This window comes from Rhizobium sp. KNZ14-9A, assembly GCF_056755015.1.
In genome coordinates this window covers 1,224,783-1,334,494 of the sequence record NZ_JBPGXB010000002.1, presented here as the reverse complement: position 1 = coordinate 1,334,494, position 109,712 = coordinate 1,224,783, and the positions used below count along the sequence as shown (strand labels likewise).

The 109,712-nt window shown below is 60.7% G+C and carries 115 protein-coding genes and 6 pseudogenes (2 of these 121 cut by a window edge); 60 read left to right on the top strand and 61 right to left on the bottom strand.

All coding sequences use genetic code 11. The annotated features are described in order from the left end of the window. On the top strand, positions 1-112 hold the final stretch of the coding sequence (locus ACR9ZQ_RS12950) for a VOC family protein (protein ID WP_113325099.1). 266 nt of this gene lie to the left of the window's left edge; the window shows 112 of its 378 coding nt (coding positions 267-378); the start codon falls outside the window, past its left edge; its stop codon occupies positions 110-112. Positions 113-373: 261 nt separating this feature from the next. Here ACR9ZQ_RS12950 and ACR9ZQ_RS12945 read toward each other — a convergent pair whose 3' ends face one another. Then, entirely contained in the window at positions 374-778 is a 405-nt protein-coding gene (locus ACR9ZQ_RS12945) for a PAS domain-containing protein (protein WP_481427982.1), read from the bottom strand. A gap of 368 nt (positions 779-1,146) precedes the next feature. Between ACR9ZQ_RS12945 and ACR9ZQ_RS12940 the strand changes: the two genes are divergently transcribed. Next, complete coding sequence (locus ACR9ZQ_RS12940) at positions 1,147-1,743, top strand: nucleotidyltransferase domain-containing protein (RefSeq protein WP_310388609.1); 597 nt, start codon at positions 1,147-1,149, stop codon at positions 1,741-1,743. Positions 1,744-1,849: 106 nt separating this feature from the next. Further along, a protein-coding gene (locus ACR9ZQ_RS12935) for an IS5 family transposase (protein ID WP_481429308.1) occupies positions 1,850-2,610 on the top strand; the annotation gives its coding sequence in 2 pieces (ribosomal slippage) (positions 1,850-1,895 and positions 1,895-2,610; 762 coding nt in all). Positions 2,611-2,619: 9 nt separating this feature from the next. Here ACR9ZQ_RS12935 and ACR9ZQ_RS12930 read toward each other — a convergent pair. Beyond that, the gene (locus ACR9ZQ_RS12930) at positions 2,620-3,339 is read right to left on the bottom strand and encodes a helix-turn-helix transcriptional regulator (protein WP_481427981.1); all 720 of its coding nucleotides are present in this window, start codon (positions 3,337-3,339) and stop codon (positions 2,620-2,622) included. Between the two features lie 84 nt (positions 3,340-3,423). On the opposite strand from ACR9ZQ_RS12930, the gene ACR9ZQ_RS12925 reads away from it, so the two are divergent. Continuing rightward, a complete protein-coding gene (locus tag ACR9ZQ_RS12925; RefSeq protein WP_310388613.1) occupies positions 3,424-3,855 on the top strand; it encodes a RidA family protein in 432 nt (143 codons plus the stop codon). A gap of 202 nt (positions 3,856-4,057) precedes the next feature. Here ACR9ZQ_RS12925 and ACR9ZQ_RS12920 read toward each other — a convergent pair. From ACR9ZQ_RS12920 to ACR9ZQ_RS12910, 3 genes and pseudogenes are all read right to left on the bottom strand, one after another. Further along, positions 4,058-4,343 (bottom strand): annotated as a pseudogene (locus ACR9ZQ_RS12920) (helix-turn-helix domain-containing protein); the annotation flags it as partial. Positions 4,344-4,424: 81 nt separating this feature from the next. Beyond that, complete coding sequence (locus ACR9ZQ_RS12915) at positions 4,425-5,297, bottom strand: class I SAM-dependent methyltransferase (protein WP_481427980.1); 873 nt, start codon at positions 5,295-5,297, stop codon at positions 4,425-4,427. Between the two features lie 35 nt (positions 5,298-5,332). After that, positions 5,333-5,980: a TetR/AcrR family transcriptional regulator gene (locus ACR9ZQ_RS12910; protein ID WP_113325720.1), complete on the bottom strand. Its 648-nt coding sequence runs from the start codon at positions 5,978-5,980 to the stop codon at positions 5,333-5,335. A gap of 73 nt (positions 5,981-6,053) precedes the next feature. Between ACR9ZQ_RS12910 and ACR9ZQ_RS12905 the strand changes: the two genes are divergently transcribed. From ACR9ZQ_RS12905 to ACR9ZQ_RS12895, 3 genes are read left to right on the top strand one after another with little or no spacing between them, the layout of a single operon-like run. Continuing rightward, the gene (locus tag ACR9ZQ_RS12905; RefSeq protein WP_162748203.1) at positions 6,054-6,269 is read left to right on the top strand and encodes a hypothetical protein; all 216 of its coding nucleotides are present in this window, start codon (positions 6,054-6,056) and stop codon (positions 6,267-6,269) included. Next, the gene (locus tag ACR9ZQ_RS12900; protein ID WP_113325721.1) at positions 6,262-7,155 is read left to right on the top strand and encodes an NAD(P)/FAD-dependent oxidoreductase; all 894 of its coding nucleotides are present in this window, start codon (positions 6,262-6,264) and stop codon (positions 7,153-7,155) included. Before ACR9ZQ_RS12905 ends, ACR9ZQ_RS12900 begins: the two co-directional genes overlap by 8 nt. A 10-nt stretch (positions 7,156-7,165) precedes the next feature. Continuing rightward, positions 7,166-7,606: a RidA family protein gene (locus tag ACR9ZQ_RS12895; RefSeq protein WP_481427979.1), complete on the top strand. Its 441-nt coding sequence runs from the start codon at positions 7,166-7,168 to the stop codon at positions 7,604-7,606. An 87-nt stretch (positions 7,607-7,693) separates the two neighbouring features. Here ACR9ZQ_RS12895 and ACR9ZQ_RS12890 read toward each other — a convergent pair whose 3' ends face one another. Continuing rightward, positions 7,694-8,278, bottom strand: a complete 585-nt coding sequence (locus ACR9ZQ_RS12890) for a glutathione binding-like protein (RefSeq protein ID WP_310388620.1) — start codon at positions 8,276-8,278, stop codon at positions 7,694-7,696. A gap of 124 nt (positions 8,279-8,402) precedes the next feature. Between ACR9ZQ_RS12890 and ACR9ZQ_RS12885 the strand changes: the two genes are divergently transcribed. After that, on the top strand, positions 8,403-8,780 hold the full coding sequence (locus ACR9ZQ_RS12885) for a winged helix-turn-helix transcriptional regulator (RefSeq protein ID WP_310388622.1): 378 nt from the start codon (positions 8,403-8,405) through the stop codon (positions 8,778-8,780). Here the strand turns inward: ACR9ZQ_RS12885 and ACR9ZQ_RS12880 are convergent. Then, positions 8,777-9,982 carry an MFS transporter gene (locus tag ACR9ZQ_RS12880; protein ID WP_481427978.1) on the bottom strand — a complete coding sequence of 402 codons (1,206 nt, stop codon included), beginning with the start codon at positions 9,980-9,982 and terminating at the stop codon, positions 8,777-8,779. The two genes, ACR9ZQ_RS12885 and ACR9ZQ_RS12880, sit on opposite strands and share 4 nt — an antisense overlap. 240 nt (positions 9,983-10,222) lie before the next feature. On the opposite strand from ACR9ZQ_RS12880, the gene ACR9ZQ_RS12875 reads away from it, so the two are divergent. Then, the gene (locus ACR9ZQ_RS12875) at positions 10,223-10,414 is read left to right on the top strand and encodes a DUF6494 family protein (protein ID WP_007819030.1); all 192 of its coding nucleotides are present in this window, start codon (positions 10,223-10,225) and stop codon (positions 10,412-10,414) included. Positions 10,415-10,476: 62 nt separating this feature from the next. Here ACR9ZQ_RS12875 and ACR9ZQ_RS12870 read toward each other — a convergent pair whose 3' ends face one another. Together ACR9ZQ_RS12870 and ACR9ZQ_RS12865 are read right to left on the bottom strand one after the other, a co-directional pair. After that, the gene (locus tag ACR9ZQ_RS12870; protein ID WP_481427977.1) at positions 10,477-10,971 is read right to left on the bottom strand and encodes a BA14K family protein; all 495 of its coding nucleotides are present in this window, start codon (positions 10,969-10,971) and stop codon (positions 10,477-10,479) included. 119 nt (positions 10,972-11,090) lie between these two features. Then, on the bottom strand, positions 11,091-11,468 hold the full coding sequence (locus tag ACR9ZQ_RS12865) for a winged helix-turn-helix transcriptional regulator (RefSeq protein ID WP_310388630.1): 378 nt from the start codon (positions 11,466-11,468) through the stop codon (positions 11,091-11,093). Positions 11,469-11,562: 94 nt separating this feature from the next. Between ACR9ZQ_RS12865 and ACR9ZQ_RS12860 the strand changes: the two genes are divergently transcribed. Next, positions 11,563-12,309, top strand: coding sequence for an NADPH-dependent F420 reductase (locus tag ACR9ZQ_RS12860; protein ID WP_481427976.1), 747 nt, complete (start codon positions 11,563-11,565; stop codon positions 12,307-12,309). Here ACR9ZQ_RS12860 and tnpB read toward each other — a convergent pair. After that, positions 12,301-12,753 carry an IS66 family insertion sequence element accessory protein TnpB gene (gene tnpB, locus ACR9ZQ_RS12855; RefSeq protein WP_481427975.1) on the bottom strand — a complete coding sequence of 151 codons (453 nt, stop codon included), beginning with the start codon at positions 12,751-12,753 and terminating at the stop codon, positions 12,301-12,303. The genes ACR9ZQ_RS12860 and tnpB overlap by 9 nt on opposite strands. A gap of 192 nt (positions 12,754-12,945) precedes the next feature. On the opposite strand from tnpB, the gene ACR9ZQ_RS12850 reads away from it, so the two are divergent. Both ACR9ZQ_RS12850 and ACR9ZQ_RS12845 read left to right on the top strand, forming a co-directional pair. Further along, complete coding sequence (locus ACR9ZQ_RS12850; RefSeq protein WP_310388656.1) at positions 12,946-14,016, top strand: class I SAM-dependent methyltransferase; 1,071 nt, start codon at positions 12,946-12,948, stop codon at positions 14,014-14,016. Between the two features lie 650 nt (positions 14,017-14,666). After that, positions 14,667-15,128: a transposase gene (locus tag ACR9ZQ_RS12845; protein WP_481427974.1), complete on the top strand. Its 462-nt coding sequence runs from the start codon at positions 14,667-14,669 to the stop codon at positions 15,126-15,128. Positions 15,129-15,163: 35 nt separating this feature from the next. On the opposite strand, the gene ACR9ZQ_RS12840 is transcribed toward ACR9ZQ_RS12845, so the two are convergent. The 5 genes from ACR9ZQ_RS12840 to ACR9ZQ_RS12820 all read right to left on the bottom strand — a co-directional run bounded on the left by ACR9ZQ_RS12840 (position 15,164) and on the right by ACR9ZQ_RS12820 (position 17,014). After that, entirely contained in the window at positions 15,164-15,559 is a 396-nt protein-coding gene (locus tag ACR9ZQ_RS12840) for a hypothetical protein (RefSeq protein ID WP_310386193.1), read from the bottom strand. Between the two features lie 303 nt (positions 15,560-15,862). Continuing rightward, positions 15,863-16,069, bottom strand: a complete 207-nt coding sequence (locus ACR9ZQ_RS12835) for a hypothetical protein (protein ID WP_310386195.1) — start codon at positions 16,067-16,069, stop codon at positions 15,863-15,865. A 39-nt stretch (positions 16,070-16,108) separates the two neighbouring features. Further along, entirely contained in the window at positions 16,109-16,357 is a 249-nt protein-coding gene (rpsU, locus tag ACR9ZQ_RS12830; protein WP_007819039.1) for a 30S ribosomal protein S21, read from the bottom strand. Positions 16,358-16,385: 28 nt separating this feature from the next. Continuing rightward, positions 16,386-16,676, bottom strand: coding sequence for a cold-shock protein (locus ACR9ZQ_RS12825; protein WP_310386198.1), 291 nt, complete (start codon positions 16,674-16,676; stop codon positions 16,386-16,388). Between the two features lie 128 nt (positions 16,677-16,804). Beyond that, positions 16,805-17,014 (bottom strand): cold-shock protein, encoded by a 210-nt coding sequence (locus ACR9ZQ_RS12820; protein ID WP_007819041.1) that lies wholly within the window; start codon positions 17,012-17,014, stop codon positions 16,805-16,807. Between the two features lie 420 nt (positions 17,015-17,434). On the opposite strand from ACR9ZQ_RS12820, the gene ACR9ZQ_RS12815 reads away from it, so the two are divergent. Then, entirely contained in the window at positions 17,435-17,920 is a 486-nt protein-coding gene (locus ACR9ZQ_RS12815; protein WP_310386200.1) for a GNAT family N-acetyltransferase, read from the top strand. Between the two features lie 121 nt (positions 17,921-18,041). Further along, entirely contained in the window at positions 18,042-18,554 is a 513-nt protein-coding gene (locus tag ACR9ZQ_RS12810) for an N-acetyltransferase family protein (protein WP_481427973.1), read from the top strand. Between the two features lie 13 nt (positions 18,555-18,567). Here ACR9ZQ_RS12810 and ACR9ZQ_RS12805 read toward each other — a convergent pair whose 3' ends face one another. Then, positions 18,568-18,981: a hypothetical protein gene (locus ACR9ZQ_RS12805; RefSeq protein ID WP_477923642.1), complete on the bottom strand. Its 414-nt coding sequence runs from the start codon at positions 18,979-18,981 to the stop codon at positions 18,568-18,570. 407 nt (positions 18,982-19,388) lie between these two features. Here ACR9ZQ_RS12805 and ACR9ZQ_RS12800 point away from each other — a divergent pair, with 407 nt between their 5' ends. Continuing rightward, entirely contained in the window at positions 19,389-19,706 is a 318-nt protein-coding gene (locus ACR9ZQ_RS12800; RefSeq protein WP_481427972.1) for a hypothetical protein, read from the top strand. 193 nt (positions 19,707-19,899) lie between these two features. Next, positions 19,900-20,274 (top strand): hypothetical protein, encoded by a 375-nt coding sequence (locus ACR9ZQ_RS12795; protein WP_481427971.1) that lies wholly within the window; start codon positions 19,900-19,902, stop codon positions 20,272-20,274. Between the two features lie 357 nt (positions 20,275-20,631). Here the strand turns inward: ACR9ZQ_RS12795 and ACR9ZQ_RS12790 are convergent, their stop codons facing one another. Continuing rightward, entirely contained in the window at positions 20,632-21,249 is a 618-nt protein-coding gene (locus ACR9ZQ_RS12790; protein ID WP_481427970.1) for a TetR/AcrR family transcriptional regulator, read from the bottom strand. A 62-nt stretch (positions 21,250-21,311) separates the two neighbouring features. On the opposite strand from ACR9ZQ_RS12790, the gene ACR9ZQ_RS12785 reads away from it, so the two are divergent. After that, positions 21,312-22,496, top strand: coding sequence for a serine hydrolase domain-containing protein (locus ACR9ZQ_RS12785; protein WP_481427969.1), 1,185 nt, complete (start codon positions 21,312-21,314; stop codon positions 22,494-22,496). Positions 22,497-22,603: 107 nt separating this feature from the next. Here ACR9ZQ_RS12785 and ACR9ZQ_RS12780 read toward each other — a convergent pair whose 3' ends face one another. After that, positions 22,604-23,026, bottom strand: coding sequence for a cupin domain-containing protein (locus tag ACR9ZQ_RS12780; protein WP_481427968.1), 423 nt, complete (start codon positions 23,024-23,026; stop codon positions 22,604-22,606). A gap of 127 nt (positions 23,027-23,153) precedes the next feature. Continuing rightward, complete coding sequence (locus ACR9ZQ_RS12775) at positions 23,154-23,510, bottom strand: hypothetical protein (RefSeq protein ID WP_481427967.1); 357 nt, start codon at positions 23,508-23,510, stop codon at positions 23,154-23,156. A 97-nt stretch (positions 23,511-23,607) separates the two neighbouring features. On the opposite strand from ACR9ZQ_RS12775, the gene ACR9ZQ_RS12770 reads away from it, so the two are divergent. Then, positions 23,608-24,411 (top strand): phosphodiester glycosidase family protein, encoded by an 804-nt coding sequence (locus ACR9ZQ_RS12770; RefSeq protein ID WP_481427966.1) that lies wholly within the window; start codon positions 23,608-23,610, stop codon positions 24,409-24,411. A 22-nt stretch (positions 24,412-24,433) separates the two neighbouring features. On the opposite strand, the gene ACR9ZQ_RS12765 is transcribed toward ACR9ZQ_RS12770, so the two are convergent. Beyond that, complete coding sequence (locus ACR9ZQ_RS12765) at positions 24,434-24,982, bottom strand: isochorismatase family protein (protein WP_481427965.1); 549 nt, start codon at positions 24,980-24,982, stop codon at positions 24,434-24,436. Positions 24,983-25,311: 329 nt separating this feature from the next. Here ACR9ZQ_RS12765 and ACR9ZQ_RS12760 point away from each other — a divergent pair, with 329 nt between their 5' ends. Then, positions 25,312-25,797, top strand: coding sequence for a RidA family protein (locus tag ACR9ZQ_RS12760; RefSeq protein WP_310386218.1), 486 nt, complete (start codon positions 25,312-25,314; stop codon positions 25,795-25,797). Here the strand turns inward: ACR9ZQ_RS12760 and ACR9ZQ_RS12755 are convergent. Then, positions 25,784-26,785, bottom strand: coding sequence for a cupin domain-containing protein (locus ACR9ZQ_RS12755; protein ID WP_481427964.1), 1,002 nt, complete (start codon positions 26,783-26,785; stop codon positions 25,784-25,786). The genes ACR9ZQ_RS12760 and ACR9ZQ_RS12755 overlap by 14 nt on opposite strands. Before the next feature lie 203 nt (positions 26,786-26,988). On the opposite strand from ACR9ZQ_RS12755, the gene ACR9ZQ_RS12750 reads away from it, so the two are divergent. After that, positions 26,989-27,759: an alpha/beta fold hydrolase gene (locus ACR9ZQ_RS12750; RefSeq protein ID WP_481427963.1), complete on the top strand. Its 771-nt coding sequence runs from the start codon at positions 26,989-26,991 to the stop codon at positions 27,757-27,759. Positions 27,760-27,992: 233 nt separating this feature from the next. Next, positions 27,993-29,591: a GMC oxidoreductase gene (locus tag ACR9ZQ_RS12745; RefSeq protein WP_481427962.1), complete on the top strand. Its 1,599-nt coding sequence runs from the start codon at positions 27,993-27,995 to the stop codon at positions 29,589-29,591. 39 nt (positions 29,592-29,630) lie between these two features. On the opposite strand, the gene ACR9ZQ_RS12740 is transcribed toward ACR9ZQ_RS12745, so the two are convergent. Next, the gene (locus ACR9ZQ_RS12740) at positions 29,631-30,242 is read right to left on the bottom strand and encodes a TetR/AcrR family transcriptional regulator (protein ID WP_481427961.1); all 612 of its coding nucleotides are present in this window, start codon (positions 30,240-30,242) and stop codon (positions 29,631-29,633) included. Positions 30,243-30,360: 118 nt separating this feature from the next. Between ACR9ZQ_RS12740 and ACR9ZQ_RS12735 the strand changes: the two genes are divergently transcribed. Both ACR9ZQ_RS12735 and ACR9ZQ_RS12730 read left to right on the top strand, forming a co-directional pair. Beyond that, positions 30,361-30,741: a DUF4267 domain-containing protein gene (locus ACR9ZQ_RS12735; protein ID WP_310386228.1), complete on the top strand. Its 381-nt coding sequence runs from the start codon at positions 30,361-30,363 to the stop codon at positions 30,739-30,741. Between the two features lies 1 nt (position 30,742). Beyond that, positions 30,743-31,063: a DoxX family protein gene (locus ACR9ZQ_RS12730; RefSeq protein ID WP_310386230.1), complete on the top strand. Its 321-nt coding sequence runs from the start codon at positions 30,743-30,745 to the stop codon at positions 31,061-31,063. Positions 31,064-31,114: 51 nt separating this feature from the next. Here the strand turns inward: ACR9ZQ_RS12730 and ACR9ZQ_RS12725 are convergent, their stop codons facing one another. The 5 genes and pseudogenes from ACR9ZQ_RS12725 to ACR9ZQ_RS12705 form a co-directional block, all read right to left on the bottom strand. Then, complete coding sequence (locus tag ACR9ZQ_RS12725; protein ID WP_113321279.1) at positions 31,115-32,032, bottom strand: DUF1003 domain-containing protein; 918 nt, start codon at positions 32,030-32,032, stop codon at positions 31,115-31,117. A gap of 152 nt (positions 32,033-32,184) precedes the next feature. Beyond that, positions 32,185-32,409 (bottom strand): annotated as a pseudogene (locus ACR9ZQ_RS12720) (TetR family transcriptional regulator); the annotation flags it as partial. A 281-nt stretch (positions 32,410-32,690) separates the two neighbouring features. Further along, the gene (locus ACR9ZQ_RS12715) at positions 32,691-32,780 is read right to left on the bottom strand and encodes a hypothetical protein (protein ID WP_405049750.1); all 90 of its coding nucleotides are present in this window, start codon (positions 32,778-32,780) and stop codon (positions 32,691-32,693) included. A 4-nt stretch (positions 32,781-32,784) separates the two neighbouring features. Then, positions 32,785-33,050: pseudogene (locus ACR9ZQ_RS12710) on the bottom strand (integrase); the annotation flags it as partial. Beyond that, entirely contained in the window at positions 33,047-34,060 is a 1,014-nt protein-coding gene (locus tag ACR9ZQ_RS12705) for an AraC family transcriptional regulator ligand-binding domain-containing protein (protein ID WP_310386237.1), read from the bottom strand. The pseudogene ACR9ZQ_RS12710 and the gene ACR9ZQ_RS12705, both read right to left, overlap by 4 nt. Positions 34,061-34,212: 152 nt before the next feature. Between ACR9ZQ_RS12705 and ACR9ZQ_RS12700 the strand changes: the two genes are divergently transcribed. From ACR9ZQ_RS12700 to ACR9ZQ_RS12690, 3 genes are read left to right on the top strand one after another with little or no spacing between them, the layout of a single operon-like run. Further along, the gene (locus ACR9ZQ_RS12700; RefSeq protein ID WP_481427960.1) at positions 34,213-34,737 is read left to right on the top strand and encodes a hypothetical protein; all 525 of its coding nucleotides are present in this window, start codon (positions 34,213-34,215) and stop codon (positions 34,735-34,737) included. A 55-nt stretch (positions 34,738-34,792) separates the two neighbouring features. Then, entirely contained in the window at positions 34,793-36,223 is a 1,431-nt protein-coding gene (locus ACR9ZQ_RS12695; RefSeq protein ID WP_481429307.1) for a DUF1254 domain-containing protein, read from the top strand. Between the two features lie 33 nt (positions 36,224-36,256). Continuing rightward, a complete protein-coding gene (locus tag ACR9ZQ_RS12690; RefSeq protein WP_310386241.1) occupies positions 36,257-36,439 on the top strand; it encodes a hypothetical protein in 183 nt (60 codons plus the stop codon). A gap of 333 nt (positions 36,440-36,772) precedes the next feature. On the opposite strand, the gene ACR9ZQ_RS12685 is transcribed toward ACR9ZQ_RS12690, so the two are convergent. The 9 genes from ACR9ZQ_RS12685 to ACR9ZQ_RS12645 form a co-directional block, all read right to left on the bottom strand. Then, on the bottom strand, positions 36,773-38,230 hold the full coding sequence (locus ACR9ZQ_RS12685; RefSeq protein WP_481427959.1) for an HlyD family type I secretion periplasmic adaptor subunit: 1,458 nt from the start codon (positions 38,228-38,230) through the stop codon (positions 36,773-36,775). Continuing rightward, positions 38,227-40,371: a peptidase domain-containing ABC transporter gene (locus ACR9ZQ_RS12680; protein ID WP_481427958.1), complete on the bottom strand. Its 2,145-nt coding sequence runs from the start codon at positions 40,369-40,371 to the stop codon at positions 38,227-38,229. The genes ACR9ZQ_RS12685 and ACR9ZQ_RS12680 overlap by 4 nt, the downstream gene beginning before the upstream one ends. A 42-nt stretch (positions 40,372-40,413) precedes the next feature. Further along, positions 40,414-40,722 carry a hypothetical protein gene (locus ACR9ZQ_RS12675; RefSeq protein ID WP_113325782.1) on the bottom strand — a complete coding sequence of 103 codons (309 nt, stop codon included), beginning with the start codon at positions 40,720-40,722 and terminating at the stop codon, positions 40,414-40,416. A gap of 67 nt (positions 40,723-40,789) precedes the next feature. Continuing rightward, a complete protein-coding gene (locus tag ACR9ZQ_RS12670; protein WP_481427957.1) occupies positions 40,790-42,022 on the bottom strand; it encodes a GTP-binding protein in 1,233 nt (410 codons plus the stop codon). A gap of 47 nt (positions 42,023-42,069) precedes the next feature. Continuing rightward, on the bottom strand, positions 42,070-47,403 hold the full coding sequence (locus ACR9ZQ_RS12665; protein WP_481427956.1) for a DUF4082 domain-containing protein: 5,334 nt from the start codon (positions 47,401-47,403) through the stop codon (positions 42,070-42,072). Positions 47,404-47,622: 219 nt separating this feature from the next. Then, complete coding sequence (locus tag ACR9ZQ_RS12660) at positions 47,623-48,786, bottom strand: acyltransferase family protein (RefSeq protein WP_481427955.1); 1,164 nt, start codon at positions 48,784-48,786, stop codon at positions 47,623-47,625. Between the two features lie 228 nt (positions 48,787-49,014). Then, positions 49,015-49,545 carry a dihydrofolate reductase family protein gene (locus tag ACR9ZQ_RS12655; RefSeq protein WP_481427954.1) on the bottom strand — a complete coding sequence of 177 codons (531 nt, stop codon included), beginning with the start codon at positions 49,543-49,545 and terminating at the stop codon, positions 49,015-49,017. A gap of 251 nt (positions 49,546-49,796) precedes the next feature. Beyond that, positions 49,797-50,633 carry a phosphoribosylglycinamide formyltransferase gene (purN, locus tag ACR9ZQ_RS12650; protein WP_310386255.1) on the bottom strand — a complete coding sequence of 279 codons (837 nt, stop codon included), beginning with the start codon at positions 50,631-50,633 and terminating at the stop codon, positions 49,797-49,799. Between the two features lie 79 nt (positions 50,634-50,712). Next, positions 50,713-50,943 (bottom strand): hypothetical protein, encoded by a 231-nt coding sequence (locus ACR9ZQ_RS12645; protein WP_113325709.1) that lies wholly within the window; start codon positions 50,941-50,943, stop codon positions 50,713-50,715. 339 nt (positions 50,944-51,282) lie between these two features. On the opposite strand from ACR9ZQ_RS12645, the gene ACR9ZQ_RS12640 reads away from it, so the two are divergent. Continuing rightward, positions 51,283-51,756: an NUDIX domain-containing protein gene (locus ACR9ZQ_RS12640; RefSeq protein WP_310386257.1), complete on the top strand. Its 474-nt coding sequence runs from the start codon at positions 51,283-51,285 to the stop codon at positions 51,754-51,756. A gap of 112 nt (positions 51,757-51,868) precedes the next feature. Here ACR9ZQ_RS12640 and ACR9ZQ_RS12635 read toward each other — a convergent pair whose 3' ends face one another. The 5 genes from ACR9ZQ_RS12635 to ACR9ZQ_RS12615 form a co-directional block, all read right to left on the bottom strand. Then, a complete protein-coding gene (locus ACR9ZQ_RS12635) occupies positions 51,869-52,357 on the bottom strand; it encodes a P-loop NTPase family protein (RefSeq protein ID WP_310386259.1) in 489 nt (162 codons plus the stop codon). A 152-nt stretch (positions 52,358-52,509) separates the two neighbouring features. After that, positions 52,510-54,180, bottom strand: coding sequence for an ABC transporter ATP-binding protein (locus tag ACR9ZQ_RS12630; RefSeq protein WP_481427953.1), 1,671 nt, complete (start codon positions 54,178-54,180; stop codon positions 52,510-52,512). Between the two features lie 213 nt (positions 54,181-54,393). Beyond that, positions 54,394-54,915 (bottom strand): hypothetical protein, encoded by a 522-nt coding sequence (locus ACR9ZQ_RS12625; protein ID WP_481429306.1) that lies wholly within the window; start codon positions 54,913-54,915, stop codon positions 54,394-54,396. A 111-nt stretch (positions 54,916-55,026) separates the two neighbouring features. After that, the gene (locus ACR9ZQ_RS12620) at positions 55,027-55,608 is read right to left on the bottom strand and encodes a dienelactone hydrolase family protein (RefSeq protein ID WP_481427952.1); all 582 of its coding nucleotides are present in this window, start codon (positions 55,606-55,608) and stop codon (positions 55,027-55,029) included. 124 nt (positions 55,609-55,732) lie between these two features. After that, the gene (locus ACR9ZQ_RS12615; protein WP_310386265.1) at positions 55,733-56,866 is read right to left on the bottom strand and encodes an FAD-dependent oxidoreductase; all 1,134 of its coding nucleotides are present in this window, start codon (positions 56,864-56,866) and stop codon (positions 55,733-55,735) included. Positions 56,867-56,949: 83 nt separating this feature from the next. Between ACR9ZQ_RS12615 and ACR9ZQ_RS12610 the strand changes: the two genes are divergently transcribed. Continuing rightward, a complete protein-coding gene (locus ACR9ZQ_RS12610; protein WP_481427951.1) occupies positions 56,950-57,684 on the top strand; it encodes a TetR/AcrR family transcriptional regulator in 735 nt (244 codons plus the stop codon). Between the two features lie 125 nt (positions 57,685-57,809). Beyond that, positions 57,810-58,403: a hypothetical protein gene (locus ACR9ZQ_RS12605; protein ID WP_310386269.1), complete on the top strand. Its 594-nt coding sequence runs from the start codon at positions 57,810-57,812 to the stop codon at positions 58,401-58,403. Between the two features lie 6 nt (positions 58,404-58,409). Here ACR9ZQ_RS12605 and ACR9ZQ_RS12600 read toward each other — a convergent pair whose 3' ends face one another. From ACR9ZQ_RS12600 to ACR9ZQ_RS12590, 3 genes are all read right to left on the bottom strand, one after another. After that, on the bottom strand, positions 58,410-61,961 hold the full coding sequence (locus ACR9ZQ_RS12600; protein ID WP_481427950.1) for a hypothetical protein: 3,552 nt from the start codon (positions 61,959-61,961) through the stop codon (positions 58,410-58,412). Between the two features lie 743 nt (positions 61,962-62,704). Next, positions 62,705-63,103, bottom strand: coding sequence for a KTSC domain-containing protein (locus ACR9ZQ_RS12595; RefSeq protein ID WP_310386279.1), 399 nt, complete (start codon positions 63,101-63,103; stop codon positions 62,705-62,707). Continuing rightward, on the bottom strand, positions 63,100-63,357 hold the full coding sequence (locus ACR9ZQ_RS12590; RefSeq protein WP_113324987.1) for a KTSC domain-containing protein: 258 nt from the start codon (positions 63,355-63,357) through the stop codon (positions 63,100-63,102). The genes ACR9ZQ_RS12595 and ACR9ZQ_RS12590 overlap by 4 nt, the downstream gene beginning before the upstream one ends. 314 nt (positions 63,358-63,671) lie before the next feature. On the opposite strand from ACR9ZQ_RS12590, the gene ACR9ZQ_RS12585 reads away from it, so the two are divergent. Together ACR9ZQ_RS12585 and ACR9ZQ_RS12580 are read left to right on the top strand one after the other, a co-directional pair. After that, positions 63,672-64,241 (top strand): terminase small subunit, encoded by a 570-nt coding sequence (locus tag ACR9ZQ_RS12585; protein ID WP_481427949.1) that lies wholly within the window; start codon positions 63,672-63,674, stop codon positions 64,239-64,241. A gap of 4 nt (positions 64,242-64,245) precedes the next feature. Beyond that, entirely contained in the window at positions 64,246-65,742 is a 1,497-nt protein-coding gene (locus ACR9ZQ_RS12580; RefSeq protein WP_481427948.1) for a terminase, read from the top strand. Positions 65,743-65,789: 47 nt separating this feature from the next. Here the strand turns inward: ACR9ZQ_RS12580 and ACR9ZQ_RS12575 are convergent, their stop codons facing one another. Next, positions 65,790-66,086, bottom strand: a complete 297-nt coding sequence (locus ACR9ZQ_RS12575; RefSeq protein ID WP_481427947.1) for a winged helix-turn-helix transcriptional regulator — start codon at positions 66,084-66,086, stop codon at positions 65,790-65,792. Between the two features lie 34 nt (positions 66,087-66,120). Beyond that, entirely contained in the window at positions 66,121-67,518 is a 1,398-nt protein-coding gene (locus ACR9ZQ_RS12570; RefSeq protein ID WP_481427946.1) for a transposase, read from the bottom strand. A 276-nt stretch (positions 67,519-67,794) separates the two neighbouring features. On the opposite strand from ACR9ZQ_RS12570, the gene ACR9ZQ_RS12565 reads away from it, so the two are divergent. Next, positions 67,795-68,670 carry an NmrA/HSCARG family protein gene (locus ACR9ZQ_RS12565; protein WP_481427945.1) on the top strand — a complete coding sequence of 292 codons (876 nt, stop codon included), beginning with the start codon at positions 67,795-67,797 and terminating at the stop codon, positions 68,668-68,670. A 535-nt stretch (positions 68,671-69,205) separates the two neighbouring features. Next, positions 69,206-69,493, top strand: coding sequence for a hypothetical protein (locus ACR9ZQ_RS12560; protein ID WP_113324981.1), 288 nt, complete (start codon positions 69,206-69,208; stop codon positions 69,491-69,493). A gap of 226 nt (positions 69,494-69,719) precedes the next feature. Here the strand turns inward: ACR9ZQ_RS12560 and ACR9ZQ_RS12555 are convergent, their stop codons facing one another. Beyond that, complete coding sequence (locus ACR9ZQ_RS12555; protein ID WP_442205894.1) at positions 69,720-69,989, bottom strand: 4-oxalocrotonate tautomerase; 270 nt, start codon at positions 69,987-69,989, stop codon at positions 69,720-69,722. A 60-nt stretch (positions 69,990-70,049) separates the two neighbouring features. Here ACR9ZQ_RS12555 and ACR9ZQ_RS12550 point away from each other — a divergent pair, with 60 nt between their 5' ends. After that, positions 70,050-70,916 (top strand): LysR family transcriptional regulator, encoded by an 867-nt coding sequence (locus ACR9ZQ_RS12550; protein ID WP_481427944.1) that lies wholly within the window; start codon positions 70,050-70,052, stop codon positions 70,914-70,916. A gap of 169 nt (positions 70,917-71,085) precedes the next feature. Here ACR9ZQ_RS12550 and ACR9ZQ_RS12545 read toward each other — a convergent pair whose 3' ends face one another. Then, positions 71,086-71,793, bottom strand: a complete 708-nt coding sequence (locus ACR9ZQ_RS12545; RefSeq protein WP_481429305.1) for a response regulator transcription factor — start codon at positions 71,791-71,793, stop codon at positions 71,086-71,088. Positions 71,794-72,753: 960 nt separating this feature from the next. Beyond that, a complete protein-coding gene (locus tag ACR9ZQ_RS12540; RefSeq protein WP_310386292.1) occupies positions 72,754-73,842 on the bottom strand; it encodes a hypothetical protein in 1,089 nt (362 codons plus the stop codon). A gap of 633 nt (positions 73,843-74,475) precedes the next feature. On the opposite strand from ACR9ZQ_RS12540, the pseudogene ACR9ZQ_RS12535 reads away from it, so the two are divergent. From ACR9ZQ_RS12535 to ACR9ZQ_RS12515, 5 genes and pseudogenes are all read left to right on the top strand, one after another. Next, positions 74,476-75,047: pseudogene (locus ACR9ZQ_RS12535) on the top strand (PE-PGRS family protein). Between the two features lie 104 nt (positions 75,048-75,151). Next, positions 75,152-76,867, top strand: a complete 1,716-nt coding sequence (locus ACR9ZQ_RS12530) for a type I secretion system permease/ATPase (RefSeq protein ID WP_481427943.1) — start codon at positions 75,152-75,154, stop codon at positions 76,865-76,867. Positions 76,868-76,881: 14 nt separating this feature from the next. Then, the gene (locus ACR9ZQ_RS12525) at positions 76,882-78,327 is read left to right on the top strand and encodes an HlyD family type I secretion periplasmic adaptor subunit (RefSeq protein WP_481427942.1); all 1,446 of its coding nucleotides are present in this window, start codon (positions 76,882-76,884) and stop codon (positions 78,325-78,327) included. A gap of 7 nt (positions 78,328-78,334) precedes the next feature. Continuing rightward, complete coding sequence (locus ACR9ZQ_RS12520) at positions 78,335-78,613, top strand: transposase (RefSeq protein WP_405049751.1); 279 nt, start codon at positions 78,335-78,337, stop codon at positions 78,611-78,613. Between the two features lie 71 nt (positions 78,614-78,684). After that, a pseudogene (locus tag ACR9ZQ_RS12515) lies at positions 78,685-78,864 on the top strand (carboxylesterase family protein); the annotation flags it as partial. A gap of 60 nt (positions 78,865-78,924) precedes the next feature. Here ACR9ZQ_RS12515 and ACR9ZQ_RS12510 read toward each other — a convergent pair. Beyond that, positions 78,925-79,020: pseudogene (locus tag ACR9ZQ_RS12510) on the bottom strand (IS5/IS1182 family transposase); the annotation flags it as partial. A 236-nt stretch (positions 79,021-79,256) separates the two neighbouring features. Here ACR9ZQ_RS12510 and ACR9ZQ_RS12505 point away from each other — a divergent pair. The 6 genes from ACR9ZQ_RS12505 (at position 79,257) to ACR9ZQ_RS12480 (ending at position 85,843) form a co-directional block, all read left to right on the top strand. Next, complete coding sequence (locus ACR9ZQ_RS12505; protein ID WP_481427941.1) at positions 79,257-80,768, top strand: DUF1254 domain-containing protein; 1,512 nt, start codon at positions 79,257-79,259, stop codon at positions 80,766-80,768. 26 nt (positions 80,769-80,794) lie between these two features. After that, complete coding sequence (locus tag ACR9ZQ_RS12500; protein WP_481427940.1) at positions 80,795-82,348, top strand: DUF1254 domain-containing protein; 1,554 nt, start codon at positions 80,795-80,797, stop codon at positions 82,346-82,348. Positions 82,349-82,949: 601 nt separating this feature from the next. After that, entirely contained in the window at positions 82,950-84,092 is a 1,143-nt protein-coding gene (locus ACR9ZQ_RS12495; RefSeq protein WP_481429304.1) for a pentapeptide repeat-containing protein, read from the top strand. A 127-nt stretch (positions 84,093-84,219) separates the two neighbouring features. Beyond that, positions 84,220-84,807: a transglutaminase-like cysteine peptidase gene (locus ACR9ZQ_RS12490; RefSeq protein ID WP_481427939.1), complete on the top strand. Its 588-nt coding sequence runs from the start codon at positions 84,220-84,222 to the stop codon at positions 84,805-84,807. A 208-nt stretch (positions 84,808-85,015) separates the two neighbouring features. Beyond that, positions 85,016-85,477: a DUF3597 domain-containing protein gene (locus tag ACR9ZQ_RS12485; protein ID WP_310386306.1), complete on the top strand. Its 462-nt coding sequence runs from the start codon at positions 85,016-85,018 to the stop codon at positions 85,475-85,477. 87 nt (positions 85,478-85,564) lie between these two features. Continuing rightward, complete coding sequence (locus tag ACR9ZQ_RS12480; protein WP_481427938.1) at positions 85,565-85,843, top strand: type II toxin-antitoxin system RelE/ParE family toxin; 279 nt, start codon at positions 85,565-85,567, stop codon at positions 85,841-85,843. A 68-nt stretch (positions 85,844-85,911) separates the two neighbouring features. On the opposite strand, the gene ACR9ZQ_RS12475 is transcribed toward ACR9ZQ_RS12480, so the two are convergent. Then, a complete protein-coding gene (locus tag ACR9ZQ_RS12475) occupies positions 85,912-86,208 on the bottom strand; it encodes a YkgJ family cysteine cluster protein (protein WP_310386310.1) in 297 nt (98 codons plus the stop codon). 318 nt (positions 86,209-86,526) lie between these two features. Here ACR9ZQ_RS12475 and ACR9ZQ_RS12470 point away from each other — a divergent pair, with 318 nt between their 5' ends. Next, positions 86,527-87,795 carry a hypothetical protein gene (locus ACR9ZQ_RS12470; RefSeq protein WP_481427937.1) on the top strand — a complete coding sequence of 423 codons (1,269 nt, stop codon included), beginning with the start codon at positions 86,527-86,529 and terminating at the stop codon, positions 87,793-87,795. 161 nt (positions 87,796-87,956) lie between these two features. Here the strand turns inward: ACR9ZQ_RS12470 and ACR9ZQ_RS12465 are convergent, their stop codons facing one another. Then, entirely contained in the window at positions 87,957-88,100 is a 144-nt protein-coding gene (locus ACR9ZQ_RS12465; RefSeq protein ID WP_481427936.1) for a hypothetical protein, read from the bottom strand. A gap of 112 nt (positions 88,101-88,212) precedes the next feature. On the opposite strand from ACR9ZQ_RS12465, the gene ACR9ZQ_RS12460 reads away from it, so the two are divergent. The 3 genes from ACR9ZQ_RS12460 to ACR9ZQ_RS12450 all read left to right on the top strand — a co-directional run bounded on the left by ACR9ZQ_RS12460 (position 88,213) and on the right by ACR9ZQ_RS12450 (position 90,173). Next, positions 88,213-88,476 (top strand): hypothetical protein, encoded by a 264-nt coding sequence (locus ACR9ZQ_RS12460; RefSeq protein ID WP_113325044.1) that lies wholly within the window; start codon positions 88,213-88,215, stop codon positions 88,474-88,476. A 135-nt stretch (positions 88,477-88,611) separates the two neighbouring features. Further along, positions 88,612-89,130: a hypothetical protein gene (locus ACR9ZQ_RS12455; protein WP_481427935.1), complete on the top strand. Its 519-nt coding sequence runs from the start codon at positions 88,612-88,614 to the stop codon at positions 89,128-89,130. Between the two features lie 161 nt (positions 89,131-89,291). Continuing rightward, a complete protein-coding gene (locus ACR9ZQ_RS12450; protein ID WP_481427934.1) occupies positions 89,292-90,173 on the top strand; it encodes an alanine--tRNA ligase-related protein in 882 nt (293 codons plus the stop codon). A gap of 104 nt (positions 90,174-90,277) precedes the next feature. Here the strand turns inward: ACR9ZQ_RS12450 and ACR9ZQ_RS12445 are convergent, their stop codons facing one another. From ACR9ZQ_RS12445 to ACR9ZQ_RS12435, 3 genes are all read right to left on the bottom strand, one after another. Next, complete coding sequence (locus ACR9ZQ_RS12445; protein ID WP_113325052.1) at positions 90,278-92,425, bottom strand: autotransporter outer membrane beta-barrel domain-containing protein; 2,148 nt, start codon at positions 92,423-92,425, stop codon at positions 90,278-90,280. Positions 92,426-92,720: 295 nt separating this feature from the next. Then, positions 92,721-92,939, bottom strand: a complete 219-nt coding sequence (locus ACR9ZQ_RS12440; protein WP_481427933.1) for a hypothetical protein — start codon at positions 92,937-92,939, stop codon at positions 92,721-92,723. Next, positions 92,936-93,688, bottom strand: a complete 753-nt coding sequence (locus tag ACR9ZQ_RS12435; protein WP_481427932.1) for a COG4280 domain-containing protein — start codon at positions 93,686-93,688, stop codon at positions 92,936-92,938. The genes ACR9ZQ_RS12440 and ACR9ZQ_RS12435 overlap by 4 nt, the downstream gene beginning before the upstream one ends. Positions 93,689-94,045: 357 nt before the next feature. Here ACR9ZQ_RS12435 and ACR9ZQ_RS12430 point away from each other — a divergent pair, with 357 nt between their 5' ends. Next, a complete protein-coding gene (locus ACR9ZQ_RS12430) occupies positions 94,046-94,723 on the top strand; it encodes a winged helix-turn-helix domain-containing protein (RefSeq protein ID WP_481427931.1) in 678 nt (225 codons plus the stop codon). Positions 94,724-94,765: 42 nt separating this feature from the next. Continuing rightward, the gene (locus tag ACR9ZQ_RS12425; protein ID WP_481427930.1) at positions 94,766-96,139 is read left to right on the top strand and encodes a HAMP domain-containing sensor histidine kinase; all 1,374 of its coding nucleotides are present in this window, start codon (positions 94,766-94,768) and stop codon (positions 96,137-96,139) included. A 136-nt stretch (positions 96,140-96,275) separates the two neighbouring features. On the opposite strand, the gene ACR9ZQ_RS12420 is transcribed toward ACR9ZQ_RS12425, so the two are convergent. Together ACR9ZQ_RS12420 and ACR9ZQ_RS12415 are read right to left on the bottom strand one after the other, a co-directional pair. Further along, complete coding sequence (locus tag ACR9ZQ_RS12420; protein ID WP_220336329.1) at positions 96,276-96,566, bottom strand: GIY-YIG nuclease family protein; 291 nt, start codon at positions 96,564-96,566, stop codon at positions 96,276-96,278. Between the two features lie 185 nt (positions 96,567-96,751). Beyond that, positions 96,752-97,459, bottom strand: a complete 708-nt coding sequence (locus ACR9ZQ_RS12415) for a phosphatase PAP2 family protein (RefSeq protein WP_310386332.1) — start codon at positions 97,457-97,459, stop codon at positions 96,752-96,754. Positions 97,460-98,024: 565 nt separating this feature from the next. Between ACR9ZQ_RS12415 and ACR9ZQ_RS12410 the strand changes: the two genes are divergently transcribed. From ACR9ZQ_RS12410 to ACR9ZQ_RS12395, 4 genes are all read left to right on the top strand, one after another. Then, positions 98,025-98,549, top strand: coding sequence for a hypothetical protein (locus tag ACR9ZQ_RS12410; RefSeq protein WP_310386334.1), 525 nt, complete (start codon positions 98,025-98,027; stop codon positions 98,547-98,549). Positions 98,550-98,649: 100 nt separating this feature from the next. Continuing rightward, positions 98,650-99,042 (top strand): COG4315 family predicted lipoprotein, encoded by a 393-nt coding sequence (locus tag ACR9ZQ_RS12405; RefSeq protein ID WP_481427929.1) that lies wholly within the window; start codon positions 98,650-98,652, stop codon positions 99,040-99,042. 202 nt (positions 99,043-99,244) lie between these two features. After that, complete coding sequence (locus tag ACR9ZQ_RS12400) at positions 99,245-100,651, top strand: M20 family metallopeptidase (RefSeq protein WP_481427928.1); 1,407 nt, start codon at positions 99,245-99,247, stop codon at positions 100,649-100,651. A 154-nt stretch (positions 100,652-100,805) separates the two neighbouring features. After that, positions 100,806-102,155, top strand: a complete 1,350-nt coding sequence (locus tag ACR9ZQ_RS12395; RefSeq protein WP_481427927.1) for a carbohydrate porin — start codon at positions 100,806-100,808, stop codon at positions 102,153-102,155. Positions 102,156-102,185: 30 nt separating this feature from the next. On the opposite strand, the gene ACR9ZQ_RS12390 is transcribed toward ACR9ZQ_RS12395, so the two are convergent. Further along, a complete protein-coding gene (locus tag ACR9ZQ_RS12390) occupies positions 102,186-102,638 on the bottom strand; it encodes an Lrp/AsnC family transcriptional regulator (protein ID WP_113325324.1) in 453 nt (150 codons plus the stop codon). A 120-nt stretch (positions 102,639-102,758) separates the two neighbouring features. Here ACR9ZQ_RS12390 and ACR9ZQ_RS12385 point away from each other — a divergent pair, with 120 nt between their 5' ends. Continuing rightward, positions 102,759-103,736, top strand: a complete 978-nt coding sequence (locus tag ACR9ZQ_RS12385; protein WP_481427926.1) for a nucleoside recognition domain-containing protein — start codon at positions 102,759-102,761, stop codon at positions 103,734-103,736. Between the two features lie 303 nt (positions 103,737-104,039). Here ACR9ZQ_RS12385 and ACR9ZQ_RS12380 read toward each other — a convergent pair whose 3' ends face one another. After that, positions 104,040-104,978, bottom strand: coding sequence for a hypothetical protein (locus ACR9ZQ_RS12380; protein ID WP_481427925.1), 939 nt, complete (start codon positions 104,976-104,978; stop codon positions 104,040-104,042). A gap of 246 nt (positions 104,979-105,224) precedes the next feature. On the opposite strand from ACR9ZQ_RS12380, the gene ACR9ZQ_RS12375 reads away from it, so the two are divergent. The 4 genes from ACR9ZQ_RS12375 to ACR9ZQ_RS12360 all read left to right on the top strand — a co-directional run bounded on the left by ACR9ZQ_RS12375 (position 105,225) and on the right by ACR9ZQ_RS12360 (position 108,539). Next, on the top strand, positions 105,225-105,449 hold the full coding sequence (locus ACR9ZQ_RS12375; protein WP_113325323.1) for a hypothetical protein: 225 nt from the start codon (positions 105,225-105,227) through the stop codon (positions 105,447-105,449). Positions 105,450-105,531: 82 nt separating this feature from the next. Continuing rightward, positions 105,532-106,320 carry a potassium channel family protein gene (locus ACR9ZQ_RS12370; protein WP_481427924.1) on the top strand — a complete coding sequence of 263 codons (789 nt, stop codon included), beginning with the start codon at positions 105,532-105,534 and terminating at the stop codon, positions 106,318-106,320. A gap of 214 nt (positions 106,321-106,534) precedes the next feature. Continuing rightward, on the top strand, positions 106,535-107,422 hold the full coding sequence (locus tag ACR9ZQ_RS12365) for an alpha/beta fold hydrolase (protein ID WP_481427923.1): 888 nt from the start codon (positions 106,535-106,537) through the stop codon (positions 107,420-107,422). A gap of 250 nt (positions 107,423-107,672) precedes the next feature. Next, on the top strand, positions 107,673-108,539 hold the full coding sequence (locus ACR9ZQ_RS12360; RefSeq protein WP_481427922.1) for a LysR family transcriptional regulator: 867 nt from the start codon (positions 107,673-107,675) through the stop codon (positions 108,537-108,539). A gap of 6 nt (positions 108,540-108,545) precedes the next feature. On the opposite strand, the gene ACR9ZQ_RS12355 is transcribed toward ACR9ZQ_RS12360, so the two are convergent. Together ACR9ZQ_RS12355 and ACR9ZQ_RS12350 are read right to left on the bottom strand one after the other, a co-directional pair. After that, entirely contained in the window at positions 108,546-108,749 is a 204-nt protein-coding gene (locus ACR9ZQ_RS12355; RefSeq protein WP_439015540.1) for a hypothetical protein, read from the bottom strand. Between the two features lie 319 nt (positions 108,750-109,068). After that, positions 109,069-109,712: the 3' portion of an RNA polymerase sigma factor gene (locus ACR9ZQ_RS12350; RefSeq protein ID WP_481427921.1), read on the bottom strand. 37 nt of this gene lie beyond the right edge of the window; 644 of the gene's 681 nt are visible here — the last part of the coding sequence; its start codon lies beyond the right edge, outside the window — the gene reads right to left on this strand; it ends in the stop codon at positions 109,069-109,071.

Sequence of the window (109,712 nt, the reverse complement as noted above, 5' to 3'; positions counted from 1 at the left end):
GCGACATGGGGCAAGGATCATCAAAAGCCTTCAGGACAAGGATTACGGCCTGCGATCATTTGTATTCGAGGACCCGGACGGGAATCGTATCGATGTAGGCCAAGTGATCTAAGGCCGCTTTCCGAGGCCGGGCGGAATGGCTTCTGTCCGGCGTTCGCAAAACTCCCACAGACCGTCCCGAAAACTCCGATGAGTAATCGCCAGGAGGCTTTGGGACGGTCTGCCTGAGTTTCGCGACAGATCGGCAGGCTGTCGGTTCAGGCAACTTCTAACTGTCCCGAATATCCCTGCGCAGAAGTTGGAGCTTCGCGTCGTCTGCGACCCGTGGCAAAACCGCAAGATCGGTCGAGCGCGGATTGACGGCAAAGCCCGCCTAATGCGCCAGCGATCCATACTGCTCGCGCTCGGCCACCGGCACGACGATGCCGGAGTAGAGAATGGGTGATCCGCTCTGATCGCGAAAGGCTCGGCCGAAGGCGGCGACCATCCGGTACCGCCCGTCCCTGCCCCAGACACGGTACGTATTCTGCTGTGCGATATCGGCAACGAGCACTTCTGAGATCTTCTTTGCCAGTTCCGGCCGGTCATCGGGATGGACGCGCGCAAGGTAGTCTTCCAGCGGCAGGCCGCGCACGGTGGCGGCAGCATCGAGGCCGAAAAGCTCGGCGAGCGCGCTGTCTGCGAAGACGAGGTTCCTGACGATATCCCAGGTATAGATCCCGGCATCGCAAGCTACTTCCTCGAATATCCCGACCGAGTGAACGGATTGCCCAGTCATTGCCTGCATGTTCCCGCGACTGTTTTAGTTAAAACTAAAGGTTTGCCGGACAACTTCAAGGCAGGATTGACCGCAATACGGCGCAGTTCGCCGGCGCAATCAGGTCAGCGACCTGGAGATGATGCCCGTGCCGCCGAGACTGCACGGATCGGCCTGCTGGATGACTATGTTTTTCTCTGCGCCCTTAGAACCTCGGAGAAGGTCCTTTGCGCTTCACGTATAGAATGTTTCGACCTCGCTGATGCCTAGGGTCAGGACCTATAAACCGGGCGAAAGACCCGGATGACGGTCTCGATCCTATTGCGTCAGATCGGACGTTGGCCCAACAAGACGCCTGAAGCCGTCCCAACCCGAGTCTGGTCCTCCGTATGAACCCTCTCCCAGAAGATTCTTGGAATGCCTGGTCGCCAGATGAGCTGCATGCACGTCTTGGACACTGGAGATCAGAGTGGTATGTCGTCGGTGGTTGGGCTTTGGACCTGTGGCACGGCCATCAGACCCGGGCGCATGAAGATCTGGAATTCGCCGTTCTACCTGCCGGTATAGATGGTTGCCGCAAAATCTTGTCCGAGCTGGATTTCTTTGAGGTAAGGGAGGGGAAGCTCTCCTACCTCGCCCCAAACGCTGGGTCACCGGCAGACCTGTGGCAGCTTTGGGGCGCTGACACAGCCGCCGGTTTCTGGCGTATTGATATGATGGTGGAGCGGGGAACGCCGGAAGTCTGGGCGTACAAACGTGATCGTTCGATCCAAATGCCCAGAGCGGCCGCTGTTCGAAGGAACGAACTGGGTACTCCCTATCTCGCACCGGCCAACGTTCTGCTCTTCAAGGCAAAGTACCGTAGAGAGAAAGACGAGCGCGACTTCGAGGCCGCGCTCCCCAAACTCAATTTCCAAGAAAAGCTTGATCTGCGCCTCTGGCTAGAGGCCCTGCATCCCGAGCATGAATGGATAGCGCGTTTATAAGGGAACACTACAAACGCAGGCTCCGTCCGCAGAGCGAATCTTGACTGAACAGCTGGATTCCATCCGATGTAGCGTCGTGCTTCAAGCGCGGCAGGAGGATCTGCCGATGTCCGATCAATTCAGGCTCACCGAGACACAGCTGAAGCGCATAGTCCCTACTTTCCGAAGTCTCGTGGGGTTCCGCGTGTGGACGACCTCCGCATCGGCAGTGGGATAATCCATGTTATCCGAAATGGTCTGCGATGGCGGGATGCGCCTGAGTCCTATGGACCCCACAAGACGCTTTACAACCGGTTCGTTCGCTGGTCCCGTATGGGCGTCTTCGACCGCGTCTTCGCTAACCTTGCGGCTGAGAGCGGGCCGCCCGGCCGGATGATGATTGACAGCACCCATCTCAAGGCGCACCGGACTGCCGCCAGTTTGCTCGAAAAAGGAGATTCGCCCCGTCGCATCGGTCGCACGAAAGGCGGGCTGAACTCCAAGCTTCATGCAGTATGCGATGGCGCCGGCCGACCAGTCATCTTTCTTCTCACCGAAGGCCAAATGAGCGACTACAAGGGCGCCGCTCTGATCTACCCGATGCTACCAGACGCCGAAACACTCATTGCAGACAAAGGCTATGACAGTGACTTCTTCCGAAAAGCTCTCGCGGAACGAGGTATCACGCCCTGCATTCCACCACGAGCCAAACGCAGATCGCCCGCAAAATATTGCAAGTCTCAGTACAGGGAGCGGCACAAGGTCGAGAACATGTTCGCCAAGCTCAAAGATTGGAGACGCATCTCAACCCGTTACGACCGCTCCGCACACGCCTTCTTTAGCGCCATCTGCATCGCCGCCACAGTCATCTTCTGGCTCGGCAAATGAGTCCTGAGCCTAGCGTGCCATTTCGCCGAAAGGGCAAACATCATCTTCGAAGGGTACGTGCCGTCGACGAAACTGCGTGCCCTCCACAATCTCCGGCTTCCTGATCCGGTCCATGCGAAAGTGGCGGAAATCCTCGCGGGCGGCATCCCAGGCGACGAGATACCAAAGTGGCGGCAGGATGAGCATGGCCTGCGGTTCGACCTCGCGCAGTGTTTCCATCCCCTTGGCGTCACGGTAGCGGAACCGAAGATGCAGCCGCTGGAGAAATGTCGTCTCGAAGGCCGGCAGCAGCCCGGAGTCGATCGAACCTATGTCCGAAACGTCCTGCCTGGGCGACAATTGCCCGACATACAGGCAGTCGAGAAGCCGGCGCAGGTCTCGCACCTTGTCTGCCGAAAGCGCCCTTTCGATCTTCGCGAGCCCCGCATCGGCGAGATCGGAAAAAGGAAGGGACCGGGCCGCGCGCACGGCCGCTACGCTGATCAGGAGCGCGAACACCTCGATCACGGAGAGCCGGGTAGTGGTCTGCACCAACTCCGGGTCGAGCTGCAGCCCGCCACCTCGGCCGGATTCGGAATGGATGAGGAAGCCCTGGTCACGCAGCGCTCCGATGTCGCGCAGCACCGTTCGCCTGGAAGCGCCAACTTCCTCCGCCAGATCATTGACCGTCGAGCTTCCGTTGCGCCGGAGGATGCGCACGATGGCGTCGTGTCTGAGGCGGATGTTCATTTGCGCACCCTAGCACATTCAGTGCCAAAATTTGGCACCGATTCACTCTAGGCAGGTCATGGCAACCCGACAAGGATACAGATCATGACATCCCTAGATCAAACACGCACGACCGCTGCAAAGCCGATCATCGTGAACCCTTCCCACCTGCACGACCCGACACCGAATGGCTACAGCACAGCGGTCATCACCCCTGCTGCTGGTCGGCTGGCCTTTATCTCAGGGCAAGGCGGGCAGGACCAAACCGGCGCTCTCTCGCCGGACTTCGCCAAACAGGTGGGACAGGCCTACGCGAACCTCGCCGCCGTGCTCGACGCGCTTGGCGCCCGCCTGGACCAGGTGGTGAAACTGACGGTTTACGTGGTCGGCCACGATATGTCGAAGTTGGGCGTACTGACGGAGAATGTAACGCGGATGTTCGGCGATACGCTTCCGGCACAGACGCTGGTTCCAGTGCCGAAGCTCGCCATCGATCCCATGCTCTTCGAGGTTGAGGCTGTGGTTCTCCTGGATTGAGCCCCCGCCCGTGCAAATAATGGCTGGCCGGCTGCGCCTTTCCCGGCCAGCCGGACCGCCTGTCGAGCGACGCGCGGCCGGGGAACGTCAGCCGAGCCCCTCCTCCGCAAACGCCCGGATCACCGAAGGCAGCGCCCGCATGTGATCGAAGGACCTGCTGAGCGCCTCCGGCAGTTCGACGCCGCTCCTGGGCGCGACCATCAGCACCCAGCGCCGTCCGCTGCGCATCGTTCAAGCGTGACTTGGGTCCGGGAACCTTGCCATCGATCAGCCCGTCGGGGGCATTCGCATTGAACCGCAAGACCCAGTCACGCACGATCTGAAGGGTGACATCGCCAAGACGCGCTGCATCCGCAGCGCGAGCCTCCGCCATAGATCAAGGCAAGCGCCAAAAGACAACGCGCCTGCGCCGCATGCTTGCTCTTGCGGGCCAGACGCCGAAGACCTTCCGCGTCAAAATCCGCCCGTAATGAAATCGCTGCTCCCATCGCAAACGTCCCGTTTGCAACAGAGATTCTGATTCATCGTCATTTGGGAAGCTCAAGTGTCTAACTCAGCAAGAGGGCGTATTAATCCCTGTCAGCTGCCGGATTGCGCGCCGTGACGATCCACGCCGCGCCGTCGATCATCACCGACCGCTCACCGGGGCAGCCCGCGAAGACGGCACGAACCGCAGCCGAGGCGCGGGCGCGGATATCGTCGGGCTGATCAGCGAGAGAGCGCGCCAGCGGGCCGACCTCGAGTGTCATCTTCACCGCGTCGTCGAGCGCCGCGTCCCGCGTCTCCCCCTTGCCGAACGGGATGGAGGCATCGAATGGCGCGATAGCGACATCGGTGAAGCCAGCCACAGTTAGAATACGCGCCACCCGCCCCTGGTCGCCAAACGAGAACGGGCCGGGGGCTTCGGGACCGGGCGGCGTCATCGGCGGGAGGATGCCCTTCATCGCGCCCATCGGCAAGCGCACCCAATCGTTCTCGGCCATGCCGCGCCAGCAGACGAAAGCGACCCGCGCGCGCGGCTTGAGCGCACGGCGCATATGAGTGAAGGCCGCCGTAGGATCGTCAAAGAACATCACTCCGAAGCGCGAGAACAGGATGTCGAACGCGCCCTGGGGCAATTCGGTGCTGCTGGCGTCGGCCACCTGGAACACGGCCGGCGTATCCTGCGGCGCTCGCGCGCGCGCTCTGCCGATCAGCGGTTCGGATATGTCCACGCCTAGCACATGGCCCCCCGCGCCGACGCGGGCGGCCAGATCCAGACTAGACGCCCCCGCGCCGCAGCCGACGTCCAGCACGCGTTCGCCCATGGCGGGCGCGGCGGCTTCTATCGCGGCCTGGCCGAACACCGCCATCATGGCATCGAGCCGGGCCTGGTAAGTGACCCAGCGCTCCCCGCTTTGGCCTTTCCAGTCGGCCACCTGATAAACATTTTTCTCCGTCATGCCATATCCTTTGTTCTTATCCGTTCTTAACCAGGCTATCCGCCCGCGTGGTCGTTCCCACCGTGTGCGGCGACGAACATGGCGACGGCGGACCGGCAATAGGATTCGATTTCGTTGTCGTCCTCTGCTCTCGCCTGATCGAAGCGTGCGATAATCAAGAGATCGGATCCTTTGATAAGCGCGGCAAACAAGCGGGCGGACCGGAGAGGATCGGGCACGTTCAGAACCGCCTTCGCGTGCAACTGACGCAACAGGGCCTCGATTTGGGCGATGACATAGGCGGGGCCGGCTTCGTAATGGAGCTTGCTTAACGACTTTTGATTCGTCTTGTCGGCCATGATCATGGCTTCGACACTGCGGACGTCCGGGCTCAACAGCGTGCGAAGCAGGGATGTTCCCACCGCCATCAGCTGATCTTCTGCCGAACCGTCGACGCCTTCAATAAGAGCCTGTGGTGCAAACTGATGGCAGTGGGCCGCGATGGCCGCACTGAACAGCGCCTCCTTGTTCTCGAAGTGCCGATAGATGCTAAGCTTGGATATCCTCGCTCGCTGGGCGACCTTGTCCAATGTCGTCGCTTGGAAACCCAATTCCACAAAGAGTTCGCACGCGGCGTCGACTATCGTTTGGCCAAGCGCCTCGTTGGCGGGCCGGCCGCGCCGGCCCTGGCTGTTTTCGGTCACGACAAATCCAGTCCTTGACAGTATCCTAATTCTTGACTTACGATACCATATAGTATCTAAAAGGTGCAAGCCAATGCGTAGGTGCCCTCCAAATCAAGCTTCCCTTGGGCCGCCCGGCGATATCGAATGCGGCATCGTCCGGCCGGTCAACACAGTGATGGGCGACTTTCTCGTCGATGCCGAAGCCCTGCTCGCTGCCCGTCTCGAGCGCGTATCGCTGGACGATATTTCGCGCCAGGCCCAGCCCAACCCCTTCCATCCACACCACGGAGCTCATCACCATGGATGACGTCATCATCATCGGCGGCAGCTTTGCCGGTCTCGCCGCCGCCCTGCAGCTCGGCCGCGCCCGCCGCAAGGTCACCGTTCTCGATACAGGCCTGCCGCGCAACCGCTTCGCCGGCCACTCGCATGGCCTGCTCGGCCACGATCACAAGCCACCGCTGGACATCCTGGCCGAGGCGCGGCAGCAACTGGCGCGTTATCCCACGGTCAAGCTGGTCAATGCCCGGGCCGACAGCATCTCCGGCACCATCGACAATTTCTCCGTCCTCACTGGCGATGGCGAAAGCCTCGGGGCGCGCCGCCTGATCCTGAGCTATGGCGTTGCAGACCAGATGCCTGACGTTCCGGGCTTTGCCGAAAGCTGGGGCACATCCATCGTGCCCTGCCCCTATTGCGATGGCTTTGAAGTCGCCGGCCAGCATTGGGGCCTCGTCTGGTCCGGCCCGCCGTCGCACAATTATGTCAGGCTGTACCACGATTGGACCGACACGTTGACCGTCTTCGCCGATGGTCACGACATTGCACCCGATATCCGGGCCGATCTCGCGCGCCGCAACATACCTGTCGTTGATGGCCGGATCACCGAAATCGCCCGTCACGGGGGCCATAATGCCACCGTCAAGCTCGATACCGCCCCCAATGTCGCAGTCGATATTTTGTTCGCGCATCCGCGCAACAAGCCGTCCGCAAGCCTGCATGAATCACTGGGACTCGCCACGGTCGATACGCCCCTCGGCATCGCCCTCAAGGTCGACGAGCGCCGCGAAACCAGCACGCCCGGCATCTACGCCGCCGGCGACCTCGCCAACCCAGCCATGGCCTCGGTCACCACGGCAACATCGTACGGCGCGACGGCGGGTATCTCCGCCCAGCAGTCGATGCTGGTTTGAGAAGACACACGTGGAGTTCGAACACGTCACTTTCGACCTACCACACGGCACCTTTCACGCGCTGCAGGGTGATGATCCCGATGGTCAACCGACGATCGTCTTGCACGGCTTCCCGGACCATCCGCCGACCGCGAAGCCCTTCCTTGCCGAGCTCGGCCGCCGTGGCGGTCAGGACCAGACCGGCGCTCTCTCGCCGGACTTCGCCACACAGGTGGGACAGGCCTACGCGAACCTCGCCGCCGTGCTCGACGCGCTTGGCGCCCGCCTGGACCAAGTGGTGAAACTGACGGTTTACGTGGTCGACCACGATATGTCGAAGTTGGGCGTACTGACGGAGAATGTAACGCGGATGTTCGGCGATACGCTTCCGGCACAGACGCTGGTTCCGGTGCCGAAGCTCGCCATCGACCCCATGCTCTTCGAGGTTGAGGCTGTGGTTCTCCTGGATTGAGCGCCCGCCCGTGCAAATAATGGCTGGCCGGCTGCGCCTTTCCCGGCCAGCCGGACCGCCTGTCGAGCGACGCGCGGCCGGGGAGCGTCAGCCGAGCCCCTCCTCCGAAAACGCCCGGATTACCGAAGGCAGCGCCCGCATGTGATCGAAGGACCTGCTGAGCGCCTCCGGCAGTTCGACGCCGCTCCTGGGCGCGACCATCAGCACCCAGAACAGGTAGCAATCGGCAACCGTCATCTCGTCGCTGACAAGGAACGTCTTGTCGCCCATCTGCTCGGCCAGGATCGCGAAGGCCTGCGCGAGCTTTTCGCGAGCACGCTCCTTTTCCAGCTCGGGGAAATTCCTGAAGAAGGGCTGGTACCTTGAATGGATCTCGGAGGACATGAAGGCGAGCGCCTCGAGCGCCCGCCACCGAAGGATGGGATCTCCCGGCAGGAGCTTGCCGCTCTTCTCGGCGATATAGTTCAGGATGACCTGGTTCTCGGTCAGGATCGTTCCGTCCTCGAGTTCGAGCGTGGGAATATAGCCCTTCGGATTGATCGAAAGGAAATCGCGGCCGTCCTCCGTCTTCTTGTCATGCTTGATGCTGATGAGCCTGTAGGAAAGCCCGGTCTCGATGAGCGCGATATGATCGGCCAGGCTGCAGGCGCCGGGATAGTAGAAGAGGTTCATGATGGTCTCCTGGTGGTGACCCATCTCCGCTTTTGCGCCGGGAGATAAGGTCTACAATGTTGACCACGGCCATTTATGAGACCTAAAATTATCCGTCAAAAGCATATCTTTGGGAGCTGGTCAGATGGATGTGACTGCCAGGCCGGCAGGAGCCGACTGCAGGGGTGTCAGCGAGATATTGAGCCGGGTCGGCGACAAATGGACGATCCAGGTCGTCGTCGCACTTCGGCTGGGCGCGCTGCGCTTCAACGGGCTCAAGCGCGAGGTCGGCGGCATTTCGCAGCAGATGCTGACGCGGACGCTCAAGACGCTGGAACGCGACGGCATGATCAAAAGAACCGTTCACCCCAGCACGCCGCCGCAGGTCGAATACACGCTGACACCGCTCGGGCACTCCCTGTCGGAAACCGTGCGGCAGCTCGCCGACTGGGCGGCCGAAAACAGGCAAAATATCGAGGATAACCGCCTGAGCTACGACACCAGTCGGGAGGAGAAATTCTAGGATGCGCCGGCGACTGCTTCACTGACAGGGCGGCGGCCCCTGAGCAGAAGCAGGACGAGGATAGCGCTGCAGGAGCAGACCAGACACAGGATCAACACCGCCCTGCTCCCGAGATTGGTCATCAAGGAAATCAACAGGGGTGGAGAGATTGCGGAGATCCAGTTCAATGGCAGGGCGATCCGCGAGAGCGCCTTTGCAAACTCACCCTTGTCATAGAAAACGAGCGGAATGGTCGACCTTGCGACGGCGAGCGCCCCACTGCCCATTCCATAGAGCACAAGGAAAACGGCGATGGCCACCGGCGAGCCCTGAGCGATCGAAAGGATGGCCAGCGATACGCACAGAATTGCCGATGAAGCGACCCCCGTCGTCACGCCGTCCCACCGTTTTTCGCCGATGATATTAAGCCCCCGGGCACAGATCTGCACGATGCCGAGCGCGGAGCCGTAGCCAAGCGCCTGCGCGGGGCTCAGGCCCTCGGCCTTCAAGAGCTCGATCAGAATCGAGCTGAAGCCGAACGTGATGAACGCATTGAGCGCGATGGCAGCGACGATGAGATAAAATGTCCTGTTATAAGATCCTGCCGAACCCTGAGATCTCGTCGCCTTGATAGCCGCTGCGGCCTTGCTCCGGCGCGGCAGGCCGAAAATGTAGAGCGGCAGGCAGACCGTGATCATGACCACGGCATAGGCTTCGCACGTGCCGCGCCATCCGATCTCTTTCGACAGGAACGACGTGAGAGGCCAGAACACTGTGCCGGACAAGCCGGAAACCAGCGCCATGCTCGCAATCGCCCGCGCGGCATTCCGGCCGGCGATCTCGTTGAGAAGGATATGTGCCGGCGTGGTGAGACTGGCGCTTCCCGCCGCTCCGAGAACCAGCCAGCCAAGGAAATAAGTGATGGGCGAATGCGACAATGACACGAGCGCCAGGCCAAAGGCTGACATGATCGTTCCGCCGATCATGACCGGCCGCGCTCCAACGCTCGTAAAAAGCCGCGAGAGGAAGGGAGCGCACGCACCCATCGTGACATAGAAAACGGTGGTCCCCGCAAAGACCGTCGACATATCGACGTTGAGGTCCGCCGCCATGTCCCGGCTGACGACCGCCGGGAAACTGACCGCGCCCCACGCTATCAACTGGGCGATCGACAGCACGATCAAGGGCAGCAAAATCTTCGTCTCCGATCCGGACTCAGTCATACATTATTCCTGATTTGCAATTGCAAATCACTAGCAACTGAACTGCTTCAGTTTTATGACAGCGGGTCCCTCATGCGGTGATCGGTACCGGTTTTGGGAGGTTTGTTCTGCGTCGCCGTTTGCATGCCCACGAAACCATCGATCTCCCGGCTCGGGTTGATTATTGCCACCGCACCTCCCCCGGCTTTCCTGATCGCTCGCCTTCCCTTACAATCCCTTCCGGATGCAGAGGATTCCATCATGAGCGAAGACGCCTTCAACATGTCGATCCGCAAGTTCCTGAAAGAAGTCGGCGTGACCTCACAGCGCAAGATCGAGGAGACGGTGCGTGACGGGCAGATCGGCGGCAAAAAGTTGAAGGTCCGCATGACGCTGACGGCGGAGGGCACTGCCCTCAACCATGTGGTGGACGGCGAAATCGAACTTCCGTAGGCGGGCGAACGACGCGATCAAGGCAAGGCGACGAGTGTGACGCCGGCCGCTCTACGCGCCCATCAATAGTAAGGCGAGACGCACGCCTGTCGTGGACCGTGATAGGGCTGGAACGTGTTGTCGTAAGCTCTGTAGGACCGGTAACGTGCAAAGCACCAGCGCACATGTCCATTGCCGCCATAATAGGTCTGGCGATAATAATAGCGTGGCGCGTAATATCGCGTCGAGCCGTAGTAGTACGGACCGTCATAGGTCGAGCCGTAATAGCCCTGATCGTAGTAGCTGGGGCCATAATATCTAGGCTGCGCCAGCATTCCGCCGATGATCGCGCCTGCGGCCAGGCCGCCGAGCGCCCAACCCCAATCGTTGCCACCATGGTGGCGATAGTATCCGCCGTGATAGCCGCCATAGTAGCCGCCATAGCCGCCACGGTAGCGCACCGGTTGCGCCTGTAGCGCCTCGACATCAGGGGCGACAATGGTGGGAAATGCCACGGCCGGCGGGGCGCTCGTCAGCGCCGCCGTGAGCGACAGGGCAATGATTGCGAGCCTCTTCATTGGCTTCACCTTTCCGTCTAAATCGCAGCCGATCATTATAACGCGGAAAGGACGGCGTGGCACTTAATTTCCAAGCCGGGACGGTGTTCCGTAAGCGGCGTCCTAACCCCACAATGTGGTCACGTCGCTTCTTGATTCGCCAGTCGCTCCCTGCGCATGTAGGCCCAGTCAATAAGTTCGGCCATCGAGGGTCCCAGGGCTTTGCCCATCTCGGTCAGCTCGTACTCCACCTTCGGCGGCACTTGGGGATAGACGGTTCGGGTTAGTATGCCGTCCTTCTCCAGTTCCTTCAGTTGCTGGATCAGCATCTTCTGGTTCACGCCTTCGCAGCGCCTTTCGAGTTCGGAAAAGCGAAGTGGCTCCTTGGCTCCGAACAACTGGCAGATGATGACGATCTTCCACTTGCCTTCCAGCACGCGCAGCGCGTCCGTGGTCGCTTCCGCCCATTTGCGATGCTGCTGAGGGTCTCCGCACTTCCAGTCCCGATCCTGCGCCATACTTACCTTTTAGTGGGTAACCCACTTATCTGTCGGTTCTTGTTGATATCGTAGCATCTATTATCTTGGTGGCCAGGACAACAGGAGCCTCAGCATGAAAATCGGCATCATCGGCATTGGCAATATTGGGGGCACCTTGGCCCGCAAGCTCGCATCCGCGGGGCATGAGGTCAGGATAGCAAATTCCCAGGGCGCTGACGCTGTTCGGCCCTTCGCGGAGGAGATCGGAGCCACGGCGACTGACACGAACGGAGCTGTCTATGGCGCGGATTTGGTCATCATGTCCATTCCGCTTCCCGCTATCGAGAAGCTGCCGAAAGACCTCTTCAAAGACGTGCCTGCGAGCGTCCCTGTCGTTGACACCAGCAACTACTATCCGGGTCTGCGAGACCCTCAAATCACCGAGCTTAATGCGGGCGAGGTCGAAAGCGTATGGGTCTCCAGGCAACTCGGCCGCCCCGTCATCAAGGCGTTCAACAACATCCTTGCGCATTCTCTGGCGGAACTCGGTCAACCTGAAGGGACGGACGGCCGGCTGGCCGTAGCGGTCGCCGGAGATGGTGACGCAGCGAAGCAGCTTGTCATGGGGATCGTAAACGAGGTTGGATTCGACCCCGTTGATGGTGGACCGCTTGCAGAGTCATGGCGGCAGCAGCCGTCGACGCCGGGATATTGCTGCGATTACGACGCGGTCACCATGCGCAAGGCGCTCGATGCAGCGGTTAAGGGTGAAGCGCCCAAAAAGCGAGACCAACTCATGAGCAAAATGGCAACGCTAGGCACGAGCCCCACCCATGATGATGTCGTGGCAATGAACCGCTCGCTCAACCCACTAACCTGAGGTGGACACCATGACAAAAAGTCGTGTCAGAAAACCAGTAGGAGGATCATATCCGCGCGGGTCCGCCATCAAGCCGTCTCTGACACCCGGCCAGGTGAAGGTGTGTTCCTCCAGCCGCTTGTAGGCCATCACCAATCCGCCGCCGTCCCAATAGATCAGCTTCAGTCGGTCTGCTTTGCGAGATCGGAATACGAAGACCGTTCCAGTAAATGGGTCTTTGTCCAGCTCGTTCTTGACCAGTGCCGCCAGACCATCATGGCCTTTGCGAAAGTCGACCGGCTTGGTCGCCACCATGATCGCACACAGTTCGACGGAGAGATCATACTGGAACCGCGCAAGCACGCGCGATAGCAGCAATCCGGTCGACAGACGCTCCCTCTTCCAGGCGGATAGTAACGAAACCGCCTCTGGGCTCTCCACCCCGCCCTCACCCGCTCCCGTCACCCGCTCCCGTCACCCGCCCGTGTCACCCGCCCGTGTCACCCGAATGCAGCATTGACTGCCCCGCGCCTCGGCCTAGAATCTCCACAGGGTCGATCTATCGGGCTGGGGTTAGCGCATCTTGAGGAGGATGCCATGCCTAATACTGATCTGCCGAAAGCTGGGAAATCAAAACAGGCCAAGCCAAAAACCGATATGCCGAACGGCATGCAACCTGACATGCAGAAAGTCGATGCACTCGTCGGTCGTCTCGTCGGCGATCTCGGGGCTGGTGTCTCCGGCGTTCTCGTCGTGCTCGGTGATCATCTCGGTCTGTTCAAGGCGATGATGGATGGGCGGCCGCGCTCCTCGATGGAGCTTGCGGAAACGACCAGCCTCACGGAACGCAATGTGCGCGAATGGCTGGCCGCCATGGCGGCCTCCGATTACATCACCTATCACGAAGCGTCCAACAAGTTTGCCATGACGCCCGAACAGGCGCTGGTCTTTGCCAATGAGGACAGCCCCGCCTTCTTCGGCGGCGCCTTCGAGATCGTGCAATCCATGTGGATGGACGAGCCGAAGGTGGAGGAAGCCTTCAAAACGGGGCGCGGTCTTGGCTGGCATGAGCACAGCACCTGCCTCTTCCGCGGCACCGAGCGCTTCTTCCGGCCGGGCTATAACAGCCATCTCGTGACGGAGTGGATCCCGGCGCTGAAGGGCATGAAGGAAAAGCTGGAACGCGGGGCCGAAGTCGCCGATGTCGGCTGCGGCCACGGCGCCTCGACGATCCTGATGGCCCAGGCCTTCCCGAAATCGCATTTCCACGGCTTCGATTATCACGGTCCGTCGATCGAGCGGGCAAAGCGCGCCGCAAAGGAGGCGGGTGTCGCCGACCGGGTGACCTTCAGCAAGGCATCGGCCAAGGATTTTCCGGCCGGCGACTATGATCTGGTGGCGATGTTCGACTGCCTGCACGACATGGGCGACCCTGTCGGCGCCGGCCGCCATATCCGCGAGACGATGAAAAAGGACGGCACCTGGATGATCGTCGAACCCTTCGCCCATGACGGCCTGAAGGACAACCTCAACCCCGTCGGCCGCGTCTATTACGGCGCCTCGACAATGATCTGCACGCCAGCCTCCATGGCCCAGGAAGTCGGCCTCGGGCTTGGCGCGCAGGCGGGCGAGATGAAACTGCGCAAGGTGGCGATGGATGCGGGATATCACCACTTCCGCCGCTCGAGTGAAACGCCGTTCAACATGATCTTCGAGGTGCGGAATTGAGTGGGGTTGGGTCGAGCTAGTACGGCGCAGTCACCACCACTCCCTCATTCCCTCCTCGTGCCGGCACGAGGGATGTCACAGGAATCCAGCCTGCCCAAGTCCTTGGGCAGGAGAGACTTTTCTTCTCACTGCATGAGTCATTCACCGCGCAGACGCGCGGTGGCTGGATTCCTGTGACAAGCACAGGAATTGTCTGTTGGTTTCGTGCTTTACTGGATGGGAAGCATGGATGATCCCCGAGGTGGCCGCCCCGGGGATCATGCAACAGTGCACCCGCACAGGAATAGGTCTTGACGACCGGCCTCATCATGGGACGCTGCCACACCAGCTTCGCATCGCTTGTTGACTTGAATGGGCCGGCAGGAGCCGAGCCCGCAGACAATGCCAAGCATGGAACCCCATCATGACCACTCACGCCTGCAAAATCCAGTCCGCTCTCGGCTGCGACGTCTCGGCGCGCACCGTCACCTTCTTCTCCAGCCTCACGCGCAAGACCATCACCGTTGCAAACGAGGCCTCTGCCTTGCGTGCGGCCCTCAAACCCTATGCCGGATCGACCGACATGCTCGCCGTCTGCGAGGCGACCGGCGGCTACGAAGACGTGCTGATAAAGGTCCTCGAAAGCCTCGCCATTCCCACCCATCGTGCCGATGCCGCCAAGGTCAAGGCCTTCATCCGGTCCTTCGGCACCAAGGCCGGAGATCGAGGCCATCGTCGCAAGCAGCCGGCAGCTGAAGGCGCGTCAGGCCATCCTGCGCGCCATTCCCGGTATAGGTGCCGTCCTGTCGACGATGCTGATCACCAGCATGCCCGAACTCGGACAGATCAACCGGCGCAAGGCTGCAAGCCTGGCGGCCTGCGCTCTCCATCCACGCGACAGCGGAACACGCAACGGCTACAGAACCATCACTGGAGGACGCCGCCACATCAGGCCGGCTCTCTTCACGGCAGCGCTTGCGGCCATACGCGGCAACAACCGCTTTGCCGATATCTTCAAAAACCTCGTCAAGGCCGGAAAGCCAAAACGCCTCGCCATCAATGCCGTCATGCGACACATCATCGTCGTCGCCAATGCAAGACTGAGAGCACTCAACGATCCTGTCAGCAACTGACTTGATGAGGGAAGTTGGGGTGCCGGCGGGTGCAATTACCGCCGGCCTGCGGCTTCTCCCCGCGAACAACGCAACATGGCGAGCCATTGGAAATAGCCGAGCGTAGCAATGAGCACGAGTGCCACTCCAGCGGCCGTCCATAGCAAGGAGAGGGTAGCGGAATCGTCGTGGGACGTCGATATGCCCCAAAGAGTCCACAGCGGCTGGACGATACAATAGGCGATATAGGCGGCATAGATCTTGGAAAAGTGGCTCCAATATCGCCGGTCTATGATCTCAAGGTCAAAGCCATAGCTGAGCACGGCCGCAGCGCCCAAAAGCTGCATGACGCCGGCGACAAACATCTCGACCGAGGGCTCATCGCTGTAGAGAAGATAGACGCAATTCAGGAGCAAGAGACAAAGCGCCACTGCGAATAGTCTCCACAGCATAACATTCCCCCGAAGTTTGCTGATTGTTTTGACAGTATCGCGTGGTGATATCAATTTATGCGAGCATCGAGCCGCGAAGTTTGCGCTGTGGTAAATGAACAGTTAGGACGTGCAGCCCGGTCAGCTTTGGAGTGCCTTGTCTGCCCCGCCGAAGTCCGGGTCGTGCCGAAGGTGTTCAGCCAGTCCTTCGGCTACCCATTTCGGCCTGGCAGCAAGTCAAACACAAAAAGCGGCGCCCAAAAGAGCACCGCTTCAAAATCATCAATCATACCAAAGCCGTAGCAAGGCGAGGCCCAAAAGCCCCTACCCCTTCTTCGGCGCCCTGGTCTTCTTTGCCGGCGCCTCGGGGGCTGGCTGGGCTAGCCTCAGCGCGCGCAGCTTTTCCGTTTTCTTCTGCCTTGCGGCAGCTTCGCTTTCGAGGATGTCCCTGGCGACAGACGTCGTCTGCTCGGCCTTCGCCTGCGGCGAAAGCTTTTCGGGCTTGAAGAACGTGTCCTTCGTGTCGGTCATGTTTCCTCCTTCTCGATGGATCGGGAGACCGCGAAAAGATCAGCGACCGCCGCGAGCGGGCATCACCTTCTTCTTCGGTGCCGGCAGCAGGCCTTCGCGCTGCGCCTGCTTGCGGGCGAGCTTGCGGGCGCGGCGGATCGCTTCGCCCTTTTCGCGGGCGCGCTTTTCCGACGGCTTTTCATAGGCGCTGCGTTCCTTCATTTCGCGGAACACACCTTCGCGCTGCAGCTTCTTCTTGAGCACACGAAGGGCCTGATCGACATTGTTGTCTCGGACGAGTACCTGCAAGATTTCTCCTTAATCAGCTTTGCTGCTGTTATTTCCTGATGCGGATCGAATTCGAATTGATCCAGCTCGATTTTGAACTTTCGGAAGCCGCCCGCACTTCGGTAGGCAGGGGCGCCGAGGGCGATGCCGCGACGTCTATATCATCCTGGCGGATGCTGCGCTCGAAATTCTCACTCTGGAACCGGACGCGATAATGGACGAAGCCCTGCGCGGCCGGCAGGACGGATAGAATGTTGCCCGAGCCCGCGGGCTGGACGCTGCCGAGAACGCCATGCTTGAGCATGATGGTGTCACCCGGCCGGTAACGACGGTTTACCATATCGTTCTCCACATGAAATCAAAATAAAAGGCCGGGACTACTCCCGACCTTCCCCGGCCAGTTTCTGGCCTCTGTCATCGTCTCCGCGCGCCAGTACATCCGTGGTCGCGCGAAGTCGTGACAAATTCTTAGGCAGCGCGGAGGTTGTCAGCAGAGCTCTTGCCCGAGCGACGGTCCTGCACGATGTCGTAGGTGACCTTCTGTCCATCGGCGAGCGAGCGCAGACCTGCGCGTTCAACTGCAGAAATGTGGACGAAAACGTCGGTGCCGCCGTTATCCGGCTGGATAAAACCGAAACCCTTGGTGGCGTTGAACCACTTGACTGTACCTGTATTCATAACGATCTCCTTTCAAAGCAACCGTTGAAGTTCCCCGCGATACCCTGCGGGATTGGGTCGATTATTTGGAAGGAAATCTGACGAGAGCGCATAGGCTCTTCAACGACGTCACAAGCAATGGTCGATGAAGGCAATATAAGGTCAAATTTAAATTTGGCAACAGAAATCAGCAGAAAAACTTAAAATCGCTGGCAAGTTCCGGCTGTAAACGGCTGATTTAGCGCCGGAATATTTGCTCGCGTTCTTGCTGCTGGAGGGCTGCGGAACGTCGAAAAAGCTGACCGTATGCCGTGTGGCCATCCCTCTGTCCTGCCGGCCACCTCCCCCACAGGTGGTGGAGATTCGCTGGGAACACCGGCTCCGCCCTGGACGACGACACCGATCGGATGCAGTCTGACGATAGTGACAAGGGGGCGTGTCATGTCCGGGGACATCATCATCCGCGAGCTTTTCGGCATGGATGAAATCGCGACGATCTTTCCGCTCAACAGCCAGGTCGGCCATTTGAGCGAGGCCGTCTTCCGCGATCGCATGTCGGCGATGATCGCGCAGGGCAATTACCGCTGCATCGCTGCCTATATGGGCGAGCGCATGGTGGGCATCTCAGGCTTCTGGATCGGCACGCAGCTCTGGTGCGGCAAATATATGGAGGTGGACAATTTCTCCGTCGACGAGGAACTGCGCAGCCGCGGCATCGGTGCGGCGATGATGGCCTGGATGGAGGCGGAAGCAGAGCGCACGGAATGCGCCGTCATCCGCCTCGCCATGATCCTCGGCCGTGAGCGCACGCATCAGTTCTATCAGAGAAACGGATATTTCGACGACGGGCTGTTGATGGTGAAGGCGCTGAGCCGGGGCGCGGCCGAGTTTCCGGAATATGTGCCCGGCCCGGCCATCGCCGGATAGCCGGCGTCTGGCAGCCTAAGGCTTCATCACGCGTGGAAGATATGGCCTTGGAACCAGCCGCGATGTAGGAAGGATCTCCGCGCATCCCGAGCGCCGCGAGCCAAGCCCAATGGAATCACATATGGCGACCAAGCCGGTTGAACATGCTGTAAAGATCCGCCCCGCCACACCAGGCGATATGGACATTCTCGGCGGCTTCGGCGCCCTGCTCGTCGCGCTGCACCACGAACTGGACGCCAAGCGCTTCATCGAAGCGGCCAAAAGCACCCCGATGCGATACGGGCAGTTCCTCAAAAGCCAGCTCGCACAACCCGACGTCATCGTGATCGTCGCCGAAGAGGACGGCGCGCTGCTCGGCTATGCCTATGCCGCATCGGAAGGTTTCGACTACATGTCGCTGCGCGGGCCGGCGGGCGTCATCCACGATCTCTTCGTCGATCCGGCGCGGCGGCGCGAAGGCCTCGGCCGCATGCTGCTGGAAGCGGCGATGGCCGGCTTGAAATCCCTCGGCGCCGAACGCTTCGTGCTCTCCACCGCCTACCGCAACGAGACCGCCCGCAGCCTATTCGCCGCCATGGGCTTTCGCCCGACAATGGTAGAGATGACACGCGAAGCGGATCAGGACGTCGGCTGATCGGCGTAGAAGCCTAGTTCAGCACCAGTACATTGAACGTGGTGTCCCTGATCAACCCGTCGCCGTGGGGAGCGCGCAGGACGAACTTGTCTTTGCCCGTATATCCGCCCCTGGCGGTATAATAGAGAACGAGACCCGGTACCTCGACATTCCGGCAGCGGGCATACTGTCCGCTCGCATCGGGAAAGACACGCTCACGCGCAATCTCGACACGTCCGTGCTTCGGAGCCTCGACGATACGGGTGACCGGCACATCTGCCAGCCTGCAGTTATTCTTGATGTGCCAGTGCTGACCAAGCTTCGACCGCACGCCCGTCATCACTGTTCTGGATACGGATTGCCGCTGATAGCTGTCGGCAGCTTCCGTCGGGCCGGACACGCTTGCCGCCAAAGAAACGAGAGCCAGAGTTGCAATGAATTTTTTCACAATATCCCCTCCGGCATGCAGCTGCAGGCCTATCCGAACCCTATGGAAAGTCAATTTTGAATTGCGAATTTATGCCGTGCCGTAACACCGCAGATTCGACCACAGCAAACGAAGATAAACAGCTGTTACAGCAATGCAACGGCCCGTAGCCCAGCCCCTTCAGAAAGATCAGACGGGCATACTGTTCTGCCATCGGTCCGCCATTTTCTGCAATCATGCCTAGAAGCGGCCGGGGTGGATGATGCGTTCTTTCAAATGGGGATTTCGATGAAGTCATGTCGTGTCGTGCCGCAATCTTTGCGTCGCTTTTTCTGGGGCTGACAGCCTCGGAGGCTGCCGCCTGCAGTTGCAAGAAAATGTCCGATAAGCAGAGATTTTCCAGTTCCGACCTCGTGGTGAGAGGCCGCATGAAGCTGGTGACCTACGGCGTCGGTCTTCCGGATTCGCTGACCGATGGGCAGCCGACCCGCATGACACGTGGCGATTTCGAGATCGACAAGGTGCTGAAGGGCAAGATCGAAGGCAAGACGCTTTCGATCTATACGGGCACCGGCATGGGCGATTGCGGCCGGCTCGACGCTTTCCTGGGTGCCGCAGTCTATTACGATTCCGATAAATTCGCCGTCTGGGAATTTGGCCTGTCGAAAGCCGAACAGGGCGGGCAGACCTTCTATTTCACTGGGATCTGCGACTACATGAAAACCCCGACACCACAGCCGGAGTGAGCTTTGGCACCCTCCACCGGTATCCGGCTACCGGATGTCCCGTGCCCTATATGCGCCATCGCGAATAAAATTGTGCAGTGCGGTTCTCAAGTCTTGCGCCTGCCTCCGGTTGGCGGTTTTTGGGAACTTCTGGCTGCAGGGAGAATTCATAGAATGAAGCCCCCCGCCCTTCTTCGCATGGCAGGAGTGGACCATGGCAAAGGCAACTGAGTTCAAGACCATCAGGGCGCTCGCCGTAGCACTCAGCGCCACCATGCTTTTCAGTGGCGCCGCCAAGTGGCCGGCCCTGCCGAGCTCGGGCTTTTTGATCGGCCGGGGTGCTGCACCCGAAGATGTTGATAACGGAACCGCGATCTTCGCAGCCGGGCAGGATGGCAGCAGCGATGGAAAGCCGCTCGATATCGAGATCCCGCAATACGGCTATTTCCGCGAACAGGACAAATACGTCATCATCCTGCAGGCCGAGAAATATGACGGGAAAAGCATCATCGGCGCTGAGACATTCGATGGCGAAAAGGTGGTCGGTCTGATCGACGAGTTCGAGCTGCTGGGCGTTCACGCCCGGTAGTTTTTGTGCGCCCGCGCACGGCCGGGGGATGGTACATAAAAAAGGAGGCTCGTCGGGAAGGACGGCCTCCAAGTCGCGTCAAGTCGGCCCAGCTCCACAAGGCCGATCTCACCCTAGCCGTTAGCTGGGCAATCGCCACCCCCAATCGGGTGATGTTTTGCGGGATTGCGAAGATTTTCGAGAAAACTGAACGGATTCAAGGGTGTATTCCGTTACGTGAAGCTCGTCTGGGTGGAATCCGTCCTACCGCTTTCCCTAGGGTAAGCTGCGGTCGACGACAGCGGAAAGGCAATACCGCCACGCATCACGCCCCTCCTCGCTCTTCGGACAGGCGCCAACCCGCCACCTCCTCCGCCATCACACCCGCCAGCGCTCCAGCTGCGCAATCGCCATGTCGGCAATATCCCGCAAGGTCGCCGTATCCGCGCCATCCCGCGCCTGCACCGCCATGCCCTGGATGATCGCGCCGAGGAAGCGGGCGAGCGCGGTCACATCGGCATCCGGGCGCAATTGCCCTTCACTGATGGCGCGCCGCAAACGCTCCACGAAGCGGCCGACATTGGCCTCGCGCAGCTGGCTCATATGGGCGGCGACATCGATATTCTCGACGGCGGCCGTCAGCACCGCAGTCGAGATCATGCAGCCGGGCGGATAGCCGGGTCGGGTGAAATTGACGGCCGTGTCCTCGAGCAGCGTGCGGAAGGCATCGACCACGTCTTCTGCTTCCTGCCAGCCGCTTTCGCCGACATTGTGCAGATACCAGCTCACCGCATCGCGGTAGAGCTCCGCCTTGGAGCCGAAGGCGGCATAGAGGCTTTGCGGCGTGATGCCCATGGCCTCCGTCAGGTCCGAAATCGAGGTGCCCTCATAACCGCGCTGCCAGAAGAGGATGGCTGCCCTGCTAAGCACCTCGGCGCGGTCGAAAGCCGGTGGACGGCCGCGGCGGCGCTTTTCCTCATTTATCACAGTGATCACTCTTGAAATCCTTGGGCGCTCCGTTATTCTGGAGTGGTCATTGTGATAATAGGAGGATCGTGATGTCTATTCCAGAGAAAATATCGGGTCCAGAGCAAAGATCGGAGGCGAAAAAAAGATCGCCGGCGCTGGATCGGGCGATCGACAGCGCCATCGCCGAGCGGCGCATCGTCGGCACCGTCGTGACCGTGCTGAAGGACGGCGAGATGGTCTATCGCCGCGCCGCCGGCCTTGCCGACCGCGAAGCCGGCCGCCCGATGGAAGCCTCGCTGGTCTTCCGGCTCGCTTCGCTCACCAAGCCGGTCGTCACCGCTGCCGCCATGCATTTCGTCGAGACGGGCGCGATCAGGCTCTCCGATCCCGTCACCGCCACCCTGCCGGATTTCCGCCCGGCCCTTGCCGATGGCAGCCGGCCGGTCATCACGCTGGAACATCTGCTGACCCACACATCCGGCCTCGGCTACGGCTTCATCGAGGGGCCGGAGGGCGCCTATCGCAGGCTCGGCATTTCCGACGGGCTCGACCTCGTGGATTTCGACCTGGACGAGAATATCCGCCGGCTGGGTGAAGCCCCGCTCGCCTTTGCGCCCGGCAGCGCCTGGCGCTATTCGCTCGGCATCGATGTGATCGGCGCGGTTCTGGAGCGCGTGGCGGATGCGCCGCTGCAGGAGATCGTCGCAAGGCATGTCACCGGCCCGCTCGGCATGGCCGATACCGGCTTTCTGGCCCGCGCGCCGGAACGTCTGGTCAAACCCTATCTGGACGGCACGCCTGAGCCGGAGGCCATGCGCGATGGCAGCACCACCGGCAACGCCATCTTCTCGCCGTCGCGCGCGCTTGCGCCTTCCGCCTATCCCTCGGGTGGTGCAGGCATGGTCGGCACGGCAGACGACATGCTGCGCTTCTTCGAGGCGATGCGCACCGATGGCGGCGGCATCCTGAAACCAGAGACCCTTGCCGAAATGCGGCGCGACCGCATCGGCGCGTCCGCCCAGTCCGACGGCCCCGGCTGGGGTTTCGGCCTCGGCTGGGCAGTGCTCGCCGATCCGGCCGCCGATGCCTCGCCGCAGGCGCCGGGCACGCTGCAATGGGGCGGCGCCTATGGTCACAACTGGTTCATCGACCCCGCCAACGGGCTGACCGTGCTGACGCTGACCAACACGGCGCTGGAGGGCATGTGGGGCCAGTTCAAGACCGATATCCGCAAGGCAGCCTATGCCGATATCGTGGGAACGCTCGCGGCATGACGGACTGCGGTGGCCATCCTCGCTAGAGGACGCTCTGACCTTTGAACCGACGCATCAGGCTTTCCGAAAATCGATTCCGATTTTCGGGCCGATGCTGTGGCCGCCGCCTAGCCCGCTACCGGCACCAGCCCGTAGCGGCCCATGATCGCCTTCACCTTCTCCAGATCGGGCGGCCCGCCGGCGGCCATGAGATCGGAAATTTCACGGAAATAGGCAGGGCCGAGCACGCCGGGGGTCAAGACGTTCAAGACGGTTGCCGGCTCTTGGCTGTCATTGCGGAAGGAATGTACCACGCCGCGGCCAATGAAGGCTGACCCGCCCGGCCCGATCACCTGATCGGCGCCGTCGATGCGAAAGGTGAGCGTGCCCGAGAGACCATAGACCACCTCATCCCAGCTCTCATGATAATGCGGCACCGGCACTTTGGCCTGCGGCGCGACCGTCATGCGAAAGAGATCGAGGCTGCCGGCCGTATCATCCTTGCTGTGCAGGAATTCCAGCGCCAAACCGCCGATCCTGATCGTCTCCATGAGCGCACCCTTTGCGGTTATGTCACTGGCTGGTGGGCAGGATATACCACAGAAGCGGCCGGTCAAATGGGGCTTGAATTGACCGCTGGGTTTGGCGCTGACCAACCGGCCTCTCCCGCACTGCTGCTCAGACGCCCTCCACGGCAAGCCAGATGACGCTCGTGACGAAGAGGAGGCAAAAGCCCGCGGCGATGCCTGCGAAAATGCCGGCGGCAAGGCTCGACTTCCGCCCGACCCACCAGGTGACCGCCGGCGGTGCGACCAGCAGGCAGAGCGCCTGCAGCACCACGACAGGACCCAACCGCATATCGAGGTCGGAGATGACCAATGCCAGTGCCACCCCCCAGAGGAAGATACCGCCGAAGACGATGATACCGGCAACTGCGCCGAGCGCTGCGCCATAGGTCTTCCGGACCCGTCCGGTCTCCCAAAGGGCGGGCGGCAGGGCCAATATCCATGGCAGCAGGTCGGTCAGCGTGGGCATGCGGCAAGCTTCGCAGGCAGACGTTAATTTGATCCTCGCTCTCGCCTTCTTTCCCCGTCATCAGCTACGAGTTACGGGTTACGAGTTAGGAGATGCCATGCTTCGCACCATGTTCGCCTTTGCCCTGTTCCTTGCCGGCGCGTTTGCCGCCAGGGCCGAGACTTCCGATGCAGGCGGCACGCCGGCCCCTGCTGACCCCTGCACGCGCCAAAGCTTCGAAGGCGCCGCCTATATCGTCTGCGATGTCGATCCCGCAAAGGCGGATCTGCGCCTGTTCTGGAAGGATGCCGGGGGCAAGCCCTATCGCAGGTTTTCGGGCGTCGCCGATGCTGTCACCGATGAAGGACATCGGCTTCTCTTTGCCATGAATGCCGGCATGTACCGCGAGGATTTCACGCCGATGGGGCTTTATGTCGAGGATGGCAAGGAGCTGATACCGGCTAATATCGAGGCGCCGCCCAAGGTTTCCGGCCCGGTGCCGAACTTCTTCAAGCAGCCGAACGGCATCTTCTATCTCGATGAGACCGGCGCCCACATCATCCCTACCGGGGATTTCCTGAAGCAGCGGCTGAAAACGCGCCTCGCCACGCAATCCGGCCCGATGCTCGTCATCGCGGGCAAGATCAATCCGATCTTCATACCAGGCTCGAGCGACCGCACGCGCCGCAACGGTGTCGGGCTCTCAGCCGACGGCACGCTCCGCTTCGTCATCAGTGAAGGCGACGTGAATTTCCACGATTTCGCGAGCTTCTTCCGCGACGAACTCAAATGCCCCGACGCGCTCTTCCTCGACGGCGGAAACGGCACCGGGCTTTACAATCCGGCGCTCGGCCGCAACGATACATCCTGGCACGGCGGCTATGGGCCGATCCTCGGATTGGTGGGCGAGAAACAGGGCTAGGCGATGAACTCAGGCCGCCCCATCAAGCAGGCTGCATGGCCGTCAGCTGCCGCGTCTCGACGATCTCGGCGAAATCGGATTTCAGATGCGCCATCGTCACGTCGAAGATCGCTCGGGCCGATAGATGCGCATCCGGCAGGTCGAAGCCGAGCACGGCGTCGCTGACGACGCTCATCTTGAAGCCGAGATCGGAGCCAGCGCGCACGGTGGTATTGACGCAGAAACCGGCAACCGCCCCTGCCACGACAAGATGCGTGATGCCAACCTCGTGCAGATAGCCTTCGAGCTCGGTGGAGGCAAAGGCCGACGACGTGGACTTGACGAAGACGGGCTCGTTCTCCCGCGCCTTCGCGCAGGGCATCGGCTGGTATCCCGGTGCATTTTCATGGAGCGCCGAACTCTCGTCGGCCTCGCGATGACGGATATGGATGACCGGCCTGCGGGCGGCGCGGAAGGCTGCGGCAAGGGCTGCGATATTCTCTCCCGCCTCGCCATTTACCCGCTCGCGCCCGGCATCGAGCCGCTCCTGCATAACCATCTGCATGTCGATGATAAGGAGTGCGCTGGTCATGGTTCCCTGCTCCTTTGCCGCCTTGAGGGCTCTGGAAAAGCTTTAGCATCTGCTGCCGGCCAAGTCCCTTGCAAAACAGGACAACGGGCTCGACGAGTCATCACTTCTGCGCCAGCACACATCACTTCTGCGCCAGCAGACATCATTTCTGCCCACATTGCATGGGCTGGATGGTTAGCCGGGCTGCGGGCATTGACCAGTTCGTCAATGTCCGTGCTGGTCCAGCCATACAACCCGCCAGGTGAAGTCGCTATCTACATGAGATATGCCGATCCGGCGCCACGCGTCTCGTTGGAACTTCCCAAACAACAACAGGAGCCAATCACCCAATGTCGCATATCGAAAGCCAGCTACAACGGTTGGGACTAGAACTTCCGGCGCCGATCGCCCTTCCGCCTGGCGTGAAACTCTCCTTCCCCTGGGTTCGCATTTCAGGGTCAAGGGCTTATATTTCCGGACACGGACCGCTCAATTTAGACGGGTCGATTGCTGGACCGCTCGGAAAGGTCGGGAAAGATCTGTCGTTGGAAGAAGGCTACCATGCCGCTCGCCTGACCGCACTGGCAATGTTAGCCAGCCTGAAAGTTGCGTTGGGTGATCTGGACCGGGTGGACAGCTGGCTTCGCGTCTTTGGCATGGTGAATACAGATTCCTCCTTCAACTCATATCCACTCGTTATCAATGGGTTCAGCGACCTTATCGCAGAGGTTTACGGCGGCGAACGCGGATCCCACGCCCGCTCCGCGATAGGCGTGGCAGGCCTGCCATTTGATCTTCCCGTCGAGATTGAAGCTGAGGTTCTTATACGGCCTTAGCGACGGCTTGGACGTCAGCTTGGTCAAGATCGGTCAGCGACTCCTGATCAGGAAATTCCCCTGGCCTTGGGCGGCCGTCAGTGCGCCGAGCTGCTCGATAGCGGCCGGGTGACAGGCCGTGGTGCCGATGGAACAACTTCGAGAACGCCGCGACGGTTTCGTAGCCAACGCGGCTTGCGATCCGGGCAATCCCCTCATCGCTTGTTTCCAGTAGGAACGCAGCTTCCGACATCCGGCGCGCAATCAGATAGCGCTGCATGGACTGGCCGACGAGCTTGGTGAAGCGAGCCGAAAACACCGAGCGGCCGAGCCCCACGCGATGTGCGAGGTCGCGAAGTGTCCAGGGCCGATCCGGTCGTTCGTGGATCAACTCAAGCGCTCGTCCAATATAGGGGTCGGCCATCGCCCCAAGCCATCCGCCTTCTCCTGGCCGGAGAGATTTGATCCAGCTTCGCAACACCTCGACGAAGAGCACCTCTGTCATTCGCGAGAGCGCGACGCGTTGGCCGGGACGTTCAAGCGCCGACTCGCTCACCATGCGGCGCAGAATCGCCTCAAGCCAGTCACCGTCTATCGCCGGCTTCAGGAGAAGTATGGGCGGAAGCAGTTCCATCACGCTACCGCGCGCGGGCCACGAGAGAATGAAATTGCCACAGATCATCGTCGAGAGCGGCTGCGCGCTGCCTCCGTGACGCACGACGCCAAGATGTGCGGGTCGATCGAGGTCCGTAACCAGGAATGGCTTCGTCCGACTATCCGAGTAAATCAAATGGGGCTCGCCGCGTGTGATGACGACGAGATCGCCCTCAGCCATGCGGAGCTCTTGCCCATGTTCGAGCGCGAGGGTGGCTGTGCCACGACTGAGATAATGGAACAGAGCGTAGGGGCGCTCCGGCAAGGCCAGGTTCCAGGGATGACCGAGCTCGAAGTGAAAGAGCAGGGTGCCGCTCAGTCGAACGCGATCGAGCACTTCGGCGAGGATGTCCATGCCCCTGATGTTAGTCCGCCGTACGGTCGGACACAATATCCGGACGATCGGGGCCTAACGTCCCGGAACCCTTCGTATTATTCCGTGTCGACGTGAGCCAACAGGTCACCCAGCAAGCAATCTGGCTAACTGCCGCAACACGTACCCAAGTGCCTGCCCCTTTTCGTGGGTCGGGGTTGTCGGCATCCAAACAGGAGCAAGCAATGCGAAATATACTACTCTTAGCCACCACAGTTCTCGTCGCCGGGGCAGCGTTTGCCGCGCCCGCCCAATCGGCTGGTCTACCCAAGGGGGCGGCGCACAATATCGTGCTCGTCCATGGCGCTTTCGTCGACCAGACAAGCTGGAAGCCCGTTGCCGATATCCTCACGAAGAAGGGCTATAACGTAACGCTAGTCGAAAATCCGCTCACGTCGCTGGCTGCGGATGTCGATGCCACCAAGCAGGCACTGGCGAAGCAGAACGGCAAGACCGTCCTCGTTGGTCACTCCTGGGCCGGCGTGGTCATCACGCAAGCCGGTGACGATCCCAAGGTCTCCGCGCTCGTCTATGTCTCCGCCTTCGCGCCTGACGTTGGAGAATCTCTGGCGGCTCTGGCCAAGAACGGCCCGGCAACCGAAGGCACCAATGCAATTCATCCCGACGACAAGGGCAACCTCTATATCGATCCCAAAGTGTTTCCGACGGCGGTCGCGGCGGACCTTCCGCTGAAGATTGCCGAATCCCTGGCAAACTCGCAGCTTCCGCTGAACCACACAGCCTACGAGGCTCCGGTCGATATCGCGGCTTGGCACGACAAGCCGACGTTCTATGTGATCAGCACGAAGGACAAGGTAATCGCACCGGAGACCCAGAAACTGTTCGCGGCCAGGATCAAGGCTGAGACCACGGAGGTGGCTGGCAGCCACGCCTCCCTCGTCGTCCATGCCGAGGAAGTCGCTTCGGTCATTGAAAAGGCCGCGCTCACGCACTGACGATATTGCTCCCGGCGCCACCGTGCCGGGAGTACCTCTCTCCCGCTGAAAACGCAGGGCAAAAGGCCGCATGACGGAAAGTGCCGCTTGAAGCGCAACGCAAACACACCCGGAAAGGCGCGCCACCCCCAGGCAGCGCCTCGTGACAACCAAAGGCTGAATTTCGCAAGATTGCATTATACCGCTTCGTGAAATCCGGCTATGATCCCGCCATCATAAGCCGGGGTGGTGAAATGATTTCGTCGCTTCAAAACCTGCTCGCGGGGCGCGTCGATGTTTGCGTCGTCGGCTCCGGGCCTGTCGGTCTGGCGCTGGGCATCGCGCTTGCCCGGTCGGGGCTTTCGGTCGCGCTCCTGGAATCCGGCGGCAAGGCCATCTCTGAAAAGACGAACCGGCTGGCGGCTGCGGCCTCCATCAGCACCGCCCACCATGCCGAAGCGAGCCTGACGATCCGCCGTGCAGTCGGCGGCACCTCGAAGGCCTGGGGCGGCCGATGCGTGGAGTTCGACGACAGCGATTTCGATGGCAGGCCGGCGCGCGGCGATGCCCGCTGGCCGATCGAACACAGCGCCTTCAGGGCCTATTATGACGATGCCCGCACCTTTCTCGGCGCCGAACTACCTGACGTCGAGATGCCTGACATGGAAGGTGAGTTCGAACCCTCGATCGAGAGCTGGGCCCGCGAGCCCGATATGGCCAAGGCGCATGGGGCGCTGATCGAAAGCCTGCCGAACCTGCACCTCGTCACCCAGGCTACCGTGATCGGGCTCGATCTCGATCGCGAAGGCGCCCGCACGAAACGGCTCATGGTGTGGCATCGCGGCAAGCTGCATTCCGTGGGGGCAACGATCTTCGTGCTGGCCTGCGGCGGGCGCGAAAATGCCCGCCTGCTACTGGCAGCACAGGAAATCGCGCCGCGGCTTTTCGGCGGCGTCGATGGCCCGCTCGGGCGCTATTACATGGGGCATCTGGCCGGCGAGCTTGCCCGCATCCGCTTCACCGATCGCAGCTTCATGGAAAAGATGTTCTTCCGGCGCAACGGCACCGGCGCCTGGTTCCGCTCGCGGCTGATACCGAGCATCGCCCTGCAGAACGAGCACGATCTTTTAAACAGCGTCTTCTGGCTGCGCAGCCCGCCGCTGGAAGAGGTCTACGCGACGGCGGGCGCCCGCGCCACGCTGAACATGTTCAGGGCGATCACCGGCAGGCGCAAGATGCGCCGGCTGTCCTTCAAGGCGAGCGTATCCGACACTGCTTCGCTGTCCGCTATGGTCGCAAACCCCATGCAAAGCTTCAACGCCGCCCTGCAGCTGACGACGGCAGCGCTCAAATCCGAGCGGCAGCCAAATTTCTTCGTGAAGAACGGCGAGCATCTCTACTGGCTCGCCTATCATGGCGAACAGCGGCCGGTCGCTTCCAACCGCGTGCGGCTGAGCTCCGAGGTCGATGAAACCGGCCTGAAGCGACTGGCCGTCAGTTTCGACTTCGACGAGGAGGACCTCGCCTCGCTGATCAGGTGCCACCATGCCCTGGCGGAATGGATCGGCAAACGGCGGATCGGCACCTTCGAATGGCTCCACCCCGAAGACGGCCTGCAAACCGCCGTCCGCCGCCAGGCGCTCGACGGCTACCACCAGATCGGGCTCACCAGAATGGGCGCCTCGCCCCGTTCAAGCGTTGTCGATGGCAATTGCCGCTGCCACGACCTCGAAAACCTCTATGTCGCCGGCAGCTCGGTCTTCCCGGTCTCCGGACAGGCCAACCCGACATTGCCTGCTGTGGCGCTGGCGCTGAGGCTGGCCGATCATTTGAAGGGGGAATTGCGGGGGTAGTGCAGGCCATGCCTCCTCCGCCCTGCCCGGCACCAGCAGTCATTCGCCCGGGTCGCGTGGGTCACGGCTCGGCGGGTTGCCTCCTCCATCCACGATCGCCCGGACGACGAGCGCGATGCGTTCGTCACGCATGCCGGGCCGAATGCGGCCCGACCGTTCGAGCTCAGCAAGCCCGTGAAGGGCTGCCCAGAAGGTCTCGGTCACGATCTCCGCATCGGCGCAAAACGGAGAGACCGCTGCTGCCAGCACCTCGAAACCGGCCCGAAGTTCCGCTCGCGTGTCGGCTTCCGCGAACCGCAATTGGGTCGGGAGGATAAACATGGCCTGGTAGAGCGACGGGCGGCTATGCGCGAAGGCAAAATAGGCCATGGCGACATCCGTGAGGACATCTCGTCGGTCGTTCGCCCCGTCCACTGCCGCCCGAAGAACGGCCGTGAGCTCCCTGAAGCCCTCGACTGCGACTGCCGCTACGATCGCGTCCCTGTTCTCGAAATGTGAATAGAGAACCGGCTGGCTGTATTCGATCTCCTTGGCCAGGCGGCGGATCGTGACGGCATCCCATCCCTCGGTCTCCGCAATTGCACGGGCTGCCGCGACGATACGATCTTCGCGATCGGCGCGTTCCCGGCTTTTTCGCTCTGCGATACCCATTCCCAACCTCCATGCCCTGCCCGCTGACATTAGGATCATATCACGGCTTGAATATCTAGCAACACTAGCTTACATCTAGCACTGCTAGATTATTTCAAACCGCTAGAAGGATGGCGTGATGGATTGGCTTCTGAATGGGATCGGACTGCTTGTGGCCCTCGCAATTATCGCGATCGGCACCGGCTATATTGCGAGCCCGACGACCATGGTGCGCAGTTTTGGCCTGCCGCTTCCTGGAGATGACCCTGACATCCCCTCGTGGCTTCGCCTCAAGGGCGTTCGCGACATCGTGGCGGGATTGCTCGTGCTTGCCTTCATGCTGTGGGGTGTCCAACGCGAGATCGGCATAGTCCTGCTGATCGAGGCAATGATCCCCGTCGGCGACATGCTGGTCATTCTCGCAGCGAAAGGCTCCGCCAAGAGCGCCTTCGGCATTCATGGCCTCACGGCCGCAATCATGCTCCTGGCTGCCATTCCCATGATCACAGGTGCGCACTGAGATGGTTCATGTTCTCTCACTCTGGTTCCTGGCCGTCGCATTGTCAGGCGCGGGGATCGTCAATGCGATCGGCACATCAGGCACGCGAAGCGATTTTGCCCGGTGGGGCTATCCGCGCTGGTGGGGTATTTTGACGGGCGGACTTGAAATATCGAGCGCCGCCCTGATTGCGCTTCCCGTCAGCCGCATTCCCGGCCTGGCGCTTGGGGCGGTCGTCATCGCAGCCGCGATCTTCACTGTTCTGCGCCACCGCAACACTCAGCACCTTCCGCCGCTGAGTGTCTTCGTCAGCCTGATCGCTCTTGCCACGATCTCATCCTGAGCGCGGTAAGCAGGAAGGAAAATGGGGCCGCGCCGGAATTGCGTGGACCGGCTATTCCCCCTTTTCGTCGGTCTCGTCCGCCGTGGGCTTCGTGCTGAAGAGGCTTTTGAGCGCATTGGTCTTGGATTTTTGCGCCTTGCTCAACTTCAGCGCCCGATTGGCGGCCTTGGCCTGTTCCAGCATCATTTCGATCTGGATCTGCTGGATCTCCGTCAGCCGTTCCCACTGCCGGTTCAACAGGTGATCGACCTTCTCATGCAGGTGGCGGATTTCCAGCTCGGCCTTGAGATTGACCTTGTAGTCGTTGAGCGCCCGCAACCGGTCCTTCGCTTCCTGGCGGCGCTGGCTCATCATGATGATCGGCGCCTGCAGGGCGGCAATGGTCGAAAGGATGAGGTTCAGCAGGATGAAGGGATAGACGTCGAAGGCAGCCTTCTCGCCAAGCACCAGGTTGATCCCCATCCACACGGCGAGGAAGAAGCAGAAGGAGATGATGAAGGTCCAGCTTCCGCCGAAGGTCGCGACGACATCGGCGACACGATCGCCGAGCGAACGGTGTTCCTCGTAATCCTCTTCGATGTTTTCGGCGAGCGTGTCATGGGTCTTCAGGCTCTCGACGACCTCGTCTTCGAGGTTGGAGAGCTCGCCGCGTTCGTCGCGCAGCAATTCGGCAATGTACTGGCCGCGATAGTCATCGACCATCTTGCGGCTGATATAGTCGTCCGAGCGGATGCCAGGGTGTTTCTGCCGCACGAAATCGGCGAGCGCGGGACGCAGATCGTCAAAATGGAAGGCGTCCTTCTTCTTCAGTGTGTGGCCTGTGATCGCGTCCACCAGCTTGACGGACTTTGCCTTCGCCTGCGCCAGGCTCTTGGAATAGTCGTCCATCTCGACGGTGGCGGCCTCTCCGTGCCCGGCATCGAAGTCGACGATTTCTCCTGTTAAATCCAGGGGCTTCTCTTCTGCCATGTGCTGATCCTCGCTGCCGATTTTTCGCCCGTCTAGTCGTCAATTCCAACAGGATTGTGACATGGATTTCGCCGTAGTTTGAGGGGGCTGCTGGAGGCGCGATAGTGTGTCGCGCAGCCGCCTTCATCCTACACAGCGGACCTCGGCGTCGGTCAGGTTGGGTTGCCTCCCTCGTCCGCGATCGCCTTGATGACGAGCGCGATACGCTGGTCGCGCATGCCGGGCCTGATGCGGCCGGAACGTTCGAGCGCGACAAGCCCGTGAAGGGCCGCCCAGAAGGTTTCCGTCACGATTTCCGCATCGGCGCAAAACGGGGATACCGCTGCCGCCAAGGCTTCAAAACCGGCTCGTAGTTCCGATCTCGTATCGGCTTCGGCACACCGCGACTATCGGCATCTGCCGGGGCTTGGTGTGTTTGTTGGCTTGGTTGGTGTGGTGGTGATTTCGATTTGAGCGTTTGTCCGCTTTGGGGCCGGAAGCGGACTGGCGGGCTCTGGGAAGTCACGCTGGAAAAGCCGCCTTCAACTGGTCACGGAGCTTCGACGACAACGCGTACGACAGTTCGGGCAGGTTCCCACCTCCCTCAGCCTCCAGCCGCCTTCTTCTTCCGGTGGTCGGCCAGTTGATCCCCACAGGCCAAGTACAAGCAAAGAATGGATCACGAGATCACTGCATTGATCATACCGCGCTCAAGAGTGCCGTGTGCAATCGAGTTCCACAGGTTTAGTCCCCGAGGATCAGAGTACATGAGCCTTTTGCTGGACGACCATGGCGCGGATTCGAATTTCTTGACCTGTGACGAGGGTTCCGATCTTGACCTTAACAAGACCGCAGCCTCGGAGCTTACTGTCGATCGCGAGATCAAACAGCGCGCGATCTCTCAGGCGCCTCTCGGTCGAGGAAGAAGCGGATCGCCCAGATCTCGCGCTGCTTCAGTGGTTTCTTGACGCTGACCTTTCGGCCAGCGTTCCATGCAGGACGGCCCAGTAACTGCAGGATCGTGTTGTGCAATACCTATTTGAGTTCTCCTTCGGAGCGAAATTCCCTCGGCCCATTGCCGGTTGCCTTTCGGAAAGCGCGAGCGAAATTGGCTGGGGACGAATATCCCAGTTCCGCCGATACGCGCGTGATCGAATCGTTTGTATGCCGGAGTAATTCCGTGGCTCGCTGTGCCCTGACTACGTTCGCCAAGCTGCGAAAATCGGTGCCGGCCCGATTCAGCTCACGTTGCAGTGTTCGGACACTGGTGTCCATCAATAGTGCCGTGCTATCGATCGATATGCTGCCGGTGAGAACCTGGGTCCGGATCTGCTCCAAGATCACGTTGAGCAAATCCCTTGGAGCACCGCCCCGCCGGTCTCGCGCCACATCCTCGATGGTGACGATCGGCCATGAAGTGCTCCTCGCCATAGCGGACAGATGATGGCGTTCCGTGACGATGGTCACCGCGGGTGCGTTGAAATGGACCGGGCAATGGAAGACGTCTTCAAAAAGTCTCGTCTGGCTTGGCCTATCGGTATCAAGCTCGACGCGCAGCGGTCGCCAGTCAGGGGGCAAATAAGCCCTGAAGAGGCTAAGCAGGACGCCCGCCGCCGCGCACGCGGTGTTGCCCCACCCGGTACGGCCGGCTAGCGCAAAGACATAGCTGTATCGTACCTCGTTGCCGACGATCGCGACCGACATCCTGTCATCCGTACTATGAAAGCAAAGACCGGAGATGGCGCGCTCGATGGCCTTCCCCAGGGTGCCGGCACCCATCACGTAGCGTCCGTAGCTGCCGTAGTTAGCGACGTTCATCATCGGGGCAATCAGAACCCCAAAGTTGGCCTCACCGGCAGCGCGTGCAGCCGCTTCGACAAAGCCGATCACCGCCGCGTGCGGGATGAAGCAGTTCTCGCCCTCAATCAGTTCGAGATCAAAGCCTACGGCGCGATTGGCCTGGAGTAGTGCCTTTGGTCCCATTTCATGGCGTATGAAGGCCGGCATGCCATGCAATATGCGGTTGGAGATAACGGGAATCTCAGCCATGCATGCATTGCTCCAGAAATATTGCAACCGTGGCGTAAAATGAGTGGTTTCAAAATTAGGAATAGTGATTAGTGCAGTAAAACGTGCGTGTCACGCAAGCAAAGAAGCCTGCTTCCGAAAGAATTTCTGCTGTATCAACCGGAGGGAAGACCATGACGACCAGACGAAACTTGCTGATCGCAGCCACAGCCGTTGCGGCGACAGCGGTGCCGCTTAGGCCCCGACTGGCGGGAGCAGCCGATGACGTAGCTGACTTCCTGTTCGTCCAGACCGCAAGCGCGATGACCTTCGACAAAGCGGCGAACAAGCTGACGCTCGAAGGCATTGGCGCTACAACATTGTTTTTCTCTGACCGCCCCGAGCGCATTGCCGGGAATATGGATACGACAGCGTTTGTGCCTTTCTGGAGCAAGGGCAAGGACAGCTTCCTCTCTGATCCGCCGAATGCAGACCTGTCCATCCTCGAAGCAAACAAGCTCCAACAGGTCGTCGTCGCCCTGGAGAATCCGGAACTGAACGGCCAGAACTTGACCTACACGGTGAAGGTGGTTGGCGGAGAAATGCCGGAGAAGGGCTCGAAGGTTTCCGTGTTCATCGACATCATCGGCATGCCGCTGACGCCGCTTTCATATGCGGGCGTGGCAAGGCGTGGCTTCCGACGCGCTGTTCTTTACTAGCCTCAGCCTGAAGCGAGGCAACCGACTTCGACACGACCTAAGAGGAGTAAGGCAAATGTTGACGAAGCGAGATCTACTTCGCTCGGCCGCGGCGATCGCTGCTGGCGCCGCGATTGTGAAACCAAGCCTGCTGATGGCGCAAAGCTATCCAGATATTATCGAGGCCAAGGACATTGCCGAGGAAGGCTTGATCTACGGCCTGCCGCTCGTGATGAACTATGCCATCATGTACGAGTACGCGGTAGACCGCAATTCAGGGCAGTTCAAGGCGCCGTTCAACCAAATCAAGAACGAGCCCAACGTTTACACTTACAAGGACACGGCAATCGTCACGCCCAACAGCGACACGCCGTATTCCTTCGTCTGGCTGGATTTGCGAGCTGAACCGGTGGTGCTTTCGGTGCCGGCGATCGACCCGAAGCGCTACTACTCTGTCATGCTCTGTGACGGCAATACCTACAATTACGGCTATATCGGCACCCGAGCCACGGGGAGCGATGCCGGCGACTACATGGTGGTCGGACCTGACTGGGAGGGTGACACCCCGGCGGGCATCAAGCAGGTTTTTCGTTCGAGCACGCAGTTTTCCCTCGCAGGTTATCGCACCCAGCTTTTTGGCCCGGATGATCTCGACAACGTCAAGAAGGTGCAGGCTGGCTACAAGGTGCAGATGCTGTCGGCCTTTCTGAAGCAGACGCCCCCAGCGGCCGCGCCAACCATCGACTTCCCCAAGATCGACAAAGAACTCGCGAAGACCAACTTCTTCGACTATCTCGACTTCGCTCTGCAATTCGCGCCGGCGCAGGGCAATGAGAAGGAGATAAGGGCCAAGCTGGCACGCCTCGGCATCGGGCCGGGTAAGTCCTTTGACTTCAAGGATCTGCCACTGGAGCACAAGCTGGAGATTGGCCTCGGCATGAAGGAGGGCCAGCGGAAGGTCGACGAGGCCGTCGACAATGCCGGCAAGGCGATCAATGGCTGGCGGGTTAGCGGTCTTCCAGGAGACAGTGCCCACTACAATGGTGACTGGTTGAAACGCGCCGTCGCTGCTCAGGCCGGCATCTATGGCAATGACCCGGAGGAAGCGACCTATCCGTTCACGCGCGTCGATAGCCAAGGCCAGACGCTCGACGGAAGCAAGCACAATTACATACTGACCTTCCCCTCCGGCCAACTGCCGCCGGTGAACTCCTTCTGGTCGGTCACGATGTATGACGGCAAGAGCCAGCTCCTGATCAAGAATCCGATCGATCGCTACCTCATCAACTCGCCAATGTTGCCGGGCATGAAAAAGAACGGGGATGGTTCGCTCACACTTTATATCCAGAAGGACAACCCCGGCGCGGACAAGGAAGCAAACTGGCTGCCTGCGCCCAATGACACGATCTATCTCGTCATGCGCCTGTATTGGCCGAAGACCGAAGCGCCGTCCATATTGCCGGCCGGCGAAGGAACGTGGCAGCCGCCGGCCGTCGTGGCGCAGTAATTGTCCCGACCATGCTGGTGCGCGGTACCGGATGTGAATGAGAAGAGAGCGACGACCACCACGACGAAACTACTTTGCGCCACCGCCGCGGTATTGCCAGGCTTGGTCATCTTATCCGCCGATACGACGGCTTCCGCACAGACCTATGAGATGACGACGCCCTTCTCACCGGGCGTCGCCGTGTCGGACAAGATTGATCTGTTTGCTGATGCATAAAGCCCCATGCGATGATCTGCTTGTCCGCTTTCGGGGCTGGGCTAGCTAGCTCCCTATGACACTCTGGGGGCGCAAAGCAGCCTTATCCTTCGACAATATCCGCTTGCGCGCAGAAGCGGCCACGGCTGTCGGCGAGCCCGCCTTAAACGTCGTCGTGACAGATTCCCACAGCGATGACGGAGATGGATAACGCCGCTTCTCCCTCCAACCTCGCGGATCTAAATACCGGCCCCCGCAAAAAAGGTCTGGGGGCGGCCGCCGAAAGCCTCGGCGCCACCCCCATCCCCTGGCGTGCGTAGGAGGCCCCTCGCCTACACCTCGCCGGCGGACCCCTCAATTCGGTTCGCGTATCGCATCATCCAGCCCGCGCAGCAGCGGATAGAGGAAATAGGAGATCACCGTCCGTTGGCCGACCTTGATCTCCGTCGACACGGTCATGCCCGGCAGCAATCTTACCGGCGCTCCGGCAGCATTCAGCCTTGTATCGGCCAGCAGAATGCGCGCCTTGAAGAAGGGGGCGGATGGCTGGCTCGGGGTGGCGGTCTGTTCCGGCTGGCCGGTGAGGAAGGTGTCCTCGCTGATCGTTCGCACTTCGCCCGTTGCTGTGCCGTATTTCTGGAAGGGATAGGCGTCGAGCTTGATGCGGGCTTCCTTGCCGACGGCGATGCGGCCGATGTCGCGGGTATTGATCGAGACTTCGGCTTCGAGCGGCACGTTGATCGGCACCAGCGTCACCACCGGCTCGGCCTCGCGCACGACGGAACCGACCGAGCGCTGGGCGAGATCGAGCACGACGGCGTCTGCCGGTGCGGTCAGCGCCACCATGTTGCGGCGAAGCTCCATCTTCTTCTGCTCTTCGCCCGCCATGTCACGCTGGCCGCGCAGGTCCACCAGCTGCTCCATCGCGGCGCGGCGGAAATCCTCGATGAAGGCCTGGCGGTCGGCGCGCAGTTTCGCATAGGCGTGGACTGCCTCGTCGGCCTTGCCGCGCACGGCGGTGATATCGGCCTCGACATCGAGGCGGGCGTCGCGCGAGCCGAGCATGGTGAGAAGCGAGCCGCTTTCCTTGTCATAGAGTTTCTTTCGCGTGGCCTCGATCTGCGAGAGATTGTCGCGCCGGTCGTTCAGCACGGCCTCCTGATTGCGGTTTGCCGCAAGCACGGACGACTGGCCGGCGATCTGCTGTTCGAAATTCTGCAGCTGCGCCATGTAGAAGGCCCGCCGCTGGCCGAAGAGCTGCACTTGCAGCTGCTCATCCTTCGTGTTGCCGGCAATCTTCGAATAATCCTCGCCGGCAAGCTCGGCCTCCAGGCGCTTCACCTGGGCGTCGAGGGCGGAAAATTTCGCCCTCAGCTGCCCGACATCGGCCTGGCTGAAGGTGGCGTCGAGCGTCGCCAGCGTCTGGCCGGCACGCACCACCTCGCCGGCCTTCACGTCGATCGTGCGGATGATCGAGGTTTCGAGCGGCTGGACGACGATGGTCGGCTGCGTGGTGACGAGCTTGCCCGGCGCAATCACCACCTCGTCGATGGAGGAGACCGAGGCCCAGGTGATCGCTGCGGCAAGCAGCGCCGTGACGCAGTAGAGCGTCATGCGGGCAACGCGCGGCGGCGCGCGTTCTTCAAGCTCGACGGCGTCGGACTGGAATTCGGCAATTGCCGGCGGCAGCGGCGGGCGAGCAGTGAGTTCCCTGCCCTTCTCCGGGCCCTTGTCTGATGGCCCCTTGCCTGAAGGGCCCTTGTCTAAAGGAACTGGCATGTTTTCGTCGGATTTTCTGACGTGCGCGTTCATGCGACCTGCCTCATCTGCTGTGCCCAGAGGTGGCGGTAGGTCATGCAGCGCGACACGAGCTGATCGTGCCGGCCGATATCGGCGACCTTGCCGCGATCGATGACGAGAATGGCATCGGCATCGACGAGCGTCGAAAGCCGGTGCGAGACGATGATAACAGTGCGGCCGGCAGCGATGCGGCTGAGATTGTCGCGGATGATCGCCTCGCTGTCCGGGTCGAGCGCACTTGTGGCCTCATCGAAGATCAGCAGCCTCGGATCGGTGATCAGCGCGCGGGCAATGGCAAGCCGCTGCTTCTGGCCGCCCGAGAGGTTGGAGCCATTTTCCTCCAGCATCGTGTCGAAGCCGCGCGGCAGGCGCTCGATGAACTCTTCGGCGCCGGCAATGCGGGCGACCTCCATGATCTCCTCGATGCTGGCATCGGGCTTGGCGGCGGCAATATTGTCGCGTACCGAGCCGCGGAACAGGAAATTATCCTGCAGCACGACGCCGATGCTGGTTCGAAGATGCACGAGGTCGATCTCGCGGCTGTCATAGCCGTCCATGCGCACCAGCCCCTCCTGGCTCTGGTAGAGCCCCTGGATGAGCCTTGTGATCGTCGTCTTGCCCGAGCCGCTCTTGCCGACCACGCCGAAGACGCAGCCTGCCGGAATGGCGAAGGAGACATTGTCGAGCGCCGGCGCCGCATCAGGCGCATAGCGGAAGCTGACCCTGTCGAATTCGATGCGGCCATGCAGATGCGGCCTGACGCCACGCCCGCGGCCCGCCTGCTCCGGCCGCTGGTTCATGATCTCGCCGAGCATGCGCACGGAGAGAGCCACTTCCTGATATTCATGCACCATGGTGACGATCTGCACGAGCGGCCCCGAGACGCGGCCGGCGAGCATGTTGAAGGCAACCAGCGCACCGATCGTCATCGCGCCGCTGAAGACATCGAGCGCGCCAAGACCGATGATCGCAACGCTCATCAGCTTTTCCAGAAGTCCCGTCAGCGACTGGGCGATGGTCGAGATCTTCTCGACGCGGAAACGTACCGAGATCGACTGGGCCGAGTAATCGTCCCACACCTTGCGCTGGCGCGGCTCCAGCGCCAGCGACTTGACGGTGCGCATGCCATGCACGGTTTCCACCAGCAGGGCCTGCCGGTCGCCTTCGGCCTGGTAGAGCGCCTTCAGGCGGCGCTGGAACGGCCCGACGAGCATCATCACCACGATGCCGACAAGGGCTGCGAAACCGAGCACGACGAGCGTCAGCTTGACGCTGTAGAGAAGCAGGATCGGCACGAAGACGAAGAGCGAGACACCATCGAGAAGCGTCAGGAACAGGCGGCCGGTCAGGAATTCGCGGATGCGCCCCGTCTGCTGCATATGCTTGACGAGAACGCCGGCCGAGGCCTGCTCGAAGAGCGCGATCGGCAGGTTGAGCAGATGGCCGAAAGTGCGGGTGGCGACGCGGATGTCGATCCTGTTCGTGGCGTAGAGCAGCAGATAGCGGCGCAGGAAGCTGAAGGTCGCATCGAAGATCAGCGCGATCCCGATACCGACGGTCAGAACCGTCAGCGTCGCATAGCTCTGGTGCACGAGCACCTTGTCGATGACGAGCTGGAAGAAGATCGGCGTCATCAGCCCCAGGCCGTAGAGCACGAAGGCGGCGAGCGCGACATCGCGGAAGAAGCTACGCTGCTTGATGATCTCAGGGACGAACCAGCGGAAGCCGAAGGGCCGGTCCTCATCGGACATGCGATAATTGCGCTTCAGCAAGATCGCCGATCCGAGCCAGGCCCTGGCGAATTGCTCTTCGCTGAGCATGATCACCTCGGCGCGCGAGGAAAGCGGGTCGAGAACCCGGATTCTCTCCTCCTCGCCCTCCCCGACAGCGCCGGCGATGACCACCCAGTTGCCGTTGTTGAGTTCGGCCAGCACCGGGAAGGCCTCGCCGAGCTGGAACAGGCCTCGCCAGTTGAGATCGAGATGCTTGGCCCTCAGGCCCGCATCCTTTGCCATGCGCAAGAGCTGCCGCACGGCAACGGGATCGTTGCCGACAGCATAATCGTGCTGCAGCCGCTCAGGAGAAAGATCGACGCCGTGATGACGTGCGACGAGCGCAAGACAATGCAGGTTGGTATGCAGAAAACCACTCATGGCCCACCCGAAACAATACGAGACCGAGGCGATAGTTGTTGATCAGTTGAAGTTCGGCGAAGCGTTCGACCCGCCGGCCTGCGCCGCCTGGATATCGGCGGCAGCGGCAGCCGACATATCGCCGATCCGGCGAACCGCACCCGCCTCGACCAGGCCGCCAAGCGCCTTCTGCATGAGATCGACCGCATTGGCGAAGGCGTCGACCGGCATGATGATGCGCTGTCGGAAGACCGGCTTCGGATTGTTGTTGGCATCGCGGTCGGTCGCCGACAGCGACATCAGGTCGATGCGCACGATCGTGCCCGTGATGGTGATTTCGCCGATACCGTCTGCATAAAGTTCGCTGCTCATTGTTCTCTCCTCTGGTTGATAATCAAAACACGTTCACCTTAGGGCGTCTTACGTCCATTAGGACGCTCTAACTCTTTGAATGCGCATGCATATGTGCGTGCTGCCATGGCGGAAACGGATCCCGAAGCCCGGTGGCAATCTCCGGATCGAAACCCGTTTCCTCCCCGGCAAGGCAATCGTCGAGCGCACTGCAGATGGCGTGCCTGTCGAAGCCGGAACCGATGAAGACGAGCTCCTGGCGGCGGTCGCCCCAGACATCGTCCCAGTGCCGGTCGATCAGCTGGCGGAACTGCGGATAACGCGGCCATTGCGCCCTCGGCACGGATGCCCACCAGAAACCCCTGGTATCGATGCGGCATTGCGTGCCGGCAATGGACAGCAGGCCGATCTCATCAGGCCTTGTCGCCAGCCAGAAATGGCCCTTTGCGCGGATGAGGCCCGGCCATTTCCTGTCGAGGAAATCGCTGAGCCGCGCGGGATCGAAGGGCCGGCGGTTGCGATAGACGAAGCTCGCAATGCCGTATTCCTCGGTCTCCGGCACATGGTCGCCCCAGCCGAAGAGTTCCTTGTGCCAGAGCGGATGGCGAGCGGCCTTCGCCTCGCTGAAGAGGCCGGTATCCATGATCGCGCCAAGCGGCACCTGGCCGAAGACCGCCTCGATGACGCGGGCATCCGGATTGAGCGCCGCCACGACCTGGCGAACCTCGGCAAGCATTGCGGGCGGCACCTCGCCTGCCTTGTTGATGATGACGACGTCGGAAAATTCGATCTGCTCGACGAGAAGTTCGACGAGCTTGCGCTCATCGTCCCCGTCACGCCTTTCGCCGCGATCGGCAAGGAACTCGGCGCTCTGGTAATCGGCGAGAAGATTGACCGCATCGACGACGCAGACCATCGTGTCGAGCCTTGCCACGTCGCAGAGTGCTGCGCCGCTCTCGTTGCGGAAGGAGAAGGTGGCTGCGACCGGCAGCGGCTCGGCAATGCCGGTGCCCTCGATCAGCAGATAATCGAAACGGCCGGCAGCGGAGAGCCGGCGTACCTCGCTCAGGAGATCGTCGCGGAGCGTGCAACAGATGCATCCATTGGTGAGCTCCACCAGCGTCTCGTCCGTGCGCGAGAGGTCTGCACCCCCCTCGCGCACGAGATCCGCATCGATGTTGACCTCGCTCATATCGTTGACGATGACAGCAACCCGACGACCCTCACGATTACTCAGTACATGATTGAGGACAGTCGTCTTGCCGGCGCCGAGAAACCCGGCGAGAACCGTAACCGGCAATCTGTTGTCTGCACGCATCATCGATATGATCATCCTTTACGGTGCTTGGCCTTACATCCTCGCAGGCTTTACGCCGCGAGCTGCGGTTTGAACGCCACGTCCACATAGTAGTTTGTGCTGTTGTAACTGCTCGTCGGGAACAGCCCGCCCGATCCGTAGGCATAGACGCCGTTATTGCCGGCAAGCGCCTTGAGGTCGCCGTTCGTCACCTCGCTGCCGAAGTAATTGCCTGTTGCCGAGTAGTTGCCGTTGGTCGAGTAGGAAACGACGTAGGTCGTATCCGCCTGGATCGCGACCTGCTGGGTAAGCTGCGCGGTCTGCCAGCCGCTGGCCGTCTCGTTGTTGAAGGTGACGCTGCCGAGCAGAGTGCCCGATGCCGTCCACAGATAGCCGTTGTGCGGGCCTGTATTGTCGGCCCCCTTGTAGAAGCGGATGCCGGTGATCCAGCCTGCCGTATCGGCCTGGAATTTCATGCCGAGATTGACCGGCTGATTGTCGTTGACAGAGATGACCGAGGGTTTCGCATTGGCGGCAAAGACGTTCTGCTCCGGTCCTGCAGCCGGGTTGTTGACAGCGAGCGAAACTTCAGCTGATGCGGTGCCGCCCTGCCCGTCGGCAATGGCATAGCTGAAGCTCGCCGGCCCCGAATATCCCGCCGTCGGCGTGAAAGTGACGGTCTGCGCCTGGCTGTCGAAGGAAACCGTGCCGTTGACCGCACCGCTGACCCCGGTGATCGAGATCGTATTGCCATCGGCATCGCTGTCATTGGCAGTGAGTGCCGAGGCCTGGATGGTAACAGGCGTGCCTGTGTTTGTCGTAAAGCCGCTGTCATTGGCGGCGACCGGAGCCGTATTCTGCGCGCCCTGCTTATAAAGCACGTCGACCCAGTAATTGCTGGCATTGTAGGAAGAGGTCGGGAACAGGCTGCCCGTGCCATAGGCATAGACGCCGTTGCCGCCGCTGACCGTGCTTGCTGGCGCCGTCAGAGCACCGCTCGTATAGTCTGTCGTGAAGTAGTTCGCGGTTGCCGAATAGAAGCCGTTGGAATGGTAGCTCGCCACATAGGTGGTGCCGGCGGTGATGTTGATCGGCTGGGTGAAGGAAACCGTCTGCCAGCCGCTCGCCGTCTCGTTGATGAAAGTTGCCTGCCCAAGGAGTTGGCCGCTCGCCGTCCAGAGCGAGCCGACATGCGTGCCGGTATCCTGGGCGCTCTTGTAATAGGTGAGCCCGGTGATCTGGCCATTGGCGGAAGCGATGAACTTGACGCCGAGTTCGACCGAGTTGGCGTCATTGGCGGCAGTAACACCCGACGTATCGGCGCCGGTAAACAGGCTCGTCGTCGTGCCGCCGCCGGGCTGCGAATTGACCGTGAGGTTGACGGTGGCGGACGACGTGCCGCCATGCCCGTCCGAGATCGAATAGGTGAAGCTTGCGACACCCGTATAGCCGGTAACAGGCGTGAAGGTGACGCTGTTCGTCTGGCTGTTGAAGGTGACCGTGCCGTTCACCCCGCCGCTGGCACCGGTGATCGAGAGTGGATCGCCATCGGCATCATGGTCGTTGGCAAGCAGGCTTGCTGCGGCAATCGAAAGCGCGGTGTTGGAATAGGTCGTATAGCCATTGTCATTGGCGGCGACCGGCGCCGTGTTGGTCGTCGACTGATTGAAGACAACATCCACCCAATAGTTCGACGACTGGTAGCTGGACGTCGGGAATGTCGTGCCCGATCCGTAGGAATAGACGCCGTTGGCGCCTGCAAGGCCCGTCAGCGCGCCGTTGGTATGGGCCGAGTTGAAATAGCCCGATGTCGCCACATAGCTGCCGGTCGTGTGGTAGGAGGCGACATAGGTCGTGCCAGCCGTGATCTGCAGCGGGTTGGAGAATGCCGCGGTCTGCCAGCCGGAGGCCGATTCATCCGCAAAGCTGATCGTCGCAAGCAGCGTGCCGCTCGCCGACCAGATCGAGCCGGTATGCGGCCCGGTATCGCCGGCAGCCTTGTAGAAGCGGATACCAGTGATTGTGCCGCTCACCGAGGCCGTGAATTTCATGCCGAGTTCGAGCGGCGAATTTTCCTGGATGCTGCCGCCCGTCGGCCCCTCATTGGCGGCAAACAGCGACTGGCCGGCCGGGCCCGGATCGACGGTGAGGCTGACATTGGCCTGATCCGTGCCGCCGCGTCCATCCGACAGCGTATAGCTGAAGCTTGCCGGACCGGAATAATTGGCAGCCGGCGTGAAGATGATCGTGCCGTTCTGCTTGTTGAGGGTAACAGTGCCGTTGAGCGCATTGCCGACGGCGTTGATCGTCAGCGCATCGCCATTGGCATCGGTATCGTTTGCGAGAAGCGTGGCGATCGAGATCGTCAGCGTGCCGTTGCGCGAAATCGTCAGGCCGCTGTCGTCGCCGGCAACAGGCACGCTGTTTGGCCCTGCATCGAAGACCACGTCTACCCAATAGTTGGACCCGCCGGGGCTGAGGCCCGGGAATGTGCCGGCATTGTCGCTATAGGCGTAGACGCCGCCGCCATCGACGGCCTTCAGCGCGCCGCTGGCATAGGTGCTGCCGAAATAATTGTCGGTGACGGAGTAGAAGCCGTTGCTGTGATAGGAGGCCACATAGGTCGTGCCGGCCGCAATCTGGATCGGCGAGGAGAACATCACCGTCTGCCAGCCGGAAAGCGATTCATTCGTCGATACGCCCGTTGCCAGCAGCGTCCCGTCGCTCGACCAGAGGCTGACGACATGCTCGCCGATATTGTAGAAGCCCTTGTAGAAGCGGATGCCCTGCACGGAACCTGCCGTGGTTGCCTGGAAGCGCAGGCCGAGCTCGACCGGATCGCGATCGATCGCCACTTCGGTCGCCGGCTTTTCCGCCAGCGTCCACAGGCCCTGCGTGCCGGGCAGCGTGACGGTGACCTGCTTGCCGGCCGATGGCGCCTCCAGATTGACGCTGTCATCGACGGCGCGTGACATGACGGTGTAAGTGCCGCTTGCCTGGACGACCCAATTATAGCTCCAGCTCTCCCGGCCGGTGGCCTTGAACCAGTGCTGGCCGCCATCGGTGGAGACTTCCACGCCGGCAATGATGCCGCCGCCGAAATCCTGCGCCGTGCCCGTGATCGTGACGTGCTGGCCTTCGAGGAAGCTTGCTCCGATGATGGGCGACGAGATCGACGAGGTCGGCTTCAGTATGTCGGTCGATTGGGTCGCGAGGATCAGGCTCGCATCGAGCGTGGTCGGCTGGATGCCCATGTCGGCGAACATGTTGACCATCGCCTGCTGGACGTTGCGATCGGTCGAGGTAGTCGGGCCCTGGTGGTTGTCACTGAGCCCCCAGGACCAGAAGACGGTGCCGGCGCCGAAGACGAGCGCGCCGCTTGCGGCCCGGTACATGGTGAGGCTGTGGGTGGCGACGGCGGAACCGACCGTCGCGCCGTAATCGCGCAGATAGGTTTCCACCGAGATGGACGAGAGCGACAGGTTGACCAGACCATCCGGCCGGAAACCGTTCTCGACATCGGAATCCCACTCGTAGCCGAGCAGGTTCTGCACCAGATTGTAGGTATCGCCTTCATTCAGCTGCGAGACATCGGTATTGCGCCAGAAGCGCAGGTTCGAATAGTCGTAGGGGATGGAGATCGTATCCTGGCGGTAGCTGTCCACCTGGAACATCGTGCCCGTCAGCGAATTTTCCGGCTCCTGCCCCGGATCGGCATAGCGCGGATCGCGCCAGGTGCCGGTGCCGACACCGCTCGGATCCGAGCTCGTGCCCCAGGTTTCCTTGTAGCAGACCATGGTGCGGTAGGCTTGGCCGCTGCCGTCGATGCTGCTCTCCCAGCGAACCTTCCAGTAGCATTCGTTGCCGCTCCAGAAGGCGAGGTTGACGCCGGAGTCGCGGGCTGCCTCGACATTGGCGCGCTGTTCGGCAGACCAGTATTCGTCATGGCCGACGGAGAGATAGGCATCGTGGTTGAGCAGCAGCGCGCCGTTGCGCGTCGCATCGACGCCCGAGATATAGGACACGTCGTAGCCGTTCTGCTCCAGCCACGAGATGGCGGAGGATTCGACGCCGAAAATGTAATCGTGCGAACCGCCGATCGGGCTCGTATTGGTGATGATCGGCCTGTTATAGCTGACCGCCGAGGCGCGGCCGATGGCCTGCAGGCCGCAGCTGCAGTTTGGCGGCAGGTAGCCGATCATGTCGGCGGGATCGACCGGCACTTCGCCATAATAGAGGCTGGCGCCGCCCCAGGCATTATAGGCCTGCCATGTCGTATCCGAGGTCTGGAAGACGATATTGCTGGTCGAGGCATCGTCGCGCACGACGAACGGGATGATGCTTGCATCCTCGGTGCCGTCCTCGCGCACCAGCTTGGCGAAATAGACGCCCGAGACGGCATCGCCAGGGATCTGCCAGCTGGCCGATACCGACCAGTTGCCGCAATCGATGAGACCGAGCGACATGTCGACGATCGGGTGCGGCTGGATCTGCGCCGTGGTCAGCGATTTCTCGATCGAGTCCACCTTGCGCGCGCCGGCCCCGCCATAATAGCCCATGCGATAGATATCGATGCGGTAATGGGTGGAATCCGTGGCGATCTTGAAATCGACCGTCTGGCCGATATTGGTGCTGATTTCGGTGGCAAAGCCCTGGATGGTGCCGTTGCCATCGCCCTCCAGTCCCCATTCGCTGATGGGGTTGCCCTGCTTCATGTTCTCGAGCGCGATCTTGTTGAGCGTCGGCGCAGCAGCAGCCGCAGCGGCCGGCGCTGCGAGCGCCACCGATCCCACGGGGGTCTCGGCGGAAACGCTCTCGCTCGGCTGCACGGAGATGGAGGCTATCGAGGTCTGAAGGAGTAACGACGTCGTGCCGGAACCGGCGGCAGGATCGGTCGGAGACGTGGTAGGGCCTGCCGTGCCGGCATCGCTGGTAATGCCCGTCAGCACGGGCGCCGACGGCAGCGTCGCAGCCTCCTGGTACGGGTCCGGGCCGAGCACGGTGCGCTCGGTTGTCGTGGTCGTCGTCTGCAGCGCCGGGAGGATCGAAGCCGTCTTGGTGGATGTATCCTGCGTGCCGCCGTCGCCCGAAGGCGCTGATATTGCCGTCGGCGGTATCGAGGCAGTCTGCACGCCGCCTGATGAGATCAGCGCGGCAGGCTGCATGATATTCCCGATAAAGGAAGACGGACTTGCGAAGGAGGACGGGACGGCGGCGCCGTCGGGAGTGGCGAAGCTGCGCTGACTGGCAAAGCTTAGGGAACCATCGGTACTCGCTGATGACACAACCGTCGCGGTTCCCAGCACTGCGCTCCAGGCTGAGGGTGCACGACAGATACTCAACGCTCCACCAAATGTACTCAGATACTCAAGGTTACTAACGCGAATTCTCCGCATAAGCGGCATCCCCCTTCCCGTCCACCCGCCTCCTGGACCTGCCCCTCAACCGGCCCCATGAAGCAGCATTTCAAGACATGCATTCTGGCAGCTTTCGCATGGGAACGAACGACAGCAATCCGCGGTATGCGGGTGGTGCCCCCTACGCCCATATGATGACCCCTCGGCATGGCGGGTTGGCATGGCAGCAGGTTTGCCTGTGAAGGTTGAGGGGAATTCGGGTTGCCGTTACCGGCTCGACCCTTCCAGGGCCGCGGCAGGCGCCATCGCCGCCCGGCCTTCCCCGGCGCCGGTCACCCTGCCCGTCAGCGCAAAGCGCCTCAGCGACAGGACGGGCTTTTCGATGACGTGCCAGGAGACTGCGGCGACGCAGAGGACGACGGCGACCGTTACCGCCGTCAGCATGACGACGCCGGGAACTGTGCCGACGAAGACCGACGGCGCCAGGAAGATCGCGAGCTGGATGAACGGCACATGGTAAAGGTAGACGCCGTAGGAATAATCGCCGCGCTCAAGACTTTTCGGCAGCGGCAGTCGCGACAGGCCGGCATGGATGGTGATGTAGGTGAGAACGGGGATCAGGATCAGCCGGTTGGCGACGCTGTGGGTCGCCCTCGTGTCGAGCACGATCATGGCGGTCAGCGCAATGGCGATGCAGGCATAAAGCGCCATCCTGCTCATCGGGATCCGGTCGCGCAGCTGATAGGCAAGGATGCCGCTGAGGAAGGCCGTGACGAGTTGGGCGCCGCGGCTGACGAACAGCGCATGAAGGGTCGAACCGTTCTGAGCCCCGGCGGGCATGAAATGCTCGACTGCAAGGCCGGTAAAGACGTAACCCGCAAGCAGCAGGAAAGTCGCCGCCGGCCGCCGCACCACACCTGTGATCATCATGACCGACATGATGGTGTAGCAGATGATCTCCCAGGGAATGGTCCAGAGCGCACCGTTGACCTGCGGGGTCGGGTTGCCTGTGAAGACGCCGGGCAGTTCGGTATGGATCGCGCCGATGATGTTCATGAGATAGGCAAAGAAGCCTGCGTCAGTGAAGTATTCGCCAAGCGGCAGCGTGGTGACGGCCGGGCCGATGATGAAGGCACAGATCAGGATATCGACCGCGAGCGCGGGGACGATGCGGAGCGCGCGATTGAGCAGGAAATTTGCGAGGTCGAGCCGCTGGGCGCTGGCCGTGATCAGGAAGCCGCTCAAGGCGAAAAACATCGGCACCAGACTGTATTCGAAGAACCACAGGATAGGGCCGGTGCCGGCATCCCAGTAGCCGTCAGCAATGACGACATGATAGAAAACGATGGTAAGCGCCAGCGCGAGGCGCAGGAAATTGAAACCTGGAGCAAGGCCCTGATAGCCCGCCAGCACCTCGCCAAAGCTCTTCATCGCCCCTCCGGAAAACCGAGCCTTACGCCCTCCAGCCAGCCGGTGAAGCACAACCACGGCGATGGAGTAATAATTCCGGATGCATCCTAAACATGAATTTTCAACGAAAAGTTAGCGAGACCCGCGTAAAAACACACCTTGTGCGGTATATTTTCAGACAGTCTGCCGCGCTGCGGGCGTGTCGAGGCGAGCAATCTTCGCTTTTTTCGTCCGGCTCGCGCCCTGCCCTCAGGCCGTAACGTAGGTCATCCTGATCACGACCTCGTCGATGCGATCGCTGGCCACAAGGCGCAGCCGCGGCCGGGGGGCGGCGAAGAATGGCGTGCCGTGGCCGAGCACGACGGGATGGAAGTAGAGCTGATATTCATCGATGAGACCAAGCTCCGTCAGGCTACGCGCCAGGTCCGATCCGCCAACGCCGATCTCCCCGGTAAGCGTGTCCTTCAGCCCGCGTATGACAGTTTCGAGGTCGCCCTCGACAAGCGTGGCATTGGGGCCGACCGATGTCAGCGAGCGCGATACGACCCACTTCTGCTGGCCCCGCCACGCCGCCGCGAACTCGCCTCCCGCCGGCTCCCAGTCCGCATGATCTTCGTCCCAATAGCGCATGAGCTCGTACATGCGGCGACCGTAGACGATGGCGGCCGCGCCGCGCACGCTCTCGATGAAGTGACGGAAGAGCACGGGACCGGGCATGAATGCGTCATGGTCTATGTAACCGTCCAGTGACACGTTCAATCCGAATACAAGCTTGGCCATTTCCTCTTCCTCCTCCTGGGCACCGCGCGCGTGCTTCTGGTTGCATCGCGCATTCAGGGGAAGGATAGCTCGACCGGTTTTAAATCGCAATCGGTTTCGGGAATGCGCATGAACACTAACGCTCGATCAACCTTACTCCAGGGCCGCAGGGATCGCTGGAGCCTGATCTCAGCGCGATGCCATAGGACTTCCGGTCCATATCTCAGCAAACGTCACCAATGACTGCCGACGGTTCGAAGTGGAGGAATGAGCTATAGCGGGAGATGCAGTTCGCCCTGAATTATGCGACGTACGATGTCTATAAAGAGGTCGCATTCCGCGCTCATAACACGTCGCTCCAGTGAGGTCACATCGTCCGATGGACCGATTGGAACAATTGTGGCGGCAATGGTTCGACCGTGATCGTACTCGCCATCCACAAGGTGAATCGTCGCACCTGTTGAAGCCTCTTCGTTGTCGAGAACAGCTTGGTGGACCTTGCGTCCGTACATTCCCAATCCGCCATATTTAGGCAGCAGACCAGGATGGACATTCAATATTCTTCCATCGAAGGCATCTAACGTGAGCGGGCCTAGTTTTCTGAGATAGCCAGATAAAACAATTAGTTCAGCGTGGTGCTCAAGAAGCGTTTCCCGAAGTCGCCTGTCGGCCGCGTCTTCAATGTCCTTCGTCGGGATGTAAACGGATGGGATGCCGTTCTCCTGGGCGTAATCGAGTGCGGACGTGTCAGCCTTGTTGCTAATCAATACGACCGGCTTTGCGTCCAGAAGCTTCGATTGAATGGCCTCATTAACGGCACGGAAGGAAGAGCCGTTGTTTGACGCAAGAAACGCAATTCGAAGCCGACCCATTTGAAAACCGTACTTTTTGATGTCCCTGCCATACAAAAGTCCTTCTAACGGTAACGACGTCAGATTTTCAATGACCGGTGCTGGCGCATCGTTGCCATAGTGCTGTACGGCTGGATGGCATTTGTTACCGAATCCGAAGTTATTCCGCCCAGGCGTGAGCGCACAGCGTTTACGGAAGAGGTGTTCGAGCAACTGACGAATGACTGGAAGGCCGAGGAGCGCGCCGTCTTTCACCATGCAATGCTTCGACTGCTCAAGCGCTCGCATGATCAGGAGGAGTAGAGCATCTCCACGGCCCGGAGAAAACGGACTTGCTCTAGGTATCGGCAAGCCTGAGTTCGATCAGCTCACGCGCCAGCTCGTAGGTTCCATCCTCGTCGTCGCCGGAGGCTTCGTCGATCATCTCGGCGGCGGTGCGATAGACTTCCCGCTCTTCTTCGGGAGAAAGCAGGCCCTTATTGCCAAGCACGGAGATGAGTGAGTTCAGAACGGCGGCGGCCGATAGTGTCATTGCCTCGGATGTGAGACGCGTGGACTCAGAAGACATTTTTTATTCCTCGATCGATAGAACAACGCTAAACAATACGTTGGGCCTTCAACAAGTTCCAAGTCGAGGTTACAGGTCCGGCCCACCCGCAGATCTGGTTGATATTATCGCGACAATAATGCCCGCACCACCCCTGATGATTGCAAGAATTGGGCTAAGCCGTTCAGGTAGATTTTATCTTGAGGATGCCATCATTCGGGCTATCCTGCCGGGGAGTTTCACTGGTATGCAACTTGGCCTGCGCGGGAATGGCACAGTAGCTTATAATGGATTTATGTCATGGATTTGATGGTGCGCGATGCCTGCTGAGATGGGCTCGACCGGCCTGGAGGGGAAATCGTGGAAACCAGTCAGGACCGGTTCTTTCAGGCCGTAGCGATGAGGCAGATACCGAGGATCAGGGTTGCGGGCATCGTGGTGGAGGATGGAAAGGTGTTGGTCCAGCAGCCCGCCGACGACCCATCCTCCTGCTACGCCTTCATCGGCGGCGAATATGAGACCGGCGATACGTTCGAGACGCGGCTGCGCAAGGAATTCGAGGAAGAGACGAACGCCAGGGTGAGAGAGGCGCGATACCTCTTCTGCGTCGAAAACCATTTTCGCTATCGCGGCCAGCTCATCCAGCAGGCCGAACATTATTTCCTCGTGTCGCTGGACCGGCATGATGTCGTGAGCCGCGAGACGCATCTGAAGCAGCATTGGCTGCCGATATCGACGCTCGCAAGCGCAGACCTGCGGCCATCGGTGGTGAGGGATGCGGTGGCGGATGGGCGCTATTTGACCGAGAGGCATTTTGTGCAGATGGCGGACTGAGCTTGCTGTCACCCTCCCGCCCGCGTTTGCTTCTGGATCGGCGGACGCTCGCTGCTATCGTAAGAGCGGTGCGCCGCTTGCACATTTACAAAAATCCTGAATTTCGACGACTTCAGACCTCGGCCAAGAAGGCAGCGATATCTGGCCTGCTCGACAGCCTAAACTTTTGAAACGGATGCTGCTCGAAGAACCATTGATGGCCTTCGAAGGAATTTAGGTGGTTCTTTCTGAGGCGGTAACCACGGGTATATTCCAACAGTTCCTCGAACTGTTCCTGTGTTCCACCCTCGGTTTGGCCTCGTTGCACGAGGTTAGAAATGCACTCGTCGTCGGAGACGTCGAGCCAGATAAGCGTGGTTACACGCGAGAAGACTTGCCTGAGGATCGACCCGTAGAGGCCTTCAATGATCCAATTGCTACCGTCCGCGGCCTCGGTCACCAGCCGATCACGCTCCTGGCGCGGACGTTCTCCCGCAAAATTCGGCAACCAGTGGAGATCGTCGAGATGAATAAGCGGGGCATGAAGTCTTTCGGCTAACTGTTTGGACAGCCAAGTTTTGCCGCTTCCGCCATTCCCGACAATGAAAATCCTGTCCATCATGCATTCTGCTCCGCAGAAGGGTGGTTCGGGTATGGGCCGTACTGCCGTGTCTGTCAAATCCCTGCAGGATGGCTATCCGGCAAAGTCTACAATGAGCCAAGTGCGTGGCCGGCGTTTGAGCGCGCCGGTCCGAAAGCGGCCCAACGCGCACTTTATTTCGCTGACGTCACGACAGGCAGACGCACGATCTGATCGCCTGGGCGAATGGATGACATCCGATGTGTGACGGCCACGATGGTAAGATCGTCGGCAAGATCACGCAGGCCATCCATGATTTGCCGTTCAGTCTCCTCGTCGAGCGCAGAACTTGCTTCGTCGAGGACGAGGATCGCCGGCTTGCCGTAGAGTGCCCTTGCGATTGCTATGCGCTGGCGTTCGCCGCCCGATAATTTCAGCCCTCGCTCGCCAACCACCGTTTCGAAACCATCAGGCATGCCTTCGATCCGTTCAAGGATAGAGGCTTGCCGCGCCGCCTCGCGCAGGCGTTCGGCATCAAAGGGGCGACCGAGAACGATGTTCGACAGAAGCGTATCGTTGAGAAGCGCCACGTCCTGCGGCACCACGCCGACATGCGCGAACCAATCTTCGCTGGCAATCCGGGCCAGATCGATCCCGTCAGCCAGAATGCGCCCCTCGGAAGGTTGCAGCGCCTTGAGAAGCAGGCGAAGGATGGTGGACTTGCCCGAGCCCGTCTCGCCTACGATGAAAGTTGGTGTTCCCCTTTGTATGCCGAATGATGTTTTCGTAACGCCACGCCCATTCTCATAGCGGAACGTCACATCGTCGAACGCGACCACCCCCTGCGATGGGCGATAGGAGATTGGATCTGCAGGGTCTTCCTCTTCCGGCGCATGCCACATGGCGGCAAGCGGGCGAAATCGGGCCGCAGCCTCCACCGTTTCCTTGATCGCCATTCCGACGAGATGGAAGGGTTCATTGAGCTGGATGAGCAGCGTGTTGAAAAGCACCACTGCGCCGACAGACAGCAGCCCGGCATCGACGCGGGGAACGAGGATCAGAAACGTGATTGCAAGCTGGAACCCGGCCGCAATGCCAAGCACGACGGAGAAGCTGCTGCTTGCGAGCGCATAGTGCCGCCAGTTCGCGAAGGCATCGCTTGCGCTTGCGGCAAACCGCTCCGCCATCCACCTTTCGCCGCGTGTCTGACGCAACGTGTCGACGATGGCAACGGCATTGCCGATAAGCTGCGCGTTCTGCTGGCTCCGTTCCATTGCCTTGTCGAGGAACGGCGTCACCCGCCCGACCCTGACATAATCAAGGCCAATCACCACCGCTCCATAGATCACGACGATCAGAGCGATTTCCCAGCCTATGAAATGGCCGAGAAGGCCTGCACTGAAAATAATCTGGACGAAACCGGGCAGCAAACCGCCAATGCTCAACTGCGTGATGATGTTGAGGGTCTCGGCCCCTTGCTGCTGCGCCCTTCCGATCTCGGCTGCATTGTGGTCGAGGAAGAATGCAGGTTTCTTCCGAAGGATGCGGGCAAAAAATGTAGAATTCGCGATAAAGCAAAGCCGCTCGGCGCAAAGAAAAATCAGGAAACGGGACGCCTGGCCAAACCCGGTCGCGATGGCGAAAAGGAGCGCGTACAGAAGCAACGTTCCAAGCGCACCGCCATGATCCCCGACTTTCAACAGGTCATCGACGGCGCGGGAAAAGAGATAGGGAGAGGCGATAGAAGCGACCGCCCCTATCATGGTAGCGAGAACGACAAGCGCCGTGGTGGTGTGAGCCTGCCGGAAATACTGAGCAATGAGCGAACGCAAGATCGGCACGATCGCAGAGTTTGCGACTGTCATGATCAACTCCAGCCTGGGAAGATGACGTCTTCGCTATGCTAGTTGATTTTTACAGTCAACTTTAAAGGCGGGCAGCTTCAATGGCTGCTCTTGGTGCACGGTTGAGATAGCTGCCAAGACCGCTGGTCTTTGTCATCTAATCTGAGACTTTTACCCAGCGGCGAGCGGCACACCACTTGCCCTCCTCATCGAGAGGCCGAGCTCACCCCGCCGTCACGCTCCATCCTGACCACCCGCCTGCCCGCCATCCAGCCCCCGCGCAAACGCCTCAAACCGCGCATCATAAGCCCCGAACGCCCCTTCCCCATCGAATATCCCCCAATATTTCCGGAACGACGGCTTCTCGATCTGCCGCTTGAGAAACGTCTCCCAGCCGGGCCAGAAATGCTCCGAGATCTCAGGCGTCTTGTGCCGTTCCAGAAAGGCGCGCTCGAAGATCGAGATCATCATCTCGTAGAAAATGTCGCGCCTGACGAGGTCGTCGGGTGAGAGGTCGGCGGGTTCCTCCTGCCAGGGGAAGATGCCGAGATGGGGATGTTCGACGGAGAGTTCGAGCAGCCGGTGATAGGCATCGCTGATCGTCAGATAGGAGCTGTTGAACTCCTGTTCCTTCTCCTTCAGATGGGCGCGACGCGCCTTGATGAGCTCGACGACGCCGGCGACGATCGCGACGAAGGTGCCGACGGCCGTCAGCAGCGAAATGAGATCGGCATAGTCGAGCAGCGCGTCATGCATGGACACAGGCTACATCTTCGCCTTGGCAGGTCAATCGCTGCCTCTATTGGCCAGATGCACCCTCTCGCGAAGGCCGGCCGATCGTTCCGGTTGCCGGGACGCCGGAATGGATCAAACCCGATCCAGGAACTTAAGCACCCTGGTAGTGAGCAGCGCGGTTGCATCCGCGTCATAGGATGGGAGCGAACTGTCGGCGAAATAGTGCTGGTCGCCGGGATACAGGAAAAGCTCCGCGTCCTCGACCTTCGCCACGATCTCGCGGGCCGCGTCGATATCGCCCTCGCCGACGAAGACCGGGTCCTTGTCCATACCGTGAATCTGCACCGGAACGCCGTCCGGCCAGGGCCCGAAGGCCCACGTGCCACTGATCGGCAGGCAGGAGTAGAAAAGCAGGGCTCCGCGGGCTCCTGGCCGTGTCTGCGCGAGCTTCTGCGCCGGCAGCACGCCGAACGAGAACCCGGCATAGACGATCCCGGCAGGCAGTTTGTCGGCCAAGCGGACGCCCCGCTCCCGCATGTCGTCGAATCCGGTCTCACCGATATAGGCGAGACCCGCATCAATGCTCTGGAACGTGCGTCCGTCGAAGAGGTCAGGCGTGTGCACGATGTGACCGGCGGCCCTGATGTCGTCGGCGAAGGCGCGCACGCCCGGGGTCAACCCCTGTGCGTGGTGGAACAACAAGACCTCGGCCATAGGGAACCTCCGGGTGAGATGGTCTGACACACGTCCGGCCAGTTTACAGAGTCATCGCTTCGCCGGGAAGAGTGCGGACGCGTTACGGAAGGAACCCCCGCCGGCAAGATCGAGGCTTGGCGCCTCATCCCTGCCCGAGCTTGCCGGTGAAGAAATCCACCAGCCCATAGGGCGCCCGGTCGCCGACGCAGAGATCCAGGATAAAGCGGGCGCCTTCCGCCTCCGTTGCACTGCGGGTAAACATCGGCTCTTCATAGGCGGCGAGCGCTGCTTCGATATTGTCGGGCTGTGCGGCGATTGCCTTTGCGAGCTCAGCGCCGTCGAACATAGCCAGGTTTGCCCCCTCGCCCGATGGCGCCATCAGATGGGCGGCGTCGCCGATAAGCGTCACGCCGGGTCGACGCGGCCACCGGTGCGCATCCGGCAGCGCATGGATCAGGCGCGGGGCGAGCGCCGTATCGCTTTCGGTGATCAGTGCAGTGAGCGCCGGCGCCCAGCCTGCAAATTCCGCGGCGATCCTGGCCTTTGCCGCAGTGGTGTCAGAAAAGTCGATGCCGGCGATCCACTCGGGCGAGCGGTTCATCTGGATATAGGCGTGCAGCACGCCGCCCGCCTCGCGATGGGCGACGATGCCCTTGCCCGGCGAAAGCGCAAACATCGCGCCGCTGCCGACCACTTCTGCCGCACCCGTGTGGCGGACATCGGCATCATGGAGATAAGTTTCGATGAAGGCCGTGCCGACATAGGCGGGCTTGGCATCCGAAAGCAGCGGCCGCACCTTCGACCACGCACCATCTGCCCCGACAAGCAGATCGCTGACGACGCTGGTCCCGTCGGCAAAGCTCAGCGCGTGCCGGCCGGCGCCGAGTGCCGCAACGCCGGTGAGTTTCTTGCCCCACTGGATCGTGCCCGCAGGCAGGGAGCTGACGAGGATGCGGCGCAGATCGCCGCGCAGCACTTCCGGACGCGACAGCGCGCCGTCATCGGCCTTCTCCAGCAGCACCGCGCCATGCTGGTCAAGCGCGCGTGCGGCCTGGGCGCCGTGATGGATGATGGCGCGGAACGCCTCGGTAAGGCCGGCATCCTCCAGCGCCCGCTGGCCGTTATGCGGGTGAATATCAAGCTGGCCGCCTTGCATGCGGGCCTCGGCCGAAGGCTCCGCCTCATAGATCGTGGCTCCTATGCCTTTGACGGCGAGGACGCGGGCAAGCGTGAGGCCGCCGAGGCCTGCCCCGACGATCGTGACTTTTACAGTCATTATGTTCCTTCCCGAAGATGAATGGAACGACGTTCCATAGATAGTAATTGGAACGTCGTTCCATTCATGTCAAGATGCGGCCCATGAAAATCAGGAATCAGCAAATCAAGACTCGGCGGACCAGAACCCGCCCAAACAGAACCCAACGCAGCGAGCGGCGCACCGACGCCCTCTCAAAGGAAAGGATCGTCGAAGCGGCGATCGATATCCTCGATGCCGAGGGCGAAAATGCCCTGACCTTCCGCGCCCTCGCAGCACGTCTCTCGACGGGCAGCGGGGCGATCTACTGGCATGTCGCCGACAAGAACGAATTGCTGACCGCCGCCACCGACGCCATCATCGGCCGCGTCCTGACCGATGTCGCGCAAGATGCCGAACCGGGCCAGGCGATCCGCACCTTTGCCCTCGGCCTGTTTGACGCCATCGACGCCCATCCCTGGGTCGGCACCCATCTTTTTCGCGAGCCGTGGCAGGCGGCAATGCTGGAGATCTTCGAAGCGATTGGCGGAAGGCTGCAGGCGCTCGGTGTTCCCGAAGAGGCGCTGTTTAATGCCGGGTCGGCGCTCGTCAATTATATCCTCGGCGTTGCCGGACAGAATGCCGCCAATGCCCGCCTGCTGCCGCAAGGCACGGACAGGACGGCCGCCCTCGGCGCAATCGCCGCAAGCTGGACCGAGCTCGACCCGGCGCGCTATCCCTTCGTCCATCACCTGGCGACGAAGCTCAGCGACCATGACGACCGCGAGCAATTCCTCGCGGGCATCGACCTGATCCTCGCCGGCATCGGCACGATCGGCCGGACAGATGGAGAGAGCTGAGACCGCGGAACGGGCGGCTCTCGCCCTGTCGTGGTCTCAACCGAGGCCTATGAATGGATTGCGGGCGGCAAGTTCGGATATACAAGCGGTCACGAATGACTGAATGCCAGCATTGGGGAGCTTTCATGCATAACAGCCGGTGGCGTCTGTTCTTTCTTGCGATCATCATCCTGCTTCCGGGTGTCGGCTTCAGCAAGGAAGCGCTGACCTTCAAGCAGGCACTGGATAAATATTCGGGCAATCGCGGAGCAATTTACCTATGTTCCACCACCGCCAGGATCGTCGGAAAGAAAGTCGATAGCTGTTGGAGAGCTGTCCTCCGCATCCAGATGGCAGGCAATGATACACAACCGCCGCAAAAGATCGATGACGCCGCCGCCTGGACGATCATAGAGGATATCGCGAGGAAAAGCGGGCCGACCCGCTTCACGCCTCTCGGGCGCGAGAGGGGCCTCAGCAACATCGCACGCATGGTCGCATCCATTCTCGGCGACGATAATCCCGACTTCGATATGATCGAGTGCCTCTCGCAGCTGGAATTCCAGGGCATCGAGGACAGTCTCAGCTGCAATTATGCCTATGCGAAGGTCCGGCTGATCATGTCGAACGTCGCCGACGCACCTGCCGACAATTACAAGCTCGACAGAGCCGAGTTTCCCTATGTTCTGCAGCAGGGATTGGAACGCGCCTATTTGGGGTCGAAAACCCCGCAACCTTGAGCCGGGTCACTCCACGATCCCCGTGTCGCGCAGCACCGAAGACAGCATCGCCCGTGCCCGGTCACCGGCAGCCGCCAGCCAGGCTCCCACGGCGACAGGACCGGGCTTCTCTTCGGCCTCGTCATCTGCGCAGGACCTGACGTCGTCAGCCTGGCCGGACACCGCTGAAGCTGGGCCCGGTCCGTCGCTCTTCGCCTTGTCCTGCGTATTGCAGGGAACGAGATAGCCCTCCTCCGGATCGACCGCGTTCAGAAGGTAGAGATAGGCGAGCGCCGGAGACATGCTGCGCTTGGGGAAATAGGAGGCGAAGCGCGCCGTTGCCGTCGAGCGGTGGGAAAAGATCTGGTAGACGCGCGTCTGCACGAACTTCACCAGCTCGGGATCGTCTCGACTGACGAGAAGCGCGTAGGGTTCGTAGGTCAGGTATTCGGCGCCAATCAGCTGTTCCACCGCGCAGGGAGCATTGCGGGCGTTCCAGCTGTCGAGCTTGCCGAGGATCAGCTCCCGATCGCCCATGAAGATCGGCCTCAGGCCGGGATTCGGGCTGCAGAACCACCGGATGAGATCCCCGTAGTCCTTCATCGGGCAGAAATGATATTCACGCCAGGATCTCTTTTTCTTGTCAGCCTCGCTGAGTGGCTTCTTCTCGGGAGGATTGGCTGACGGGCAAAGCGGATCGGTGACGGCGGCTATCAGCTTGACCGGATCAGCCTTCAGCGCCTTGTCGCACAGGACAATCGGCTGCTCGGCCTGGTCGTCCGCCTTCTTCGGGTCCGGCGGACAAAATTCCTTCAGCGTGCTGATGAGATTGCGCGCCATCTCCTGGGACGGCAGCGGCCGAAAGGATGTCGTATCAGGCTGAATCGGAAGGTCCGCGAGAGTCTGCGCGCTTTGCAGCGCCTTTTCGAGCGATGGCCTGATATCAATTGGTGGCGCGTTTTCGGGCGATACGCTGATATCACTTGGCATCGCCTTTTCAGGCGATGCTGGGGCAGAAGCACGCGGGCCGGGATTGTCTGGCAGCAGCATCTCGATCCTGCTCCTGGCCGCCGCCGCCGCATCGAGGAAACGGCACCGCTCGTACATCGCCTTTCTCTGGGTCGGCGCCAGCGCCCTGAAGAAGTCGACCTGGCAGCTCTTGAAGGCAACATCTGCGGCCGTCGTTGCCGAAACATAACCGATCGCGACATCGCCGGAATACGCAGTCGCATCTCGCGAGTACCGGACGAGATAGGAGACGCCGGAGGCAAAGACGATCGGCGAGTAGATGCTTTTCCGGTCGCGTTTGAACCGGCCATCGGCATCGTCGCCTGAATCGCCGTTGGCGCTGAGTGACGCCCCGGCAAAGCGCATGGTCACGGTATCGCAAAGAACCTCGACGGGCTTCTTGTCGCCGACCGGCTCCCCGTTCACCAGCTTGAAGCGTTCGGCCGTCGTGACCGACACTTCCTCGATCGTAAATCCGCCGACCGAGAATATCTCGTGGCAGAGGTCCGCCAGATAGCCGATATGATGCGCCTTTCCGTGCCCATCATCGACCAGATAGGAAAACGGCTCGATATTGTCGCGGAAGCCGACGCGCACGTCGCGAGCGAAAACGGGCGTGCTGAGCACGAAGGTGGCGGCCATGATGACAGCGCAGGCAAGCTCTGCCTGCTTTCGGTTGATCCGTCGCCGCGTTCGGCTGAAGCCGGGCTGGCCGAGGTTCCAGCTTGCAAGGAATGCCAGGACCGTCAGGATAAGCCGGCTCAGCGTATCCGACCGCCGGCTGCATGCTGCGGTCGCAATTGTCTCCGCCCTGAAACAGTCGCCCGGCCAGCCGGGATCCCAGAACCAGCTATGGGCGATGGAAAGCACCAGCACCGAAGCGGCGCAGAGCACCGCATGACCAAGGACCGGCCTTCCATGCGCCCGCGCATCGGCCGCCGCCAGGCATATCGGCACCATGGGGAGAAGGGTGACGGCAAGGGTCGGATAATAGAGCATGAAGGGGGCTGATCCGCCGAAGAGCAGCGCGTTGAAATAATTGGCATTCGGAGCGATGGAAAAGGCCCGCAGCATCGCAACGCCGATCAACCCGATGACGGAGGCGGCGAGCGCAAGCGCAAGACAGCCCATCATCTGCGACAGGCGCGAGGAGCTTCTATATTCCCAATCCTGCTGTGCGCCGACCCAATCCTTCGTATCCCACCGGTATTGACGCAGCGAAAAGGCCGCCAGAAGCGGCAGCCAGGTCAACGAGGCGATCTTCAAGGTTTCAAGCAGTGCCGTCAGCAACACGCCGGCGAGGTTCGTCGTCTCCACATATTGGCTGACAAGCTCCTGCGCGCCCTGCCAGGCGCTGGCCGCAAACAGGATGAAGACCGGGATGAGCGAGAGCAGCAGGCCCGCCTCCGGCCCACTGCCGACGGCATCCGGCCGGTCGGTTTCCAGCAGCAGATCGGCAAGCGCATCGATCGGGTGCGCCTGGCCGGGCTTCGGCGCCCTGGCCGGCCCGCGAAAATCCGGATCGCGCTCGAGGAAGATCGCAAGCAGCGTCACCAGTTCGAAACGGACGTCAGTCGCGTCCTTCATGACCTCAGAGATATGATCGTCGAACCGGGTTTCGCTTGCATGCAGATCGGGATTGGCGGCATTGGCCGGATCGGTGGCCTTGGAATCGCCGGTTTCCTGTAGCCGGCGCTGAAAGCTGTTCAGCAGGGCATCGGCCTTATCGACGAATTTGGTTTCAGTCTCCCGCACGCGGGCTGAAACCTCGGCGCCCGGCCAGCTGCCGCGCGTGGTCTTTGCCCAGACGATCAAGAGCTCCAGTTCCGACAGCAGCGAGAGCAGCTCGCGGGTTCGCGACGTCCGCTTTCCGAGCAGCCGTTTGACGGGTGGATTGCCATCGATCTGGTCCCACCAGTTCCTGCGAAAGCGCTCCAGCATTTCGGCAAGCGAGCCCCTGCCCCTGTTGCGCAAATGCTCCCGGCGCTCGCCGTTGCGCGCCGGCGGCTCCTCCAGTGTGGCGATGAGGCTGCGGGTGGTCTGTTCGATGCGCACGGGGATGCCGGCTGCCCGGTAGGCGCGATTGCGCAGCCACTCCTCGGCGATCCGCACCGGTGGCAAGAGATCCGCAAGCCCTGCGAAGGCGAAGGCAAGGGTCAGCGGCCATTGCGGACTGTCGAATTTCAATTCGGCAATATCGACGGAAATGCCGGCAACGGGGATCATCTGCGTTGCCTGGAAGATCAGCTTGCCGAAAAAGGTCAGCGACACATAGAGGATGAGCATCGCGCCGGCATAGATGAAATAGGCCCTGTGCAGCGAATTCTGGCCGCCGAGATCCGTCGGGTCGAAATCGCGCAGCGCTTCCGAGGTGGCATTGATATTCCGCCCCTTCGCCTTGAACCGCGGCCATGAAAAGAAGGCCACGAAAAAGCAGCCGAAAGCGAAAGCGTAAAGGAAAGAGGGCTCGAACCGGACGCCCATCATGGGCAGTTGCGGCATGTCGCTAAGGGTCAGGCCCTGGTAGTTCCAGAGCGACCACGGGATATCCGCCGGCCAAGGATTATCCATCCGCCTCTCCAGAAATCGTGGCGTTCGCAGGTTCTCAAGCGGGAGCAGTCAGTGCCGGTGTATCCGGATTTTTCTGGCTAGCAGTTGCCGACATTCGGATCGCACGGGCCCGCCACTGCAGCAGGCGGAACGACAGCGACGGTCGATATGCAGAGGCCGATAGCGATGAGTAGTACGAAGATACGCATGTTACCCTCCCTAACTCACTTTATAGTAGCATATTTGAAATAACGAGGAAAGAGCGCCTGCCGTAAGCGACAGTCGAGCGCAAAGAAAGACGCTGTGAAATAAAGATTTACGGCCTTGTTAGGCTGCCTTTTCACTTTGGCAGAATGCTATCTATCATTGAATTAGCACATTCGTAACTATAGATATCACGCATTTCGGACATGACTGGAGGGCGGGTTCGGCGTCACGCAGAACCCCAGAAAGCGCCGCGACCAGCTCGCATTCTTCTTCCTCCCACCACTAACCCATTGATCCTGAAAAAGAATTTTGAAAAATGCGGCGAAAACGGCCAAAAATACCGCTAAGTCATTGATCCTGAATAAGTGATCCACTTTCCTCCAAAAATACGCGTAAAGAGATTCAAATTAAGAGAGAGCACCTGACGACGGAAAAAAATACAAAAGTTTTTTCGCTTTCCTGGATCACTTATTCAGGATCAATGACTTAGCCCGCTTTGCAGCCATGCCGACAGCATCGGACCCTCATCGGGCCGCGGCTTCGACGGTCTGCCTGTCTCAGTGATGATGCCCGCGGGAGAAAAGCCGGGGGAAGGAAAAGTGCCGATGGGCTCCGTCGTCGTCGCGGGGAAAGGCATCGCGGATGTGCTGCGTGTAATACCAGCCGGGCGATGGCGCGGTGATCAGGTTTAGGACAACGGCGGGAGGCACGTCGAAATATCGGCGGCGGCCTTTCAGGCGGTGCTCGACTTCGAGGACCTTTGTCGCAGGATCATAGGTGATCTCCCTGATCAGATGCGATGCGAGTTCAAGCGTCGCCACCCTCGGGCGGGTGCCGGCATCTCCGGAGATCACTTGAGACTGAGCCCCGCGTTGGCCGGGCGCGGCAGCAGCACCTTCCGCGTAGTCATGCCGCCCCCCGTGCTCGCCCCCTTGCCCGTGATGGGTTCGGCTCATCTGCGCCCTGCACCTTCGGCTTCCAGCGGGCGGTTCGACGGCTCGATCTGGGATTCGTAGAAATCCAGCTTGTCCTCGGCAATGCGCAGGCCGACAATGTGCCCTTCGATGACATCGACATGCGTGTGCAAGCTGCCGTCGGAAAACTCGACGACGAGCCTCGAAGGCTCTTCGCTATAGCCAATTCTGCTGATTTCCCTGTCTCGGCGCGCCTTTTCAGATGCACCGATAGCATTCTTAAGTTTTTCAAGCATCAGCAAGCTCCTCTATTCTAATAAATCCCTAATCAATTCAATGCTTCGCGTAACGAATAGCTTTTCGTTCAAAAGATCAGGTCGTTAAGATTTGGATATGTGTGACGAGCGTATTCCACGGGGAATTTCTTGCTTTGAGGTAGGCAGATCGATCCATTTTCCTCCGGAATGGCGTGGCACGAAAAGCGGCTGAGGCACCAAACGCATAGGCTCCGGAAAGGTTCCCGCCTGTCGTTCACAATTCTCCGTTGCCTTTCCGTTCATTGCACCAACCATTATCAGGTTATCTCCCCGGCAAACCGAGGTGTGATGGCATGAGCGAATTGACGGCGCGGCAGCAGCGCTTTGTGGAGGAATATCTCGTCGATCCCATCGGCGCGCAGGCGGCGATAAGGGCGGGTTATTCGGCGCGCGCAGCGGCGGTGACTGCCTATCAGCTGCTGAAGAAGCCTGATATCGCCGCAGCCATCGCAAGAGCGAAGGCGGAGCGCTCCGAACGCACGAGGATCGATGCGGACTGGCTCTTGACGCGGCTTGCCGCCGAAGCCGAGGCCGATCTCGGCGATCTCTATGACGAGAATGGCGATCTCAAGCCGATCCGGGAATGGCCTGCCATCTGGCGGCAGGGGCTGGTGACGGATGTCGAAATCTCCGCGCTCTACGAGGGCACGGGGAAGGACCGTCGCGAAATCGGCCATGTGAAAAAGGTGAAATTTGCCGAGCGGCTGCGCCGGCTGGAGCTGATCGGCAAGCATATCCGCATCAATGCCTTCAAGGAGATCGTCGAGCACAAGGGCCTGGGCGCGCTTGCCGAGCGGCTGGAGCGGGCGCAAAGGCGCAGCGAAGGGCGACATGAAGGGGGCAATGATGGCGAGCCGGAATAGGCCCATGATGCCTCGAAAGCCCCTGCCCGCACCCAACGAGAACCGCGATCCCAATGACGAGATCATCGAGCTTGCCGCCGCCTGCCGCTTCAGCCCGAAGCGCTGGAGCCGGCTTGCCTGGGACTGGGGTGTGGGCGAACTCGCAGGTTACGATGGCCCGCGCCCCTGGCAGGACGAAATTAACGAGGTGATCGGCGCCCATCTGGCCGACCCCGAAACCCGCTACCAGCCGCTGCAGATATCAGTCGCCTCCGGCCACGGCATCGGCAAATCGGCGGAAATGGGCATGCTCTCGAACTGGGCCATGTCCTGCTTTGCCGATTGCAAGGTGGTCACGACAGCCAATACCGAGGGCCAGCAGCGCACCAAGACGGCGCCCGAGATCGGCAAATGGTTTCGCCTCTCGATCACCGCCCACTGGTTCGATGTGCAGGCCATGTCGATCAAGTCGCGCGACCCGGAGCGCAGCGAAAGCTGGCGGCAGGATTTCATCTCCTGGAGCGAGCACAATACGGAAGCCTTCGCCGGCCTGCACAATAAGGGCCGCATCATCCTTCTGCTCTTCGACGAGGCCTCGAAGATCCATGACAAGGTCTGGGAAGTGGCCGAGGGCGCGCTGACGGATGAGGACACCGTCATCATCTGGATCGTCTTCGGCAACCCGACGAGAAACAGCGGCCGTTTTCGCGAATGTTTCCGCCGCTTCCGCCACCGCTGGGTGGGAAGGCAGATCGACAGCCGCTCGGTGCCGGGCACCAACAAGCAGTTCCTTCAACGTCTCGTGGACGATCACGGCGAGGATAGCGATATCGTCAAGGTGCGCGTGCGCGGCCAGTTTCCGAGCCAGTCCGCCATGCAGTTCATCTCCGCCGACGATGCAGACAGGGCGCGCAGCACCCATCTTCGCTCCGAGCAATATGCTTTCGCGCCTGTCATATTGGGCATCGACCCCGCCTGGACGGGCGATGATCCGACGGTGATCATGCTGCGCCAGGGCCTTTATTCGAAGCGGCTAGCGACCATTGCCCGCAACGACAATGATATCGAGGTCGCCAATCTCATCGCCCGGCTGGAGGACGAGTATGAGGCCGATGCGGTCTTCGTGGACGCCGGTTATGGCACCGGCATCGTCAGCGCCGGCACGGTCATGGGCCGCTCCTGGCAGCTCGTCTGGTTCGGTTCCACCAAGGTTCTGGACCCCGGCTATTACAATATGCGCGCCTATATCTGGGGCCAGATGAAACGCTGGCTGAAGGCCGGCGGCGCAATCGATCCCGCCAATGAGGTTCTCTATCAGGATCTGGTCGGGCCGGAGACCGTGGCGCGGCTGGATGGCAAGATTCAGCTGGAAAGCAAGGAAGACATGAAGGACCGCGGTCTGCCCTCGCCCAACGAAGGCGATGCGCTGGCGCTGACATTCGCGCAACCGGTGGTCAAGAAGATTCGTCACCGGCCGGGGACCGGGGTGAAGGCGGCGGTGGATTATGATGTCTATGGCTAGGTGGCGCGGCGGAGTGGTTGCGCATTTTGCGCGACATACTCAAGAGATTACTTCAGGGCTTCGTCATAGGAGCGACGATGCTCTTCGATGACGGGCAGATTGTCCCGGACCCACAGGTTGAAGCTCTCAAGAGCGTGCAGAACGCCAGCGCCCATATCGGTCAGTTTATATTCGACGCGCGGCGGCACTTCTGGAAAATAATGACGCATCACCATGCCATCGCGCTCCAGGTTGCGCAGTGTCAGCGTCAGCATTCTCTGGGTGATCCCGTCGATCTCTTTCCTGAGCGCTGAAAAGCGCAGCCGTTGCTCATCTGCCAGAGACAGCCGCCATAGAACATGCACAGTGGGGCTGTTGAAGAACCAATCGTCGGCGGAGCTACGCGGAAGTCACCGACAAGGCGATTCCAAAAACTTTCCTTTGCCTGGAGGGATGTCGGGCTGAGCTGGTAGCTTCTTGGCTGTACACGAACAGCAAAATTGACAGAAAAGCACTTGCCAGTCGCTTCAAGTTGACTGCCGCGGCCGTCAGATAGGCTTGGATTTTCATATTTATGAGGCCGCGCCGGATCGCTCTTGATAGCCCGTGCCAAGTCTTCGCTTCGCCGTGATATCCCTCTGAGCGCCAGCGGTGACGCTGGTACAAAGCTCGGTCCTCGTCCGACCATCGTTCTCTTCGGCGACGAGCTCGCAGGAGTGCCGGATAGTCATCGCCGAGCACTACCGCCTTGTTCACACGGCCATTGGAAAGGCAAAGTCGCGCCAGATCGCAGTGCCGACAGTCTGCCGCACGAGATGTAAAGAAGCGCCCATGTTTAACGGCACGGCCCGCCTTCAGCATCTTGCCACGTGGACATTTAAGGGTGTCGTGCTTGGCGTCATAACGAAAGCGGCGCATAGGCACAGGGCTACGGATTGGCTCTGCCTTTGCCGGAATAACCGCTTCGATCGCGCGTTGCTCCATTCCTGCGAACACCTTAGCATACGCATAGCCGGCGTCGGCCGTTGCCGTTTTGATTATCGTGCCGGTCATCGCGGCGACCGCGTCGAGACGACTGAGTATAACTTGCCCCTCATTAATCTCGCCTGTGGTGACCTCCACATCTAAAATTACGCCGCAAGCATCATCCACCACGGCATGTTGCTTGTAGGCCGGCTCCAGTCTCCGATTACGCCCGTTGGTCGCCATGGACGCGTCAGGGTCGGTGACGCAGACTTTCTTGTATTTGCCTGTTTTGCGGCTTTTTCGTTCGCTCTCAGCGGCTTCGTTGGCGTCGGTGACCGCATCTATATGGCGGACCGCAAGACTTTCCCAACTGACGTCGGCCCGAATGAGTGAGGCGTCGACATGAACGACCTCACCCTTGGCGACTTTGGCCGCTACGCAGACCTTTACCGTCCGCTCAAAGATAGTTCGGAAACGTTCTGCACCCCAGCGCTGACGGATACGGGTCAACGACGAATGGTCCGGGAGAGCTTCGTGCAGACCGAAGCCGATAAACCAGCGAATAGCGATGTTTACCTGAGCCTCCCGCATCAGCCGACGGTCATGGACAATTCCGAGAAGAAAGCCTGCAAGCATCAGCCGGACTGCTACTTCCGGGTCGATGCCGGGTCGGCCGAAGCCCGCCGCATAAAGCTCAGCCACCTCCTCGTGTAGCCAGGAGAGGTCGAGAACTCGATCGACCTTCACCAATACGTGATCGTCAGGGACCAAATCCCGAAGCGAGCCGCACATGTACAGTTCAAGCTGATCGCGTTCCTTACGGCCGAGCATCGTGGAGGCTCCAGAGAATCAACGACTGCTCAATTGAATCAGATACATAGCACTTCTTCAACAGCCCCACAGTCCACTTATCGCCCAGCCGTGTGCAAATCCCGTTTGACGGGATCGGCCTGAATTGTGGTTTGTCCTCTGGTCCCTGAAGGGAACCGGGCCCGATACCATTGTCCAAGCGTATCATCCTTGTGCCTGACGCTGAAAAATGTGCCGTCTTCCTGCGATTTTCTACTCGTATATATGGACGGTCGTTGTTCAACGCGAGGGTTCTCAATGACCAATGACAAACATCCAATTCTCGTTTTCGGCGCCACCGGTCGTCAGGGCGGATCGGTCGCCAAAGCCTTGCTGAAAGCGAAGCGGCCTGTACGCGCACTTGTATTGAATACCGGGGCCCCAGCCTCGATCGCCCTGCAGGACGCCGGCGTCGAAATCGTGCCCGGATCGTTCGAGGACGAGGATGCCATCCGAGCGGCGATGAAAGACGCATATGGCGTTTTCAGCGTGCTGCCGGCCAACCTGTCGGCAGAGGAGGAAGAACGCCGAGGGACTTCGATCGCCGACCTGGCCGTCGAAAGCGGCGTCACGCATCTCGTTTATTCCTCGGGCGCCAGCGTCGGCGACAAGCCGACGGGTGTGGCGCGTTTTGACGCCAAACCTCGCATAGAGGCGCATATCCGCAAATCGCCTATCACGGCCACGATCGTCAGGCCGATGATCTTCATGGAAATGCTGGTGCGGCCCGGATTCGGCCTGGACAAGGGGCAGTTGCTCTCGCTCATCAGGCCAGAGCATTCGATCCAGCTGACCGCTGTGGACGACATCGGGAAATTCGTTGCGGCCATGTTCGCCGATAAGGCCCGGTTCGGCGGCGTCACCTTGAAAATCGCAAGCGACAGGCTTACCGGCTACGAACTCGAAGCCGCCCTGAGCGAAATCGCCGGCCGCACGATCGCCTATGCGCGCTTTCCCGACGATGTTCTCGCAGCCAATGCCGACCTCGCGCACATGGCCAGGAGCCTGGAAGATGGTCCGCTGGCAGAACGTGTGGATCTGGATCTCATGCGCGAGATCAATCCGGAAATCCTCACTTTCCGCGCCTGGCTCGCCGGGATCGGCCGCAAGGCGCTCGACGAAGCCTTGGGGTAGAATGCGGCAGACGACGACTTCTGATGTCTGCAACGGGCCGAGGCGGCGTTGGTGGCATTTACTGGCCGGCCGCATCAATTCGCGCTTCGCGTCCTGCACCGATGGTAAAACACGTACGTCACCGGGCAGAGACTGGGGTGAAGGCAGCGGTGGATTACGATCCGTATGGGTAGTGTGGCGGTACCGGGAGAGGATTAGACCCGTGGTCGCGGCAGGCTAATCACAATGCACGGTTCCAATTTTATCCACAGGTTTATTCGCAAGCTCCAGGCGAAAAAAATCCCGCAGAAGCTGGGATTTCCTGGCGCAAACAGCCGAGCTAATCCAACTGGTCGAATTGCTGCGCGTCATGCGCGGGCGTCTAATCGCATTGTCACGGTGAAGGGCGCAGATGAGACAAGCACCGGGGCTGGGGCTCGTCTTGGTGCTGGGTGGCGAGCCCCAATGTCTTCGCCAGTTATCTGACGAAACGACGTCAGAAAAGACTGCCTCGGGGGACGCTTAAGGATGAACTCCATCTTCAGAAGGTCCGCCAATGCCGCCCCTGCTCGATGCCGACGACCCAAACAGCCTTGATATTGTATGCGATGTCATCCTGGTAGACTGGTACAACGCAGGTGTAGACACCTTCGATATCAGAGACTTCCGGGAAGAAATGGAGTCGCATTACAAGGAGATGGGCAGACCCGTCCCTGCAGAGATTGCGGATCCCCAAAAGCTCGTGCCAACCCTCCGGCTGCTGCAGGCGCGCATGCACATTGTCAAGCCGACGCGGATTACCGGTATCGAGTGGCAATTCGTGAGAAATGGCAACGGGGATTGAAGGGCGCCAGGGCCACGCGCTGGCGGGTGCCCAAAAGACGGTCTGCCTCTTTGACGATCGCATCAGGCTGCCCGAAAATCGATTGCGATTTCCGGGCTGATGCTCGAGGCACCGCGGGCCGTCTCTAAAGCGCGTCGCGATCTTTCAGATTCGCTTGTCGCACTTTAAATTCTTGTTTTCGCGTGTCGTTATCGCAAAACCGCTGCACACTTTTGCGCGACACGCTTTAGGCCTCGGACTTCAGCTTGCCGCCGACCGCCCAGGAATCCTTGCCGATCTCCGTTATCAGGATTTCCAGCGATTCAGGCGGGCACGCCAGGGTTTCGACGGCGGCCCTGGTGGCTTCGCGCACGAAGGCGCGTTTCTGATCGTCGGTGCGGCCGGGATGCATCTGCAGGTGAAGAATGGGCATGTTTTTTCCTTGGTCACGTTGGCAATGTCCCGTCGCCTTGGCTCGGGCATGACGACTATGTTGTAAATGCCGCGGTTGATAAATAAGCTGCAGGTATCGTCATTCGAAACCTACAGGTAGGTAATCACGGACAAGCTGGCTGGCATGGCAACGTTCGTCAGGGTTATCGAAGCCGGCAGTTTTGCGGCAGCGGCAGAGATCGCGCGCGTGTCGCCCGCCATGGTTGCCAAGCAAATCAAGACGATCGAGGCCCGGCTCGGGGCGAAGCTCATCCATCGCACCACGCGGCGCCATCAGCTGACGGAGATTGGCCAGCTCTACTACGAGCGCTGCAAGCGCGCTCTGGCCGAAGTGGCGCTAGCCGAGGCTTCGGCAAGCGAACTCCAATCGGCGCCGCGCGGCCGGCTTCGGCTGGTTGCGCCGGTGAGCTTCGGGACGCAGAACCTCGTGCCGGCGCTGATCGACTATCAGAACGCCTATCCCGACGTCAGCATCGAGCTATCGCTCGACAACAACGTCCATGACCTCGTCGGCGAGGGTTTCGAGCTTGGCATCCACATCGGCCCGCTATCGAACAGCAGCCTGGTCGCCCGCCCGCTGACCCCCTATCGGCGGATTCTCGCAGCCTCGCCTGATTATCTCGCCCGCCACGGCCGGCCGGCCTCGCCGGAGGATCTCGCGAACCATCTCTGCCTTGGCCACTCCTATTGGCGCATGCAGGATCGCTGGCACCTGATCGGGCCGGGAGATGAAATGCGCGATGTACTGATTTCCGGAAAATTCTCGACCAACCAGGGTGCGGCGCTGCGCATGGCAGCGCTCAGCGGCGCGGGAATCGCGCTTCAGCCGGAATTGCTGCTGGCCGCTGACATCGCCGAAGGGCGGCTCGAGCCGGTGCTTCCGGAATGGTCCTACCGGCCTGTCCCGATGTACCTCGTCTACGCGCCGAACCGGCGGCCGACGGCGATGTTGCGGACTATGATAGATTTCCTGGTGGAACGGTTTGGCTAATGAGCGTCGGTTTTGGCCGGCATCGAAGATATCCGAAAAAACAATTCCTGAAGCGCGTCGCTTGCAACAGGTTTAATGCGACGTGCTTCAAGACTGCTTTGAGCCCAAAACGCTCATGGGTGGCGCCTGCCTCTCACGTTGCGACAGCGTCCTTCCCTGGCGAGACCGCCTAACTCGGCGCGGCGTCAGGCCCGCCGGCGGCTCTTTGAACCAGGCGGGCAACCACTTCAGTACGGTTCTGCGCCTGCAGCTTGCGCATGATGTGCTGCAGATGCATCTTCACCGTATGCCCCGACAAATTGAGTTTTCCCGCAATCACCTTGTTTGAGCAGCCGCTTTGCAGCTCTGCCAGCACATCCGCTTCCCGCGGAGTGAATTCGGCAATCGCCAGATACTGCATCCTGTCGTCCAGCCTTCTTTCGGCCTCGGTTCTGACCGGGATATGCTCGTTCGAGCCGTTTGTAACAACTCCCATGAGCTGCGGGAAAAATGTTCCCCCTGCCAGAACAAGACGAAGACCGGCAAGGGCGATATCAATGGGCAGTGAAGTCGTAAAAAAGCCGCGGATGCCCATCGTGAGCGCCTGACGGGCTATGAAGGCGTCATCCGTACCTGAGAGCAACGTGATAGGAGCCTCGGGAAAACGTGCAGCAATGGCCGCAAGGTCATCACGCAGGCTAATGCTCTCGATACTTCTGCCGGCCAAATCCAATGCAATCAAACGCACCTCAGCTCCAAGAGCTCGGTCGAGACTCTCGGTCGAGATCAAATCGATAAAGTTCCAACCGGCGAGCTCATGCTCAAGAAGCTTCACCACGGTGGTGCGTGCCAGTGTAGAATGCTCGATTATGATCACAGTTGGTGCAGTGCGCCCCATGCGGCGCTTAGTTTTAGCACTGTCGGACACTTGCGTGCTCCCCAGAAGATTTGCAACCCAACAGCTATTCACATTATTCCTGTTCTCGCTTCATGTCATGATAAAAAATGAGTGTATTGCCAGCATCAATAGTCTGATCTCTCATGATAATTCTTATAGTCTATAAGATTCAGGTGAGAGACAACTTATCCAGAAGAGCACTTTGGAAAGCTTATCTACGAGGGCTTGCTGGTTCGACTTGTCGCCGCAGACTTTCCAGTCTTCGTCGAATTCACGTACGGAAAGCGCGTCAACAAAGCTTTCAAAGGCACTGAAAAGGCAGGCGATCTGCTACAGATCCATTCAGGAAAGAGCCGTTCGATATAACGAGCTGCCGATCGGCCTGGCTTTGTGTCCATATCTCAATTCAAAACAGCCGCAAACCTCGACAGCGAAACGACCAACGCGAAAAGCAACAAAAGCCCGAGATCGCCGGTAACCCTTTATGATTACTGAATAACTGGGGGCCATTGACGCATTGATACCGGCTATCAGGCGTTTTCACGCAGGCAGGACTGCGGCGGCACCGACAGACGCCGGCCGGAGGCAACGGCCTCCGGGGCCGAAATCGACGACAATGCGGATAGGGGTCACGGTGGGATGTTCGGTATCTCAGTGAGCCGGCTTCCGTGCCATCTCGGCCCAGGAGACGAAGCCGTGCGGAAGAAGCGATTCAACAAATGGCTTGAAAAATGGCACGAGGAACAGCCTCATGCAGTTGACCTCTGCAATGCTGGTGGGGGAGCCTATCCGCCGGAGCTTTTCCAGGAAAAGTGCGAAGTGGTTTTTCCGTCTGGGATGCCAGCCCCTCGGCCGTCATGTCAGGGCTTGTCCCTGATATCTGCCACGGTTTTGCGTCCGGAATTGCGTGGAAATAAAGAGATAGGGCATTTCCGTAATTCGAAGAAAAATGGAAATGCTCTAACTATGCATGAAGCCCAGAATGTCGTCGACGAGAGCCGAATGGGCGTCCGTGAGGTTGCCCTCTCCGCTATGCCCCCCGATGCCGGCCATCTGGAGCGCATGCTGATCATAGAGAACATGATCGATCTGTTGGGCATCCGCCGTCCCACCAGCGGGAACGGCAATGTTGATGGGATGGAAATAGGCGAAATTGACGTCAGTGATGCTGCCGGTTGACGATCCGTCCCCGCCACCGCCGCCCGCATGGTTGCCGGTGAAAATCGTGTCCGACGACAGGTTGAAGCCACCGCCATTACCGCCGATGCCGGCAATCTGCACGGCGCCCTGATCGAAAATGACATTGTTTGTCTGATGAGCCTCAGCCGAGCCGCCTGCGGCGCCGATGGCGATGTTGATCGGTGAGAATATGGCAATACTCACGTCGACTATGCTGCCGACGAAATATCCATTGCCGCCGTGGCCCGCATAAAAGTCGCCGGTCAATGTGAGCGCAGTTCCCGGGCTCATCGACGGGCCATGGCCCGCGACATTATGGTCTCCGCCCGAGCCGCCCATGCCGCCGATCTGGGTTGCGCCCTGCAGGAACAGTGCATTGTTCGATTGCTCAGCGTGAGCCTCCGCGCCGGGGCCTGCGGCCACGGCAGTATTCACGGGGGCGAACACCCCGACTGCGGTGCTGACGAGTCCACCGTAGAAAAGCCCATCGCCCCCGCTGCCGGCATGATTGGCGCCCTCGCCGCTGCCGATGGCAACATTGCCGCTTCCGCCATTCCCGCCTATCCCGGCCATTTCGGTGGGATGCTGATTGATGAGCGCATCGTTGCCCTGGAAGGCGTTGGCAGCAGAATGGGATCCTGCAATAGCGGCATTGGACGGCATGAAGACCGCCATTGCGTTGCTGCTGATCACGCCTTCGCTTATTCCGTCACCACCGCTGCCGGCTGAATTATAGCCTGGACCGGACGCGACATCCAAGGGAAGCCAGGTCGGCACCAATGCAAGATGCCCCGCGGCCACGTTGGAGGCGAGCTGTTGATCGGAGCCTGACTTGGGCAGGTCTTCCGATAAGGGACGAGTTTCCGTCATTACCGTCTCCATTCCGCGGACAACCGCACGGCAACCGGGCGTGCAGCGGATGTAGGCTGAATTGTTCAGGCCCTGAATTGTTCGGGCATTGTGCATCTGAAAGCAGGAAAAGCAGAGCCTGCAATTCGTCTACATCCCCTTGGCTAGTTCTCTAGCCGTTTGGCTGTCATGGCCGCAGCGCCCATTCTGCGCGTTTGCGAGCACCAGATCCGCCTTCGGGTTGGAGGCCCTGCATCCTTTACCCGCCGTTCTCGCGGCGTGTCATGAGAGTCTTTCAGCCCCGGGCAGGGTCTTCTTTGCCAAGCGCAACCTGATCAGAACCCCGCAACAGAGCCGGTTCGCCTGGACGGCCGCGCTTCGAAAAGCGGCGGCGCTTCGGTGAGGTCGCAGATATGTTCATGACAATGCCATCCGGCGCCAAATCATCAAAAACAAGCTCAAAACAACGCTCCGCCACTTTCAAGTATACATCCAAAAGAACGTCACCGAATATCTAGATGGTTCAAATATTAAATCGCAGGCAATATTCGGCCGCGGTTGTATTGGCTGGCGGTGGCATCCTGAATAATCACACCGTAGGGGGAAACACCGTAGAATAAACCCGATAGAAACGAAGTAGAAGGAGTGATATCAATGCCTATTCCACAATTGTCTGACACGATCTATCTCCACAACCCGGATGCGGGCGACGCCAATGCCGGCAACGGCGGCGATGGCATCAATCATGGCACCATTGACTACAACCCGGTTGCCTATATTGACCCCGTGCAAACGGTTTACGGGGCAGAGACCCATCTGCACAACGGCGATCACGTTTGGCAGGGGGCAGACTGGGACGCCGGCGGCGGTGGAGCCGGTGGCTTCAGCCAGGCCCAGAACGGCTTCCTTGCATCGCTCACCAGCGGCGCCGGCGGCGCGGGGGACAAGCTCACTCCAACGGCGACCAGGGAAACACGAGCGGCGGCGACACGGCTACGGTGAATGCGGCTACGACCGCGACACAATATACGCAGCTCATGGCTGACCAGCATGCCACCATCCTGGCCGGCGTCGGCGGCAACGGCGGCAACGGGAACAACGCTCTGGGTGGCGATATCTCGTCAGCAGTGGTTCACACCGATCCCGAAACGACGACGGTGAACAATGCTCTCGATCATTTCATAAACGCCTTCGGTCATATCGACGTCAGCCATCTCGGCTCCTGAACTCAATGCTCTGAGGGTCGCCGGTTTCGGCTGGCGACCCTCCACTATTGCCGAACCTGCAAGCAACCTCTTCGTGTCAGTATCAAATGCGGTGAGATCTGATAATGGCAACGATTTCCATAAAACCATTGCGCCCACAGACACACCTCGTTGTTGCGCTCCGAGCTTGTGCCGGCGCCTTCGGGTTGGTCTTCCTTTATAGCTGCGGTTACAATCTCTTTCTTCTGGCGCCTTCCATCTATCTCCTGCAGATTTATGACAGGGTCCTGTCGAGCCGAAGCGCCGACACGCTTCTGATGCTGACCTTGATCATCGCCATCGCCGTGCTGGTCGGGTCCATACTGGATATCGTGCGCAGGGCAGCCCTTTCGCGCATCGGCAGCTGGCTGGACCACAGGCTGCGGCCGATGGTGCTCACGGCATCATTCGAATATGCCACTCTTGCCGATACGGGAGCCGCCACGGAGTGCTACAGGGACCTCGCCGCATTGCGCCAGTTCCTCGATTCACCGGCCAGCTCCCTGTTTTTTGACGTTCCCTGGGCGCCGGTATTCCTGCTCCTGCTCTTTCTTGTCCATCCGCTGCTCGGGACCATCGGTCTTCTGAGCGCAGTTGCACTTCTGCTGTTTGCGTTCCTGACGGAAGTGGCAACGAAAGAGCCGCTTACCCAGGCCAATTTTGCCCTTTCGAGCAGCTATATCCGATTTGCGACCGCCCTCAAGAACATCGAGGTGATCAGGGCGATGGGCATGCAGGATGGCGCAGCGCAGATCGTCTATCGCGATGCGGAAATGGCAAGAAAGGCGCAGGACATCGCGATGCATCGAACGGAGATCATTCTTGGTTTCTCCAAATCGATCCGCACGCTCGCGCAGATCCTCATGATGGGATCGGCCACATGGCTGGTGCTCGTAAACAGCGGCAGTCCCGGCATCATCTTCGTTGCGAGCCTGCTGCTCGGGCGCGGGCTTGCACCGATCGAGGGCGCAATCGGTGCATGGCGCTCCTTCACGTTTGCCCGCAATGCCTTCAATCGCCTGAACAGAATGCTGATAACAGTTGCTTCGGAAGGCGACGGCCGAATAGTGCCGATTCCGGAACCCAATGGCCTCATTCTCGATAATGTCAGCTATGTCAGGCCATTCGTCGATCGGCCGATATTGAGCGATATCACCCTGCGCCTCGCGCCAGGCGATTGCGTAGCGCTCATCGGTCCATCGGGATCGGGAAAATCGACACTCGGTCGCGTCATAGCCGGCGTTGTGCCGGCCACGAGCGGATGTGTTCTTCTCGGCGGCGTGGATATCTCGGCGCTCCGCCTTTGCGGGGGGACCCGCCATGTCGGATACCTGCCGCAGGACATCGAACTCTTCGGCGGAGCGATCAAGGATGTGATCGGCCGGCTGGACGGAGGAGATCCCGGCAAGGCGATCGACGCCGCGAAACTGGTTGGATTGCACGAAGCGATCATGCGGCTGCCCCGGGGCTATGAGACCGATATCGGTGAAGGGGGAAACCTGCTCCTTCGAGCTCAGCGCCAACAGCTGGGACTGGCGCGCGCAGCCTATGGAAATCCATCTCTCATCGTTCTCGACGATCCGAATTCGAGCCTGGATTATGACGGCGAACGCATGCTGTTCACGGCAATCGAGCGCATGAAATCCAGGGGGATGACCGTCGTCATCATAACCCACCGGATGGGGATCCTGCCGGTCACCAACAAGATTGCCATCATGCGTAACGGGACGGTGGCTGCCTTCGGCGACAGCGACCGGATTTACGACACCTATCTTCAACCGCCGTCTCGAACAGGAACATAGGGAGGGACGCCGCCGTGACCCTTGTTCAGTTGAACGTAGCGCTGGCGAAATTTTCAGATCTGTCAAAGACGGGTCTGCGGTTGGCTCAGCGATCGACGGCGCCAGCCAAGCAACAGACAACCTATTTTCCGGTCATCAATCCGAAACAGCGCGGCCCCGCCCCCCCTTCGCCCATGCCGGGGCTCAGAGGCGTTGTCTGGACGGGCAACCTTCTGATCCTGGTCTTCATAGTCGGATTGGGGATCTGGTCGGTTCTCGCGCCGCTGAAAAGCGCTGCGGTCGCATCAGGCGTCATCGAACCGGAAACCAGCCGCAAGACCATTCAGCACCTGGAAGGCGGAATCGTGCGGCGGATCCTCGTCAAGAACGGCGATGCGGTCATGGGCGGGCAGATCGTGATAGAGCTCGACGACACGAAGTCCCGCTCGGAGCGCGACAGCATTCAAGGGCAGCTTTGGGACGCCGAAGGAAGCCGCGCTCGCCTGCTTGCGGAGCAGACGGGCAGCGACCATATCGCCTATCCTGACGACCTCAGGGCAGCCATGGAGAGATATCCTTCGGTCAGCGCTATCATGACCGGGCAACAGAAAATCTTCGAAGCCCGTCGCCGGGTCATGCAGGCGGAAATTGGGATCATCAATGAAAAGATCGCGCAGGTGCGGCAGGAAATCGTCGGACTTGGCGCACAGAAGGCATCACTGGCCGACAGGGCCACGATCTCAAGCCAGGAAATGGATCAGGTTACTGCCCTCAACGCCAAAGGACTGGAAAAGAAGAGCAGACTTCTCAACCTCCAGCGGGAAAAAGCAGACCTTGATGGCCGGCAGGGTGAAGTAGCGGCACAGATCTCTCGCGCCTATCAGGTGATCAGCGAGTCAAAGGCCGATCTCGCAAAGCTCGAAAGCGACCGGTTGAGCGAAGTTGCCCAAGGCATGCGCGATACGGAAAGCCGGATCATGCAGCTGCGCGAGCGCTTGCGGGCGATCGACGACCAGGTTTCGAGGACCGATATCCGTGCTCCCGAAGATGGAACGATCATGAACCTGCGCATCCACACGGCCGGTGGCGTGGTCGGCGCGGGCGAACCGCTCGTCGATCTCCTGCCGCGCTCCGATCGCCTCATCGTGTCCGTCCACGTCAGACCGGAAGATATGAACCTCGTCCGTGCCGGGCTCGAGGCGCAGGTTCACCTCCTCCCCTACAATCAGCGGCGCGTCCCGCTCCTGAAAGGTCGCGTTGAATATGTATCGGCCGACCGCCTCATTGATCAGCAGAGCGGCCAGCCCTATTTTGCCGCAACGATCCGTGTAACGGACGAGCGGCTGGCGAAAATGAGAGATGTCGAACTGGTCGCGGGCATGCCCGCGCAGACACTGATCGAAACGGGCCAAAGCAGCGTGGCGCTCTATGCCATCAGACCACTCCTCGACAGTTTCAACAGAGCATTTCGCGAGGACTGACACGGTGATGGGCAAGAGAAAATTCGACGACGACCAGATTACGGGCATTCTTAGGGAGCACCAGGCCGGGGTGACGGTGGCAGATGTTTGCCACAGGCACGGTATCAGCGAGCCGACCTTCTATCGGTGGCAATCCCTGCAGTTCGGAAGCGGCGGTCTCTCTGCCAAAAGGGTGAGAGCATTGGAGGAAGAAAACCAGAAGCTCAAGAAGCTTTTGGCCGAAGCCATGCTCTCGGCGGCAACGCTGAGCGAGATGCTGGCGAAGACATCGAAAGGGCGGAACTGACCTCTGAACAGGGCCGACACGGACCCCTTTCTACAATCGGGGTGCGGGCATTGCCGTGTCGGGAGGAAGCGATGTTTAGAATTCGCGGCTTCTTAGTTGCCTTTGCCGTCCTTGGAACTGCCCCAGCTCATGCACAGAGCAACCCGACGGTCGTCGCCATAGACTCCGGTAAAGTTCGTGGTGTGCAGTCAGAGGAGGTAATCAGTTTCAAGGGAATTCCGTACGCAGCTCCTCCGGCTGGCGACCGCCGCTGGCGGGTGGCGCAACCGGTTAAACCGTGGTCCGACACGCTGGATGCCAGCGCTTTCGGCGGCGTCGACGACAACGTGAATCTTGCTGGTGAGCCCGCCTCGCGACCGGCCCATATGTTCCTCTCTGTTCCCCGCGATACAGGCTCCGTGCTGGTGCACACACCGCCGTCACGATTGTCCTGATCTGACCGAAGATCGAATAGCTGTTCATCATAGAGATCCGGTCATGCGCCGTGGGTCTGCGAAGCCGGCGAACTCAGCTTCCATTTTGCAGTCCGCACTTGCCCAAACGGGCAATATCGGTTCGGCGATTTCTCATGTAAGTTGAGCGTCCCGCGGCACGTGGTGCCATGCACGTCAAATGTCCTCCTCACAGAGCAGAGGAATCAAACATGTCGATGAAGCCTCGCGGAACCAACCAACGCCACCACCGGTTCGGGGAAATTGACCGTCGGTCTTTTTTCCCCTTGCTGGGAGCCGGGTTCCTCTTGATGTTGCCCGGAAAGGCTTGGGCGCAACAGGTCCCCATACCCACAACCGCCGCTCAAGTTCCCGGCCCGCCCAGCGGCACGGCCATGACCACGGCCTACGTGCAATCGGTCGGGCGCATGGCCTACTTGTGGGGCTGGCCACTGGTCAATTCGGTCAACCGCTCCATCGCCTTTTCCAAGGCTCCCCAACCAGGCTTGATCGGCGGAGTGGTTCCGATCGCATTCAACGGGAACGCAATGCTGACCGGGTATATCAGCCCGGACCAGACGATCATCGCCTGCCCGAACCAGGATGTCGCGTATGGTGCCGGCTGGATGACACTGGACAAGGAGCCCATCGTCTTCCAGGTACCGGATTTTGGCGATCGTTTCTGGGTCTACGCGCACTATGACGCGCGCACCGACGAGTTTTCCGAGATCGGCAAGCAATACGGCACCAAGCCCGGCTTCTACCTGATGGTCGGCCCAGACTGGAAGGGCGAAACGCCAGCCGGCATCACGGCGGTGGTGCGCTCCTCCACGTCGCTTGCCTTTGTCATTCCGCGCATCTTCATCGATGACAGCGCGGAGGATCAAAAAGCCGTCCAGCCGTTGCTCAGCCAGGTCGTCTACTACCCGTTGTCGGAGTTCGACGGGAAGATGAAGATCAAGGATTGGAGCAAGCTTCCGCATTTCCCCGCACCGAAATCCACCGGCAAAGGTGAGACCAAGTGGGTAAACCCGGAAACCTTCTTCGACGAGTTACCTGAGGTGATGAAACAAGTGCCGCCGATGCCAGGCGAGGAAACCCTCTACAACTGGATCGGTAGCGTGCTGGACGCCGCCGCCAAGGATCCTGCGATCAAGAAGACCCTTATGGAAACTGCTGTCGCCGCCGAGGGTGAACTGATCTCACCGTTCTTTAAGTGGGCCAATAACGGCCGCCCTGCCGGCAATGGCTGGAATTCGCCGGTGAACAATGCCGAGTGGGGGACCGACTACCTCAATCGCACGGGCACCTCCAAGTCGAACATGTACGACAACCGGCCTGCGGAAACCAAGTACATCTACACGGACAACGACAACCAGGGTGCACAACTCAACGGACAGAACAATTACACGATCACATTTGCCAAGGGTCAGACGCCACCGGTTAAGGGGTTCTGGTCGTTGACCTTGTATAACGATGTCCACTTCTTCAACCCAAATCCACTAAAGCGCTATTCATTGGGCACGAAGAACAAGACCATCAAATATAACGCGGACGGCTCGCTGACGCTTTACGCCAGCGCCAAGTCGCCGGGCGCGGACAAGGAAAGCAACTGGCTGCCCGCGCCCGAAGGGACGTTCTCGCTCTACATCCGCGCCTATTGGGCCGAGCAGGCCATCCTCGACGGCACCTGGCAGCCCCCGACCGTCACGATGGCGAACTGAATAAACCCCAGACAACGCGGAGGGTCATGACAGTGACAACCATTCGCCCACTCAACCTTCTCGTCGCCGCGCTGGCTGGCGGTTTGGCGATGAACGGCCTCGCTACGCAGGCTTTTGCTCAGGAGACCTCTTTCGATAAGTTGGCCAACCTCCCGTTCGCGGAAGGCCGGCCCACAAAAGAGACAGCGCAGACCTTGCGCGACGAACTGCTCTTCCAACGGGCGACGCAGACCTATCTCTGGGCGCTGCCGTTGATCAACACCCTCGGGATGCAGGTCGGGTCGGAAAAAACATTCGGCGCCGGCTACAACGTCCTGCCGATCTGGAAAAAGCGGCTCGACGCCAAGACCCTGGTGACTACCCCCAACTCCGACGTCCTCTACGCCATGAGCTACGTTGACCTGGGCAAGGATGGTCCGCTGGTGATGGAAGCGCCGTCTGAGTTGCAAGGCATCCTGCTGGATTACTGGCAGCGCCCCATCCCGGTGGATGGCGGCAAGTTCTTTGGTGACGTCGGTCTGTTTGGACCGGATGGCGGCAAGGGGGGCAAGTTCCTCCTGTTGCCACCCGGCTACACCGGAGCGGTGCCGGACGGTTATTATGTTTACCGGTCAGGCACCAACAGCGTCTTTATCTTCCTGCGTGGGTTCTACAAGGACCCGAAGAATCTGACACCCGCTGTCGCGCACCTGGAGAAGACAAAGATCTATCCGCTTAACGGCGAGGCTGGCGCCAAGCCGATGGAATTCCCCGATGGCTCCGGCGTCCCGGTCAACATGCTGCCGATCAGCGACGGCAGCGCCTTCGATCAACTCAAGCTGCTGGTGGACAGGGAGGGTGACAATCTCGCCGGTCCCGATTGGTTCGGCATGCTGGCGGCCATCGGCATCGTCAAGGGCCAGCCGTTCAATCCTGATGCGCACACACGCGAGATCCTCGATCGCGCCGCGAAGACCGGCTACAAAATGAGCCGTGTCATTGGCTTTGCCGACAAGGTAAGTGGTCTCTCGTTGCTCGTCTATCCAGACCGCCGCTGGCTCAATCCTTTCTCCGACGGGACTCCCGCGAATCCGGGTGGGTCGAAGAATCCGGACTGGGAGAATGTCGCCGGAGCGTATCCATATCTGGCCCTCGATGCCCGAATCTGGATGTTCACCGACTACTACTCGATCAGCCCGGGGATGATGTCCCAAACCCCGGGCAAGGGCGCGAAGTACATGATAGCCTTCACCGATAGCGAAGGCACGCCGCTGTCCGGTGGGAGTAACTACCGCATGAACCTGCCCGCCAACATTCCCGCCGCCAACTTCTGGTCGGTGACGCTCTACGAGGCTGAAAATGCTTCGGGTCTCGCCAATGGGCAGCCTTTCCCATCGTTGGGTTCAAAGGACAGGCCGGCGCAGAACGCGGATGGGAGCACGGAGCTTTACCTCGCCTCCAAAGCACCCGAGGGCAAGGCCGGCAATTGGCTCGCGACCGTGCCGGGCAAGGGGTACTTCGCCATCCTCAGGCTCTACGGCCCGACCGAAGCGGCCATCGACAAGAGCTGGGTCCCAGGGGACATCGAGAAGGTGGAGTGACCCTCTTGCGCTCAGCGGCTTAAGGCCCGAAAAGCGGCTGGCTCACGCACTAGTCTCGCCCATGTCGCGCGGCCTCTTCCAGCGGGTCGGGAGTGGTAGTCGATACCAATCCCGGCTTTTCCCAGTCAAGTGGGATCGGCACATCGCTTACAGCATACCCCTTAGGGCGCTCCGCACAACAAAAAGGGGGCACCTCACGGCACCCCCTTTCTGCCCCCCCAAAGCCGGCATCCCCTCCCCGGATACCGGCCCCCTCACAAACACCCCTCTCCTCCCTCACCTCTGTGTTCCCGGCCCAGCCCGGGTTATCTCACAGAGATTCGCGCCGCCCCTTTTGGGCGCAATGACATCTACGCGGTACATCTGAACCATCACTGCGCAGAGGCGACGCCTGGATTCCTGTGACTTCCTTTGCGCCAGCACGCGGGCACAGGAATGAGGAAGGAAAGGGAATGCGCCCGGCAGATAGTGGCAAGAAGACACCGTCACCGAGCCGCATCTCCGATACTGCCGTTGAAAGAAGGGCTTCGTCCCTGAAGCCCTTCCCCCGGTTCAAGATGCCGGATTAGCCGGGATTGTGTTCGCCATTGCCCTGGCCGTCATGACCGCCCTCGCCATGACCGCCCTCGTCGGAGCCGCCCTTATCGGAACCGCCCTTGTCGGAACCGCCCTTGTCAGAGCCGCCCTTGTCGGAACCACCCTTGTCCGAGCCACCCTTGTCAGAGCCGCCCCTGTCGGAACCGCCCTTGTCCGAGCCGCCCTTGTCGGAACCGCCCCTGTCAGAGCCACCCTTGTCGGAACCACCCTTGTCAGAGCCACCCCTGTCGGAGCCGCCCTTGTCCGAGCCGCCCTTGTCCGAGCCGCCCTTGTCCGAGCCGCCCTTGTCCGAACCGCCCTTGTCCGAACCGCCCTTGTCAGAGCCGCCCTTGTCAGAGCCGCCCTTGTCAGAGCCGCCCTTGTCAGACCCGCCCTTGTCGGAGCCGCCCTTGTCGGAGCCACCCTTGTCGGAGCCACCCTTGTCGGAGCCACCCTTGTCGGAGCCACCCTTGTCGGAGCCGCCCTTGTCGGAGCCGCCCTTGTCGGAACCACCCTTGTCAGAGCCACCCTTGTCGTTGCGGTCGTTGCCGCCCTTGTCATTGCGGTCCTTGCCACCATCGTGGTCGCGGTCCTTGCCACCATCATGGTCGCGGTCCTTGCCACCATCGTGGTCGTGGTCCTTGCCGCCGTGGTGATCACGATCCTTACCGCCGTGGTGGTCACGATCCTTGCCGCCGTGGTGGTCACGGTCCTTGCCGCCGTGGTGATCGTGGTCCTTGCCGCCGTGATGACCGCCGTGATCGCCGTCGCCATCGCCATCGCCAGGGCCGGAGCCACCGGTGTTGCCGTCGCCGTCATCGCCGCCGTTGTTCTGATCGCCGGAAGAGGTCTGGTTCGACGCCTGTTTGCCAGAGTCGGAGTTGCCGCCGGAGCGGTTGCCGAAGCGATTGCCGCTGCTGTCGTCATTGACCGTGCGGCTGTCATTGTCGGTGCGGATGGATTTCGTTGGCAGGCACAGCCTGGCCTCAATCGTACCCGGCGCTGCCTTGGCGCAGTTGACAACTGCCGGCGCGGCCATCGTGAGGCTGCTGCTTGCCAAAAGGTAAGCAACGGCGACGCTATACTTCGCTGCTTTGCTGATCATCTTTTTTCTCCCAAAGTTAACAAACCGTTAACTGGGAGAATTCTTATATTAGAGAATTGTTAAATCCAAGAATAAACTGTGGACAATGGCACAACGTCTTAATCTATAGTTAATTACACAAGTAATAAATTTTATTAAAGTTTTAGTATAAACTATGTTACCTTCGCCGCGCACAATAAAGAGGTGATTCATGCGATGGCTTTTTTGTTTTGTTTCCCTCGTGTTTTTTCCTACGCAATTTCAAGCATTTGCCGGACAGCCTCTGCCGGTTGGCAGGAATATCGGCGCGCCGGTGGGATTTGCATCTGCCTGCGCCAGCTATCGCTGGCTTTGCCATCAGACGTCCGCTCAGGGCGGCATCCGGGCATCGGTTGAGCAGGCGGGCATGCCGCTTCTGCGCAAGGTCACCCGCGCCGTGAACCTCGCCGTCCGCTCGACGGAGGACCGCTCCTCTTCCGGAAACGGCGATGTCTGGACCCTGCCCATCGGCGGCCGGGGCGACTGCGAGGATTACGCCCTGCAGAAGATGAAGGACCTGATCGACGCCGGATTTCCGGCAAACCGCCTGGCGCTCTCGGTGGTGATCGGCCCGCATGACGAGAACCACGTCGTGCTGATCGCCCGCATGGACGACGGCGACTACGTGCTCGACAATCTCAACAACGCGGTCAAACCCTGGAGAGCCACGCCCTATACATTTCTGGCAACGCAGGATTTCCTGAAGAAATCGACCTGGCGCGTGACACTTGCCGGGCCGCGGGCGAACGAGTTTTCGTGATCGGGTGGGAGCGCAATATTACGCCGTATGCTCGGCACACCCCCCTCTGTCCTGCCGGACTGCCGGGGGTGTGCCGAGCACATACGTTTAATACCTAAAAGCCGCATCTCACGAACCATGATTCCCGTCCGCCACCTTTGCGGATCGCGCCGCCACCCTACTTCTCTCCCGGTCATCCCCATCGCAACCACAAGAGGAGGGTTTCCCCGTGGGCGTCTTCGACCGCATCAAGAACGCGATTTTCGGCAAAGCGCAGGCAGCACCCGTGCCAGAGCCCGCATCCGCCGCGCCGCAGGCCTCCAGTGCGCCTGCAGCTTCTCCTGCCACTCAGCCTGCTACCAAGTCCGCGCCGGTGACCGAACCCGCGACCGGCGCGCCGCCGCCGGCACAATCAAGCCCCGGCCAGGCAAGCAATGCCGATATCGAGCAGATCCTGAACGCAGCCGTCAAGAAATCCGGCCAGAAGCTCGATTGGCGCCATTCGATCGTCGACCTCATGAAGGCGCTCGGAATGGATGCGAGCCTTGCCGAACGCAAGGAACTGGCAGCCGAGCTCGGCTACACCGGCGATACGAACGACAGCGCGAAGATGAATATCTTCCTCCACAAGGCGCTCATGAAGAAACTGTCGGAAAACGGCGGCAAGGTGCCGGCCGATCTTCTGGATTGAGTGGCGGGCTAATTGAGTGGCAGATGGCGCCGAAGCTCAAGCACGGCGCCATCAGCTTCAAATCTGTCCGGCCCTCCGCCAGATCGAATGCTCTCGCCGGCAGCGATCCGCGATCTTCAACAGCTGCGGGATCTCCCGACACCGAAAAACCCGTTGGCAGCCAGGCGAGCGGGGGAAACGATCCTCGCAGGTGTCAGAACCCTCGGCCTGCATCCGCATATGGGCCGCCTGATCAAGGATCTGCCCGAGCAATACCGCGAATGGCTCATTGATTTCGCAGACACCGGATATATGGTTCGCTACCGCCTTAATGCGAACACGGTAACGATCCTCGCCGTGCGGCATCGGAAGGAAGCGATGTTCTGATACCGATGCCTCGGCGATCACCATGACGAGGTCAGGTTCCCTTCAAGAACAAGCTCCGCCAAAAACGGCTACGCCAGCCCGAAGGCCTTGCGCGCCGTCGAACAGGCGTCGTCTCCGGGAAGGCATGTGCGGCAGACGTCCGGCCTGAGGCCGTAGATCACGCATGATACTTGCTTACCGATGGTGCCTGAGAGCGCAGAGCAACGCTCTCCATCACAGCGCATGCCTGATTGATCCGCCGAGACGAACTGAGCCGGCAGCAAATCGAGGTCGGCATCGCTCTCGGTGGAGAATCTCGGCCATTCGTGTGAATAGGAACAGCACGCGCCGCAGGCCTGACAGTCTAGCTCTGTTGATAGGGTCATGGGCCGCTCTTAGCACTTTAGCTGCCAAGGATGCAAAACCATCCGTGCCTCCACGTCGGAGATTTCGCCAGCATCCGCCGGGCTGCATGGCCGAAGTGAGCGCTCGTGGTACAACGATGCTAAAGTAAAAGGGCTCTTCAGCATCCAATTGGGCAAGTATGCGCTCGGCACAGCCCCTCATGAAAAGGGGTGAGCGCAGGCGAACCTCCTCCCCCAAAAGACCTTCATCAAAATGGACGCCATCAGCCTATATCCTCGCCCTTGCAGGCCATATGCCGCCGTGGTTTCATTCATCACATTCTCAGGGGACGATATTTCATGACGGGATTTTCGAAGGCTCTGATGGTTTCGACCGATGTTGCCCATATCGTGCTCTTCCACCCCGATGATCTCGCCCATGCCAGTGACTGGCCGATCGCCTGGTATTCCGAGCCCTTCGTCTACCCGCTCGAAAGTGCCGCGGGCCGGCTGATTGTCTGGTCGACGCGCAGCGACGGCAGTTTTGCCCTGCGCCTCACCGATGGCGCGATGACCGAGCGGGAACAGTCCTATGCCGGGCCGAGCTGGACCTTTCCCTATAGCGTGCGGCATGGACGGGTGTTTCTCGACAATACCGATACCCTGCCGGGCAAGGAGCAGATGACGCAGACAACAGATGCTGAGGAATATTGGATCGACATCGCGAATGGAGACTATGCCGTCACCGTGACCGCGCTTGAGTGGAGCGCCGAGCCAAGCGCGAGGGAGGATGGTACGGCCGACAAGGGTTCAAGCGATAACGGCGCCGACAAGCTGCCCGATTATGTTGTGCAATTTCAGCCCGCATCCGGCGAGCCGATCAAGCCGGCAAGACGCCCGCCCGATCTCGTCTGCCTGATGGAGGCGGTCGCAACCGACAAAATCTACGTCCATAACCCGAAACCGCCGGAGCCGGTCGATTTCTCCCGTCCCTACCCGGCCTTCGCCTCGGCCAATGTGACGCGATCAGGCGGGAATTTCTCAAGCCAGGGCGAAGCGCCGATCGAGGCGGCTGTGCCTGCCGATGGCGACAGATTTGCGATCTTCGATACGCCCTTTGTCGTGGCCGCCGAGCTCGTCCCCGGCGCTCCCGCCGTGATTGCCGAATGCCATGGCAGCGGCGGCAGCCCCGGCAAGGCGATGCGCTTTTCCTTCCGCGCCAGGCAGGCGGTGCAGATTGCGGAGGTTTCCGGCATGTTCGCCAATGGCCGTTTTGAAAAGCTTGGCACGACCGGCATCCTCCGCCGCCAACTGAGGCCTGTGCCGCCGGAGGCGCTCGCCGCCGTGCGCATTGCGCCGCTGCCGGAACTCACCGGTAAAGTGGAGGTCTCGGCGCTGCGGGCAAGGATTGTCGGCGATCTCAGGGACGGCGGCGCGCTTGGGCGGCAGCTCGGCGGTCTCTCGGAATATGAGGCGCGCAAGCTCGCCGCCTCCGACGATGCCGACATGCTGATGGACTGGCTGATCGATCATCTGCCGCTTCATGCGCGGGAACGGCTGCGGATCGCCACGCTGGCGCCGGATGCGCGGTACGCGGCGCTGAGTGCGGCTTGTGATGGGCTTGGGTAAGAGAGCTGCCTTTGGGTGTTGTGGGTGTCTTGCCCACCAAGATCGAAGCGCTTGGTTCGAGTCCACCGCCGCCACACCCTTCACCCGCCCAAGCATCCTCTTCACCATCTCGAGCGTTTCAATCCCGCCAGCACCGGTTTCGGAAAGGACACCCGGCAGCCTCACTTCGCTTTTAGTAGCACCGGAAAGTCGTTCATCAGGTCGAGCATGCAGAGGGAAAAATCGAGTTCCGTTTCGTTCGAGCGCACTCGTTCCCCGTTTGGCTCGATATTCGTCACGTCGAGTTCGATCGGAACGGTGATCATCCTGTCCCCGTAAAACTAGATGCGCCCACCCATGCGGGTGATATCTATGCGATTACCCGAGGCGTAAAGTTCTCTCCGGCTCTGATGTCCAGAGCAGCAAGAGGAGGACGCAATGCCGACCATCCTGGCTCATCATGACGTCAAGGACGTCAAACACTGGCTCGCCTCGCCCCGTCGTAAGGAAATTTTCGAACCGATCGGCTGCACGAACATTCGCACCTTCGTCGATCCGCAATCGTCCAACAAGGTTGGCCTCGTCATGGACGTCGCCGACATGGGCCGCCTGGCGGAATTCATGAAGACCAGGCAAGCGGCCGATGCGATGGAATATGACGGCGTATTGCCCGAGACCCTGGTGATCCTCGTTCAATCCTAGCCAAGCAGCTGAGTTCAATCCGTCAGGGATCAACCCGTCCTGTCGGCGTACCGCGCCGGCAATCAATCCCCGCCGCCCATGCATCCTTTTTCCGCCTCGAACGTTTGAACTCCGTCAGCGAATGAGGAGACCGCAATGGCGAGCACGACAGGCAAGGACGCCATCGAAGGCATGGAAGAGCTCAGAGACGCGAACGAGCCCACGCCAGCCCCCGAACGTGAAAAAACCTCCGAACAGGAAAAGGCCGATCAGCACGCGAAGGCTGAGGGTTTTGCGAGTGAGACGGCCTATGAAGACTACCTGCATGCGGTCGCCGAGGATGCGCCGATAGAGGAGATCGTCGTCGATATCGAACGCGCCGCCGCGCGCGAGGAGCTCGAACGGCAGATCGAGGATGTACGTGCGGAGATCAATCATCTGCGCGCCCGGCTGCACATCATCCGCCATCAGGCGGGCAGCGTGGTGGAAGAAAATATTCGCTGGGCGGATGCGAGCGCCCATGCGCAGCTTGGCGCTTATCCCTGGCTGAAACTGTCAGGCGCCATGGCGGCGGCCTTCCTCGTGGGCAAGGCCTTGCAGCGGCTGCCCTTCGGCTCGCTGGTGACGGCGGCGGCACCGCTGCTCATCGCGGCGGCGCGCGAAAGAGGCCGGTAGGAGCGCCCTCCCTCCAATACCCTTTTTCCCGATGCTTGCCGTCACCCTGCCTTGACCGCGAGAGCTTCGCTCGTTGCCGCGCACGACCGCCGGCGGCGCAAAGCCGGCAAGGCGGTCTTCTTGCAATCACGGCGCGCTTTTTCTATCTTTGATGCAGGCATTTGAACCAAAAGGAGGTTGCCTATGACACCGCGGGACGCCTGATCCAGGACTATCGTGACTACTGCCTTTCCAAAGGCATCGACTACGCATGCATTCAATCCGTACGGCCGCACGACGATACCACGCTCTTCTGCAGCGCCGGTATGCAGCAGTACAAGCCTCTCTTCTCCGATCCGTCCCACAAGGGAACCGTCGCAAACAGCCAGGCTTGCCTGCGCATGGGCGACCTCGATGAGATCGGCGACGGCACGCATTTCCTGCACTTCACCATGCTCGGATTATTCTCCTTCCGTCAGATGACGGTCGGCGAGGCGATCGATTACTGGCTGGATTTCCTTGGGCTGCTCGGGCTCATGCCTGACCATGTCACCATCCATCCCGACAGGCTGAAGGAATGGACGCCGCTCTATCGCGGCCGCGTGCCCATCATTCCCGATCCCGAATGCATATGGAGCGACGGCAGCATCAGCGGATACTGCACGGAGTTCTACAAGGACGGGATCGAGATCGGCAACATCGTCAATCCGCTCGGAAACTGCATTGACGTCGGCTTCGGCGCCGAGCGGCTGGACATGGTCGTCAACGGCACTCCACCCGAAACTGTCCTGGAGACGCTCAAAACCGCAATCATGACGATCGTGGAGAGCGGCTACCGTCCCGGCAGCAAGGAGCAAGGCTACGTTCTGCGCAAGCTCCTGCGGCGCCTGCATGCCGTTGGCGGAATGCTCGACCATCCCTTCTTCCATGAGGAGGTCGAGCGGCAGGACCGCCTAGTCGAAAAATACGAGCGTCTTCGCCACAAGCACCCCGACAAATCGCCGGAATGGTGGTTCGACACGCATGGCATAGACGTGGAGAGCCTGACGCCTTCGGGAAACTGACGCTGCCCTGCCGATGCGGTTTCCGACCTGGATAAAGATACCGATATCGGCGAGTGACGCTCGGAATTGCGAGCGTCACTTCGCTCCCGCGAGATGCCGTGCCCTTACCACGTATAGCGCAGGCCGAAATCTCCCCGAACGCCATCGCGCTCGTGGCCGTCAGTGTCCCCGACCGCGAACTGATACCCAGCCTGGGCATAAAAGTTCAGCCAGGTGTTGATAGTGGTCGTCACCCCGGCGCTCAGATCCACTCGCGTTCCTTCCTTCAGCAAAGGAACCCGATCGGTGCTCGAGAACGTCGTGGTCGCTCGTGTACCCCAATCGTGCCAGAGGTTGGCGCGTACATAAGGTTGCCAAAGCTGCCCGCCATCGCTGATGATCGTCCAGCGGCCGCGCAGACCGAGCCGTCCGCTCGCTCCCGATGTCGAGCCGAGCGCGACGTCACCCAGGCCGTCATTGTCGTCGTCAAATGACACATGTTGCCAGACGATCTGGGCCTGCGGCTCCAGGACAAAGCGTGGCCCGAGCGCCGGCACGGGAAGTGGATAGCCCGCTTCCAGCGAGGAGGCGAAGCCGGCACCATTGGTCGAGAGACTGGCTGATGTCGTCGATGCCGAGCCCTCATAGGCAGTTGCCTGCACCACCGCATCGAGATACCAGCCGGTCGGACCATAATGTGTCCAATAGGCGCCGCCCGACCAACCATTGAGATCGAGGCGCCCGGTTTTGCGCAGTGCATAGTTGGTCACCGCCTCGTTGGTGACGAGACCGGTCACATCGATGTTGGCGTTGGCATAGGCGAAGTAGATGCCGGCAACGTCGCGATGACCGGGCAGCCATTCGCCGCGCAAGAGATCGATACCGCTCTGAAAGCCCCCTAGATAGCCGTCGGTGCGCGGATCGGCGAAGGCGCGGTAATGTTGGTTTATCTGCTCGCCAAAACCGCGTGCCCAACCGGAGTTGACCGGGTTCGCGCCTTCGTTCTCCGGAGCTCCGATCGCGAGTGTATCTCCGATGCGTTCATGCAAGGTGCCTAGCGTGGCGAGCCCAAGCAGCCGGGAAGTCGGCTGTACCACGCCGTAAGTTGCAATCTCCGGTCCGATGATTGGATAGACGCCAGGCGGCAATACTGAGGGCAGATCTTCCGGCAGCGTCTCCGGTGGCAATTCGTCAGGGGGCGTGATCGGTCCATTCCCGCTGTCGCCGTTGCCGTTGCTATCGCCGCCGTTGCCTCCGTTGAAGCCGGAACGCAGGAACCAGTCATCCGGGTTGCTGCCGCCAAGGCCGCCGCGGAAGAGACGATAGTCGATGAATCCGCCGCGCACCTCGCCGGCGAGCGTGAAGGCGCCATCCGCTGTCGTGCCGCCGTTCGTCGAATCGATTACCAGGATGCCATCTGCCGCCGTATAGGCACCGGGACTGTTCGGGCCAGGGGTAATGTTCAGGAATGTGGTGCCGGTGGCTTGGGCCGAGCCATCGATAGTGGTCGTGCTGCCATCGATTGCCAGCCTGTCGGACGGTGAGCCGTCACCCGCCAGATCCGTTCTGAGGTAGATGGCGCCCCCGCTGCCGTTATAGGGTCCGAAGACGGTCAGTTCGTTGCCCACGCTATTGGCGTTGCTGTTGGCGATGATGATCCTGCCGGCATTGTCGATCGCGCCCGCTGTCATCCCGGCGGTTGTCGAGCGGCCCGACATGTCGAGAATGCCATTCGAGGCGATCACGAACTTCGCCAGATCTCCGGTGGAGGCATTGATGAATTTGATCGTCCCGCCGCCGACGCTACCGACCTGGACCATCGGCCTGTTGGCCGGAACGTCGATGACGAAGCCGGCGCCGTTGACGGTCAAGATGGTGCCGTTCTCCAGGCTCAACACATAGAGCGGGGCTGTGAAATTGAGCGTGCCGATCGACTGACTGTTTTGATCGCGGACCACCCTGTTGCCTATCGTGGCAAGGCCGGTGAAATTCGCAATAACGAGCGGAACTGCATGTCCGCCCGACACCGTCGTCCAGTTGTTTTGATTGCTCCACTGATTTGTCCCCGTACCACCGATCCACGTCGCCGGCTCGTTGGTCGTGCCAAGGGCCGTCTGCGCCGCTGCCGGCGCGGAGATGCCGAGCGATGCGACCACAAGCAGGGCAAGGTACCCTGACCATCTCGATAGCACGTGACCGACCACCAGCGGACGATGTCCGTTGAAGATAGGTTCGTCATGGAAACAGCCTGCTCTGAGACAAAATCCACGCATGTTCATCTGCCTCCGGACCCAAGTCACGGGAACATCACAAACGCGTCTACGGCTATGTCATTCGGACGCGCACCACGCGCCACGCGCCGGACCCGATCGTCTGCGGCAGCGGAAATCGACATTCGGAGACATCATATGTTCGAAGGACGCAGAATACAATTTTCAGGTGCATTAGAAAACGCAATCGCAAACGCATCTCTGGACGGTTGTTGCTGTTGCGCCACACCATGAGTTGCATCCTGGAGGACTATCGAGCATCTCCGGTTTTAGCTGAATTCCAGGAGCGGGCATGTCGCTATTGCCGGAACTTTCGCCGCGCCGCCCGCATCACGCTTTCGGCAAGGATCGCAAGACACCCAGCCACGAGCAACACCGCCCCTGCCGTCGGGCCAATCGCGCCGGAGCGCACCGCCAGCCCCACCCCGAGCACCAGCAGCAGGCTGAACAGCGCCAGCGCCCCGTCATCGATGAACATGCCGATGAGTTCCTTGACGGCGATCCTGAGAATATTCATCGGGCGAGCTCCGCATGTGTCTCGTGATATTGCCGCAGCCACCGGACTGCGATGAAGGAGAAGGCGGCGAGCAGGGCGAAGATTGCGATGAGCGAGAGGTCTTCGCCCGGCCACGGCGTGCCGATGCCCTCGCCGATCCAGAAGATGCCGAAAGCCGTCAGCAGCAGCCCGACGATGAATTTCAGCGTATTTTCCGGTACTGACGACAGCGGCTTGTGGACGAGAAGCCCGATGACGAGCACGGCGATGCAGGCAATCAGCGCTCCGAGACTTGCATAGGGCAGCATGCCGGGCCGCGCACCTGTCGCGATCACGATGAACACCACTTCGACGCCTTCGAGCAGCACAGCCTTGAAGGCGGCCGTGCCGGCCAGAAAATCGGCCCGCCGCTCAGTGGACTGGCGGGCAAGGGCATCCGTTTCCGAGGCAAAGGCCTTCTCCTCGTCATGCAGCGCAATGAAACCCGCGGCCCTGAGGATCGCCTTTCTCAGCCACCGCATGCCGAACAGGATCAGAAGCGTACCGATGGTAAATTGCAGGATGTCGATCGGGACAAGGCCGAGCAAGGGCCCGAAGACCAGCACCAGCACCGCCAGCACGAAAAGCGCCAGCCCCGTGCCGATAAAGGCCGGCCGCCAGCTCTGCGTGACACCGACCGCAAGGATGATGGTGAAGGCCTCCACCACTTCCACGAAGGAGCCGAGGAAGGAGGAGGCCATTGTCGAGGTAATGCTTGTGATCGTCGTCATCGTCTACTCGGTTTTCTTGGGCTTCGGTCCGGACAGGCAGCCGGGAAGCAGCGCGCCGCGGCAGGGAGGATGCCAGCAGCAAAGCCGGCGTGTCCATCATCCTCATGGCTAGGTCGGCGCTGTTGCGTTCGCGTTTTTCCGCCACCGTGTCTCAGCTTCCGGCCGACGGCTCATACACAGCCCTTGCCGGCAGGACACGGTTTCGTAAGAAAGGCCAGCCTGCCGGAAGAGCCGGGATCGGGCTGGTTCCGCCGACTTACGAATCCGTAAGAATTCGATAAGGCGGGGGACACAATTTTGCGCGAATTGTGCGGCGTGAGAATAATCTTCCGATCAGGTGAAGGGTTTGGACCGGCCATGCGCATTCTCGTCGTCGAGGACGATAAAAAGACGGCCGATTTTGTCGCTCGCGGCATGATCGAGGCGGGCCACGTCTGCGACGTCATCGACGACGGGCACAACGCGCTTTTCCAGGCGACACGTGAGCAATATGACGTGCTGGTCGTCGACAGGATGGTGCCCGGCCTCGACGGACTGTCGCTGGTCAAGGCGGTGCGCGCCGCAAGGATCGGCACGCCGGCGATTTTCCTCACCTCGATCAGCGGCGTCGACGACCGCGTCGAAGGGCTGGAGGCCGGCGGCGACGACTACCTCACCAAGCCCTTCGCCTTTTCCGAGCTGCTCGCCCGCGTCAATGCGCTCGCGCGCCGCCCACCCGTGCAGGACCAGAAGACGCTGCTGCGTGTGGCCGATCTCGAACTCGACCTGGTGCGCCGGCAGGTGACGCGACAGGGCCAGGCGATCGAGCTGCAGCCGCGCGAATTCACCCTGCTCGAAGTGCTGATGCGTGGCGAAGGCCGGGTGCTGACCCGCACCATGCTGCTGGAACGCGTCTGGGATTTCCATTTCGACCCGAAGACCAGCGTCGTCGAAACCCATGTCAGCCGCCTGCGCGCCAAGATCGACAGGCCTTTCGACATCCCGCTGCTTCATACCGTGCGCAATACCGGATACAGCCTGCATGCGCCGCGCTAGAGCATCGGACCGAAAAGTGTATAGCGGTTTTCGGGTCATCCGATGCTGAAGAAAAATTGGAGATTATGGCGAAGCACGCCCTTTCGGCTGGCGCTTGCTTTCGGGCTGCTCTTCATCCTGGCCTTCATGGTGGCAGATATCATCACCTATCAGCTCCTGAAACGCGACCTGGCGGAGGCACTCGACGATTCCGTGCGCGACACCTATTCGGTCGTCGCCTCCGCCTCTTCCTCCGAGGAGGCGGAAGACTTCGTTGCCAGCGTGGCAACCTATGCCCGCCTCAACAACCCCGAAGACAGCATCTTCCTGCTGGTCAACGAAAAGGGCGAGCGGCTTGCCGGCAATGTTTCGCTGTTTACGGCGAAGGACGGCCTGTCGACCGTTCAGGCCGGCGATATCGGCGTGAAAGGCGATGACCGCATCCGCATCCAGGCGGGAACTGTCAGCGGCAACCGGCTGATCGTCGGCGAGAGCTATTCCGACACCGACGATCTGGAACGTATCGCCCTGATGAGCTTCGTCTGGGCCTCCGGCGTCATCGTCATCCTCGCCTGCGGCGGCGGCGCCTTTTTCGCCGCCCGCGCCCAGCGGCGGCTCGACGGCATTGAGCGCGCGATGAGCGATGTTTCGGGCGGCGATCTTGCGCGGCGCATTCCGCTCGAAGGCAATGGCGATGACATCGATGTCGTCGCAACCCATATGAACCAGGCGCTCGACCGGCTGTCGGCCCTCGTCGAAGGCATGCGGCAGGTGAGCGCCGATATCGCCCATGATCTCAAGACGCCGCTCAACCGCCTGAAGATGACCGTCGAGCAGGCGATCGATCAGGGCGGGCGCGGCGAGGATGTGCAGACCCTGCTGATCGACGCCCGCGAGGAAAGCGACCGCATCAACGCCACGTTCGAGGCGCTGTTGCGCATCTCGCAGATCGAGGCCGGCGCTCGCAAGGCGCGCTTCCGGCCGGTCGATATCAGCGACATCATGGGTTCGGTTGCGGAAATCTACAGCAGCGTTGCCGAGGATAACGGCCAGTCTCTCGACTTCACCACCAGGCCCGCCTCCCCCTGCATGGTCAATGGTGACCGCGAACTGCTGACCCAGCTCTTCGTCAATCTCGTGGAAAATGCCATCAACCATTGCCCGACGATGACCAGGATCACGCTCGCGCTCCGGGCCGACGATGACGGCTTTTCGGCTGATGTTTCCGACGACGGCCCCGGCATTCCCGAAGCGGAGCGCGAACTCGTCTTCCGCCGCCTGTACCGCCTCGACAAGAGTCGCACGACAACAGGCAGTGGCCTGGGCCTCAGCCTCGTCAAGGCGATCGCCGATCTGCATGCCGCCGATATCACGCTCGCCGACCGGCATCCCGGCCTCGGCGTCACCCTCCTCTTTCCAGCCCAATACCAAGGATAAAAATGAAAAGACGTTGGAGACGTCTGGAGCTCTCGTTGGAACTGCGCGGTGCCCCACCTCCCTCATTCCTGTGCTTGTCACAGGAATCCAGCGGCCGCGTGTCCACGCGGCGGGAGACTCTAGACCGGCAACGACCTCACAATCCCATCAAGTGCCAGGAAATATCCTCCCATTCGGGATTATTCTCCTCGATGAGGTTCAGTTTCCACTGCCGCGGCCATTTCTTGATGGTCTTTTCGCGGGTAATCGCCGTCGTCAGCAGGTCATGTTCCTCGAACCAGACCAGTGTCTTCACCCCGTAGCGAGAAGTAAATCCCGGCGTCAGCTCGTTCTGATGCTCGAACAGACGACCCGCGATATCGCGCGTCACCCCGGTGTAAAGCGTGCCGTTTCTCTTTGACGCGAGGATGTAGACATAACCCTTCATGGTTGAAGGATGGCGTATTCCGCTACTGTTTTTCAAGAGCCTTTTCGGCTTGCGGACGCAAGCCGGCTGGATTCCTGTGACAAGCACAGGAATGAGGGAGGATGGGGTTGGCGCCTTGCCTTGCCATCCCCCGTCGGACCGAGCCGCCCTCATCCGTCCTGGTGCGGATCACCTACCGAGCGCCATCACTGCCGCTCGCTCTCAGCCTCATCAACCGTGCGCGCAATGAAGCGCTTCGAGATCAGCCAGCAGCCGAGCGCCCAGAGCGAGCCGGCGACCCAGCCGGCCACCACATCGGTCGGATAATGGACGCCGAGATAGATGCGGCTGAGGCCGATGGTGACGGCGAGGAAGATGCCTGCCCCCATGACGAAGATGCGCGTGGCGCGGAAGCGCTGCGTGCGGGCGAGAAGCGCCCCGAGCGTGAGGTAGGTGACGGCAGAGACCATCGCATGGCCGCTCGGGAAGCTCAGATCGTTGACATCGACGAGATGCGGAACAACGTCAGGCCTTGCGCGGGCAATGATGATCTTGAGACCCGTGCTCGCCAGCCAGCCACTGAGAACCGAGAGGAACAGGAAGACGGCGATGACAGTCTTGCGGTCGAGCAGCAGATAGGCGGTCGCAAGCAATGTCAGCAGCGTCAGGACGGTGACACCGCCGAGGCTGGTAATATCGCCCATCGCATGAACAAGCCATTGCGGGCCGATCGGCCGGCTGAGATCGCCGGGCTGGCGCAGCCAGAGCAGGATCGTCTGGTCGAAGCCGAGCGTCTCTCCCTCCAGCACCTCGCTCGTCAGCCGCTGCAGCAGGAAGAGGCCGCCGGCAATGCAGGCGAAGGTGATGAGCGTCATCGGCTCATACTGGTTCAGCCAGGTCTTGATACGCTGCATTCTTCTCCGTTCCCTGGAGCGCCGTGCGTTCATTCGGACGCACTAGGGACGCTCTACTTCCTTGAGGCTACGCATCAGGCCCCCCGAAAATCGATTCCGATTTTCGGGCCGATGCCGTAGGGATATTGAACCCATCAACTGTGTGCAGCGGCTCACTTTTGCAAGGGCCGCCGTACCCGAGATCCTCCCGCAGATCGCGCACGCCGCGGCCGAGCCAAGCGGTCTGTCATGACGGCAGGCCGGCGCGATCACATCAGGCTCACCGAACTTTGTACTCACCTCTTCATCTACCGCGTTCACTACCTTCGTATAGTTACAAATCCCGGCTAACCCGGTGATCCTGACGGGGCTGAAAACAGTCACTCTTGGACAACGGAGACGTGGTCATGGAACGGAGCACGCCCTGCCAGGCGATGAGGCCGCTCGCTTATGCTGACGATCCGCCCGTGCGCGTCACGCGTCCGCCTCGCTCGCCGGGTGCGCAGTGAATACCAGTTCGAGCAAGCCCATAAGATCATGTCCGTCCTAACGACCCCGCCGTCAAATCCGCAAAGGCAACAATGACATGCATAAGACATTATGGGCCGCGGCCTTCGCCCTGGCCGTTTCCGCCGCGCCCTCGCTTGCTGCTTCCGCCAACGAGAAACCACTGAACGCTCAGACCACGAACAGGATCAAATCAGAGTTCGCCAGGCTGATGGAACTCGCCAACCGGCACGACTTCGATGGTCTTCACGGGATGTTCTGGCAATCTCCCTCAGCCCTCCTCGTTGCCAAGAGCGCCGTTCCCGCCGAGGGAAACTGGGCAGGTTTCTGGGGCAACGAAGCGATCGACCGGAAGCTGCACGACATCGGCACATCCGGCCCGGTCGTGCTTGAGCCTGATTACACCAAGCTCAAGATCGTCGGCTTGACGCCTGACGTGGCGGAATCCTACGCGCCGATGAACATCACCGTCTCCTATGCCGGCCAGGACGGGACGCCCAAACCGTTCCTGATGATCATCGACTGGCTTCATATCGGAAAGGACTGGAAGGTTGCTTCAGAAATCATTCTGCCGGTGCCGCCGGCACCCGCTGCCAAGGGTTAGCTGCCCGCAAACTGATCCCACCAACCCCTGAACCAAACGCCGCCTGTGGCCGGCAGGAACCCCTCCTGTGGCACAGGGTTGCGGCAGAAAGGCCCCCAAAATGTCTGGAACCACGAAAAGCCTGGTAATCTCGCTTGGCCTCGCCCTGATCTCGCTCTCGGCTGCAGAGGCAAAGACGCCGTCCCCTGCCACGGTCGTGACCAGCGGACAGCAAAAGCTGTTTGCGGACGCCGACGGCAGATCGCTTTACACCTTCGACAAGGACCAGCCCGGCAAGTCGGCCTGCACACTGCTGTGTGCCCTCGCCTGGCCTCCATTCGTGGCACCAGCCGGCGCCAAGGCATCCGGTCCCTGGAGCGTCGTCACGCGACCGACCGGGGTAACCCAGTGGGCCTATAACGGCTCGCCGCTATACACCTATCACTTCGATGCCATGCCCGGAGATATCCACGGTGATGGGGCCGAAGGCGTTTGGCATCTCGCCAAGCCGTGACGCCATGCTGCCGGATGCGGCACCGGCAAGATCACATCCATCATGACGAACCATTGTCGCACCCCGCGAACAACCGCGGTGTGCGACGAAACCTCGGCATCATGTAGCAAATGTCACCAAACCCGCTCACGGCCCAACGCGATCGTTGCCGCATTCCGCTTTGACCATTCCGGCCAATTCCCTCTCGTGTTAGGTTGCAGGTATGAGCCGAGACGCCGCTATTGCCAGAGCAAAGTCTTACTTCGCTTCCGGCGATTTTCGGAAGGATCTGGCGCGACGTGTCGCGATGCCGACCGAGAGCCAGAACCCTGATCGTGCACCGGTTCTCGATCAGTATCTCGATAGTGAGATGACACCCGCCTTTGAAGCCCTTGGCTTTCAATGTCGCAAGCTTTCCCAAAACGGCTGGCCTTTCCTTTACGTCGAGCGCCACGAGGACGCCCTTCGGCCGACGGTGCTGGGTTATGGCCACGGTGACGTCATACGGGGGCTCGATAATGAATGGGCCGACGGCCTTTCTCCCTGGCAACTCATCGAGCGGGACGGCAGGTGGTACGGTCGCGGTGTCGCCGACAATAAAGGTCAGCATACCATCAACATCGGCGCGCTCCGGGCTGTATTGGAGACGCGCGGGAAACTCGGATTCAATGCCAAGTATCTGATTGAGATGGGGGAGGAAAAAATTTCCCCTGGCCTGCATGCACTGGTTGACGCCCATAAGGAATTATTCCGCGCCGACGTGCTGATCGCCTCGGATGGTCCCCGACTTTCCGCCGCGCGGCCGACCGTCTTTCTGGGATCTCGCGGAGCGATCAGCTTTGACATCTGGATCGATGCGCGCAAGGGCGGCCATCATTCCGGCAACTGGGGCGGTCTTCTCTCCGATCCTGCAATCCAGCTTGCCCACGCGATCGCCAGCATCACTGAGCCCTCTGGCAAGATTCTTGTTCCGGAATGGCTTCCGGTGAGTATCCCGGACAATGTTCGTCGAGTGCTTGCGGATTGTGAGGTCGAGAGCGATGCCGAAGGCCCGCAGATTGATCCGAACTGGGGCGAGCCTGGGCTGACGGCAGCGGAAAAGCTGTTCGCCTGGTGTTCATTTGCTGTCCTCGCCTTCGAGGCCGGAAACCCGAGAACGCCTGTTGGGGCTATTCCTGCGAGAGCTTGGGCCCGCTGTCAGTTACGGTTCGTCGTCGGTATTGACGTGGAAAATGTCTTGCCGGCTCTTCGCCGTCACCTGGATCGTCACGGTTTTTCCCAGGTTCAAATAGCGCAGGCGAGCGATGAGGTCTTTCGTGCCACGAGGCTCGATCCTGAGCATCCTTGGGTCAACTGGGTAGTGGACTCGATCGGCCGTACAACAGGAAAAAAGCCGGCAATACTGCCGAACCTCGGCGCCTCGCTGCCGAATGATGCCTTCTCTGAAACGCTGCAGCTTCCGACCGTGTGGATACCGCACTCCTATCCGGGGTGCTCTCAGCATGCGCCGAACGAGCACCTGCCCATGAATATCGCGCGTGAAGGACTCGCATTGATGGCCGGGCTTTATTGGGACCTCGGAGAGCGAAACGTTCCGGCAGCATCAAGTGGCAATCTGGCTCGTAAATGAGCGCGCGGTTGATGGCATGTGCTGCATAAGAGCGCAAAACTTGCCCGGATGCGCAATTCGTTCCAATGATAGCGAGCTCAGATTCGCGCCAAAGGCGCTACAGGTGAGCCCCTTTGCATCCTCCCAAATCAGAGCCTCCGAAAAAGGGAAGAGAATGAAAAAACTGCCCGGCGCCGCCCTTGCACTTGCGATTGCTGTTTACGGCGCGGGAGCACGGGCGGACGATACGGCACCGCCATCCTATGCCGATACGACACTGACAGGCGATTGGCACGGCTACCGCAATTGGCTGCGGGATCAGGGCGTCACGTTCACGATGTCGCAGACCAGCGATGTGCTCGGCAACGTATCGGGCGGCGTGAAAAGAGGAACGGCCTATGACGGTCTTTTCCAATTGCAGGGCGATTTCGACATGGGCCGGTTGGCAGGCTGGACCGGCGGCGCCATTCATATTTCCGGTTATGCGATCCAGGGACAGGGCCTGTCCGGCAAGGATGTCGGCAATCTTCTGACAGCAACCTCGGTAGAGGCCGATCCCGGATTCAGGCTGGGCGAATTCTATCTCTCGCAGAGCCTCATGAACAACACCGTGACGGTGAAGCTCGGGCAAATCCTGGCGGATCAGAATTTCGCGATCAGCAATACGGCCAGCCTTTTCGTCAACTCGACATTCGGATGGCCCGGCATTTTTGCCGCGGATCTGCCCGGAGGAGGACCGGCCTATCCCTTCGCCGTTCCGGGCGCTCAGATCATCATCAAGCCTGACGATGCCTGGACGCTGCAGGCTGCCGTCTTCAATGGCAGCCCGACCGGTTCGGACCCCGATGGCAATGCCAATGGACTGGGGTTTCCGATTGGCGATGGCGTGCTTGCGATTGCCGAGGCGGCTTATGCCTATACGCCGGGAAAGGGCGAGCCCGGCTTGCCGGGCACCTACAAGATCGGCGCCTGGTATAATTCGGAGCAGTTCGACAGTTTGTCCACCGCATCGAACGGCGTTTCGCTCGCCGATCCCCTGTCGAGCGGCAGTCCGCGCCGGCTCTCGGGCAATTTTGCGGTCTATGCCGTTGTCGATCAGACGCTCTGGCAGGAGCCTGATAGTACCGACAATGGCCTCAATGGATTTGTCCGTATCGCGGTTGCGCCGCAGCAGGATCGCAACAGCATGAACTGGTATTTCGATCTGGGCCTTGCCTATAAGGGGCTTTTGCCGGGCCGCGACAATGACACAGCCGGCGTGAGCTTTGCCTATGCCAGCATGAGCTCGGGCATGTCGGATCAGGTAAAGGCCGAAAATGCCTTCACTGGGACGTCGCAGCCAGTTCCGAGCTCCGAAGCCGTGATCGAAGCCACCTATCAGGCGGCCGTCACGCCATGGTTTACGGCCCAGCCATTCTTTCAATATGTCATCCGACCCGGCGGCAATGCAGCCGATCCCGACAAGCCGAATTCGCGGATACAGAATGCAGCGATTTTTGGCTTCAGAGCCGTGACATCCTTTTGAGAGCGGCGACCGGCAGCCCCGGCGAGCCGATCAAAGCCTGATGGCAGTCTCCTCTTTCGCCGTGCGGATAACGATCATGGTGAAAAAGCGGGCGACATTGTTTTCGTCGCGGAAAAGCCTGTCGCACAGAGCATCGAATTCTTCCATATCGCGCAGGCGCAGCATCAGAACGACATCGGTTTCGCCGGTGACGGAATAGGCTTGCGAAACGGCCTCTTCGGCGACCGCGATATCCAGAAAGCGGCGCATATGCGCTTCGCCATGCAACTTCATTTCCACCGTCACCAGCGCCTTGATCCCACGTCCGGCCCTGGCGGGATTGAGGATTGCGACGATGCGGTCGATCACACCCGATTTGTGGAGCCGCTGTACGCGGCGCAGGCAGCTGGAGGGAGACAGGCCCACCTCCTCGGCCATATCGATATTCGTGCGCGAAGCGTCGCGCTGCATCAGGTTCAGAAGTTTTCGGTCGATACGGTCCATGCCGGCGAGCATACCGGCCAAACGCGCCTTTGCAATAAAATTGCACACACCTGCAATCTTTGACCGCAAATTCGAAGCGAACGGGGCTAACAGATTGAGGCACCATCAAGGGGGTCTCAAATGTCGTTCTTATCGCTCATCCGCCACAACACCAGGGAAACACTCGCAATTTACTGGGTGCTTGTCCGCATCACGGTTCCGATCGCGGTTGCGGCCGAGCTCTTGTCGAGGATGGGAGCGGTCAAGGCGGTCGCCCCCGCCTTTGCACCCGTCATGAACCTGATCGGGCTGCCTCCGGAGCTGGGCGTGGCCTGGCTGACGGGCATGCTGGTGGGGATCTGGGGTGCCGTTCCGCTCGTTTTCACCCTCGTTCCCGCATCCTCGCTCAGCATCGCCGACGTGACAGTCTTCTCGGCGCTCATCCTCTTTGCGCATGGTCTGCCGATCGAGCAGAAGATCATCCAGAAGGCGGGTCCGGGCATGATCGCGACGACCACGCTGCGCATCGCGGGCGGCCTGCTCTATGCCTTCCTGCTGCACCATGTTCTGACGGCGACAGGCTGGCTGTCTGGCCCTGCCAATCCTGTCTGGCTGCCGATAAGCGCAACGCCCGACTGGGCCGACTATATGAGAGGGCTTGCCGAGACCATGGTCTGGATGCTTCTCATCCTCGTCGTCCTGTCCTGGGGCCTTGAAATCCTCAAGGCGACCGGGCTGCTGGGCCTGATGATGAAGGCGCTTTCGCCTGTGCTGCGCCTCGCGGGTATCAGGGGCGAGGCCGAACATCTCACGGCTATCGGCCTGTTTCTGGGCATTTCCTACGGCGCCGGCCTGCTGATCCGCGAGGCGCAATCGGGAGCGATATCGCCGCGCCAGATCTTTCTGTCATGCGTGTTCATGGGCTTTGCGCATAGCGTGATCGAGGACACGATCGTGGTGATCTCGCTCGGGGCGGATCTGCACGGCGTTCTGACCGGCCGGCTCATTTTCGCCGTAGCGGCATGCGCAGCGATTGCCGCCCTGCTTCGCCGCCTGCCCGACAAGGCATTCTTCGCGCAAATGTTTCGCCTGGGGAATATGGAAGTCGAGAGACGATGAACTTGCGGACGTCTGCCGCAACACTTTCCCGGCGCAGAGTCACCGCCAATGCGCAGGGCTTGCTTGGGGCACTGAGACCGCCCCAACCTCCCCTCATCCCTGTGCCCGTCACAGGGATCCAGCCTTGCCCAAGTCTTTGGGCAGGAAAGACTTTTTCGCCTACGGCAAGTAGGGAATCATTCACCGCGCAGACGCGCGGTGGCTGGATTCCTGTGACAGGCACAGGAATGAGGGAGGAAAGGTGTGCCGCAACGCACCTGACGAGAGCGCGGCACCCTCTCCTTCGAGAGCACCGCCCATCCATCACACCAGCGGTCCGCGGCTGGTCGCGATCAGATCCTCCTCCTCGTCCCGCTGACGCCCGCCGAAAGCAGCGGCCGCAGCGGCGATGAAGGCACCGACCAGCAACGACAGCGAGCCGATCAGAGCCGAGGTTGCCGCACCCTTGCGGGCCTTGTCGGCAGCAGCCTGTGCTGCAACCTTGGCATCGTCGATCTGCTTCAGCACCGTATCGACCCTTGCGCGGGCATCGGCTTCCGGAAGGCCCGTGCGGGCCGAGACGATGCCGGCAATATAGGTCTTGTCGCCGTCAGGCACCGAGCCGTTCGCCGCCCCCTGCAAGAGGATGCGGGAGATTTCGGCAGCGGCCGCACCATTATCCGCGTTGGCGCGGTCGGCGATATTCTGCGGACGCAGCAGCGCATCGGTGAAATAGGAGGTGGGTGCACCGGCCGAATCCGTGTCCGAGGCCGAAGCGGCGGTGGCACCTCCGGCGACACCGGCGGCCATGGCGGCCTGACCGGCAGCACTTGCCCCTGCCCCCGCAAGCGAGGTCAGCGACGAGGCCAGAAAGCCGGCGACGAAGACGGTCGCAAGCGCCCAGCTGAGGAAACCGTGGGCCGTATCGCGGAAGAACACTTCATCCGTGTGCACCGCCGCCCATTTGGTCCTGAGCCGCCCGGTCAGATAACCGCCGAGGGCTGAGGAAAGCCACTGCACGACGACCAGCCAGATCGCCGCGGTAATGCCGACGGTGGCCGCCGAACTGCTTTGTCCCGCCCAAGGCGACACCATGGTGAGGCCGACGCCGGAGCCGAGCAGCAGCAGAATGAGCGTGATGCCCGTCGCCGCCACAGCGCCACCGATGATCGGTCCCCAGGCGATGGCCGAGACCGAGGATTCGACCGGCATCACACCGGTCTGCCCACCTTCAAGAGGGTATCTGCCTTCAGCAAGAGACATGGAAGCCCCCTATCGCATGAACAGAACGAGAAGAATGACGATCGGCAGGGGGATGCCGAGAAGCCAGAGAAGAATACCGCGACCCATGTGAAAATCCTCCATGATATGAGTGTGTTCGCAAGGATCGAACGCCGGCAAATGCTGTTTGTTCCGAAACGGGGCGCCATGATGCCTGCCCGCAATTCTCAGCCTCGATGGAACAGGCGAGTCCGCCCCGCGTTGGGCTTCAAGAGAAAGGAGCGCTTCATGGCCCACAAGACAAAACCGCTCGTCGAAGTCGCCGCCAGGACCGTGGACGGCCGCGTGCCGCTCGGCATCATGAATACCAGGCAGGCGCTTGACCTGCCGGAAGAACTGGACGTGGAAATCTCCCATCCGGACAAGGAAGCCGGTGTCACCGACCATTTCATCGACAGGGACGAGCTGCGCAAGGTCAGGAAGAAGGCCCGTGGCAAGCAGCGGGCGGACTGACCGATCCGGAAGAATTTCGCGAGGCGGTAAATCGGCTCCGGCGAGCCATTGATACACGCGATCCGCGAGCTATCTCGCCGGCATGGGCATCTTCGGCGAAACGTCACGCAGCAAGGGGCTGCGCCTCACACTTCAGCGGATAGAGCGGGGCGAAGGCCGGAAGGCGCTTGCCGTGCAGTTCCTCTTTACCGTCATCGATATCGCCATTCTCGTCTTCTTCGTGCTCGGCCCCTATTTCCGCGCCGCGCCCACCTATCTCGTCATCGATTACGCGATTGCATTGTGGATCGCCGCCGAGATGGCGGCGCGGGCCATTGCCGCTCCGTCGCTGCGCACCTGGATCCTGCGGCCGATGACCTGGATCGATTTCGTGGTACTGGCGACGCTTCTCTTTCCCTTCGCGCTCTTCAACTTCGCCTTCCTGCGGGTTATGCGGCTCTGGGCGATCGGCCGCAGCCCGCTGCTGAGGGTGGCGCTGCGCAGGATGGGCTGTGTCGACCGGATCGATGTTGTCCGGGCGGTCATCAATTTCGTGGTCTTCCTCTTCCTCGTCACCGGCTTCGTCTACACATCCTTCTTCTATAACCTGGACGGCGGCGAAGGTTTCGTCGATGCGCTCTATTTCACCGTCGCAACCGTCACCACGACGGGCTTCGGCGACATCACACTGCCCGGCACGCTCGGCAAGCTCACCTCGGTCGTCACCATGATCGTCGGCATCTCGCTCTTCGTCCGGCTGGCGCAGGCGGTGGTGCGGCCGCACAAGGTGACCTTTCCCTGCCACCGCTGCGGCCTGCAGCGCCATGACGCCGATGCCGTTCACTGCAAGGCCTGCGGCGAAGTTCTCAACATTCCCGACGAAGGCGCGTGAGCATGGTTGCCCGCCTCGTCGCTGGCCGATGTGCAGCTGATGACGGAGATCGGGGTCTGCTGGCGGAGAAGTCGGCAGGCGGGTGCCTGGGCATATCTGAAACGGCGTGCCGGGAGGCGCCCCTTGTAACTTGACGTCATCCGCTTGCAGCCTAGCTAGCGCTTGAATCAAACCCCACCCGCAAACTTCTCCCCGCGACCGAGGAAGGAACACCATGTCCACCGGTATCATCGAAGGCTTCCAGCGCCGCCGCCTCCCGGGCGACGGCGTCGAGATCGACGCGCTCGTTGCCGGCGATGGCCCACCACTCCTCCTCCTGCATGGCTGGCCGCAGACCCGCATGTGCTGGTCGCGCGTCGCACCTGATCTGGCCAGACACTTCACGGTCGTCGTGCCCGATCTGCGCGGCTATGGCCGAAGCGACAAGCCCGAGGGCCGCGCCGATCATCAGACCCATTCCAAGCGCGCCATGGCCCGCGACCAGATCGCAACCATGCGCGCACTCGGCTTCGAGCGCTTTGCCGTCGGCGCACACGATCGCGGCGCGCGCGTCGCCTATCGCCTCGCCTTTGACCACCCCGAGGCAGTTACCCTCTTGGCGAGCCTCGACGTGATCCCGACGGCCGATATGTGGGCGCGGATGGGCGCCAGGGAGGCCGTCTCCGCCTGGCACTGGTCAATGCTGGCACAGCCGGACGGGCTGGCGGAGAAGCTTGTTGGCGCCGATCCGGAGTGGTTCATCCGCTACATCCTCTCGCATCAGTCGGCTCAGGGTTTTGCCTTTCCAAAGGAGAACATGGCCGATTATGTCGCCTGCGCCAGCGACCCCGGAAGCGTTCATGCCTGGGCCGAAGATTATCGTGCCGGCTGGACGATCGACCGCGAACTTGACGAGCAGGATCGCGGCCGAAAACTCGACATGCCGCTCTTGATGCTCTGGGGCGAACGCGGCACGCTGAAAGGCAAGGATGGTCTCGAGCCCTGGCGAGGCTGGGCGGAGCGGGTCGAGGGCGAAGCCCTGCCCTGCGGTCACTTCATTCCCGAGGAAGCGCCCAACGCCGTCATTGCGCATTTCACCCGGTTCTTCGGCGCAGGCGCCTGACCGTCCTTGTATTGTCTCTGCGCCATCCGGCTTAAAAGCGGCAAGGCCCATCGCAGGCCATCCCACTCGGGCGCGTCGAGCGGATCGGCGAGCGGGTCTTGTCTCTGCTGGCGGCTTTTCCTGTGAATCGCGTTTGCGAGCATGATCCAGTTGAGAAGCATGATCCTGCCTCCATCTATGACAGATCCACCTGAGCTAAGGCGCCGGCCCCGGCAAAGGTAGACGCGCGGATAAAAGGGGGTTTTCACGGATGAAAGAGGCAAGCTGGGATGACCTGCAGCTCTTCTTTCATGTCGCGACATCGGGCGGCCTGACGGGTGCTGCGGCCCGCACCGGCCTCAGCGCGCCCACCATCGGCAGGCGGATGCTGGCGCTGGAGCGGGCGACCGGGCGCACGCTCTTCCGGCGCGGCCCGACCGGCTATCTGCTGGCCAAGGATGGCGAGACACTGCTCGAGCGCGTCCTGGTCATGAAGGAGGCAGCCGAGGCGATCGCCGACTGGCGCGGCGACGTGCTGACCCTGCCGATCGTCTCGACGGGTGCGGATGCCTGGATGTTATGGTTCATCGCCGGCCACCTGCCCGCCGTCTGGCAGCCGGAAGACAGGTTCCGCATGTGTTACAAGGCGCTCGATACCGGCCTCGACCTGACCTATCGCGAGGCGCATCTCGCTATCATGCAGAGGCGACCCGAGCGCGGCAATTTCGCCACGCGCCGCTCCGTCTCCGTTGCCCACGCAGCCTATCAGGCCAGCACCTTCAGCGCCGCCAATCACAACTGGATCTCGCTCGGAACGGAGATTGCGGTGACACCTGCCGACAAATGGACCTTCGAGCAGCCCGACCACTGGATCACCAGCTGGACGAATACGCCGCTGATGCTGCTCCACCTCATCCGCGGCGGCGCCGGCCGCGGCCTGCTGCCCTGCTTCATGGGCGATGCCGAACCCGGTCTGGTCCGCGCCGGGCCTGTCATCGACAGCCTGACCTATGACATCTGGATCACCGTGCATGAGGATGAGCGCCAGCGGCCGGAAGTGCGCATGGTGATCGACAGGCTAAGCGCGCTTTTTGCCGCGCATGCGGACCTGTTTGCCGGCAAGTCTGCCCGCGTTTGAGGCGCGCTACAGGGCGGCTGGAGCCGCCCCATGCCGCGGCCATTGCGGCAGATGCACGGCAGGGTGCGTGACGACCTCGCCTTCAGCATCCTCGTCACAGGCCGTCTGCAGCTTCATGGCGCTGCCTTCGATCTTGTCGAGCAGATTCTGAACCTCATCGAACCGGCCGAGAAGGCGGTGGGTGAGTTTCCTGAATTTCCGTTGGGACATTGATTGCCTCCTTTGATCCGGAACGCGGCGGATCGCAGAAAGTTCGGAGGCGAAGAGCGTTTGTCAGGCCCCACCGCACAGATTGAAACGGCATAATACCTGGCGCCCTCAAAGCCCCAAACGGGAACGAACTCCGCCCCTCCGATGTTATCCGGGCAACAATCACCGGATCAGGCAGGCCCATGAGACTATTGATGATGTTAATCCTGGCGCTGATGATCACATCTGTCGTCGGCATATTGGGCGTGCAGATGTTCGGCGGCAGCAAGAGCGATAAGCCGCCGCCTGTCATCCAGCAGCCGGAGCCCAAATAGAGCCGTTACTTTCCCATCAGTTCGCCCATCACCCGCTCGGTCAGCCGGTCGCATTTCCAGCCGGCAAAGGGAAACGCATCGAGCGCGATCGGGCCGATCAGCTCGTCGAGCTGGCGGCGGAGCAATGCCCGCGCCCGGTGCAGCCGGCTGCGCACGGTTTCGGGCTTGAGGGAGAGCAGTTCGGCGGTTTCCTCGACGCTCATCTCCTCGATCACCCGGGCGATGAAGACGAGGCGGAATTCTTCCGGCAGGCTGTCGGTCGCCTCTTCCACGAGTTTCAGGATCTGTCGCTGCGCCATGGTGGTCTCGGGATTGTCGATGGGCGAACCGGTAGGAAAATCGAGGATGCGGCTTTGCATCCGGGCGGTATCAACGGGCACTTCGGGCGTGCGGCTAGCTTTGCGAAGCCTGCCGAGCGCCTCGTTCATTACGATACGCGTGAGCCAGGTGGAAAAGGCGCTGGCGCCCTGGAAATCACCAAGGTGGCGGAAGGCCTTGAGATAGGCATCCTGCAGGGCATCCTCCGCCATCGCATCATCGCGCAGGATGCCGCGGGCAATGCGGAACAGCCGGCGGTTATAGCGCCGCATGATGGCGCGGAAACCCTCGGGATCGCGTGCCAGCGCCATCGCCACCAGCTCCGGGTCGC

Coding starts and splice junctions, on each gene's coding strand:
- ACR9ZQ_RS12885 (WP_310388622.1), top strand. CDS start 8,403: ATGGATGTGACTGCCAGGCCGGCAGGAGCCGACTGCAGGGGTGTCAGC.
- ACR9ZQ_RS12475 (WP_310386310.1), bottom strand. CDS start 86,208: ATGACCCTATCAACAGAGCTAGACTGTCAGGCCTGCGGCGCGTGCTGT.
- ACR9ZQ_RS12455 (WP_481427935.1), top strand. CDS start 88,612: ATGGCGAGCACGACAGGCAAGGACGCCATCGAAGGCATGGAAGAGCTC.
- ACR9ZQ_RS12670 (WP_481427957.1), bottom strand. CDS start 42,022: ATGATGCGTGCAGACAACAGATTGCCGGTTACGGTTCTCGCCGGGTTT.
- ACR9ZQ_RS12420 (WP_220336329.1), bottom strand. CDS start 96,566: ATGAAGGGTTATGTCTACATCCTCGCGTCAAAGAGAAACGGCACGCTT.
- ACR9ZQ_RS12740 (WP_481427961.1), bottom strand. CDS start 30,242: ATGGGTATCGCAGAGCGAAAAAGCCGGGAACGCGCCGATCGCGAAGAT.
- ACR9ZQ_RS12845 (WP_481427974.1), top strand. CDS start 14,667: ATGCCGCCAAGGTCAAGGCCTTCATCCGGTCCTTCGGCACCAAGGCCG.
- ACR9ZQ_RS12620 (WP_481427952.1), bottom strand. CDS start 55,608: ATGGCCGAGGTCTTGTTGTTCCACCACGCACAGGGGTTGACCCCGGGC.
- ACR9ZQ_RS12785 (WP_481427969.1), top strand. CDS start 21,312: ATGTCTATTCCAGAGAAAATATCGGGTCCAGAGCAAAGATCGGAGGCG.
- ACR9ZQ_RS12585 (WP_481427949.1), top strand. CDS start 63,672: ATGAGCGAATTGACGGCGCGGCAGCAGCGCTTTGTGGAGGAATATCTC.
- ACR9ZQ_RS12520 (WP_405049751.1), top strand. CDS start 78,335: ATGGGCAAGAGAAAATTCGACGACGACCAGATTACGGGCATTCTTAGG.
- ACR9ZQ_RS12605 (WP_310386269.1), top strand. CDS start 57,810: ATGCATAACAGCCGGTGGCGTCTGTTCTTTCTTGCGATCATCATCCTG.
- ACR9ZQ_RS12760 (WP_310386218.1), top strand. CDS start 25,312: ATGTCGCATATCGAAAGCCAGCTACAACGGTTGGGACTAGAACTTCCG.
- ACR9ZQ_RS12900 (WP_113325721.1), top strand. CDS start 6,262: ATGGATGACGTCATCATCATCGGCGGCAGCTTTGCCGGTCTCGCCGCC.
- ACR9ZQ_RS12735 (WP_310386228.1), top strand. CDS start 30,361: ATGGATTGGCTTCTGAATGGGATCGGACTGCTTGTGGCCCTCGCAATT.
- ACR9ZQ_RS12665 (WP_481427956.1), bottom strand. CDS start 47,403: ATGCCGCTTATGCGGAGAATTCGCGTTAGTAACCTTGAGTATCTGAGT.
- ACR9ZQ_RS12890 (WP_310388620.1), bottom strand. CDS start 8,278: ATGAACCTCTTCTACTATCCCGGCGCCTGCAGCCTGGCCGATCATATC.
- ACR9ZQ_RS12385 (WP_481427926.1), top strand. CDS start 102,759: ATGTCGTTCTTATCGCTCATCCGCCACAACACCAGGGAAACACTCGCA.
- ACR9ZQ_RS12380 (WP_481427925.1), bottom strand. CDS start 104,978: ATGTCTCTTGCTGAAGGCAGATACCCTCTTGAAGGTGGGCAGACCGGT.
- ACR9ZQ_RS12610 (WP_481427951.1), top strand. CDS start 56,950: ATGAAAATCAGGAATCAGCAAATCAAGACTCGGCGGACCAGAACCCGC.
- ACR9ZQ_RS12495 (WP_481429304.1), top strand. CDS start 82,950: ATGACCGCCCTCGCCATGACCGCCCTCGTCGGAGCCGCCCTTATCGGA.
- ACR9ZQ_RS12705 (WP_310386237.1), bottom strand. CDS start 34,060: ATGGCTGAGATTCCCGTTATCTCCAACCGCATATTGCATGGCATGCCG.
- ACR9ZQ_RS12595 (WP_310386279.1), bottom strand. CDS start 63,103: ATGAGCCGAACCCATCACGGGCAAGGGGGCGAGCACGGGGGGCGGCAT.
- ACR9ZQ_RS12630 (WP_481427953.1), bottom strand. CDS start 54,180: ATGACAGTCGCAAACTCTGCGATCGTGCCGATCTTGCGTTCGCTCATT.
- ACR9ZQ_RS12400 (WP_481427928.1), top strand. CDS start 99,245: ATGAGCCGAGACGCCGCTATTGCCAGAGCAAAGTCTTACTTCGCTTCC.
- ACR9ZQ_RS12570 (WP_481427946.1), bottom strand. CDS start 67,518: ATGCTCGGCCGTAAGGAACGCGATCAGCTTGAACTGTACATGTGCGGC.
- ACR9ZQ_RS12425 (WP_481427930.1), top strand. CDS start 94,766: ATGCTGAAGAAAAATTGGAGATTATGGCGAAGCACGCCCTTTCGGCTG.
- ACR9ZQ_RS12675 (WP_113325782.1), bottom strand. CDS start 40,722: ATGAGCAGCGAACTTTATGCAGACGGTATCGGCGAAATCACCATCACG.
- ACR9ZQ_RS12500 (WP_481427940.1), top strand. CDS start 80,795: ATGACAGTGACAACCATTCGCCCACTCAACCTTCTCGTCGCCGCGCTG.
- ACR9ZQ_RS12415 (WP_310386332.1), bottom strand. CDS start 97,459: ATGCAGCGTATCAAGACCTGGCTGAACCAGTATGAGCCGATGACGCTC.
- ACR9ZQ_RS12580 (WP_481427948.1), top strand. CDS start 64,246: ATGATGCCTCGAAAGCCCCTGCCCGCACCCAACGAGAACCGCGATCCC.
- ACR9ZQ_RS12480 (WP_481427938.1), top strand. CDS start 85,565: ATGCTCTCGCCGGCAGCGATCCGCGATCTTCAACAGCTGCGGGATCTC.
- ACR9ZQ_RS12835 (WP_310386195.1), bottom strand. CDS start 16,069: ATGACCGACACGAAGGACACGTTCTTCAAGCCCGAAAAGCTTTCGCCG.
- ACR9ZQ_RS12600 (WP_481427950.1), bottom strand. CDS start 61,961: ATGGATAATCCTTGGCCGGCGGATATCCCGTGGTCGCTCTGGAACTAC.
- ACR9ZQ_RS12865 (WP_310388630.1), bottom strand. CDS start 11,468: ATGGCGCAGGATCGGGACTGGAAGTGCGGAGACCCTCAGCAGCATCGC.
- ACR9ZQ_RS12660 (WP_481427955.1), bottom strand. CDS start 48,786: ATGAAGAGCTTTGGCGAGGTGCTGGCGGGCTATCAGGGCCTTGCTCCA.
- ACR9ZQ_RS12700 (WP_481427960.1), top strand. CDS start 34,213: ATGACGACCAGACGAAACTTGCTGATCGCAGCCACAGCCGTTGCGGCG.
- ACR9ZQ_RS12745 (WP_481427962.1), top strand. CDS start 27,993: ATGATTTCGTCGCTTCAAAACCTGCTCGCGGGGCGCGTCGATGTTTGC.
- ACR9ZQ_RS12655 (WP_481427954.1), bottom strand. CDS start 49,545: ATGGCCAAGCTTGTATTCGGATTGAACGTGTCACTGGACGGTTACATA.
- ACR9ZQ_RS12360 (WP_481427922.1), top strand. CDS start 107,673: ATGAAAGAGGCAAGCTGGGATGACCTGCAGCTCTTCTTTCATGTCGCG.
- ACR9ZQ_RS12490 (WP_481427939.1), top strand. CDS start 84,220: ATGCGATGGCTTTTTTGTTTTGTTTCCCTCGTGTTTTTTCCTACGCAA.
- ACR9ZQ_RS12470 (WP_481427937.1), top strand. CDS start 86,527: ATGACGGGATTTTCGAAGGCTCTGATGGTTTCGACCGATGTTGCCCAT.
- ACR9ZQ_RS12915 (WP_481427980.1), bottom strand. CDS start 5,297: ATGACGGAGAAAAATGTTTATCAGGTGGCCGACTGGAAAGGCCAAAGC.
- ACR9ZQ_RS12725 (WP_113321279.1), bottom strand. CDS start 32,032: ATGGCAGAAGAGAAGCCCCTGGATTTAACAGGAGAAATCGTCGACTTC.
- ACR9ZQ_RS12560 (WP_113324981.1), top strand. CDS start 69,206: ATGCCGCCCCTGCTCGATGCCGACGACCCAAACAGCCTTGATATTGTA.
- ACR9ZQ_RS12800 (WP_481427972.1), top strand. CDS start 19,389: ATGAAGCTGGTGACCTACGGCGTCGGTCTTCCGGATTCGCTGACCGAT.
- purN (WP_310386255.1), bottom strand. CDS start 50,633: ATGGTGAAAGACGGCGCGCTCCTCGGCCTTCCAGTCATTCGTCAGTTG.
- ACR9ZQ_RS12810 (WP_481427973.1), top strand. CDS start 18,042: ATGGCGACCAAGCCGGTTGAACATGCTGTAAAGATCCGCCCCGCCACA.
- ACR9ZQ_RS12645 (WP_113325709.1), bottom strand. CDS start 50,943: ATGTCTTCTGAGTCCACGCGTCTCACATCCGAGGCAATGACACTATCG.
- ACR9ZQ_RS12695 (WP_481429307.1), top strand. CDS start 34,793: ATGTTGACGAAGCGAGATCTACTTCGCTCGGCCGCGGCGATCGCTGCT.
- ACR9ZQ_RS12365 (WP_481427923.1), top strand. CDS start 106,535: ATGTCCACCGGTATCATCGAAGGCTTCCAGCGCCGCCGCCTCCCGGGC.
- ACR9ZQ_RS12635 (WP_310386259.1), bottom strand. CDS start 52,357: ATGATGGACAGGATTTTCATTGTCGGGAATGGCGGAAGCGGCAAAACT.
- ACR9ZQ_RS12820 (WP_007819041.1), bottom strand. CDS start 17,014: ATGAATACAGGTACAGTCAAGTGGTTCAACGCCACCAAGGGTTTCGGT.
- ACR9ZQ_RS12860 (WP_481427976.1), top strand. CDS start 11,563: ATGAAAATCGGCATCATCGGCATTGGCAATATTGGGGGCACCTTGGCC.
- ACR9ZQ_RS12550 (WP_481427944.1), top strand. CDS start 70,050: ATGGCAACGTTCGTCAGGGTTATCGAAGCCGGCAGTTTTGCGGCAGCG.
- ACR9ZQ_RS12375 (WP_113325323.1), top strand. CDS start 105,225: ATGGCCCACAAGACAAAACCGCTCGTCGAAGTCGCCGCCAGGACCGTG.
- ACR9ZQ_RS12565 (WP_481427945.1), top strand. CDS start 67,795: ATGACCAATGACAAACATCCAATTCTCGTTTTCGGCGCCACCGGTCGT.
- ACR9ZQ_RS12825 (WP_310386198.1), bottom strand. CDS start 16,676: ATGGTAAACCGTCGTTACCGGCCGGGTGACACCATCATGCTCAAGCAT.
- ACR9ZQ_RS12850 (WP_310388656.1), top strand. CDS start 12,946: ATGCCGAACGGCATGCAACCTGACATGCAGAAAGTCGATGCACTCGTC.
- ACR9ZQ_RS12685 (WP_481427959.1), bottom strand. CDS start 38,230: ATGAACGCGCACGTCAGAAAATCCGACGAAAACATGCCAGTTCCTTTA.
- ACR9ZQ_RS12875 (WP_007819030.1), top strand. CDS start 10,223: ATGAGCGAAGACGCCTTCAACATGTCGATCCGCAAGTTCCTGAAAGAA.
- ACR9ZQ_RS12540 (WP_310386292.1), bottom strand. CDS start 73,842: ATGACGGAAACTCGTCCCTTATCGGAAGACCTGCCCAAGTCAGGCTCC.
- ACR9ZQ_RS12715 (WP_405049750.1), bottom strand. CDS start 32,780: ATGTACTCTGATCCTCGGGGACTAAACCTGTGGAACTCGATTGCACAC.
- ACR9ZQ_RS12815 (WP_310386200.1), top strand. CDS start 17,435: ATGTCCGGGGACATCATCATCCGCGAGCTTTTCGGCATGGATGAAATC.
- ACR9ZQ_RS12505 (WP_481427941.1), top strand. CDS start 79,257: ATGTCGATGAAGCCTCGCGGAACCAACCAACGCCACCACCGGTTCGGG.
- ACR9ZQ_RS12395 (WP_481427927.1), top strand. CDS start 100,806: ATGAAAAAACTGCCCGGCGCCGCCCTTGCACTTGCGATTGCTGTTTAC.
- ACR9ZQ_RS12930 (WP_481427981.1), bottom strand. CDS start 3,339: ATGAACATCCGCCTCAGACACGACGCCATCGTGCGCATCCTCCGGCGC.
- ACR9ZQ_RS12465 (WP_481427936.1), bottom strand. CDS start 88,100: ATGATCACCGTTCCGATCGAACTCGACGTGACGAATATCGAGCCAAAC.
- ACR9ZQ_RS12780 (WP_481427968.1), bottom strand. CDS start 23,026: ATGGAGACGATCAGGATCGGCGGTTTGGCGCTGGAATTCCTGCACAGC.
- ACR9ZQ_RS12945 (WP_481427982.1), bottom strand. CDS start 778: ATGACTGGGCAATCCGTTCACTCGGTCGGGATATTCGAGGAAGTAGCT.
- ACR9ZQ_RS12750 (WP_481427963.1), top strand. CDS start 26,989: ATGCGAAATATACTACTCTTAGCCACCACAGTTCTCGTCGCCGGGGCA.
- ACR9ZQ_RS12880 (WP_481427978.1), bottom strand. CDS start 9,982: ATGACTGAGTCCGGATCGGAGACGAAGATTTTGCTGCCCTTGATCGTG.
- ACR9ZQ_RS12940 (WP_310388609.1), top strand. CDS start 1,147: ATGAACCCTCTCCCAGAAGATTCTTGGAATGCCTGGTCGCCAGATGAG.
- ACR9ZQ_RS12430 (WP_481427931.1), top strand. CDS start 94,046: ATGCGCATTCTCGTCGTCGAGGACGATAAAAAGACGGCCGATTTTGTC.
- ACR9ZQ_RS12390 (WP_113325324.1), bottom strand. CDS start 102,638: ATGGACCGTATCGACCGAAAACTTCTGAACCTGATGCAGCGCGACGCT.
- ACR9ZQ_RS12730 (WP_310386230.1), top strand. CDS start 30,743: ATGGTTCATGTTCTCTCACTCTGGTTCCTGGCCGTCGCATTGTCAGGC.
- ACR9ZQ_RS12445 (WP_113325052.1), bottom strand. CDS start 92,425: ATGCGTGGATTTTGTCTCAGAGCAGGCTGTTTCCATGACGAACCTATC.
- ACR9ZQ_RS12615 (WP_310386265.1), bottom strand. CDS start 56,866: ATGACTGTAAAAGTCACGATCGTCGGGGCAGGCCTCGGCGGCCTCACG.
- ACR9ZQ_RS12460 (WP_113325044.1), top strand. CDS start 88,213: ATGCCGACCATCCTGGCTCATCATGACGTCAAGGACGTCAAACACTGG.
- ACR9ZQ_RS12840 (WP_310386193.1), bottom strand. CDS start 15,559: ATGCTGTGGAGACTATTCGCAGTGGCGCTTTGTCTCTTGCTCCTGAAT.
- ACR9ZQ_RS12770 (WP_481427966.1), top strand. CDS start 23,608: ATGCTTCGCACCATGTTCGCCTTTGCCCTGTTCCTTGCCGGCGCGTTT.
- ACR9ZQ_RS12530 (WP_481427943.1), top strand. CDS start 75,152: ATGGCAACGATTTCCATAAAACCATTGCGCCCACAGACACACCTCGTT.
- ACR9ZQ_RS12765 (WP_481427965.1), bottom strand. CDS start 24,982: ATGACCAGCGCACTCCTTATCATCGACATGCAGATGGTTATGCAGGAG.
- ACR9ZQ_RS12405 (WP_481427929.1), top strand. CDS start 98,650: ATGTCTGGAACCACGAAAAGCCTGGTAATCTCGCTTGGCCTCGCCCTG.
- ACR9ZQ_RS12755 (WP_481427964.1), bottom strand. CDS start 26,785: ATGGACATCCTCGCCGAAGTGCTCGATCGCGTTCGACTGAGCGGCACC.
- ACR9ZQ_RS12370 (WP_481427924.1), top strand. CDS start 105,532: ATGGGCATCTTCGGCGAAACGTCACGCAGCAAGGGGCTGCGCCTCACA.
- ACR9ZQ_RS12680 (WP_481427958.1), bottom strand. CDS start 40,371: ATGAGTGGTTTTCTGCATACCAACCTGCATTGTCTTGCGCTCGTCGCA.
- ACR9ZQ_RS12795 (WP_481427971.1), top strand. CDS start 19,900: ATGGCAAAGGCAACTGAGTTCAAGACCATCAGGGCGCTCGCCGTAGCA.
- ACR9ZQ_RS12925 (WP_310388613.1), top strand. CDS start 3,424: ATGACATCCCTAGATCAAACACGCACGACCGCTGCAAAGCCGATCATC.
- ACR9ZQ_RS12590 (WP_113324987.1), bottom strand. CDS start 63,357: ATGCTTGAAAAACTTAAGAATGCTATCGGTGCATCTGAAAAGGCGCGC.
- ACR9ZQ_RS12905 (WP_162748203.1), top strand. CDS start 6,054: ATGCGTAGGTGCCCTCCAAATCAAGCTTCCCTTGGGCCGCCCGGCGAT.
- ACR9ZQ_RS12355 (WP_439015540.1), bottom strand. CDS start 108,749: ATGTCCCAACGGAAATTCAGGAAACTCACCCACCGCCTTCTCGGCCGG.
- ACR9ZQ_RS12410 (WP_310386334.1), top strand. CDS start 98,025: ATGCATAAGACATTATGGGCCGCGGCCTTCGCCCTGGCCGTTTCCGCC.
- ACR9ZQ_RS12625 (WP_481429306.1), bottom strand. CDS start 54,915: ATGCATGACGCGCTGCTCGACTATGCCGATCTCATTTCGCTGCTGACG.
- ACR9ZQ_RS12775 (WP_481427967.1), bottom strand. CDS start 23,510: ATGCCCACGCTGACCGACCTGCTGCCATGGATATTGGCCCTGCCGCCC.
- ACR9ZQ_RS12545 (WP_481429305.1), bottom strand. CDS start 71,793: ATGGGGCGCACTGCACCAACTGTGATCATAATCGAGCATTCTACACTG.
- ACR9ZQ_RS12435 (WP_481427932.1), bottom strand. CDS start 93,688: ATGACGACGATCACAAGCATTACCTCGACAATGGCCTCCTCCTTCCTC.
- ACR9ZQ_RS12870 (WP_481427977.1), bottom strand. CDS start 10,971: ATGAAGAGGCTCGCAATCATTGCCCTGTCGCTCACGGCGGCGCTGACG.
- ACR9ZQ_RS12440 (WP_481427933.1), bottom strand. CDS start 92,939: ATGAATATTCTCAGGATCGCCGTCAAGGAACTCATCGGCATGTTCATC.